Genomic DNA, 112,803 nt, shown 5'->3' with positions numbered 1-112,803 from the left:
TGGAGCCATGGCCGTTGGACAGCACGAAACGGTCGCGGTCAGCCCAGTGCGGGTTGGTCGGGTTGTGGTTGAGGTAGTCACGCCACAGGACTTCGGCGATATCCGCCATTCCCATAGGGGCACCCGGATGGCCGGATTTTGCTTTTTGCACGGCGTCCATGCTGAGTGCGCGGATGGCGTTGGCAAGCTCTTTACGAGAGGACATGTTTTACTCCAGGTCGGATTAAAAAAGCAGTCAAGTTTTCTATTTTCTCAGACTCCGTATTAAAACGGCAATCCCTAATGCCAAATGAGAGCGAGTTCACGACTTATTAGCACCAATCGGCTGATTTTCGGAATATCACTATTTCACACCGCGCCAAGCTACACTAGGCTCTTGCAACCCGATTGTTTCAGCTAAAATCACACGCTCCCCTTGTTACTATCACAGGAAGATGGCTTCATGAAAATTCGTACATCTTTGATTGCATTAAGCATTGCCACCTTGGTAAGCGGCTGTCAAAACCTCGATACCAATACCCTGATGCAGTCTGGCGCACAGGCGTTTCAAGCGGCAACGCTAAGCAATGACGACGTAAAAACGTTAAGTGTAAAATCCTGCGCCGAGATGGACAGCAAGGCACAAATCGCGCCGGCCGACAGCTCCTATGCCAAACGTCTGAATAAAATCGCGGCGGCGCTGGGCGACAATATCGACGGCACGCCGGCCAACTATAAGGTTTACCTGACGAAAGACGTCAATGCCTGGGCAATGGCCAACGGCTGTATCCGCGTTTACAGCGGCCTGATGGACATGATGAACGACAACGAAGTGGAAGGCGTACTGGGTCATGAAATGGGCCACGTGGCGCTGGGTCATACCCGCAAGGCGATGCAGGTTGCCTACGGCACCGTTGCTCTGCGCACCGCAGCGGCCTCTACCGGCGGCATTATCGGCTCCCTGTCACAGTCGCAGCTGGCCGATATCGGCGAAAAGCTGGTCAGCGCCCAGTTCTCGCAAAAGCAGGAGAGCGAAGCGGATGACTATTCCTTCGATCTGCTGAAAAAACGCGGCATTGACCCGAACGGCCTGGTGACCAGCTTCGAAAAACTGGCCAAGATGGAAGCCGGCCGTCAAAGCAGCATGTTTGACGACCACCCGTCCTCGGAAGCGCGCGCGCAGCACATCCGCGAGCGCATTGCGGCAGGTAAATAACCCCTGGGGGCGAGGCCTGGCCTCGCCCGGTTTCAATACAGGGTTTTCTGCGGCGGGCCGGCAAAGGTCAGTGGCCCGACGCGTTTCATCTCCACCTCCACCACCGTCGGTCCCGGGTAGTTGATCGCTTCCGCCAGCACGCCGTTGAACTGCGCCGCATCGTCAACCTTCCAGGCCTTGATCCCCATGGCTTGCGCTACCTGCGCGAACGCTGGCGTATGCAGCTCATTGTAATACTGACGGCCAGCAAAGTACTTGTCCTGAATACCGCGCATCACACCATACCCGCCGTCGTTCATGATCAGCAGGGTGATGTTGGCCTGTTCCTGCGCCATGGTGGCCAGTTCTCCCAGTCCCAGAGCCAGACCGCCATCCCCCACCAGGCCGACCACCTTACGCTGCGGGTTGGCGATTGCCGTGCCGATCGCCATCGGCAGCCCCAGACCAATCGCCCCGGCCAGCGAATGGATGTTGCACAGCGGCGCCACGGCGCGGAACAGCCGACTGCCCCACACGCTGCCTGAAACGGTGATATCACGCACCAGCAGACCGTCGTTCGGCAGCGCTGCGGCGATGGCATCGTTCAACTTGACGTATTCGCCGGACTGCTGGCGCAACGCCGTTTCCGCCTGCTGCACCGCTGCGGCGATGTCGGCATCCCATGCGGCATCCACCCGGGCGTGCGGTGCATAACGCGCCGCCAACGCGCTCAGCAAGGCTGCGCAATCGCCGTTGATCTGTTCGTCGGCCAGATAGTTGCGGTTGGCCGCCGCCGGATCGATATCAATCTGCACCAGCGGGCGCGGTAGCGGCAACGTCCAGGTGCGGGTTTCGTTACTGCGCAACCGCGATCCGGCCACCAGTGTCAAATCACAGCGGTTGAGTATTTTTTCTATGCTCGGCGAATTATGGAACGCCCGCAGGCTGCGCGGGTGACTGTCTGGCAGAATGCCGCGCCCGTGGGTACTGGAGATCACCGCAACCCCGGCGTCCGCCAGTTGCTTCACCGCAGGCGCACAGGATAGCGCGCCGCCCCCCAACCACAGCAGCGGACGTTTGGCCGCACGCAGGCGTTGGTAGAGCCGTTCTACCGCGGCGTCGTCCGCTGCTGGCAGCGCGGGCGGCAAACGTGCCGGCGTCAGCACCGCACTCGACACCAGGCTACTTTGGATATCAATCGGGATTTCTACCGCCACCGGACCGCACGGCACGGTCTGCGCCTGCTGGATTGCACGCTGGATCACCGCCACCGCCTGTTCCGGTGAATTGACGCGATAGGCCGCTTTTGAACAGGCGCGCAGGAAGCCCAACTGGTCTTTGGTTTCGTGGATAAACCCGGCGTCGGCGTCAAGATAGGCTTTTTCCACCTGACCGGTAATATGCAGCAGCGGCGTGTTGGCGTTCAGCGCTTCAATCATTGCCCCGACCGCATTGCCGGCGCCCGCACCGGTGCTGGTCAGCGCCACGCCCAGGCCAGAAAACCGTCCATGCGCGTCTGCCATGGTCACCGCCCCCGCTTCGCCGCGCGCCGGCACAAAGCGGATCGCCCCGCGCTGCCCGACGGCGTCGGCAATCGGCAGATTGTGGATCGAGATGATGCCGTAAATCGCCGACACCGCGTAGTGCTCCAGAGTCCGGGCTATCGCCTCGCCTACCGTTATTTTATCGCTCATCATCTGCCTTCTTTTATGAGGGTATGCAAAAGTAATCATCTGTACCAATTGACGCTTAGTCGCTCCAGCGGTTGATCTGGTGGTTTAATGCCAGATACACGCTCTTTTGCTGCATATACGCCTTGATGCCGTGCAGCCCTTTTTCACGCCCCAGGCCGCTGTGTTTAAAGCCGCCGAACGGCGTCGAGATCGAGAACGTCTTATAGGTGTTGATCCACACGGTGCCGGTTTCCAACTGCGACGCCAGCGCCATCGCCCGCGGAAAATCACGGCTCCAGATGCCCGCCGCCAGCCCGTAAACCGAATCGTTGGCCATTTCAATCAGCTGTGCTTCATCGTCGAACGGCATCGCCACCAGCACCGGACCAAAAATTTCTTCCTGACACACCCGGGCCTCGTTATTCAGCCCCTCAATAATTGTTGGCAGGTAGTAGCTGCCGTTCGCCAGTTGCGGATCCGCCGGTATCTCGCCGCCGATCAGCACTCGCCCGCCTTCCTGCTGCGCCAGCGCGACGTAATCGGCCACGCTTTGCCGATGGCGGGCATTGATCAGCGGGCCAAGGTGTACCCCCGGTTGTAACGGGTTGCCGACGCGCAGCCCACTCGCCAGTTCGCACAGCCGCGCCAGCAACGGCTGGTACAGCGAACGGTGCACGAACAGCCGCGAACCGGCGATGCACGCCTGCCCGGCGGAACTGAAAATGCCGTAGCAGATGCCACGCGCCGCCTGCTCCAGATCCGCGTCTGCCAATACCATGGTCGGCGACTTGCCCCCCAGCTCCAGCGAGGTCGGGATCAGCTTTTCTGCCGCTACGTGCGCCAAATGGCGGCCGGTGCTGGTACCGCCGGTAAACGAAATTTTTTTCACCAAAGGGTGACGCGCCAGCGCTTCGCCAATCACCGAGCCCTTGCCCGGCAACACGCTGAGTAAACCGGCCGGCAATCCGGCCTGTTCAAACAGTTCCGCCAGTTTGAGCGCCATCAGCGGCGTCGCTTCAGCGGGTTTGAGGATCACCGCATTGCCCGCCGCCAGTGCCGGAGCCACTTTCTGCATTTCGCTGGCAATCGGTGAATTCCACGGCGTAATGGCGGCGATCACCCCCAGCGGCTGGTACTGGCTGAGCGTCATCGCATCGTGGCTGCGCTGGGTGGGCAGTTCACCCTCCAGCACTTCGCAGGCGGCGGCAAAATAACGCGCGGTGGCGGCCGCGCTGGCCACCAGTCCACGGGTTTCTGCCAGCGGTTTGCCGTTGTCGCGGGTTTGCAACTGCGCCAACGGCTCCAACTGCTCGACGATCAGCTCGCTGACGCGCTGCAGGATCGCCGCCCGCTGGTGCGGTAGCTGCTGCCGCCATTCAGGCGCACGCCAGGCGCGTTCCGCTGCCGCAACCGCATCGTTGACGTCGTCGAGGTTGGCCGCATGCAGTTCGGCATTCAGCGAGCCGTCGGCCGGGAATCGCGATTGCATCAGTTCGCCGCGCCCTTCACGCCAGCGCCCGGCCAGGAAGATCTTTAACGTTTCCATGCTATGACTCCTACAGTTCGGCAGCTAGCAGCCGCCGTCGACCAAACGGCGGCAGGCTTGCACCGCGCTTAACGCCGCCAGCGTCGAGGTTTTCGGGTTGCCGGCCAACGGATTGCCGCTCAGCTGCATCTGGAATTCGCCAAAGCGGCCGCTGACCCGTAATTGATGACTGTTGTGGCGGGTATGCGGATCCACTTGCAAACGAACCCGGGTAGCATCCATCCCCACGCCATGCAGGGCGATGGTGGCGGCAACGTTGGCATTGGCCGGGAACAGCCGTGCCGCCTCGCGCGCCGTGCCGTCAAAGAACACCCGCGTTTCGCTGACCGCATCCAGATCAATGAGTTTTTCCGCCAGGCTGCCGCGCCAGCTGGCCGGGCTTTTGCTGGCCTGATAGGTCACGCTCTCCAACCCGCCCTCGCGCGCAGACGCCAGCCCGTCCATACCGGCAATGGCACCAGACAGCACCCACAACCGCCCGTGGTGGCGTTGGCAGGCCTGCTGAATGCGTAATTGCAGCGCCGCGTCCGCCAGCGCGCCGGTTGAAATCACCGCCAGCGTCCAGCCGCGCTGCACCACCGCTTCGCCAAATTCCGCCACCGCCTGCTGGCTGGCGCACTCCAGCACCAGATCCGGCCGGCCGTCACATTGCGCCGGATCGGTCAACGCCGGCACCCGATCGCCATAGGCTTCGGCAATCGCTGCATGATGTGCGTCACGCGCCACGATCCACCCTGGCACGACCCCCTGCGGCAAACGCGCCAGCACTTCTTTTGCCATCGCACCGTAGCCGATCATCATGATCTTTTTCATTGTCGCTCCTGCTTACAGATGTCGGTTGAAGCCGCCGGACACGTCCAGCGCCGCTCCGGTGGTAAAGGAGGCCATCGGCGACGCCAGGAACAGCAACGCCCGCGCCGGCTCTTGCGGTTTACCCAATCGCTTCATCGGGATGCCTCGCCGCTCGGCGATCGCCGCCGTCCACGTCTCCCAGCTCTGCTGCTGGTCGCTACGCTCGGCAAAGCGGCGACGCCATTGGCCAGACTCCACCATGCCCAGCAGAATCGAATTAACCCGAATACCTTTGTCGACCAGCTGTTTTGACAACGTCAGCGTCATGTTCAGCAAGGCCGCACGCGCCGCCGAGGTGGCGATCATGTGCTCTTCCGGCTGTAACGCCAGCAGAGAGTTGACGCAGGTGATCGAGGCGATGTCCGAGCGCTCCAGCGCCGGCAGGAACGCCTGCAGCGGATTGATAACGCCGAACAGTTTCAGTTCGGCTTCATGCAGCCATGCCTCGCGCGGCGTTTGCTCAAAATCGGCAACAAAGCCCTGCCCGGCGTTGTTGATCAGCATGTCCACGCCGCCGAAGCGCTGCGTGACCTCGGCGGCAAATTGCGCCACCTGCGCGGCGTCCAGCACATCGCAACGTGCGGCGACGATCTCCGCCTGCGGAAACGCCTCGCGCAGCTGCGCCAGCGCGGCGTCAAGCTTGTCCTGGTTGCGGCCGCAGAACGCCACCCGCGCGCCTTCCGCCAGCAACAGCCGCAGGGTTTCGAAACCGATGCCCGAGGAGCCGCCGGTCACGACCGCTACCCGTCCCTCTATCTGGAAATTCATGCTTGGATTGCCCTCGTAAATTCCTGCATATAACGGTTAAACACCGACGGCGCGTCAAGGTAGCTGGCGTGTCCGGCATCGGTTATCAACCGCAGTTCGGCATCCTGCCGTTGTGCCAGTTCGCCTGCCGCTGCCGGTGGTGTAATCTGGTCAACGTCGCCGCACCACACCTGCAACGGGCCGCGATAACGCATCAAATAAGCGCCGATATCGTCATTGGCCAACATCCAGGCGGCGCTGAGAAAACCGGGTGGATTGAGCTGCCGCATAGCGCTCTGCACCCAGGCAAGATCCTGCGGGTCGGCGCCTTCACGTAACAACGCCGCCGCCCGTTGTTCGCCGTAACCCTGCGGCCCCAGCGTTGCCATCATCTGCTGGCGCTGCTGATAAACCTGCCGGCGTTTTTCTGCCGTTGCGCTGCCATAACCCTGCGCCGGATCCGCCAGCACCAAGCCGTTCAGGCCATACGGATACTCCGCCGCATAGGCGCTGCCAATCAGCGCGCCCAGCGAATGGCCGATCACCAGGGGCTGCGCCAGTTGCAAATGGTCGATCAGCGCCGCCAACGCGCGGGCGTAAGCGGCGGCATCCGGCTGAGCGTCGGCCAGCGGCGCGCTGCCGCCATAACCCGGCGCATCCCAGGCGATCAACCGATGCCCGGCAGCCAGGCGCGCGTCGGTCAACTGCTTCACCCATGACGCCGAGCCGGAACTGATACCATGCAGCAACACTACCGGTCGGCCCTGCCCGGCTTCGCGCCAGCTCAACAGATGGCCGTTACAGTTCGCCTGTCGGCGTTCCGGCAATGCGTTCATCCGTTGCGCTTCACTTTCGACAAAGGATGGTCCGCCGGATAGGTCGGGATTTCCGGCTTGGCGGTGCCGAGCATCACGCACATCAGCGCCTCTTCTTCGCCATGGTTAAACAGGCCGCGATAAATGCCTGCCGGTACCGAAATCAGATCGCGCTCTTTCAGCACCGTTTCGTAATACGCCTCGCCGTCCTGAATCATCAGCGTGATGCTGCCTTTCAGCATGAAGAACACTTCTTCAACGTCGTCATGCAAATGCAGCGGCCCTTCGCATTTCGACGGCAGCACCATGGTCGAGAAGGTGAAGTTGCCGGCGGGCACGGTGTTAACGTCGCTGGCGACGCCGGTAGCGCCGGTGCCGATGTAGCGCATCTGCGCACGGCGGTATTTGGCATCGAAATCCGCCTGGAACTTCAGCGCGTTCCAGTCATATTTACGACCTTCAAAACGGGCGATGCGTGATTCCACCCAGTTCGCCATGGTCATATCCTGCGGCTTGATCGCGGTTTTTTGCTCAATCTGTGACATGGTTTCACTCCTTAATTACGTGGCTCACTCAGTATTTCTTCAGTAACGGCAGCAGAATGATGCAGCCGACAAAGGCCATCACCACCAGGAACAACAGGCCGTTATCCATGTTGCTGGTAGCGGCGATCAACGCCCCCATCAGCACCGGCGCCAACGCGCCGGCAAAATTGCCCAATCCATTGAAAATGCCGCCGGCGGTGGCGCTCACCTTACTGCTGGTCGCCTTCGCCAGCAGGGCGAAAATGTTCGGCGCGCCGGCGCCCCACATGAAGGTGCTGAACGCCATGGCGGCAATCACGCTGTAGGTACCATGCAAATGCAGCACCGCCGCCAGCCCCAGCCCTGCGCCACCCAGCGAGAAAAAGCAGGCCAGCGCGCGACGATCCAGCTTGTCCGACAGCCACGCCCCCAGCACTTCCCCCAGCAGCATGGCGATAAACGGCAGCGAAGACAGATAGCCGGCGTGTTCCAGATGGATGCCTTTACCCTTGATCAGATAACTCGGCAGCCAGCCGTTCATCCCCCACAGGTAGGTGAGGAAGGCGATATTGAACAGGCAGATCATCCAGAAGTGCGGATTACGCAGCAGTGCGCGACGATGCTGTCGGCGTTCTGCCGGCAGGGTTTGCTGCGTTTTTTCCGCCCGTTGTACCTGCAGATGACGCAGACCGAACAGCACCAGCAGCATCACCGGCAGCGTCAGAAACGCCATAAAGAAGAAGGTGGCCTGCCAGTTGAAGGTGTTGAGAATAAACAACGTGACCGGGAAGCCGAGCGCCGCACCGAGCGGCGTCCCCAGCAGCCACAGCATGGTGGCACGCGCCTGCAAACGCTGGGGAAAAGCCTGGCGAATGATGGCGTAGGCCATCGGCAGCAACGGCCCTTCGGCAATGCCAAGCAGGATGCGCAGCGTCATCATGGTGTGGTAAGAGCGCGTCAGCCCCATCAGCACCATCAGCACGCCCCAGACGATCATCATGCCGACCAGCACCTTGGTCGGGTTCAGCCGATCGCCGATGCCGCTTAACAGCATCGACGAAAATCCGTAGGAAAACAGGAAGGCGCTCATCAGCAAGCCAAGCCGCGTCGGATCAAAACTGATGCCCAACGCCTGCTGGAATGCGCTGTCGGAAAACAGCGCCGCAATGCTGATCTTGTCAAAAAACGCCAGCAATACGCAGGCAAACAGCGCCATCGGCACCGACCAGCGCACCCGCTGCGGCTGATTTTCGACAACGGTTTCCCCCACCCGACCAGCGCGGGTGTCAATATGTTGCGTAGTCATGAAACGCTCCCGGTTTTCCCAGGCCTGCCCGCGGCGCCTTCCTCGTGGCTTAACCGAGGAGGCGCGTTGCCGTCTGGCCGTTACGCGGCAGGCAGCGGGGAATTATTTCAACGCCATCAGAGAAAATTCCGCATCCGCCAATTGCTGCGGATCCAATACCCGACCGCTGGCTAACCAGCGTTTGCCGAGCTTGATGGCGCGCGCGTCGTTGAATGCCACCATTTGCACCAGTTGCCGATCGGCATTCAGGGTAAAAAACAGCTGCGACTGCGGCGTGCGGCGCACCACCTGATGCACCCCGCCGGTTGGCACGCCAAGGATCTGAATATTGGCGTCGTATTGATCCGACCACAGCCAGGCCACGTCGTCGTAAGGCGCGGCGGCGGCATCCAGCATGGCGCAGGCAGTGCTGATCGCCTGGTTTTGTGCATAGGCCCACGACTGCAGACACAGGCCAAGCGTCGGATGGCGCGCCACGTCGCCGGCGGCGAAAATCGCCGGGTGGCTGGTACGCCCCTGCCCGTCCACTACAATGCCGCCCTCAATCTGCAATCCGGCGCTGCGTGCCAGTTCCAGGTTCAGTTCCACACCGATGCCGACCACCACCAAATCAAATGGCTGCTGCGCACTGACCGCGCTACCCAGCCACGCCGCGCCGTCGCGCTGTGCCAGCGTTATCTCGCCGCAGTCGCAGTGCAGGGTAACGCCCTGCTGCTGATGCAGTTCCAACAGCGCCTGCGAGACCTCGGCACCGACGCTGCGCATGCACAGGGCCGGCTGGCGCTCGAACACCGTCACTTCCACACCGAGCTTGCGCGCCGAAGCGGCAATCTCCAGCCCGATCCAGCCACCGCCGACAATCGCCAACCGGCGGCTCTGTTGCAGCGCCTGGCGCAGCCGCGCGGCGTCATCCCACGAGCGCAGCGTCATGACCTGTGGCTGTGCGGCCCAGCGGGCATCCGGCAGGCGCGGTCGACCACCGGTGGCGATCAACAGCTGGGTAAAACGCAACCGTCGGCCGTCACTGAGCGTTACCGTCTGTGCCTGCGCATCAATCTGTTCGGCGCGTAGCGGGCGATACCAGTCAATGTTCAGCGCTGCCACCGCCGACTCACTGAACAAACGGCTCAGCGGTGCGTTAGCATCGAGCAGCGCCGCCTTGGACAGCGGCGGACGTTCATAAAAGTCATAGGGTTCGTCACTCACCACCGACAGCCGGCCGGTGTAACCGCGATCGCGCAGCGTTTTCGCCGCCCAGCCGCCGGCCTGACCGCCGCCGACGATCACCATGCCCGCATCAGGTATCGGGCTCATAACGCATTCACCGGTTTGTGCTGGCGGCGGGTATCATGATCGATCCCCCCTTCTACCGCCCATTCGGTAAACGACACCAGCGAATGCTCCAGTTCGCGCGGCTGCCAGTTTTCCGTCAGAAAATCGTCGTTGGTGTAATACTCGAACGCGCCGCCGGTCGGGCTATTGACATACCAGAAATAGGCAGAAGAAATCGGGTGACGACCGGGGCCGATAAAAGTGCTCCACTGCTGTTTATTCATCGCCAGCCCGCCGCCAATCACTTCGTGAATGTCACGCACGGTGAATGCCACATGGTTGAGGCCACGCGGCCGGTTCGGCAATTTCAGCAGGAACAGGTTATGGTGGCCACCACGCGGTTGTGTGCGCAGAAAGACCGCGCGATCGATGTAGCGGTCAGACACCTGGAAGCCCAGCAAATCGCAGTAGAAACGCTCGGTGGCCGCCAGATCTTCGACAAAGAACACCACGTGGCCGATGTTGATCGGCTGCGCCTGCGCATAGACCGGGCTGGGCTCATCAATGCGCCGCACGTCGCCCCACTGGTTGATCGGCGACACCGGCAGCGACACGTCGCGCTGTTGGCTGACGATAATGCGCAGCGTCATGCCATTGGGATCGCGGCACTCCAGCGCGTCATCCCGTTGGCGAAAGCCCGGCTGCTGCGCCAATCTTGACGCCAGCGCCGCCAGCTGTGCCGAGTCGGCCACGCCCCAGGTCATGCGGCGCAGCGTGGAGCCGGCCTCGAACGCCGGCGGCAGTTCGCTGCTTGCCAGCGGATGTAACGCCACGCGGGCACCGCTCAGCGTGGTGAACTCTGCGCCATTGCCGGCGCTGGCCTGCAGGCCGAAGTCTTGCATGAATTTTGCGCACGCTGACAGATCTTCAACGCCAAATTCCAGTTTTTCGATACCGATTACGCTCATCTTTTCTGCCTCACGTTCTCGCTGAATGCTGTTTTCAGGCACGATCGCCCCCCGGCCCCTGTGCATCAGGAACCTCATCCCTGCCTGAGTAAATAGGTGTTATCCGACGTTGGCCTGTGGTGCGGCGCCGAGGAAACCGGAGATCTTTTCCGCCGCATCGCGAACTTCCATCCGCAACCGTTCGCGATCCGCCGTCGGGATCTGATCGAACGGCACCATGATGCTCACTACCGCTTCCACCCGCTGTTCACGGTTGAAGATCGGATAGACGATCGACGAAATGCCGTGACGGAAAAACGATTCGCCGATCACGTAGCCGCGCGCTTTATCCTGCTGCACCATCTGCCACAGCGCTTCGCGGCTGGTCGGTGCCCCCGGCGCGTTGTCCGGCAAGCTTTCATCCGGGTACAGCAGGTCAAATTCGGCGCGCGAGGTGCTGGTCAGCAACATGCGGCCCAGCGAGGTCTGATGCACCGGCAGGCGAGTACCGACGCTGACCTGGTTGATCTGCGAGCCGGCGGCGCTAACGCGAGCAATGTAGATCACGTCGCGCTCATCGCGGATCGCCAGATGGCTGCTGCACTGGCTGCGATCGCGCAGCTGTTCGATCACCGGCTGTCCGGCCTGCGCCACGTCCAGCGACGCGATATACTCGAAACCGAGCCGCAATACCTTGATGCCCAACGCGAAGGTGTTGGTGCGCGGATTACGCTCGAGGAAGCCCAAATGCTCCAGCGTTTGCACCACGCGGTAGGCGGTAGCCTTGGGCATGTCGACCAGGCGATGTAATTCTGCAAAGGTCATTTCCTTGTGCTGCTCGCCAAATGCCAGCAACAGTTGCAAACCGCGATCCAATCCCGGGATCAGATATTTACACGCTTGTTCGTCTGCCATGCTCGGATCCTTATCTCTCGCTTGACGCGATTAGTTGAATACAAAGCCGCCGTTGACCGGCAACAGTTGTCCAGTGACAAAGTTCGCCAGCGGTGACAGCAGGTACAGCACACTGCCGGTGACATCATCGGGATGCTGCGCGCCGGGCAGTGCACGGCCCTGCTCGTACAGCTGGTGACGCTCGGCCGGCACATATTCGGTGGCTTCGACCCGCGTCAACCCCGGCGCAATGGCGTTGACGCAGATCCCCAGCTCACCCAGCTCGCGCGCCATCGAACGGGTCATCGACACGATAGCCCCCTTGCTGGCAACGTAGGCCATCAGGCGCGGCGCCCCCCACAGGGCGGTGTCTGATGCCACGTTGACGATTTTGGCGTGCGGCCGTTGCGCCAACAGCGGCACCGCTGCCTGACTGACCAGCCAGGTACCGCGCACGTTGACTTGCATTACCCGATCCCACAGATCGATATCATATTCCATCATGGTTTTGCCGCCGACTCCGGTCGCCAGCGCGCCGTTGTTCACCAGCCCATCCAGCGCGCCGCCCTTGGCAATGGCGTCGAATGCGTTGCCAATCGATGCCGGATCGGCCAGATCGAACGCCAGCGCTTCTACCTGCGCACCTTGTTCTCGCAGCGTCGCTGCGCCGGCGTGCAGTTCATCTGCCAGGATGTCGCACATCACCACGCTGGCACCGGCCCTGGCAATGGCCCCGGCAAAACTGCGCCCCAGCCCGCGCGCGGCGCCGGTCACCACAATGCGTTTGCCGCTCAGCAGGCCATTCACTGCGCGGCCTCCAGCTCATGGAGCTGCGCCAGCTGCCTTTGCGCTTCTTTTTGCATCATGCGGCGCAGGCGAGAAAGCCCGACGTCGTGCTGATACAGATACTCGCGGCCGCGCGCGTTCGGCGCCATGTTTTCCAGCACGATGCGATCCTGCTCCAACACGTCCCAATGCAGCTGCTCCAGGCGATTGCGGTACATGAAACGCCACAACGAACGCTGCCAGTCCTGCACCTTGCGAATGCGCCAGAAGAACACTCGGCAATGATCCTTGTCTTCCGGCACCACCATGCCGATGATCCAGAAATGCCCACCCGGCCCAAAGCGCTTTTTGTAGGGGATCGACAGACGCATCCAGTACGCGCCACTGTTGCCAAATTCCACCCAGTCAAAATTGACGCCAATCTGGCCGTTTTTCTTGAAAATAAAGCCACTGTCGGTAGGTTCCAACGCCATATCGGCCTTGCGATCGCCGTCCGCCATCGAGTGTGAGGACGAATGCAGGTAAGTGCCGTGCATCGGATCCATGACGTTTTCCAGCGCATATTGATAATTGCAGTCCCAGCTGGCAGTACACAGAAAGTTGCTGTACGACTCGTCATCGGCCAGTTCCTGCGGGAATGCCAGTTCGCTGGGCGGTTGGTCGGCGGTGACGCCGAAAAAGAGGAATATCGCACCGTAGGCCTCTTTGGCCGGATAGGAACGCAGGCATTTTTGCCCGACCAGCGGACAGCGATCCACCGCCGGGACATCCTTTACCGTACCGTCGCCGCCAACTTCCACGCCGTGATACCAGCAGGCGATACGATCGCCAAGATTCCACCCCATCGAAAGCCGTGCGCCACGGTGCGGGCAGCGATCTTCCAGGGCATGGATCGCACCTTCGCCGTCGCGCCACAGCACGATTTGCTGCTCCAGACGGGTGATGCCCAGCGGATTATTGCCCACTTCCCAACTCGCCAGCACCGGATACCACATGCCGCGTAACCCCTGGTCAAGATAGCCTTGCACGGTCTGCGCGCAGGATGTTGTGTTTGCTGTCATTGTCTTCTCCCTGTGCTGCTCAGAAACCATTAACCTGAAGGAACTCACGGAACCCCGCTTCACTCCAGGGCTGACCGTTACGATCGAACAACCGACGCTGGTTGAGCGCGCTGACAATCTGATCCAGCTGTTCCGCACCCGCATCGAAGATCTGCTCCAGCGCCGCGACCAGAGCGGTTTCAAAACCGTCCGGTACCCGGGCGCGGGTTTGCCAGATAACGTTCTGATACTGGCCTGGCTGATGGATCTGGCCGTTGCCGCCCTCCCGCGCCGGGATCACCTGTTGGGTGTCCGGCAGCCAGGGATTGAAATCGGTGATGTGCTGCATGGGTTACTCCTCCTCGATAAGGGTGATCTGGATACGATCGTCGATCACCCGGGTGGGAAAGGTGTGCAGATCGCGGCCGCCGGGTTCGCGCAGGCACTTGCCGGTGCGCACATCGAATAACGCCTCGTGCAGCGGACATTCGACCTTGCCGTCATCAACAAACCCCTGACTGAGCAAGGCATAGGCGTGTGGGCAGACGTCTTCCAGCGCGTAAAATTGGCCATCGATCAGATAAACGCCGATCTCTTTGCCGTCTACCGTCGCCGAGTAAGGGAAATCTTCTTTCACCTGTGATACTTCGCACACGTTCTTCCAGCTCATTGCTTCGTTCCTCTATCTGATTGTTTCATATATGAAACTCAGTTTATTATTTAATACAGCCACTATAGGTCTGGCGAAACTTTCGTCAAGCGAGCAACGCGGCAAAAGTTAATGGTTGGTTATTTAAAAGTTGCAAATGCGGTGGGGATCACGAAAAAATGCACCGATATGAAAAAGCTATCAATAACCTGTGTTTCATCGCAAAAAAAGGGTTAAAAAAGCGTTGATTTGCGTCGTAACCTGCGAGTAAAACAGCTCTGGCAAGGGTTAACCCACCATCGCAATTAACAATAAACTTACACTTCAAGGCTAAATCCCCTGTTTCGCCCTGCGGCGGCGACAGGCGGGTTTTCTGCTGTCTGAAGTCGCGATCTTTTTGCTACAGGAGCGTGTATGGAACGCAGGGTGCAACAACGTCAACGCTGGTTCGGGGTGCTCGCGCTGCTGTTTTTGATCGTTATCGCCTACGCCGATCGGGTAAATATCGCCGTGATGCTGGTCAATCCCGACTTCCTGCATCACTTTCAGCTCGACGGCAGCCGCGCGCATCAGGGAATGTTGATGACGGCGTTTCTGCTCGGCTACGGGGCTTCCGCCATGTTGTTGACGCCGTTCCTGGAAACCTTGATGGGCTATCGCCGTGCATTGACGTGGAGCATTGTGCTGTGGGCATTGCTCACCGCCGCCTCGCCGCTGGCCGGTTCACTGCTGCTGCTGTTGGCGGTACGCGCGCTGCTTGGCGCCAGCGAAGGACCGCTGTTTTCGCTGAAAACCATGTACGTCGGCGATCGCTTCGCCGCCGACGAACGCGGCAAGCCCAACGCGGTCAGTGCGCTGGGGGTATCACTGGGGTTGGTGATCGGCTTTCCACTGGTGAGTTTCCTGATGGCGCACTTCGGCTGGGCAATGTCGTTCTATCTGCTGGCGGCGATCAATCTGCTATTGGGACTGACGCTGGTACGGCTGTTTATCCGCCCGCCCCTGCGACCGCAGCCTGCCGTCGCAAGGCCAGCGGCGTTGGCGCGCGTCTGGCAGACCTTCGTGCTGGCCTGGCGCACGCCGATGCTCGGTTGGATCATGCTGATCGAGATCGCCACTCTCAGCTATCTGTGGGGCTCCAGCGCCTGGCTGCCGGCCTATCTGACCGATGAGAAAGGGTTTTCCATCAGACAAATGGGATGGTTGGCATCGCTGCCGTTTGTCGTCAGCATCGCCTCAAAATATCTCGGGGGCGTGCTGCTCGATGCTATCCGCCCCTATCAGGCGCCGTTGATTTTCGCCTTTGGCGGCGCGGCAACCGCGCTGTGCATCTATGGCGTCATGCACAGCCACCAGCTCGGCTGGATGGCGTTTTTCCTGTTGATGGCCAATGCCTGCTGGGGGGCGCAGGGCGCGGCAATCCCCACTCTGCTGCAATACTATGCCCAACCGCAGGCGGTGGGCAGCGCCTATGGTCTGATCAACGGCATCGGCAATCTGTTCTCGGCATTTGTGCCGACGATCATGGGAATGGTGATGGCCAGTCAGGGCAAGGTTTCTTCAGGGTTTACGGTGCTGATCGCGTCGCAATTGCTGACGCTGCTGGCGGGGGGAGTGTTGTTCAGCCGCATGCTGCTGACGCGTGCGACCTCACGGGCCTGATAGCGCGCCCGCCGTGATGGCCGGGCGCCCGTTACCGTCGTCGAGCGGGGCTTAGCGGCCCTTCTTCTTTCGGCCCGGCTGGGTAAAACGCTTGCGCGCAGCCGGATTGCCGCTCGGCTTGTCGACAGTTCTCTGCCCGTTGCCGCTGCTGGCAGGTTTTTTCACCGCCGGTTTGGCTTTTTTGGCCGGTTTGGCTTCCGAGCTGGAATCTTCAATCAGCTTGAACAGCTCAACCAGTTCATCGTCGGTCAGGTCACGCCATTCGCCCAACGGCAGGCCGGCCAGCCCGACGTTCATAATGCGGGTGCGCTCCAGCTTGGTCACTTCATAACCGAAGTGTTCGCACATGCGGCGGATCTGGCGGTTCAGCCCCTGTACCAACACGATGCGGAAGACAAACGGCGCGACCTTCTTCACCTTGCATTTCTTGGTCACCGTACCCAGCATCGGCACGCCGGCACCCAACCCGTGGATGAACTCATCGGTAACCGGCTTGTTGACGGTTACCAGATATTCCTTTTCGTGATCGTTGCCGGCCCGCAGGATCTTGTTCACCAGATCGCCGTGGTTGGTGAGGAAGATAAGCCCCTGGGAGTCTTTATCCAACCGCCCGATCGGGAAGATACGGGTGCTGTGGTTGACGAAATCGACAATGTTGTCTTTCTCGCCGTCTTCCGTGGTGCTGACCACCCCTACCGGTTTGTTCAGCGCGATAAAGATCAGGTTGTCTTCATTGCGCGGTTCGATCAGTTGGCCGTTAACCTTGACCACGTCGCCCGGGAAGACGCGATCGCCAAGCGCCACGCGCTTGCCGTTGATAAATACGTTGCCTTGCTCGATATAACGATCGGCATCGCGACGCGAGCAGATACCGCTTTCGCTGATATATTTGTTAAGACGTATAGATGGTTTGCCCAGCATGCTTTCTCCATACGGCCCTGACCTGACGGCTCAGGGCCTTGAGCTGATACTGTTTTGGTCGCTTACGGCTGCTTTTTGGCCGCCTGCAGGTACAGCATCTCCAGCCCCAGCGTCGCCGCCGCCAGCGCAGTGATTTCAGACTGATCGTAAGCCGGCGCCACTTCTACCACGTCCATGCCGACAATGTTCAGCGACTGCATGCCACGCACCAGCTTCAGCGCGCGATCGGAGGTCAGGCCGCCGATAACCGGCGTACCGGTGCCCGGAGCAAATGCCGGATCCAGACAGTCGATGTCAAAGGTCAGATATACCGGCATGTCGCCGACGATCTGTTTGATCTGGGTCAGCAGATCGTCCACGCCGCGATCGTTCACCTGCGCCGCATCCAGCACGGTAAAACCGTTGTCGTGATCGAACTCGGTACGAATACCGATCTGCACCGAATGGTGCGGGTCGATCAGACCTTCGTTTGGCGCATGGAAGAACATGGTGCCGTGGTCATATTGGCTGCCGTTGGCGTAAGTGTCAGTGTGCGCATCGAAATGCACCAGCGCCATTTTGCCGAAATGCTTGGCGTGCGCGCGCAGCAGCGGCAGCGTCACGAAGTGGTCACCGCCGAAGGACAGCATGCGTTTGCCGGCCTTCAGCAGTTTTTCTGCGTGCGCCTGCAATTTGTCGCTCATGTCCTGCGCATCGCCAAAATTGAACACGATGTCACCACAATCGACAACGTTCAGCCGATCGCGCAGGTCAAAACTCCACGGCCAGCGGTGACCTTCCCAGGCCAGATTGGTCGATACCTGACGAATCGCCGCCGGGCCATGACGGCCGCCGGCACGGCCGGAGGTTGCCATATCGAAAGGAATGCCGGTGATTACCCACTCTGCATCGCTGTCGTAAGGCATGAAATTCAGCGGAAAGCGCAGGAAACCAAAGGCGTTGGACACTAAAGAATTATCGGGCTGATGGCCTAGAGTACTCATATTAAACCCTCATAGTTCAACGATTTGCCTGTTGTGAAAGCGCACAGGCCGGAGCAAAAAAAAATCCCTCCCGCGTCGTTAGCCCGACGAGAAAGGGATCTATTCAAAAATCTTTTGGCACTGCTGATGGCGCAGATTATCGCCGTATTTGGTTCGCGCTTCAAGAGCGCGCATCATCATCCCGACTGCTCGTCGTCATCCAGTATAGACCCTGCATCCTTCAGGCATGTGAACGTGGCCGCCTTCACGAGCTTTGGAGCTGACATCCATTAAGCTCCCGATGATTAGTTTTGTGATTTCAATCCCTTTATCTGAAGGTGAAAATATATAAGTTAATTTCCGTCATACTATTAATGAAACAAACTCACAGTGCGAAGACATTAAGCACGGAAAGAAAATCACATTTAAAATTTAGTTAAATAACACAAGTTAACAGCACGCATAACAGCTAGATCTAACATATAAAGATAAAATAGAGAAAAATAAACCAGATGTTTAATATCATGCCAACACGTCACAAACAGACAATTAAAAATAAAAAACTTTATATAGCACTAGAGGTTATGACGTTCCTATTAAGTATTCCTCTAGGCTATCTTTGTTCTCAAATTGACTCACTGAATGATATTACCTTAGGAATCATTCTCATCTATATCCCTGTATCTATGATCACAGTGGATTATCTTTATCAACGCTTTGAAAGAAAATAAGCGTTATGAGAGAACTAACAACAAAGGAAATACTCACTATTTCTGCTGGAAACGCATATTCTGGCTATGAGGGCCAAGGATGTGCTTCACAGGTTGCCAGCGATGCCAAAAGAGGAGCTTTGGCAGGGGGATATGCAGGTGCAATAGTAGGAGGACCAAGAGGATTGCCTGGTGGGCCAGCAGGGATTGCAGCGGGTGCTATTTCAGGTTTCGCATATGGCTCTATTCGTGGTGCTGCTATCGAAGGTATTCGCTCATACTCTCGTAACTGTGGAGATAATAACAATAGCAATGACCCATTAGGTGGAAATTCTAGTCGCAACAGTGTTAATGGTCAGTGTCATTGGTAATGTCGATATGGCCGGGCACTTCCCGGCCTTGATCGGGATATGTGCATGAAAAAAACTCTCAAAATTTTTGCACTATTTTTATCTGCTATTTGATTGCTTACCTCTTCCAAGGAATAACCATTACCGGCCCTATCGTTCTCAAAGCAATAAGCTACGCTCTGCTGATTGCTTTAGCGTACTTATTTCTCACCAGCACATGGTGGAAACAGCATGTGTTAAAATTAAAAAGTGACGACTAGGTTATAGAATAAACCGCCGTCTGTTGAACATCATTCCCCCCAAAACCGATCAAACCAATAGTGACAACCTACAGAGAAAACCCTGTCCGAATCCTCACGGAGAGTTAACAAATTTGTGATAACTGATATGGGGCAAAGAAATATCGAAGGGGATTGCGGGGGGGAAACCATTAAAAAGGCCGGACATCAGGGAGATGCCCGGCCTTTCAGTTCGGCTCTACTTATTCGTCTTCAAGATAGGTATAACCGTACAGCCCGGCCTCGAACTCTTCCAGGAACTGCGCTTGCAGCCCGTCGTCCAGGTCGGTTTCCTTGACCTGATCGCGGAACTTGGCCAGCAGCGCGATGGGATCCAGCTGTACATATTCCAGCATATCCGCCACCGTATCGCCTTCGTCAGACAACTCGGTTTCAATGGTGCCGTCCGGGAAGACATATACGTCAACCGATGCGGTATCACCAAACAGGTTATGCATATTACCCAGGATTTCCTGATAGGCGCCAACCATAAAGAAGCCCAGCACCGGCGGGTTTTCCGGATCGTACGGCGGCATCGGCATGGTGGTCGCTACGCCATCACCGTCGACGTAATGATCGATGGTGCCGTCGGAATCGCAGGTAATATCCAGCAGCACTGCACGGCCTTCCGGCGGCTTGTCCAGCCCTTCCAGCGGCAATACCGGGAACAGCTGATCGATCCCCCAGGCGTCGGGCATCGACTGGAACAGCGAAAAGTTGACGTAAAACTTGTCCGCCATGCGTTCTTGCAGTTCGTCGATGATCGGACGGTGCGCACGGTTGCTCGGATCGAGCTGCTGCTGGATCTTGTTGCAGATGTTCAGGTACAGCTGTTCCGCCCAGGCACGCTTGGTCAGGTCCAGCATGCCATGCGCGTACTGGGTATGCACATCGTGCAGATCCATCTGGCTGTCGTGCAGCCATTCACGCAACGAACGGCGGTTTTCCGGCTCGTTCATTTCCAGCCAGGTTTCCCACATGCTTTCCAGCGCACGCGGCGCGTCTTCTGCCGGCGGATGAGGTTCGCCGAATTCGTTACGTTCCACGCCGATCACGTTGGACACCAGCACCGTATGGTGGGCGGTGACCGCACGGCCGGATTCGGTGATCACTGTCGGGTGTGGCAAGCCGTGCTCGTTACAGGCGTCGCCGATGCCCCAGATGACGTTGTTGGCGTATTCGTTCAGACCGTAGTTCACCGAACAGTCAGACTGGGAGCGCGTGCCTTCATAGTCGACCCCCAGACCGCCGCCCACGTCGAAGCACTGGATGTTGACGCCCAGTTTGTGCAGTTCAACGTAGAAACGCGCTGATTCACGCACGCCGGTAGCGATATCGCGAATGTTGGCCAATTGCGACCCCAGGTGGAAGTGCAGCAATTGCAGGCTGTCGAGGCGACCCGCTTCACGCAGCGTTTCTACCAGTTTCAATACCTGCACCGCCGCCAAACCGAATTTGGACTTTTCGCCACCGCTGGACTGCCATTTACCTGAGCCCTGCGACGCCAGACGCGCACGCACGCCCAGGCGCGGTACTACGTTCAGCCGCTCGGCCTCTTCCAGCACCAGGTTGATTTCCGACATCTTCTCAATCACCAGGTACACTTTGTGCCCCAGCTTTTCACCGATCAGCGCCAGACGAATATATTCACGGTCTTTATAACCGTTACAGACAATCACCGAGCGAGTCATGCCCGCGTGCGCCAGAACCGCCATCAGCTCGGCTTTGGAACCGGCCTCCAGCCCCAGCGGCTCGCCGGAGTTGACCAGCGATTCAATCACCCGGCGGTGTTGGTTAACCTTGATCGGATAAACCAGGAAGTAGCCACCTTCGTAGCCGAACGATTCACGCGCGCGCTTGAACGCCGCGTTAATCGAACGCAGACGGTGCTGCAAAATCTGTGGGAAGCAGAACAGTGCCGGCAGGCGCTGTCCCTCTTTCTGCCGCTCCTTCACCAGTTCGGCAAGATCGACGCGCGCCTGCGGGACGTCCGGATCGGGGCACACGCTGATGTGGCCAAGCTCGTTGACGTCATAATAGTTGTTGCCCCAGTAGGCGACATTATAAGTACGCAGCATCTTGCTGGCATTACGATCATTCATGGCAACCTCCTGCATGGAGCGCAAAGAAATAGATTCGTCCGCAACCGGCGGACGGTGTTTCAACTGATCATCAGACATTACTCGCCTCACTTCCCGTACTGACGATATAGTCAGCCACTATCGCAGCTACATCCCGCGAGAACAACCCGACAAACCGCCTTTGCGGCAGTGAATTACCCTGCCGTTCGCCGGTAGCGATCGGTTTATTACTCATATAATTGTAAGACACCCTGTTCAAACCTCGTGAATCGGGTCAAGAAACATCCCACAGGAAGGCTGTAGGCTACCCTTGTTCAGTTCGTCAGACGACCGTTAGCCGGCCCGAGAATCCTGAGTAGCGCCCAGATGCGTGTAACATCGGGTTGATGGTGTAGAGACAAAACGGAAGATAGCAGAAGAATTGGCGCCAGAACGGCACTGCTGTTGAGAACCAACAACCGGTAGACAACGGATCATTAATCCAACCACCTCCACGCGCGTCGTTCATGATGAACGACCCAGCCTCTATATATAGTGAACGAACGTGACCGTTCGATGAAGCGGCGGCGTCGCAGCGACGCCTACGGTTGGTCAGGCTGTCACCGTCGGCAGACACGGGAACTGACCCTCTGTCCCGCCGCGTACTGTGCACCAAATGAACCGCGCGCGCAGTTTATACCGGTAACCGGGGCAAAATGCAAAATGAAAATTGGCTGACAACTGTTTCAAGCGATGAAAATGGCGTCACCTGGCTTGCGTAAAAGAGCGATGCGGCAAAAAAATACTGGCAATCCGGCTAAAGCATAACCTAAAATAGACGTCCAGATGTTAATCCATCTATACTGGTTAACCGACAAGCTGCTTAACGGCTTTGCCAGAGGGGCGTTGCAGGATGCATCTCGCGCCATCCGCGGAGACCCTTCGCCTTGGTGCCCGGATCTCCAGCGCTGTGCAGTAATTTCCAACCCGTCTTATGCAAGGTAAAGAATACAATGGCTAAACACCTTTTCACGTCAGAATCCGTTTCTGAAGGTCATCCTGATAAAATCGCCGACCAGATCTCTGATGCGGTTCTTGACGCCATCCTGGAACAGGATCCAAAAGCTCGCGTAGCCTGCGAAACATACGTAAAAACCGGCATGGTACTGGTCGGTGGCGAAATTACCACCAGCGCTTGGGTCGATATCGAAGAGATCACCCGCAAGACCGTACGTGAGATCGGCTATGTTCATTCAGACATGGGTTTTGACGCCAACTCCTGCGCCGTACTGAGCGCTATCGGCAAGCAGTCGCCAGACATCAACCAGGGCGTTGACCGTACCGATCCGCTGGAACAGGGTGCCGGCGATCAGGGCCTGATGTTTGGTTACGCCACCAACGAAACCGACGTGTTGATGCCAGCTCCCGTGACTTACGCGCACCGTTTGGTACAGCGTCAGTCCGAAGTGCGTAAAAACGGCACTCTGCCGTGGCTGCGCCCGGATGCCAAAAGCCAGGTCACCTTCCAGTATGATGATGGCAAGATCGTCGGCATCGATGCGGTAGTGCTGTCTACCCAGCACGCCGAAGACATCGCGCTGAAAGACCTGCAAGAAGCGGTGATGGAAGAGATCATCAAGCCGGTACTGCCGGCAGAGTGGCTGAGCGCCGCCACCAAATTCCACATCAACCCAACCGGCCGTTTCGTCATCGGTGGTCCAATGGGCGACTGCGGCCTGACCGGGCGTAAAATCATCGTTGATACCTACGGCGGCATGGCACGCCACGGCGGCGGTGCGTTCTCCGGTAAGGATCCGTCCAAGGTTGACCGTTCAGCCGCCTATGCGGCGCGTTACGTTGCCAAAAACATCGTGGCCGCCGGCCTGGCCGACCGCTGTGAGATCCAGGTTTCCTACGCGATTGGCGTGGCGGAACCGACCTCCATCATGGTGGAAACCTTCGGTACCGAGAAAGTGCCAACCGAGCAGTTGACGCTGCTGGTACGCGAATTCTTCGACCTGCGCCCATACGGCCTGATTCAGATGATGGATCTGTTGCAGCCGATCTATCGCGAAACCGCCGCCTACGGCCACTTTGGTCGTGAACACTTCCCATGGGAAGCGACCGACAAAGCCGCACTGCTGCGCGACGCTGCCGGCCTGAAATAAGTCCCGGCATCAACATAAAAACGGCAAGCCTTGGCTTGCCGTTTTTTTTGAACGGATGGGTGCTCATGGATCAACGCATCGACTGCCGGCCAGCGGAGGCAATCCCCCCGCCACCGGGTTGCCTTACCGCCCGGATTCGTAAGCCCAAATGGCCGCAACCTCCGTATTGCCCGATCGGATCCGCAGCTCGCAAAGCATGCTGCGGGTTATCCATGCCGGTGATATTGCCGTGGCACAAATAACCACCAGTTTTAACAGGCTTCGTTTGTTCGGCATCATGCCTTCTTCTCCTTGCCTGGCAGCGGGTAAGAGGCGAGTTTGACGTTGTCGTGCGTTAAAGTAGGCCTCGGGTTGATGAACATCGACTCGGGGCTTATCTCTTTGTCCCCTTCACGCTGGCTCCAGATACACAGATCCAGAGCACCCGCGCGCACTATATTCACCCTATCCTCCCTTCCCTCGTTCCTCTTCACGCTAAATGTCGTTTTTGCGCAACGGCACGCAACGTATTGCAGAGCGTTGAAAATATAAAAAAAGGCCCAGCAACGCCGGGCCCCTGATGGCAGAGAGTACCGTGGAGACGCGGCTTACGACGTCTGCTTGCGCAGCAGGTACACGAAGTACGGCGCGCCAATAAACGTCGCCAGCAACCCGGCCGGGATCTGATTCGGGAACATCACCATGCGGCCGCACCAATCGGCAAACATCATCAGCAGGCCGCCCAGCATTGCTGCGATCAACATCTGCGGCAATGCACGGCGGAATCCCAGCATGCGCGCCATATGTGGCGCCATCAGGCCGACAAAGCTCAGCGGCCCCACGGTCAGCGTCGCCATGGCGGTTAGCGTCGCCGCCAGCAGCAGAATGCTCAGCCGCACCGGCGTCAGCGCAATGCCGACCGAACGCGCGGTGGCGCTTCCCAGCGGCAGAATGGTCAACCAACGGCGGCACAGCGGCGCCAACAGCACCAGCAGCGCCGCAATCACCGCCGTACGCACCGCCTGCGGCGCCGTCACCGAATAGGTCGAACCGGAAATCCAGGTCAACAGGCCGCCCATGCGCGGATCGCCACTGGCAAGCAGCAGGTAGATGGTGGTGGTGAACGCGGTGCTGAGCGCGATCCCCGCCAGCAGCATGCGCTCGGTAGAGAAACCACCACGCCCGGCGGCAATCATGATGATCAGCAGCGTGACCGCCGCGCCGAGGCTGCCCGCCGGTAACAGCCAGACAAAGGCATCGCCCGGCACCAGGAACAGCATCATCACCACGCCAAATGCCGCACCGGAACTGATCCCCAGCACTTCCGGGCTGGCCATCGGGTTACCGGTCAGTTTCTGGATCAGCGTGCCCGCCACCGCCAGCATCATGCCGGCCGCCAGCGCCGACAGTACCCGTGGCCAGCGCCAGGGCAGTAAAGCCTCAAACTCCGCGCCGTGGCTCCAGTGCCAGCCAGCGGCATTCTGGCCAAACATCAACGCCACCGCCAACCCGGCCAGCAACAGTACGCTGCCCAGCAGCAACCACAGCAGCAGATGGCGACGCTCGGCCGGAACACGATCGCCGAGATTCATCGGCGGCGGCGTTGCAGCGCTGCGCAGACGTGGCAACAGCCACAGCAGCAACGGCGCACCGATCAGTGCCGTAGCGGCACCGGTAGGAATTTCACGCCACACCTGAGTCAACCATATCATCGCCTGATCGGTCAGCCACAGCAGCAGAGCCCCCAGCAGCGGAGCCAGTAACATACGGTGTGCCAAACGCCGCGCGCCGAGCATCTTCGCCATCAGCGGCGCAAACAGACCGATAAAGCCAATCACCCCCACCGCATTGACCAGCATAGCGCTGAAGATAATCGCCAACGCCAACGCGCAGAAACGCGACAGCGCCAGCCCCAGTCCCAGATTGCGCGCCACGCCGTCATCCAGCCCCAGCAGCGTCAGCGGCCGGATCAGCAACGCCGCCAGCACGGCAACCACCAGCAGCCGCGGCCAAATGAACTGCACCGCACTCCAATCCTGTTGATTGAGCGAACCGGTACTCCACATAAACAGCCCTTGCAGCTGTTCATAATTGAACAGTGCCAGCAGGCTGCTGACCGCGCCACAATACAGCCCCAGCACCAGACCGGCCAGAATCAGCGTCACCGGCGACATGCGCTTGCCCCAGGCCACGCCGAACACCAATCCACCGACCACGATGGCACCCGCCATCGCCGCCAGTTGCCGGGTCAGTTCGCCGCCCGGCAGCATCCACAGCGTCGCGATGGTCAAGCCCAGCTGAGCGCCCGCAGACACCCCGAGCGTTGCCGGTTCAGCCAGCGGGTTGCGCAGTACCTGTTGGAACAGTACCCCCACCAGCCCCAACCCGGCGCCTGCCAGCAGCGAAACGGCAAAACGTGGTAACAGGCTGTAATGGAACACCATTTGCCGTACATCGTCGATATCCGGTGCGCTCAGCGCCTGTGGCCACAGCGCCGCCGGCAACTGCTGCATCAGGTTGTAGAGGGTCAGGCCGCCTGCCGCTGCCAACAGCAGCAATATCAACGCCACCGGCATCAGACGGAGTCGAGCGCTCATCGCTTGCCCTCCTGCGCCTGTTCCAGCAGACGACAAAAGCGCATCGCCGACAGCGTCGCGCCATAAAACCACACCGCCGGCACCTTGCGCAGTTGCCGCTGGCGAACAAACGGCAACGCCTGCCATAGCGGCGTCGCACTCACCTGCTCCAACATCGCCTGATTTCCATGATCGAGATAAATCGCCCGCGCGTTTTTCACCGCGGCCAGCCGTTCAATCCCCACCACCGCCGATCCCCAGAAATTGGTTTCGCCCTGCCAGGCGTTGGCGATGCCGAGTTGGTCCATGACCTCCTGGAACAGGCTCTGCTGGCCGATGATCAACGCATGACGGGTATCTACCAGCGAAAACAGCAGCAGCGGCTGCGTGGTATATCCCTGCAACCGCCGGCGCGCATCGCCGATAAAGGCATCGAACTGCATCAGGTGCCGTTGCGCACGCGCCTCCAACCCCAGACGCTGTGCCAACTGCCGCAACGATTGCCGGGCCACCGTCAGCGGTTTGCCACTGCCGTCGTTGAAGTTGAACGCCATGCCTGGCGCGATCGGCGCCAATTGCTGTGGCGAGGGGCCATAACCTTGTGACAGCAGCAGCAGCGACGGTTGCAGCTGTTGCAGCAGCTCCAGATTCGGTTCGGTGCGCTGACCGACGTCAATCACCGACGCCGGTAACGCCGGCTCATTGACCCACAGGTTGTAATTGTAAATATCGGCCACCGCCATCGGCGTAACGCCCAGTGCCATCAGCAATTCGGTGGGCAGCCACTCCAGCGCGACAATGCGCGACAGGTCCGGCAACGCGGCAGCGCGGCCCGGCAGGCCATACAGCAACGGTGCCGCCGCCATTGCCGCCAGCAGGCGGCGTCGGACAGGATCATGAGGAAAATGACGCATCAGTAGACAAAGCTCACCGGCGCGCCGCCGCTTGGGTGCGGCAGCGTGCCCATTGGAATACCGTAGATTTGTTCCAGCACCGGCCCCTGCATCAGCTCCAGCGGCGCGCCCTGTGCAATGACCTCGCCGCTACGCAACGCCACCAGGCTATCGCAATAACGTGCGGCCATATTGATGTCATGCAATACCGCAATCACCGTCAGGCCACGCTGCCGGCTCAGGCGCTGGATCAACGCCAACACCTCGACCTGATGCGCGATATCCAGCGCGGAGGTCGGCTCATCCAGCAGCAGGCAGCGGCTATCCTGCGCCACCATCATCGCCAGCCAGGCACGTTGCCGCTCGCCGCCGGACAAACTGTCCACCAGCCGCGCAGCAAAGGGCTTTAGCCCCACCAACGCGATGGCGTCTTCGACATGCTGACGATCGGCGGCAGAAAAACGCCCCAGCGCGCCATGCCACGGATAGCGGCCAACCGCTACCAGCTCGCGCACCGTCATCCCTTCCGCGGCCGGCAACTGCTGCGGCAGATAGGCTACCTGACGTGCAAATGCCTTGCTGTCCCACTGCGGCAGCGGCTTTTGGTTAAGCAACGCCTGGCCGCCGGTTGGCTGATGATGACGACCAAGGATTTTCAGCAAGGTGGATTTACCGGAGCCATTGTGACCGATCAGTCCGCAGACCTTCCCCTGGGGGAAGGACAGCGACAGCGGTTGCAGCAGTATGCGCCCGGGAACGGCAAAGCTCGCGTTGTCCAACGTGAAGGTTGCGTCTTGAAGATGTTGTGTATCCTGCATAGGCCCTGTTTTCACCGCAGGGCAACCTAGGCCCCCCTGCGGTTGTCCGGTTAGAAGCGGAAGGTTGCGGTAGCGACCACCTGACGTTCTGCGCCCCAGTAGCAGCCATAGGTGGCAAAGCAGCTGGAGACGTATTCCTTGTCAAACACATTGTTGACGTTGATGGCGATGGAAGAGCCTGGCAGATTGAAGCGCGCCAGATCGTACTTCACCGCCGCGTCAAACACCGTGTAGTCTTTCACTTTAAAGCTGTTGGCTTCATCGCCGTAGCTGGAACCGACGTAGCGCACCCCGGAACCCAGGGTCAGGCCGCTGAGCGCCGTTTCGTAGAAGGTGTAATCCGCCCACAGCGATGCCATGTGCTTGGGAATGGCTGCCGGGGCATTGCCCTGCAGGGTGGTGTCTTTGGTGTATTCGGCATCGGTATAGGTATACGACCCCAGCAGGTTGACATTGGCGGTCAGCGCCGCCTTGGCCTCCAGCTCTACGCCACGCGAACGGATTTCGCCGCCCTGCTTGGTAAAGCCGGGATGGTCGGTATCTGCTACCTTGTTGTTGGTTTTGGTCAACTGATAAATTGCCATGCTGGCGGTGATCGGACGATCCGTCGGTGCATACTTCACGCCGGCTTCATACTGCCGACCTTTGGATGCCGAGAACACGTTACCATCAATATCGGCACCGGAGGTCGGCTCGAAGGATTCGCTGTAGCTGATATAAGGCGCAACGCCGTTATCAAATACATAGTTCAGACCGGCACGCCCGGTGAACTGATTGTCCTTTTGTCGGGATACCGAATCGCCGTCCAAACGGTTGGTGCTGTTGGTGTCGCTCCAGTCATACCGGCCGCCCATGGTCAGCACCCAGTTATGCCACTCGGCCTGATCCTGAACATACAGGCCGGTCTGCTCCTGCCGATTGACCTGGCTGGCGCCGCCGTTAATCGTGTAACTCTGGTTACCGTATTGCGGAGCAATGACGTTCAGACTGGACGCGCTGCCATACTGGTAAACCACGTCGTTACGCATGCGCATATAATCTACCCCCAGCAACAGGGTGTGATCGACGGCGCCGGTAGCGAACCTGGCCTGGGCCTGCGTATCCACCGCGAAGCTGGACAGGTGCTCCTTCGAGTTCATCACCCCGCGCGTCAGCTCGGCAGGGTTACTGGCGCTGATACCCGATCCATAGATAGAACGGTAATCGACGTCCATTTTGGAGTAACGCAGGTTTTGCCGCACGGTCCACACGTCGTTAAAGCCGTGTTCAAAGGCATAGCCGAGCATCTGCTGCTTGCGCGAGATGTTGTTGTAACCGGGCTCGCCGTCGTTGAAACTGGTTGGCAGCTTACCGTTGATGCCGTTTTCAACCGTGCCTTCTTTCGGCAGCCAGCCGTAATAACCCACGCTCGGATCGTCCTGGAAGCTGCTGAGCAGCGTCAGCGAGGTGCGATCGTCCGGTCGCCAGGTAAAGGAAGGCGCGATGGCGTAGCGTTTGCTCTTCTCTCCCACCTGCTGCTGATCTTCGTCACGCGCCAGGCCGGTCAGACGATACGAGTAAACGCCGGCGTCATCCAGCGCGCCGCCAAAGTCAAACCCGGTCTGGAACAGATTGTCGGTGCCCATCTTGAACTGGACTTCGCGCAGTTGCTCGGTGGTCGGGCGTTTGCTGACCAACGCCACCACCCCGCCCGGATTGCTTTTGCCGTACAGCACCGAAGACGGCCCGCGCAGCACTTCGGCACGCTCCAGGAAGTAGGGGTCGATCTGAAAAATCGAATAGTTGTCATCCTGCAGCTTCAAACCGTCCAGATACATATTGGTGCCGACCGAACTGAAGCCGCGAATGTTCACCGAATCATAGGCGGTGGAAGCGCCACGGTTACCGACCATCACGCCTGGCGTATAGGCCAGTGCGCTTTTCACCGTGTCCGGCTGGCGCATGTCCATCTCTTCACGCGTCACCACCGATACCGACTGTGGCGTTTTCACCAGCGGCGTATCGGTTTTGGTGCCGGTGGCGCTGTGCTTGGCGGCGTAGGTGCCTACCGGCCCCCAGGCGCTCTCCTGCGGCGCACTGCTGCTGCCCACCACGGTGAGCGTGTCTTCCTTGCCGTTGCTGGTCGCGCTGTCGGCGGCCAAAGACGGCAGGCTGAAGGAGCCTAACGCGGCGGCGATGGCAATTGCCGCACCGCGCACGGGAAATCGGCTGAACACAGCCGGAGATGAAGAAGGACGCTTGGTCGGCATGGTTTTTTCTCTGATGTCGGTGATAACGAATGTAAACGATAATAATTATTATAAGCGTCGCATTTTATGCAGAAGCGTAATTGAACTGCAAGCTGATTTCCGTTAAGGGAAACCAGTAACGATGCGCATTCAGCCCGTTTAACCCGCGCTAAATATCCTGATGCCAAAAACAAAAAAGCCCGCAACTGAACGTTGCGGGCCGAGTAACAAAACAAGCGGATTCTTGTAGGCGATTTTACATTTCTGCGCCTGAATTATTGGCCGAACATATCCTTAATCCAGCCGGCAACGCCGTCAGCACCCTTCTGCTCGTTTTGCGGCTGCTGCTGTTCCTGCTGTTGCTGGATCGCCGCCTGACTGGCCTGACACAACCCGTCCGGGTTATCGGTCCATACCGGCAGAGTGCGACCGCCGCCGCCGCAGATAAAGTTACCGTCGCCGTCAATGTTCATCTGGCTAATGCCCTCCGGCGGTTGCAGCATCAATGGCAACGGCGTCTGGTTCTCCAGATAACGACGATACAGCGTCAGCGCGCCGTTGGCGCCGGTCAGCTTGGCCGGGCCATTGTTGTCGCGCCCCACCCAGGCAATCGCCACCTCTTTGCCGTCCACGCCGGCAAACCAGCTGTCACGCAGGTCGTTGGTGGTACCGGTTTTGGCCGCCAGATGGTAATTCGGGAACTTCACCGACAGCGAGCGCGACGTACCGCGCGCTACGCCCTGCTGCATCGCATACAGCGTCAGATAGGCCGCCTGTGCCGGCACCACGCGTTCCGCCTGCGGGAAGCTCTGGTACAGCACGCTGCCATCTTCGGCGATCACCGAACGCAGAGCCGACAACGGCGCACGGTTACCACCGCTGGCGATGGTCTGGTATTCCTGTGCCACTTCCATCGGCGTCAGGCCAATCGCCCCCAACAGCATCGACGGCACCGGGTTGATTTCCGCCTTCGGAATACCCAGACGTTGCAGCGTGGCGCTGATTTGATCCAGCCCGACCGCCATCCCCAGATTTACCGTCGGTACGTTCAGCGAGTTGGCCAGCGCATCCACCAGCATCACCTTGCCACGGAATCGGCGATCGTAGTTGTTTGGCTGCCATACGCTGCCATTCGGCTGCTTCAACGACAGTGGCGCATCCGCCAGCCAGGTGTTCAAACGGTACTTGTCCGGTTCAGACAACGCGGTCAGATAGGTTGGCGGCTTGGCCAGAGAGCCCACCAGACGGCGCGCCTGGATCGCACGGTTGAAGCCGGCATATTGCGGATCGGAGCCGCCGACCATGGCACGCACTTCGCCGCTGAAGCGATCGACGATCACCATCGCCGCTTCCAGATCCTTGACGTTACGCGCGGCGCGCAGTGCTGGCACGCCGGTTTCCACCGCTTTTTCCGCCGCATCCTGCGATACCGGATCGAGGGTGGTGAAGATCTTCACCCCCGACAGGTCGTTGACCTTGTCACCCAGTTTGGCCTGCAATTCTTGACGCACCAATTGCATAAAGGCCGGTTGCGGGGTAATCACGCCGCCTTTCGGCTGCACGCCCAATGGACGCGCGCTGAGCATATTGTACAGCTCGGCATCGATAACCCCCTGGTTCTGCAACAGTTTCAACACCAGATTACGGCGTTCAAGCGCCAGTTTCGGGTTACGCCACGGGTTATACAGCGACGCGCCCTTTACCATGCCGACCAGCAACGCCTGCTGATCGAGGCTCAGCTCATCGACCGGGCGACCGAAGTAATACAGGCTGGCCAGTGGGAAACCACGAATCTGATCGCTGCCGCTCTGGCCGAGATACACCTCGTTGAGGTACAGCTCCAGAATGCGATCCTTGCTGTAACGGTAATCGACCAGCAACGCCATGTAGGCTTCGTTGAGCTTACGCCACAGCGAGCGTTCATTGGTCAGGAACAGGTTCTTCACCAACTGTTGTGTCAGGGTACTGCCACCCTGCACCGCACGACCGGCGGTCAGGTTGGCCACCAGCGCACGGCCGATGGAGTACGGGCTGACGCCGCCATGCTCATAGAAGTGGCGGTCTTCGGTAGCGATCAGCGTATCCACCAGCAGATCGGGGAAACCGCTACGCGGTACAAACAGTCGCTGCTCACCGTTAGGCGATTGCAACATGGTGATCAGTCGCGGATCCAGGCGGAAGAAACCGAAGCTGCGCCGGTTTTCCATGTTTTCGATTTTGGCGAGCCGATTGTTTTGGAAATCGAGACGCGCATGGATCTGGCCTTCCTTGCCATCCGGGAAGTCAAACGGACGACGCAGCATTTCGATGCTGTTGGCCTGTACGGTAAATTCTCCCGGACGCGTCATGCGACTCACCTGGCGGTACTGCATCCCTTCCAGCAGATCGACCATTTCCTTTTTGCTGTACGGCATGCCCGGTTCAAGGTTGACCATGCGGCCATAGACCGCCGCCGGCAACTGCCAGACCTTGCCGTCAATGCGGCTGCGGATCTGGGAATCAAGGTAGACGCCGTACACCGCCAGCAGCACGGCAATCACCAGAATGATTTTAACAATCAGGCCAAGCCAGCGGCGTTTTTTACGCGGTGGGGCAGCTTTTACCTTACGCGGCATGCGTTGCTCCTGGTCATCATAGTCTTCATCCTCATACTCATCCTGATAGTCATCTGCTTCAAAATCATCATAGTCGTCGTCTCTGCGACGGCGCAGCGGTTTGCGCGATGCGCTGCGTTTCGGTTGCTTGCCTTTGCGCCCAATGGGTTCGCGGTCATCCCCAGCCATTGCCGTTGTTCTCCACGCTGAACGGCCCGTGGCCGTAAATGAATCGCTTAATCTGTTCCTGCACCGGACGCGTGAACAGAAGAAACATCTGAATTCTATACCCTAAACCAGCACCACTGCATCACGGCACGTCGCCAGGCTCAGCCCGGGTCGCCGTCGCGACCAGCACATCCGCCTATTGGTATTTCTTGGTACGCCGCGTCGGAGCGGCGTTGGCCGGGTCGTCAGGCCATAAGTGCTTCGGGTAGCGCCCTTTCATCTCTTTTTGCACTTCGCGGTAGGCCCCTTGCCAAAACGCCGCCAGATCGCCGGTAATTTGCAGCGGTCGGTGCGCCGGAGAGAGTAACTCAAGCACCACCGCGATGCGACCCTCGGCCAGCATCGGACTGCGCTGTTCACCAAACATTTCCTGCAAACGCACCGGCAACAGCGGCGGCTTGTCCGCATCGTAACGGATCGGCAGGCGACTGCCGGTCGGCACAGTGTAATGAGTGGGCAACGCATTATCCAGCCGCTGCTTTTGTTGCCAGTCGAGCAGCCGACCAAGGGCCTCGGCAAGGTTGACCTGCTTGAGCCCGCGTAAATCCCGCACGCCGCCGAGAGATGGCAGCAGCCAGCGCTCCAGCGAGTCCAACAGGGTCTCATCATCCACCGCTGGCCAGTCGGCCTCCGGCAGCCAGCGCTGTGCGCATTGTAAACGAATACGCAGTTGCTCGGCTGCGCTATCCCAACCCAGCACCGCCAGCCCCTGCGTGCGTACCCACTCGATCAGCGCCTGTTGCAGCGCGTCGTCCGCCGGTTTTGCCAACGGTCGGGCTTTCAGCGTCAGGCGGCCAATCTGCTGGCGCTGCCAGGCGCGCAGCGTGCCCTTCTCCTCATCCCACTCGACGGCGGTCTGCTGCCGTATCAGGTGCGGCAACTGTGCGGCCAATGCCTCGATATCTACCGGCAACGCCAACAGGATGCGTGCATCGGGACTGTTGGCTCCCTGTAACAACGCGGGTGCAATCAGCCACGGCGTGCGCGACAGAGCCTCATCCTGATCCATTGCGGCACCCATGCCGTTTGCCAACAGGTAACGGCCATCCTGGCCACGCCGTTGGGCAATGCGGTCGGCGAAGGCCTGCGCCAGCAAACGCGGCGCCAGCGTGACATCCACCTGACCGGCACGCCCCGGCAGCCGTTGGGCAAGCTGGCGCGCGCGCCGTTGCCAATGCGGCTGCGGGCGACTCAGCCAGTAATCGATATCCATGGCTCCCCCGCGCGGCGGCTCCTCCAACAGTGCCGCCAGCAGCGCCGCGGTCGCCAGCCCATCGGCGCCTGATTGCGCGCCGGCATGCAGCATCGCCGCCAGTCGGGGTTCACAGCCCATCATCGCCATTTGCCGCCCGGCGACGGTCAGCTTGCCGCCGTCGTCGGTGGCGCCAAGGGAATGCAGCAGGCGTTGCGCCGCCGCCAGTGCGCTTGCGGGGGGCGCATCGAGCCAGGTCAGTTGCCCGGGATCCACACAGCCCCATTGCAGCAGCTCCAGCCAAAAACCGCACAAATCGCTTTGTCCTATTTCCGCCTCGGCATGCTCGGCGGCGCGCTCGCCCTGCTCCCTGGCAAACAGATGCCAGCAGATGCCCGGCTCCAGGCGTCCGGCGCGGCCGGCTCGCTGGATCATCGACGCCTGGCTGATACGCTGTGTCAGCAACCGTGTCAGACCGCTGCGCGGGTCGTAACGCGCGACGCGCTCCAACCCGCTGTCGACCACCAGCCGTATGCCTTCGATGGTCAGGCTGGTTTCGGCAATATTGGTCGCCAGCACCACCTTGCGTCGCCCGGCAGCCGCCGGCTGGATCGCCCGCTGTTGCTGTGCGAGCGGCAGCGCGCCGTACAGCGGGCAAAGATCGACATCGCTGGCGACGGCACCATTAAGGCGTTCCTGTACCCGGTTGATCTCCGCCACCCCCGGCAGGAACAGCAGCAGCGAGCCGTGCTGCTCAGCCAGCAGGCGCTTGACCGCCGCCGCCACGCCATCTTCCAGCCGCGGGTAGCTGGCCAGAGAATGATAGTGACGCTCTACCGGGAAGCTGCGCCCTGCCGACACCACCACCGGCGCGTCCGGCAACAGCGGTGACAGGCGCGCATTGTCCAGCGTCGCCGACATCACCAGCAGCTTCAGATCGTCGCGTAGCCCCTGTTGCACGTCGAGCAGCAGCGCCAGCGCCAAATCCGCCTGCAGGCTGCGCTCATGAAATTCATCGAGGATCACCAGCGAGACGCCCTGCAATTCGGCATCCTGCTGCAACATGCGGGTCAGCACCCCTTCAGTCACCACCATCAGGCGGGTATCAGGCCCGCTGCGCGTTTCGGCCCGCATGCTGTAGCCCACCGTTGCGCCCGGCTCTTCCCCCAGTTGCTGCGCCAGGCGGTAAGCGACGTTTTTTGCCGCCAGCCGGCGGGGCTCGAGCATGATAATGCGCCCCGGCAATCCCGCTCGCGCCAGGATCTGCAACGGCAGCCAGGTCGATTTGCCGGCACCGGTAGGGGCGTGCAGCAGCACCTGCGGTGCGCTGTGCAATGCAGTGAGCAGTTCATCGAGTATCGCGCTGACGGGCAATGAAGACACAGTCTCTCCGTGGTGGTTAACATTCAAAACCGGGCATTGTACAGTATGTTGCCTTCAATCAATGAGATCGTTATGTCCAGTAGCCGCCGCCTGTTCTTTGCCCTCAGCCTGCCCGACGCCTTGCAGCAACCGGTAATTCGCTGGCGCGCCGAGGCGTTTCAGCCTGAACACGGCCGCCCGGTGGCCGCAGCCAATCTGCATCTGACGCTGGCGTTTCTCGGTGACGTCAGCGCGCAGAAAGAAGCGGCGTTGACGCAACTGGCCGGACGCATCCGTCAGCCGGGGTTCAGCATTACCCTGGACGATCTCGGCCATTGGCCGCGACCCGGCGTAGTATGGCTCGGCTGCAAGCGCGCGCCGCGCGGACTGCTGCAACTGGCCGATATGCTGCGCTCGCAGGCGGCACGCAGCGGCTGCTTCCAAAGCCCGCTGCCATTCCATCCACATATTACGCTACTGCGCGCCGCCACCCGACCGATAGCGCTGCCGCCGTCGACTCCGGGCTGGGTGATGCCAGCCACACAATTTTCCCTGTATCAATCGGTATTCGAACATGGCCGCACGCGCTATCAGCCGCTGGCGCACTGGCCGCTAAAATAAGCAGGAACATCCATGGAATTTACCCCGCCGCTGCAATCCGCCACGCTGATTAAACGTTACAAGCGCTTTCTGGCCGATGTAGTGACGCCGCAAGGCGATACCTTTACCCTGCACTGCGCCAACACCGGCGCCATGACCGGCTGCGCCACGCCCGGCGACACCGTGTGGTACTCCACGTCGACCAATGGCAAACGCAAATATGCCCATAGCTGGGAGCTGACGCACACCCAACAGGGCGACTGGATCTGCGTCAATACTCTGCGTGCCAACGCTCTGGTACGCGAAGCCATTGAACGTAATTTAATCAGTGAATTATCCGGTTACAGTAAAATGACCGGCGAAGTAAAATATGGCGGTGAAAACAGTCGTATCGATTTGTTATTACAGGCAGAAAACCGCGTTAACTGCTATATTGAAGTCAAGTCGGTCACATTATTGCAACAGAAACGTGGTTACTTCCCTGATGCCGTCACGCTCAGAGGGCAGAAGCATTTACGCGAGTTGCAGAGCGTGGCTGCAAGCGGGCAGCGGGCGGTATTGTTTTTTGCCGTGTTACACAGTGGCATCGACCATGTCGCCCCCGCTCATCATATAGATGCGCATTATGCGTCACTGTTGGCTCAGGTTCGGCTGCAGGGTGTAGAAGTGGTTTGTTATGGGGCTAAATTATCACCTGACGGTATATATCTTGAAGATAAGTTACCGTTTTTTATCGATTAGCGATTCCGGGAACAAATATTTCGACAACCGGATATTGCGTCGCCAAATACGCCTTCCTTCACACGATTGTCAAGCAGGCGACAGGAATAATTGCCAACCTACTTCCCATCTGTTATTTATAGCGGCCTGTTTTTCCCCCGCATTGGGGATTCGATAGTGCGTGTGTATGTAGGAGAAGCAACATGCAAGAAGGGCAAAACCGTAAAACCTCGTCCTTGAGCATTCTCGCCATCGCTGGGGTGGAGCCGTACCAAGAGAAGCCGGGCGAAGAGTATATGAACGACGCCCAGCTGTCGCATTTTAAGCGCATTCTTGAAGCGTGGCGCAACCAGCTCAGGGACGAAGTAGACCGTACTGTATCGCATATGCAAGACGAAGCTGCCAACTTCCCGGATCCGGTCGACCGTGCCGCGCAGGAAGAAGAGTTCAGCCTTGAACTGCGTAACCGTGACCGTGAACGCAAACTGATCAAAAAGATCGAAAAAACGCTGAAGAAAGTAGAAGACGAAGATTTTGGCTTCTGCGAATCATGCGGCGTGGAGATCGGCATTCGACGCCTGGAAGCGCGCCCGACCGCCGATTTGTGCATCGACTGTAAGACACTGGCTGAAATCCGCGAAAAGCAGATGGCCGGTTAATACCGTTGTCAACGCTGGCGGCGCGTTTCACCACGCGCCGTTTTAAGCAACAGGGAACCCAACTTCCCAGGCTATGCAAGAACGTCATTATGTGGGGCGCTTCGCCCCCTCACCTTCCGGAGATTTGCATTTCGGTTCGCTGATTGCCGCTCTGGGAAGTTTTCTTCAGGCTCGCGCCCAACGCGGGCAGTGGCTGGTACGCATCGAAGATATCGATCCGCCGCGCGAAGTCGCCGGTGCCGCCGATCGTATCCTGGCCACGCTGGAACACTATGGTCTCCACTGGGACGGCCAGGTCGTCTATCAATCCCAACGTCACGACGCTTACCGCGCTACTCTGGACTGGCTACAACAGCAGGGGCTCAGCTATTACTGCACCTGTACCCGCAGCCGCATCCAGCAGATTGGCGGGCTGTATGACGGCCATTGCCGCGACCTGCAGCTCGGCGCACACGCTGCCGCCATTCGCCTGCGGCAAAGCGCTCCGGTTTACGCGTTTGACGATCGCCTGCAGGGCCGCCTGCAGGCCGACCCGGCGCTGGCGCAGGAGGATTTTATCATCCGTCGGCGCGACGGCCTGTTCGCCTATAATCTGGCGGTGGTGGTCGACGATCACTTCCAGGGCGTCAACGAAATCGTGCGCGGCGCGGATCTGATCGAACCTACCGTGCGGCAGATTGCGCTGTATCATCAGTTGCAGGCGCCGGTACCGCGCTATGTACACCTGCCGTTGGCGCTCGGTGAACACGGCCTGAAACTGTCCAAACAGAATCATGCACCGCCGTTGCCTACCGGCGATCCGCGCCCGCTGCTGGTCGCCGCACTGAAATTTTTGCACCAGCCGCTGCCGGAAAACTGGCAAGATCTTGATCTGCCATTATTATTACGCTTTGCAATCGCCCATTGGCGGTTGGAAAACGTACCGCGTCGACAGGCAATTACCCTGGACGAAAACACAACGGCATTCTCAAAAGAGCCATGGTGAGCTATGATTAGCCGCTATTTTTTATATGCCCAATAGATTTCAAGGTGCAGCCAGGCAGCGATCGGCTGGCAAATCTGCCGCGAACAGAAGCCGCCGTGGCATGCCGCGCCTCTCGCAGGGGGAAAGCCCCGCCGAGACAGGCCAGCGCGTAGTCGATGGCGTTGCAGCTTGAAATATGCAGGGCAGCTCCATTTTTATCAGTCACTATCGAGGTGTACCATTTTTACCCGAGTAGCCAATTTCTGCCGTAAGGTACTAATCCGCGATGACAAGGTGGCCCGCGAAACAACGCCGGCCAACGATAAAAACGTAGTTCGCGAAGAAAGCGTTGTGGCAACCCCATCCCCAGCGCCACAGGCCGACGGCGGCAGAGATCAGCCAGCCCGTCGCCCGGCGCGCAAACGTCCACCCGTGCCCGCCAGCGAGGGAACGCGCCCAATGACCGTGATCCCACGCGAACAGCATTCCATTTCGCGCAAGGACATCAGCGAAAACGCGCTGAAGGTGCTCTACCGCCTGAACAAATCCGGCTATGAAGCCTATCTGGTCGGCGGCGGCGTGCGTGATTTGCTGCTCGGCAAAAAGCCGAAGGATTTTGACATCACCACCAGCGCCACGCCGGAACAGGTACGCAAGCTGTTCCGCAACTGTCGCTTGGTAGGGCGCCGTTTCCGTCTGGCGCACGTGATGTTCGGGCCGGAAATCATCGAAGTCGCCACCTTCCGCGGCCATCATGAGCCCAACCCGGAGCACGACAAGAACTCCTCCCAGCAGGCACAAAACGGCATGCTGCTGCGCGACAACATTTTCGGTTCGATCGAAGAAGATGCCCAACGTCGTGACTTTACCATCAACAGCCTGTATTACGGCGTGGCGGACTTCACCCTGCGTGATTACGTTGGCGGCATGCGCGATCTGCAACAAGGCGTGATTCGCCTGATTGGCGATCCGGAAACCCGCTACCGCGAAGATCCGGTGCGCATGCTACGCGCGGTGCGTTTCGCCGCCAAACTGGATATGACCATCAGCAACGAAACGGCCGAGCCGATTCCGCGCCTGGCATCGCTGCTGCATGAAATCCCACCGGCCCGGCTGTTTGAGGAATCCCTCAAGCTGCTGCAATCCGGCTACGGTTTCCCGACCTATCTGAAGCTGTGCGAATACCAGCTGTTCCAGCCGCTGTTCCCGCTGATCGCCCGCAACTTTACGCCAAACCATGACACGCCAATGGAGCGCATGCTGGTACAGGTGCTGAAAAACACCGATCACCGTTTGCAGAATGATATGCGCGTCAACCCGGCGTTCCTGTTTGCTGCTATGCTTTGGTATCCGTTGCTGGAACATGCGCAAAAGCTGGCACAGGAAAGCGGTCTGGCGTATTACGATGCCTTTGCGCTGGCGATGAATGACGTGCTGGACGAACAGTGTCGTTCACTGGCGATCCCAAAACGGATCACCACGCTGGTACGTGATATCTGGCAGCTGCAGCTGCGCCTATCGCGCCGTCAGGGCAAACGGGCACACAAGCTGATGGAGCATCCCAAGTTCCGTGCCGCCTACGATCTGCTGGCGTTGCGCGCCCAGGTGGAAAACAATCCGGAAATGCTGCGCCTGGCCGAATGGTGGGACGAATTCCAGGATGCCACTCCGGCACGCCAGAAAACCATGTTGAGCACGCTGGGCGAAGATCCGGCACCGCGACGCTCGCGTCAGCGCCGACCGCGCCGCAGAGCGCCACGCAAAGAAGGAGCATAATGATCTGCGTTGTTACTCGTCATACTTCACGCTGCGTCGACATTGGCGCTTCCCGGGCACCTGGTAAACCAGGCGGCCGGGGTTTTGCCTGGTAACGCTGATGACGCAGCCTGAATTCTTCAGAGTTTACATCGCGCTGGGTAGCAACCTGGCGCAGCCGCTGCAACAGGTGAACACGGCCCTGGAGGCGTTGGCGCATATACCTCGCACCCAGTTGATCGCCTGCTCCTCGTTTTACCGTACCAAACCGCTGGGGCCGCAGAACCAGCCGGACTTCCTCAATGCGGTGGTGGCGGTTGACACCCGACTGCCCGCCGAACAGTTGCTCGATCACACTCAGGCGATTGAACGCAATCAGGGACGCGTCCGCAAGGACGAACGCTGGGGGCCGCGCACGCTCGATCTCGACATGCTGCTGTATGGCGATCGGGTCATCAACACCGACCGCCTGACGGTGCCGCATTACGGCCTGAAAGAGCGTGAGTTCATGTTGTATCCGCTGGCGGAAATCGCCCCGGATCTGATTCTGCCCGACGGCGAAGCGCTGGCCGACTGCCTGAAGCGCGTGCCGATGAACGGTATGAGGCTGTGGCATTCCGCCTGACGCCGCAGACACGATGCGTCCAGGCAGCTCACGCTAGAACAGCACCCTGGCGACAAATCCCCCTTCGCGCCGATTGGCGAAACTGACCCGCAAACCATGCAGATCGGCGATGCGCTGCACGATGGAAACCCCCAATCCGCTGCCGGTCTGTTCCTGCCCTGGCGGTCGGTAAAAGCGCTCACCCAGCCGAGCCAGGTGCTGCGTCGTAACGCCAGGCCCCTCGTCCTCAACCCGCAGTTCAGCGGCGTTCAATGTCACCGTAACGGCGCTCCCCGTCGGCGTGTAGCGCACCGCATTGTCCAGCAAGTTTCTCACCAGCAGCGACAGCAGCAGCCCATCGCCTGAACGTGGCGACGGCGCGCCCTGTGGCTGATAGCGCAGCGTTACGCCCGCCTGGTGGGCATGATGTTCCTGCTCTGCCAGCGTCGCCGGCACCAGTTGCCCCCAGTCCACCGGCGCTTGCCCGTCCAGGTTGGGCAGCGCGTCCAACCGCGAGAGGGTCAGCAACTGATCCACCAGCCGCGTAGCGCGATCGATACTGACGGACAGGTTTTCCACCGCCCGTTCACGCATCGCGACATCGTCGCCGGCCAACTGCACCACCTCGGTTTGCACCCGCAGTGCCGCCAGCGGGCTGCGCAGCTCGTGCGCCGCGTCGGAGGTAAAACGCCGTTCGCGCAGCAGCATGGTATTGATCCGTGCAAACAACGCGTTCAGCGCATCCACCAACGGACGCACTTCGGTCGGCACCCGCTGCGCTGCGATCGGCGTGGCATCGTCCGGCGCGCGCTGGCGTAAACCGGCGGCGACCGTGCGCAACGGCCGCAGTTCGCGGCCGACCATCAGCGCCATCAGCAGCATCAAAAGCGGCAGCGTTACCAGCCACGGCGTCAGTTGCCCGGTCACCAGCGACAGCGCCATATCCTGCCGGTAATCCAGTTCCTGCCCGACCACAATGCGATGCTGGCTATCGGGGCTGGTCAGCCATACCAGTCGCCACAGGTCGTCATCGTCCTTCAGCCGACCATTGACAAACCCCTGGCGTTTGCCGTCAAACGTCATATCGGCGCCGTTTTCGCCATCGTTGAGCAGCATCTGGCCGTCACTGTTGAAAATGGCAAATGCCAGCGCATCGTCCTCCTGCTCACCGCGTTTGCCGTGGTTGACCAGTTTTTTGGTCGCCGGCAGGCTGCGCGCCGCCTGCTGCGTTGACAGATCGCCCAGATTGGCCGTCGCCAGCCGCTTGGCGAACAGCATTTGCTGGGTGTCGAACAGTTGGTCGATGTTATGGCGCGTGATATTCCACGCCACCGCGCTGGCGATGCACCAGGTCAGTAACGCCAGCAGGCTGAAGATGATTATCAGGCGTAACCGCAGGCTCAGACGCTTCACTCGGCGTCTCCCAGCGTATATCCCACGCCATGCACGGTGCGGATCACGCCATTGCCCAACTTGCGGCGCAGATGATGGATATGCACTTCGACCGCGTTGCTGCTGACTTCGTCATCCCAGTTGTACAATTTTTCCTGAATCAATGGCCGTGCCAGCACCCGCCCCTTGTTGTTAAGCAGCAGTTCGAGCACCGCCAGTTCGCGCGGCGTGAGGATCACCGGCTCACCGTTCAGGCAGACGCTACGTGCGGCGGTATCAAACACCAGTTTGCCGTGCACCAGTTGTGGCGTCAGCTGGCCGTGACGGCGCCGGATCAGCGCCTGCAGCCGCGCGGCCACTTCCGCCAGCGCAAACGGCTTGCACAGATAATCGTCGGCGCCGTTCTGCAAGCCGCTGACCCGCTGTTCCAGCGCATCGCGCGCGGTCAGGATCAGCACCGGCACGTCGTGCCCGGCCTCGCGCCACTCACGCAGCAGATCGAGCCCATCGATGCCCGGCAGACTGAGGTCAAGGATCACCGCGTCGTAGGGGGCGCTGGTCAACGCCTGCCGACCGATAACGCCGTCGGTGAACCAATCCAGATTGAAGCCCAGTTTGGTCAACCCAACGTTGATGCCGTCGCCAATAATCTTATCGTCTTCAATCAACAGAATTCTCATGTGCGTCCTTTTCTGGTTTTGGTCGATTACATCACAAGGTTCTTAAGAACATCTTAACCACCGCTATCGTCGCTACCCACCCCCGTTGGGTTACAGTAGAATGACTGCACTTTTTTGCAGCCAGCGCCGACACAGAACGCCCGGCGCTATTCAGGAGACCCGTGATGAAACCCACCACCGTGACCCATTTGCGCCAATGGAAACAGGAACAGCGCAAATTTGCGACGCTGACCGCCTACGATGCCAGTTTTGCCAAGCTGTTTGAAGAGCAAGGCATCAAACTGATGCTGGTCGGCGACTCGTTGGGTATGACGCTGCAAGGACATGATTCTACACTGCCGGTTACCGTGGCCGACATCGCCTATCACACCCGCGCGGTGCGCCGCGGCGCGCCGGCATGTCTGCTGTTGGCCGATCTGCCGTTCATGGCTTACGCCACACCAGAGCAAACCTTTGCCAACGCCGCTGAAGTGATGCGCGCCGGCGCCAATATGGTGAAAATCGAAGGCGGCAGCTGGCTGTGCGAGACGGTGAAAATGCTGACGGAGCGCGCGGTGCCGGTGTGCGGCCACCTGGGACTGACGCCGCAGTCGGTTAATCTGTTCGGCGGCTACAAGGTGCAGGGGCGTGACGAACTGGCCGCCAAACAGTTGATGGAAGACGCGAAAAACCTTGAGTTTGCCGGCATTCAGCTGCTGGTGCTGGAATGCGTGCCAACCGAACTGGCGCGCAACATCACTGAAGCGCTGAGCATTCCGGTGATCGGCATCGGCGCGGGCAACGGTACCGACGGCCAGATTCTGGTGATGCACGACGCCTTTGGCATTACCGGCGGGCATACGCCGAAATTTGCCAAGAATTTCCTGGCGCAAAGCGGCGACTTACGCAGCGCGGTGCAACACTATATTCAGGAAGTCGAACAGGGTATCTACCCTGCGGCAGAGCACTCTTTCAACTAACACAGCGCCTCGGGAGCCATTATGCTGATTATTCAAACCCTGCCAGTGTTGCGCCAGCACATTCGCCGCTGGCGCCAGGAAGGCAAACGCATCGCGCTGGTGCCAACCATGGGCAACCTGCACGAAGGTCACATGACGCTGGTCGACGAAGCGCGCGCCCGCGGTGACGTGGTGGTGGTTAGCATCTTCGTCAACCCCATGCAGTTCGATCGCCCTGAAGATCTGACGCGTTACCCGCGCACCCTGCAAGAGGACTGCGAAAAGCTCAACCGCCGCAATGTCGATCTGGTGTTCTCTCCGGCACCGGTCGAAGTGTATCCGCAAGGGCTGGAGCAACAGACCTACGTTGACGTGCCGGGCATCTCCACCATGCTGGAGGGCGCCAGCCGTCCGGGTCATTTTCGTGGCGTGTCGACCATCGTCAGCAAACTGTTCAATCTGGTGCAGCCGGATTTGGCCTGCTTCGGCGAAAAGGACTATCAGCAGTTGGCGCTGATCCGCAAGATGGTCGCCGATATGGGCTACGACATCGATATCATCGGCGTGCCAACCGTGCGCGCCAAGGACGGGCTGGCACTCAGTTCGCGTAACGGCTACCTGAGCGCGGAACAGCGCAAGCTGGCGCCACAGCTCAGCAAGATCATGAACGCGCTGGCCGAGCGACTGGGCAATGGTGAACGTCAGGTCGACGATCTGCTGGCGCAGGCCGCCGACCAGCTACGCGCCGCCGGCTTTACGCCGGACGAACTGTTCATTCGCGACGCCGACAGCCTGCAACCGCTGAGCGTCGACAGCCGGCGCGCGGTAGTGCTGATGGCCGCCTGGCTGGGCAAGGCGCGGCTGATTGACAACCAGCAGGTGGATCTGACGCAGTAGTTGTTTTTTGTACAGTCGTCATCGATTCCCGTGCTGGAAAGTAGACAACCTGCGGGATATCGGTGACGATACCGGTGATCAATATTCAACCCAGCGCCTGCAAAGGCCGATATTCAGTTAGGTAAAGCTATGATACGTACTATGCTGCAAGGCAAGCTGCATCGGGTGAAAGTGACTCAGGCCGACTTGCACTACGAAGGCTCCTGCGCCATCGACCAGGATTTCCTGGAGGCGGCCGGCATTCTGGAATACGAAGCGATCGATATCTACAACGTTGATAACGGACAACGTTTTTCCACCTATGCGATTGCCGCCGAGCGCGGATCGCGCATTATTTCGGTCAACGGCGCGGCAGCGCGTTGCGCCTGCGTTGGCGATAAGCTGATCATTTGTTCTTACGTTCAGATGAGCGACGCCGACGCACGCCAGCACCATCCGAAGGTCGCCTACTTCGAAGGTGATAACCAGCTGCAGCGCAAAGCGAAAGCGGTGCCGGTTCAGGTCGCCTGATGCTCCAACGGGCGCCCGTCGGCGCCCGCTATCCCCTTACTGCACCACCACCGTTCCCGGCTTGTTGGCAATGCGGTCCGCCATGGTCTGGATCGAATCGGTACGTAGAATATACAGCCGCTTCAAGGTATACGGATTGTCACCGGGTTTGACCTTGCCCTGCACGGTGGTCACCGCCATACGAAAACCGGCGTCCTGCGCCGCCTGAATGGCTCGCTGGTTATAGCCGCCAAACGGGTAGGACAGATACAGCACGTGCGGATTAAACTGCGACAGCGCGCGGCGTGAGCGTTCAAAATCGAACTCGATATTGTGCAGCGAGCGACTGAGCAATATCGGTTTACGATAGCCGTCGACGCGGTGCAGGAAGTGGGTGTGCGATTGAATGTCGAACACGTCCTGTATTTCCTTCAGTTCGGAAACGCTCATAAACTGCAGCGAGTCCGGATTCCACTTCTGCGGTTGGCGCTTGATGCGTGACGAGATAATAAACGCCGTCGCGCGGAAACCATACTGTTTAAGCACCGGATAGGCATAGCGATAAACCGACTTCAGCCCGTCGTCAAACGTCAGCACCACCGCCTTGCCCGGCAGATTGATGCGATTCTTCAGATAGGCTTCCAACTGGTAGAGCGAAAGGGTGTCATAACCCGCCTGCTTCAGATAGGTCATCTGGTTGCTGAACGCCACGTCCGAAGTGGTGGTCGAGGTATGGCGGAAGCGTTTGTTCTCGTCGTTTTTCAGCAAATGATGGTAGGTCAGCACCGGGATACCGTTATCGATCTCGCAGTCCAGCTCGCTGACAAATCCCAGGCGTTCGCCGACATTAATCTCATACCAGGTATTGTTCAGCCGGTCTTTCAGCTTGCCGATGATCGGATAGCGCAGGTTCTCTTCCAGAATGCCGAAAATCTCGCTCTTGTTGTCGGCATCGGTATAAATATTGATGGCTTTTTGGGTAATCAGGTTTTGATTGCTCAGCGGCTTGTTCAGCTCGCCCAAATCGTCTTTTACCTTACGCGCCTTGCCAAGACTCGCCACGTCGTCCTTATCGATAAAGCCAATGCCGTGACCAAATTTCAGTTCATAGTATTCCGCGTCGGCCGGAAATACCTGGATCAGTTGCCCTTCCTTCACTTCCCCTGCCGGAATAACCTGTTCGCCTATCAGTGAATAGACTTCGCTGTCACGTTTGACTTCCATATAGGCCGGTTTGACCACGCCGTCTTGCGACAACAGGTTGGCAACTGCCGCCGGTGCCAGCATCGACATGAAAATGCCGGCCAGACCCGCCGCTATCTTGATTTGAAGGCGCATGAGTGTGTTCTGCTTACGAGTGCGTAATAACAAAATGGAGGAAAAATGGAGCCTAAGCTTAGCACGATTCGATCAAGGGGAAGCAAGCAGTTAACGTCGAATCATTGGGGTACATCAATAATGTACCCCGCGCCGGATCGACGCGGGGAAACGGTTATCAGCTACGCAGACCGCGGCCGCGTTCAATCAGATACCACGCCAGCAGGTAGAACACCACGATAAATGCCACCAGCACCGCCATGGTAAACGCCAGCGGCACATCGCTGATGCCAAGGAAACCGTAGCGGAAGCCGCTGATCATGTAGACGATCGGGTTCAGCTTCGACACCGCCTGCCAGAACGGCGGCAATAGCGACAGCGAATAAAACACCCCGCCCAGGTAGGTCAGCGGCGTCAGGACAAACGTCGGGATCAGGCTGATATCGTCAAAGGTATTGGCGAACACCGCATTGAGCAAACCGCCCAGCGAGAACAGGATCGCGGTCAGCAACAGCGTGACGGCAATCGCCCACCAGGCATGGATCTGCAGCGGTACAAAGAACAGCGAAATCGCCGTTACCAGTATGCCGACGCAAATCCCGCGCGCCACGCCGCCGCCGACATAGCCGGCGATCACTACGTGGGTCGGCACCGGCGCTACCAGCAACTCCTCGATATTACGCTGGAACTTGGCGCTGAAGAACGAAGCGGCCACATTGGCGTAGGAGTTGGTGATAACCGCCATCATGATCAGGCCGGGAACGATAAACTGCATGTAGGTGAAACCATGCATATTGCCGATTTGCGAACCAATCAGATTACCGAAGATAATAAAATACAGCGTCATGGTGATCACCGGTGGTACCAGCGTCTGGATCCAGATACGCGCAAACCGGTTGATTTCTTTGGCCCAAATGCTTTGCAATGCCACCCAATACAAACGTGTCATGCTTTTTCTCCATTACCGTTAACCAGGGTGACAAACAGCTCTTCCAGGCGATTGGCCTTGTTACGCATGCTCAGCACCTGCACGCCCTGCGCGCTCAGCTGGGTAAACAGGCCGTTCAGGCCCTGTTCGCGCATCACCTCCACCTCCAGCGTCGAGGTGTCCACCAGTCGGCTGATATAACCATCCAGCGTTGGCAGCGGGCTTTTCGCCGCCAGATCGAGGATGAAGGTTTCAGATTTCAGCTTCGCCAGCAGGCCTTTCATCGAGGTGTTTTCCACCAGCTCGCCGTTTTGAATGATGCCGATGTTGCGGCACAGCATTTCGGCTTCTTCCAGGTAGTGCGTGGTCAGGATAATGGTGGTGCCCTGCGCGTTGAGTTCTTTTAGAAAACCCCACATCGAACGGCGCAGTTCAATATCCACCCCGGCGGTCGGTTCATCGAGGATCAGCAATTTCGGCTGATGCATCAGCGCACGGGCAATCATCAAACGGCGTTTCATGCCGCCGGACAGCATGCGCGCCCGCTCATTGCGCTTGCCCCACAGATCGAGCTGCGACAGGTATTTTTCCGCCCGCTCCAGCGCTTCACGGCGCGTAACGCCATAGTAGCCGGCCTGATTGACCACAATCTGCATCACGGTTTCAAACGGGTTGAAGTTGAACTCCTGCGGCACCAGCCCCAGTTGGCGCTTCGCGTTGACGATATCCTTGTCGATGTCGTAACCGAACACCCGCACCGTGCCGGTAGACTTGTTCACCAGCGAACTGATAATGCCGATAGTGGTGGATTTACCTGCGCCGTTAGGCCCCAGCAAGGCATAAAAGTCCCCTGCCTCGACGTTGAGATCGATACCGCGCAATGCCTTGACGCCACCGGCGTAAGTCTTGGTCAACTGCGCTAATTCCAGTGCATAATTCATAAATTAGAGAGTACCTTATGACGATGAGTATGCTGCTGTCTTTTGTAATGATTGGCTATATCTTATCATTGGCAGCGCTTTCACTGAGTCGAATCCGTGCGGTTAACATCACTGTTCCGATTTCAAAATTGTGATGCTTGCCCTATATTACCCCAACGCAAACTGTTCATTACAGGTCAATAACCTCCATGAAAGAAATCGAAAGACTCATCGCCAACAATCAGGCTTGGTCCGCCAATATCAACCAGGAAGACCCCGGTTTTTTTGAACGTTTGGCTCAGGCGCAAAAACCGCGCTTTTTATGGATTGGTTGCTCGGACAGCCGAGTCCCCGCCGAACGTCTGACCGGACTGGAGCCGGGTGAACTGTTCGTGCACCGTAACGTAGCCAACCTGGTGATTCACACCGATTTGAACTGCCTGTCGGTAGTGCAGTACGCCGTTGACGTGCTGGAAGTTGAACACATCATCATCTGCGGCCATCTGGGTTGCGGCGGCGTGCAGGCGGCGGTAGAAAACCCGGAACTGGGATTGATTAACAACTGGCTGCTGCATATCCGCGACCTGTGGTACAAGCATAGCTCGCTGCTGGGAGAACTCGAACCGGAAGAGCGTCTGGATGTGCTGTGCGAGATCAACGTGATCGAGCAGGTCTACAACCTCGGCCATTCCACCATCATGCAGTCCGCCTGGAAACGCGGGCAAAAAGTGATGATTCACGGTTGGGTATACGGTATTCAAGATGGTCGACTGCGCGATCTGGAAGTGGTGGCCACCAGCCGCGAAAGCCTGGAAATGGGCTATCGCAAGGCGATCTCAACGCTGCTGCAAGAGAAAGGCCTGAAGGACATTTAAACCCTCAGGGCGCGGTAACACGCGCCCTGAAACGTGGCGATTATTCGTCGAGCAATACCACTTTGCCGACGTACGGCAGATGGCGATAGCGTTGAGCATAATCGATGCCGTAGCCGACCACGAACTCATCGGGAATGGTGAAACCGACGTATTCGACCGGCACGTCCACTTCGCGGCGTTCCGGTTTGTCCAACAGCGTACAGATAGCCAGCGATTTCGGCCCACGCAGCGCCAGAATTTCACGCACCTTGTTCAGCGTGTTGCCGGAATCGATAATATCTTCCACGATCAGCACGTCTTTGCCGCGAATGTCTTCGTCCAGATCCTTGAGGATTTTCACGTCCCGGGTGGTGGACATGCCGCTGCCGTAGCTGGAAGCCGTCATGAAATCGACTTCATGGGAGACTTCGATGGTACGGCACAGATCGGCCATGAACATGAATGAACCACGCAGCAAACCGACCAGCACCATTTCACTGCCGCTGTCGCGGTAATGTTCGGTGATCTGACGGCCAAGTTCGGCGATACGGGTCTTAACTTCCTGCTCGGAAATCATTACTTCTACAGTGTGTTTCATAGTTTTCAGGTCAGTTGCCGGAAGAAAGGCGCAGAGTTTAGCATAGCCTGCCGACGCTGGCGACGCGAGTCCACCGCTACTGCCGGTTGACGAGCCGTGGAAATCGCTCGGCCGTTGTCACGCTGGCGCCGATGGTGGCCACAGCGTGACAGACGGTAGCCCGCTTAATCCGCGACGGTAAAGCCCAGCATCATGCCGGTATCTTCATGCTCCAGCAGATGGCAGTGCGCCATATAGGCCTGCTCGGCGCTGGCGGTATGGTTGAACTGCACCAGCACTTCACTGCGCCCACCTTCGACCCGCACGGTGTCTTTCCAGCCGCAACGGTGCGCCGCTGGCGGTTTGCCATTTTCGCTCAAAATACGAAATTGCGTGCCATGAATATGGAACGGGTGCAGCATCATGTCGCCTTCGCCGGAAATGGTCCACTTTTCGTACTGACCCCGTTTGGCGGCAAACATCGGCTGGTTCATATCAAAGGCTTTACCATTGATCTTGTTGCCCTGGCTGAAATCGAACGCTTTCTCGCCATGATCCATGCCTTTCATTGCACCGTGATCCATGCCCTTCATCGTGCCGTGATCCATGCCCTTCATCGCACCATGATCCATGCCCGGCATCGCACCATGATCCATGCCCGGCATCGCGCCGTGATCCATGCTCATACCGGCCATCGCCTGGTGGCCGTAACGGTCCATCAGCGCCTGCATGCCCAGCATGTCCAGTTTCGGATCCATCATCAATTGCAACCAGCGCTCTTGAATACCGCTTACCGCCGGCAGCGCCGGTAACTTGACCAGGCTGTCCGGCATGCTCTTCACTCCCTGTCCCAGTGACGGCTGAATGCGCAGCACTGGCAATGGCTGGTCGAACGGCGCCAACGTCATGCCCATCTGCTTCACCGGCAGGGTGACGATATCAAAAGGCTTGCCGTCGCTGGCATCGACCAGGACTTCAAAGCGCTCCCCCATCAGCATGGGCAATTCGCTCAGTTTTACCGGCTCGGCCAGAAAACCCCCGTCGCTGGCAATCACGTATAAAGGACGGTTGTCACTGGTTGCCACGTTGAGCGAGCGCGCGTTGCAACCGTTAAGCAAACGCAAGCGCAGCCAGCCGCGTGGGGCGATATGTTGTGGATACTGCGCGCCATTGGTAAACATGCGATCGCCAAACCAGCCAACCGCCGCACTCATCACGTCCAGTTGATAGTCAATCTGCGCATCTTTACCCAGCCGTTTGTCTTGCAGAATCACCGGCACGTCGTCTTTACCCCAGGTTTTCGGCAACGGCAATTTGCTGCTTTCATCATCTTCCAACAGCACCAGCCCAGCCAATCCCATCATCACCTGATGACCGGTCTTGCCATGGGTATGCGGGTGGAACCAGCAGGTAGCGGCAGGTTGATCGACGGTGAAATTCACCGTGCGGGTGCTGCCCGGTTGGATCAGCGCCTGCGGGCCGCCGTCGACGTTGCCTGGAATTTCCAGACCGTGCCAATGGATGGTGCTGGCGTCCGGCAGACGATTGGTCATGTCTACCGTCACCGATTTACCGCGCTGCAAACGCACCGCCGGCCCCAGCAAAGCACCATTGATGCCCCAGGTTTTGGTGGCGGCGTTCGGTAACCATTTCACTTCGCCGGTTTGCAGTGCCAGCGTCAGCTTTCCCTGTTCGTTTGGCTCCAGCAGCGGCGGTATCGGCAGCGCCGGCAAATCGGCGGCCCAGACGCTTCGACTCCATAGCGGCAGCGCGCTTGCCGCGCCCAGCGCGGCGGTCAATCGGATAAAATCACGGCGTAACATCGGTATGCTCCCTTTCCTTAGTGACACGACTCTACGATGACAGCCTAAACCCTCCCCTTGGAGGAAGGTCAAGCATTAACTGCCACTAATAATATTTGGTGCCCGCGCGGCCAAGTGTGATAACGTCTGTGGACAACAAACAGGTCTACTTTCATGATTAAAAAAACCAGGTTATTGCTGCTGTTGCTGACCATGCTGGGCTTTTCCAACGCCAGCCTGGCGCTGAACGAATCAGAAGCGGAAGATTTGGCCGATCTGACCGCGGTGTTCGTTTTCCTGAAAAACGATTGCGGTTACGGTGATTTACCCAACGCCCAGATCAAACGCGCCATCGTGTACTTTGCCCAGCAAAATCGCTGGGATCTCAGCAACTATAATAGTTTCAATATGAAGGCGCTGGGGGAAGAGAGCTACCGCGATCTTAGCGGCATTGCCATTCCAACCCCGAAAAAATGCAAGTCACTGGCACGCGACTCGCTCAGCCTTCTGGCTTACGCCAACTAACTGCGGTCGGCTACTGGCCGCCGCCCTCCTGCCCGTCATCCCGATTGATTGAAATTCAGCCGTGCAACCTCAGGCAGAGTTAGCTATGATGTTGCGCCAATTTTTCATGGCTGTTATTACGGAGTTTCCCGACATGACCCAGAAAGATATTTGGCATGAAACGTTACATGCCAGCTTCGGCCAGTACTTCTCGGTAGAGAAGGTGCTGTACCGTGAGAAAACCGATCATCAGGACCTGGTTATCTTCGAAAACCCGGTGCTGGGCCGCGTCATGGCGCTCGACGGTGTGGTTCAGACCACCGAACGCGATGAGTTCATCTATCATGAAATGATGACCCACGTGCCGTTGCTGGCGCATGGACAAGCCAAAAGCGTGCTGATCATCGGTGGCGGTGACGGCGGTATGCTGCGCGAAGTCAGCCGACATCAAGGCGTTGAGCGCATCACCATGGTAGAAATCGATGCCGGAGTGGTGGAGTTCTGCCGCCAGTACCTGCCCAACCACAATGCCGGTTCATATGACGACCCGCGCTTCAAGCTGGTGATTGACGACGGCGTTAACTTTGTTAATCAGACCGATGAAAAGTTCGATGTGATCATCTCTGACTGCACCGATCCGATCGGTCCTGGCGAAAGCCTGTTTACGTCGGCGTTTTACCAGGGTTGCGCACGTTGTCTGAACGACGGCGGCGTCTTTGTGGCACAGAACGGCGTGTGTTTCCTGCAACAGGATGAGGCCGTCAACAGTCACACCCGCCTGAGTGCATATTTCCAGGACGTCAGCTTCTATCAGGCAGCGATCCCGACCTATTACGGCGGTATCATGACCTTTGCCTGGGCGAGCCAGGATCCGGCGCTGCGTCAACACGATCTGGCCACGCTGCAACAGCGCTTTAACCAAAGCGGTTTACACTGCCGTTATTACAACCCGGCTATCCACACCGGCAGCTTTGCCCTGCCGCAATATTTACTCAATGCCCTATCTCCAGAATGACTGGGGTCGCAGGAGGTGAACCAAATTGCACAAGCTAAAACTGCACGGCTTCAATAACCTGACCAAAAGCCTGAGTTTTTGTATTTACGATATCTGTTACGCCAAAACCGCAGACGATCGCGACGGCTATATCGCCTACATTGACGAACAGTACAACGCCAATCGCCTGACCGAGATCCTCAGCGAGACCTGCTCAATCATTGGCGCCAACATTCTGAACATTGCACGTCAGGACTACGAGCCACAAGGCGCCAGCGTCACCATCCTGGTCAGCGAAGAGCCGGTCGATCCGAAAGACGTTGATACCTCGGAACATCCCGGCCCGTTGCCCAATACGGTGGTTGCGCACCTGGACAAGAGCCATATCTGCGTGCACACCTACCCGGAAAGCCATCCGGAAGGCGGACTGTGTACCTTCCGCGCCGACATCGAAGTGTCGACCTGCGGCGTCATTTCACCACTTAAAGCGCTCAACTATCTGATTCACCAACTGGAATCGGATATCGTCACCATGGATTACCGCGTGCGCGGTTTTACCCGTGATGTCAACGGCGTGAAGCATTACATCGATCATGAGATCAATTCGATCCAGAACTTTATGTCTGAAGATATGAAGTCGCTTTATCACATGATGGATGTGAACGTTTATCAGGAAAATATCTTCCATACCAAGATGCTGCTGAAGGATTTCGATCTGAAGCACTATCTGTTTAACGCCAAGCCGGAAGCGTTGAGCGAGGAAGAACGGCAACGGATTACCGATCTGCTGTGGAAAGAGATGCAGGAGATCTATTACGGGCGGAACATTCCGCATCTGTAACAAAACGGGGCGGCCTTGGCTGCCCCGTTGTTTTGATGTTCGGCGCGGGTCGCCCCGCCGTCGGTCACTCGTTGGCAGCGTGCTAAACCAGGCATAATTGACCAGGTAGCTGGTCAAGCTGGCGTTGTGTCTCCTGCGGCAGAGCGCGGTCGGTGACGATATCGGTCAGGCTGCTGAGCGGCGCAACGCAAAACAGGGAATAGGCGCCATATTTGCTGCTGTCGGCCAACAGCACTCGACGGCGCGCATTGGCCGCCAGATCCTGCTTCAGGCCGGACTTCTCTTCGGTCGGCGTGGTAATTCCCTTTTCCAGACTCCACGAGTTACAGCTGATAAAGGCAATATCCGGATAAATCCCGCGCAACAGCTTACGCCCGTGATCACCAATACAGGATTGACTGCTGTCATCGATACGCCCACCGATAATCGTGACTTCGATTTGCTTGAACTCCGACAGGAACAGGGCAATGCGCAGATCGGCGGTGATCACCCTCAACGGCAAATGTGTCAAATTACGCGCCAGTTCGAGCATGGTGGTGCCGGCATCCAGCACCACCGCATCACCGGGATTGATCATCGACAAGGCATATTTGGCGATCGCCTGTTTTTCCTGCTGGTGGCGCAGCTGCTTCTCGTTGGTGGTTGGCTGTGCGGGAATAAAACGGTTGAGCGCCACGCCACCGTGACTACGGTTGATAATGCCCTGCTCATCCAGTTTGATCAGATCGCGCCGGATGGTGGCCGGCGACGCATCGATTGCATGCACTAATTGTTCAACCGTGACCAGATTATGGCCCTTTAAATAGTCCAGGATCTGGTCCAGACGATGTTGTGACTTCATAGGCTCTTGATTAAGCAAGCTGACTGGCTAATTGGATCGAGATCGCCATGCTCTCAGACTTGGCTTTTCCTGTCCAGGCAATATCAAACGCCGTGCCATGGTCGGCAGAAGTGCGAATAAACGGCAGCCCGGCGGTAATATTTACGCCATCATAGAAGCCCAGCAGCTTGAGGGGAATGTGCCCCTGATCGTGATACATCGCCACCACCATATCGTACTGCCCTTCATACGCCTGCAGGAAGACGGTATCCGGCGGGCACGGGCCGTATACCTCAATGCCGCGCCGTTTGGCCGCGGCAATCACCGGGCTGACCAGGGTGATTTCCTCATCACCAAACAGGCCATTTTCGCCGGCGTGCGGGTTAACGCCGGCGACGGCAATGCGCGGCTGCCTGAAGCCGACGCGCTTTAGGAAAGTGTCTGCCATGCCGATCACCGTCTCAATGCGTTGGCTACTGAGAGTATCGAGGAACCTGCGCAGCGCGATATGGGTGGTTACGTGGATCACTTTCAGCTTATCGGTATACAGCACCATCGCGTAGTCGCGGCTGTCGGTCAGTTTGGCCAGCAGTTCCGTATGCCCCGGATACATATGGCCGGCCAGGTGCAGCGCTTCCTTGTTCAACGGCGCGGTAGCGATAGCCTGTACCTCGCCGGCCATGGCCATTTCGGCGGCACGTTTCACGCAGCGGTAGGCCAGATCTCCTGCCTGTGCCTGCACTTTCCCCGGCATCAGCGCGGCAGGGTCGGCCAGCGGCTGGTCGATAACGTTAACGATCCCCGGCACAAAGCGGGCCTGTGCAACCTGCTGTATCGGCCGCAGCTCTACCGGTGGGGTAATCCCCAACGCCTGAATGCGCTGTAGCGTCTGCAAACAGCCGACCACCACCGCGTTGGCGCCGGACAGCTCGCCAGAGGCCAATGCCTTGATGATGATTTCCGGGCCAATGCCCGCCGGATCGCCCATGGTGACTGCAATTGTGTTATTCGCCACTGTACATCTCCTCGATAAAATAAAGCGCATCGCGCAAGGTGGATGGGCCACCAAACCCGCCAGCCTTGGTGATCACTGGCAAATCGTCGATTTCACTATTGATAAAGGTGCCGCAAGGTACGCAGGGAGCCACTTCTCCATCGATCCGGTAGCCTTCGGCGCCCAGGGCGCGCGCGACGGCAATCGCAATATCGCCACCGGTCAGGAACAGCCCGCCAATCTGCGTATGGTTGATTATCGCCAGCGCGATCTCCCCCAGCGTCTGACTGATGCGATCGCCCAGCTGCTGCCGGGACAGCTGCGTGCGTTCGCACAAACGATCGATCAGTTGCCGTGCATCGGCGTCACGGCAGGTGCGCAACACGCAATGCTGGCGATCCTGCAACAACGCCACCGCCCGCCTGACCGTCTGCTGCACGACCCGCGCGCCGTCCGCCGCCACTAACGCTTCCACGTCGATATCGACAATGCCCAGCGCCAGCTCCCGTTCGGCAAAAACAATCTGTTGCCGGGTGGCGTCGCTCATCGAACCGGCCACCACCAGCACCGGCAAGCGTTGCCGGGCCGTCAGATAACACGCCGATGGCAGCGCATTGGCCAAACCGGCGGCGCCAACCAGCAGCAGCGGCACCTCGAGCCGGCCGATACTTTGCGCCAATAGGGCCAGATCGCCATCCTGCTCGGCATCCACCACCACGATGCACCGCTGCTGCCGTCCCAGCCGCTGCAACGCATCGCTCAGCCCAGCGCTGCGCACCACCGCCAGATCCACTTCGTGCACCGGTATCTCGGTCTGCAAGCCGATCAGGGTTTTGATATGGGATGAGACGATCGGGGTTTTCGGATCGCTGGCAAACTCGGTTTGCGCCAGCGGTACGTTATGCACCCGACATTCACCGTGTAGCGTGGTTCGCCCGGCGGCCGGGATCGCCGCCGCCACGATCGCCAGCCGGGCGCCGCTGGCCTGCATCGCCGCGTCAATTTCGGCCCCTACGTTGCCACGAAAGGTCGAATCAATCTTTTTGTAGATCAACGGCTGCTTGCCACCGGAGCAGTAGGGCCGCAATGCAGCACTTACCCGCTGGTGCGCGTCGGCAGCCGGCAGCGCACGGCTTTCGGTGTTGATCACCAGGACGTCGCCGCCACGCGGCGGTTTTTGCTGCGGGCTCAGCAAAACATCGGTGCGCGCGCCTTTTTTCGCCAACTGTACGCCGGTGTCGTTGGCGCCGGTGAAATCATCAGCAATGACGATCATCTTCATGCGGCATTCTCCTCTACCGCCGTTTTGGCAGCGTTGCGCTTCGCCACCCAGGAACTGAGTATCGGCGTCAGGATCGCGGAGGTAATCACCGAAGCGGCTATCAGCGGCGCCGCGGCCGCGGCAACCTCGGCCAGTGATGGATCGGCCTGCGCGATGGCCAGCGGCGTTGCTACCGCATTGCCGGCAGTGCTTGATGCCGCCGCACCGGCAATGCCCGAGCCTCCGACCAGACGATCGGCACGGATATTGAAGAAGCCACCAACAAAGGTGGTCAATATGCCTAACAGAATGCCGGCCAGGCCCCCCTGCAGCAGCATTTCCAGATTGATACCGGCGCCGAGTGCAAAGGCGAAGAACGGAATCAGAATCGGCCCGCCCCTGGTGAGAAACTCGCGCATGTTGCGATCGAGATTGCCAAGCACCATGCCCACCAGCAGCGGCACCAGCACCGCGACCAGCGCCATCAGCGGAATATTGGCCATACCGGCGGCGCCGAGCGCAATCATGGTAAAGAACGGCCCATCGTTGAGAGAAAGAATGGAAATGGCACCGACATCGCGTTCATTACCAAATTCGCCCACCAGCGCCGCATACAGACCGCCGTTGGAGTTGCTCATTGCCGCGATGATCGCCACGCCGGTCAGGCCAAAGATGCCTTCCGCACCAAACAGCCGCTCGACGCCCAGCCCCAGTGCCATGGCAACCAGCAGCTTGGTCAGGGTGATGGTGCCGCCTTGCAGCAACGCCTGCGGCGCGGCTTTAAAGCTTATCCCCGCCCCCATGCACAGCAAGAACGCACCGATCAACGGCGCCGCACCGTTTTTAAACAATGCGGTGGTAAAACCGCCGATATCCAGTGCGGCCGGGGCGAAGGTATTTAACAGCGCACCGAGCACCAGAGGGATGACCATCATCCCGCCAGGGACTTTTTCTATTGACGCTTTTAGTTTCATCTCACCCTCGCTATGATTTATTTTAATCACAATGATTATATTGAATCAAATTTAACAAATTAGAGAGCTTGATCGCAGTTATAAGAGATTAAATGATTATTTTTCGTCATCTGCCACGCATGACGTAACGGATATCGGGTGTGGATGGCAGGTTAGCGTGAACACCTGCCGGAGACCGCGCCGGCATCAGCCGGACAAGGGGGGCGCCAGCCCTGATCGGCTGGGCTGGCGATCGGGACCGGTGTGGTTAATAGTTCAGCATAAAGTGTCGATAGGCCTTCAACACCTTCAGGAAATCCTCAACGCCGCAGAAAGACAGGCTCTCCTCGTCATAATAATTCATGCCTTCTTCCATTTCGTCACCTTCAAACGACAGTTGATTGGCCCGGATCATTACTTCTTCGCCATCCATTAACAGCGTATATTCGTGACCGTCGAGCTGCCATTGGCGCTCGCTGCCTTTCACCTCTGCCGCCCCGGCTTCGATACGGTCCAGCAGATTCAGGTCGCCCTTGATCTCTTCATTGATCCAATGGCCGATGGCTTCATGCCCCATCGAAAATCTGACCACGACCTGGCCGGTCACATCCCGCAGAAATTCGTAATCCATAGCGCGCCCTCCCAAGGCCTTTTTATCAGTGTAATCATTAATTCGGCCCTTATTAGTGAGCGCGCGCAATATAACGACTTAGCGCTGGAAAGTGAAGCCAGCGTGGCGCGTCAACCGAGGCGTATCGGGCCGTTGGCGGCCATGTGCCGGGCAAAAAAAATGCCAGTCAGCGTAGCTGACTGGCATCATGGCTAACCCAGTACCCTGGCGGTAATTACACCGCCGTTTGGAAAATCACGCCGTCGGCTTTTTCCGTATACTGGCTCAGTTGGTCAAAGTTGAGATAGCGATAGGTATCGGTCGCCGTCTTGTCCACCTGCGCCATATAGGTCTGGTATTCATCCGGCGTCGGCAGTCGGCCCAGTAAGGAAGCCACCGCTGCCAGCTCCGCCGAAGCCAGATAGACATTGGCGCCGGTACCCAGACGGTTCGGGAAGTTACGGGTCGAGGTGGAGACCACCGTCGAGCCGTCGGCTACCCGTGCCTGGTTGCCCATGCACAGTGAACAGCCCGGGATCTCGATACGCGCCCCGCTCTTGCCGAACACGCTGTAATAGCCCTCTTCGGTCAGTTGAGCGGCATCCATCTTGGTTGGCGGCGCCACCCACAGACGGGTCGGCAACTGGCCCTTGTGCTGGTCCAGCAATTTACCCGCCGCGCGGAAGTGACCGATGTTAGTCATGCAAGAACCGATGAACACTTCATCGATTTTGCTGTTAGCCACGTCGGACAGCAGGCGCGCGTCATCCGGATCGTTCGGCGCACACAGGATAGGCTGGGTGATTTCGGCCAGATCGATGTCGATCACCGCCGCGTATTCCGCGTCCGCGTCGCCTTCCAGCAGTTGCGGATCCGCCAGCCACTTTTCCATACCCTGGATGCGTCGCTCCAGCGTACGGCGATCGCCGTAACCCTCGGAGATCATCCACTTCAACAGTACGATGTTGGAGTTCAGGTACTCTTTGATCGGCGCCTGATCCAGCTTGATGGTGCAGCCGGCCGCCGAACGTTCGGCCGAGGCGTCGGCCAGTTCGAATGCCTGTTCTACCTTCAGTTCCGGCAGGCCTTCGATTTCCAGAATGCGGCCGGAGAAGATGTTCTTTTTACCTTTCTTCTCAACGGTCAGCAGACCCTGTTGAATCGCGTAGTAAGGGATGGCATGCACCAGATCGCGCAGGGTGATGCCAGGCTGCATTTTGCCCTTGAAACGCACCAGCACCGATTCAGGCATGTCCAGCGGCATCACGCCGGTGGCGGCGGCAAACGCCACCAGACCGGAACCGGCCGGGAACGAAATGCCAATAGGGAAACGGGTATGCGAATCGCCGCCGGTACCCACGGTGTCCGGTAACAGCATGCGGTTCAGCCATGAGTGGATGATGCCGTCGCCCGGACGCAGCGAAACGCCGCCACGGTTCATGATAAAGTCAGGCAGCGTGTGGTGGGTGGTTACGTCCACCGGCTTCGGATAGGCCGCGGTGTGGCAGAATGACTGCATCACCAGATCGGCCGAGAAGCCCAGACAGGCCAGGTCTTTCAGCTCATCACGGGTCATTGGCCCGGTGGTATCCTGCGAGCCTACCGAGGTCATCTTCGGTTCACAGTATTCGCCCGGACGCACGCCGGCTACGCCGCAGGCGCGGCCCACCATTTTCTGCGCCAGTGAAAAGCCCTTGTTGCTGGCTGCAACCGGCTTGGCAATGCGGAACACTTCGCTGTGCGGCAGACCCAGCGCTTCACGCGCCTTGGTGGTCAGGCCACGGCCGATGATCAACGGGATACGGCCACCGGCGCGGACTTCGTCCAGCAGTACGTCGGTTTTCAATGCGAATTCGGCAATCAGCTCGCCGGTTTCGTGGTTACGCACTTCGCCTTTGTACGGGAAGATGTCGATAACATCGCCCATGTTCAGGTCGGATACCTCGACTTCGATCGGCAGCGCGCCGGCATCTTCCATGGTATTGAAGAAGATCGGTGCAATCTTGCCGCCCAGAACCACCCCGCCGCCGCGCTTGTTCGGCACGTACGGAATGTCGTCGCCCATAAACCACAGCACCGAGTTGGTGGCGGATTTGCGCGAGGAGCCGGTACCGACCACGTCGCCGACGTAAGCCAGCGGGAAGCCTTTCTTGTTCAGTTCTTCGATCTGCTTGATCGGGCCAACGCTGCCCGGCTGATCGGGCACGATGCCGTCACGTTCGTTTTTCAGCATCGCCAGTGCGTGCAGCGGGATATCCGGGCGCGACCAGGCATCCGGTGCCGGCGACAGATCGTCGGTGTTGGTTTCGCCGGTGACCTTGAACACGGTGACGGTGATTTTTTCTGCCAGCTGCGGGCGGGACAGGTACCATTCGGCATCGGCCCATGACTGCATGATCTGCTTGGCGTGCGGGTTGCCTGCTTTGGCTTTTTCTTCCACGTCGTAGAAATTGTCGAACATCAGCAAGGTATGCGACAGCGCTTTGGCTGCGATCGGTGCCAGGCTTTCGTTGTCCAGCGCTTCAATCAGCGGATGAATGTTATAACCGCCCTGCATGGTGCCTAACAGTTCAACGGCTTTTTCTGGGGTAATCAGGGGGGAGGTAGCTTCGCCTTTGGCGACCGCAGCCAAGAAACCTGCTTTGACGTAGGCGGCTTCATCGACGCCCGGTGGTACTCGGTTAATCAGCAGGTCTAACAGGAATTCTTCTTCGCCTTTTGGCGGATTTTTTAATGATTCAACCAGCGCTGCCATTTGTGTTGCATCTAATGGCTTAGGGACGATGCCCTCTGCAGCACGCTCGGCCACGTGCTTACGGTATTCTTCTAGCACGACTTTCTCCTCGCTCTCATTGTCATTTATGGTGCCTGGCGCTCAATATTCAAACCGGGTTTTTAGCGCACGGTGATATTACGAGGCACTGCTGTCGATGTCCTGGACTGTAAGGTACAGTGCCCGGTTCCGCCCAGCCAGCATATCAGGATTTGAATCGGTTGTTAATTCGTTCACATAAAAGCAACATTAAATCTTTGCTGAATCGTTGAGCACAGTGTAATCGGCTGCAAGCCGGCATTGGCGGCGTTGCCAGCACGGCGGTTTAGCCTGCTGAGCACACCACGATAACCATAATATTGCAATGGTTAATCGTCTGGCAGGCGAGGAAAAGCACAGCCGCAGGCATAAAAAAACCGCCGTCAAGGCGGTTCTCCCGTTCCGTTCGCTGTCAGCACAGGAAGCGGATCGATGAATGGCAATAGCCTGACAGCCAAGCAGCCGTCCGTTCGCGGAGCGGCCTTTCACCCTGCCCTGTAAAAAAAAACGGCCCCTGCAAAGGAGCCGTCTATCAACCGTTCAACGCGGAAAAATTACTTTTTCTTGGCTTTCGGGTTTGGCAGGTCAGTGATGCTGCCTTCGAAAATCTCCGCCGCCAGGCCTACAGACTCGTGCAGCGTCGGGTGGGCGTGGATGGTCAGCGCGATGTCTTCCGCGTCACAGCCCATTTCGATGGCCAGACCGATTTCACCCAGCAGCTCGCCGCCGTTGGTGCCGACAATCGCGCCGCCGATGATACGGTGGGTTTCTTTGTCGAAGATCAGTTTGGTCATGCCGTCGGCACAGTCGGATGCGATAGCACGGCCAGACGCAGCCCACGGGAAGGTGGACGTTTCGTAGCTGATGCCCTGCTCTTTCGCTTCTTTCTCGGTCAGACCAACCCAGGCAACTTCCGGCTCGGTGTAAGCAATGGAAGGGATCACTTTCGGATCGAAGTAGTGTTTCTTGCCGGAGATGACTTCCGCGGCAACGTGACCTTCATGCACGCCTTTGTGCGCCAGCATCGGCTGACCGACGATGTCGCCGATAGCGAAGATGTGCGGCACATTGGTGCGCAGCTGCTTGTCAACGCGGATGAACCCACGGTCGTCGACTTCCACACCGGCTTTGCCGGCATCCAGCAGTTTGCCATTCGGCACACGGCCGATAGCCACCAGCACCGCGTCGTAACGCTGTGGTTCCGCCGGCGCTTTCTTGCCTTCCATCGTCACGTAGATGCCGTCTTCTTTGGCTTCTACCGCAGTGACTTTGGTTTCCAGCATCAGGTTGAACTGCTTGCTGATGCGTTTGGTGAACACTTTCACCACGTCTTTATCGGCCGCCGGGATAACCTGATCGAACATTTCAACCACGTCGATCTGCGAACCCAGCGCGTGATATACGGTGCCCATTTCCAGACCGATGATGCCGCCGCCCATAACCAGCAGACGCTCAGGCACGTTTTTCAGCTCCAGCGCATCGGTGGAATCCCACACGCGCGGATCGTCATGAGGAATGAATGGCAGTTGGATCGGACGAGAACCTGCAGCGATGATGGCGTTATCGAAGTTGATGGTGGTAGCACCGTTTTCGCCTTCAACAACCAGGGTGTTAGCGCCGGTGAATTTACCCAGGCCGTTAACCACTTTGACTTTACGACCTTTAGCCATGCCAGCCAGACCGCCGGTCAACTGATTGATGACTTTTTCTTTCCAGGTGCGGATCTTGTCGATATCGGTTTTCGGCTCACCGAAAACGATGCCGTGTTCAGCCAGCGCTTTGGCTTCTTCGATCACTTTGGCTACGTGCAGCAGCGCTTTGGAAGGGATACACCCCACGTTCAGGCAAACCCCGCCCAGCGTGGAATAACGTTCAACCAGAACGGTTTCAAGACCTAAGTCAGCGCAACGAAAGGCAGCAGAGTATCCTGCCGGGCCCGCCCCAAGTACCACGACCTGAGTTTTAATTTCAGTACTCATCATGACCTCTTAATTTATTGTCCGGCGGGTCAGACGTCATTTATACCCGTCATAGTTGAAGCGGCATCGGTGTTGGCTGCGTTCGCTCGCCGCCTTGATGTCACGCCAATTATTTGGGGCATATTATTAATCGAATTCATAACGCCCTTCATCCACCGGGACGCTTACACCGCGAGCAGTTTACAGAATTGTTAATAAACTGCAAAGCACGTTCGAGTGACCCGTGTCTCAACAATCTTGTCGAGTCATGCAAAAACCGACAAAACTGCTACTGAATCGATAAGGGCGCAGCATGCTGCGCCCCTTTTTCATTACATCACCAGACGGCGAATATCAGCCAGCATATTGTTGATAATGGTGATGAAGCGCGCACCATCTGCACCGTCAATAACACGGTGGTCGAAGGAGAGCGACATCGGCATCATCAGACGCGGCATGAACTCTTTACCGTTCCAAACCGGCTCCATGGCCGATTTGGATACGCCCAGGATAGCCACTTCAGGCGCATTGACGATTGGCGCAAAGTGGGTAGTCCCGATCCCGCCCAGGCTGGAAATGGTGAAGCAACCGCCCTGCATTTCGCCCGCGGTCAACTTGCCATCGCGCGCTTTTTTGGAGATCGCCATCAGTTCGCGGGACAGTTCGGTGATGCTCTTCTTGTTCACATCCTTGAACACCGGAACCACCAGACCGTTCGGCGTATCAACCGCCACGCCAATGTTGATGTATTTCTTCAGCGTCAGCTTCTGGCCATCTTCCGACAGCGAGCTGTTGAAACGCGGCATCTGCTCCAGAGCGGCAGCAACGGCCTTCATGATGAACACCACCGGGGTGAACTTAACGTCCAGTTTGCGCTTGGCAGCTTCTTCGTTCTGCTGCTTGCGGAACGCTTCCAGATCGGTGATATCGGTCTTGTCGAAGTGGGTCACGTGCGGGATCATCACCCAGTTACGGCTCAGGTTGGCACCAGAAATTTTCTGAATGCGACCCAGTTCCACTTCTTCGATTTCGCCGAACTTGCTGAAGTCCACTTTCGGCCATGGCAGCATGCCTGGCAGACCGCCGCCGGCCGCCGCCGCTGGAGCGGATTCAGCGCGTTTCACCGCGTCTTTCACGTAGCTCTGTACGTCTTCGCGCAGGATACGGCCCTTACGACCGGTTCCTTTGACCTTCGCCAGGTTAACGCCGAACTCGCGCGCCAGACGACGGATAACCGGGGTCGCATGCACGTAAGCGTCGTTCTCGGCAAATTCGCCTTTGCCTTCGGCCTTGGCAGCCGGTGCCGGCGCCTGGCTTTGCTGCTTGGCCGCAGCCGGTGCCGCTTCGGCTTTCTGAGCCGGTGCCGCCGCAGGCGCTGCGCCTTCCACTTCGAATACCATGATCAGCGAGCCGGTTTTCACTTTATCACCGGTACCGATCTTGATCTCTTTGACCGTGCCGGCGAACGGCGCAGGCACTTCCATTGAAGCCTTGTCGCCTTCAACGGTGATCAGCGACTGCTCTGCGGCCACTTTATCGCCCACTTTGACCATCACTTCGGTGACTTCAACTTCGTCGCCGCCGATGTCAGGCACTTCAACGTTTTTCGCCGCGCTGGCCGCTGGCGCTGCCGCCGGAGCCGATGGCGCTTCAGCCGCTGCCGGTGCGGCAGCTTCGCCGCCCGCCACGTCAAACACCATGATCAGCGAGCCGGTTTTCACTTTATCGCCGGTGCCGATCTTGATTTCCTTGACCGTGCCGGCGAATGGCGCAGGGACTTCCATCGAGGCCTTATCGCCTTCAACGGTGATCAGCGATTGTTCCGCTTCAACCTTGTCGCCCACTTTCACCAGAATTTCAGTCACTTCGACTTCGTCCGCACCGATATCCGGTACTTCGACGTCTTTGGCCGCCGCAGCCGCCGGCGCAGATGCCGCCGCCGGTTTTTCTTCTGCCTTGGCCGCCGGTGCAGCTTGCGCTGCCCCTTCTGCGTCAAAGATCATGATCAGTTTGCCGGTTTCGGTCTTGTCGCCGACCGCAACCTTGATCTCTTTCACCACGCCGGCCTGCGGCGAGGGAACTTCCATCGAAGCCTTGTCGCCTTCAACGGTGATCAGCGATTGCTCCGCTTCAACCTTGTCGCCGACATTCACCAGAATCTCGGTGATTTCAACTTCGTCTGCACCGATGTCCGGCACGTTAATTTCAATAGACATTGTTCTTTACCTCTTATGCCAGACGCGGGTTGACTTTATCTGCATCGATATTGAATTTGGTGATCGCATCAGCCACCACTTTCTTATCGATTTCACCGCGTTTGGCCAGTTCACCCAGAGCGGCAACCACCACGTAAGACGCGTCCACTTCGAAGTGGTGACGCAGGTTCTCGCGGCTGTCGGAACGGCCGAAACCGTCGGTGCCCAGAACGCGATAATCGCTGGCCGGGATGAAGTTGCGGATCTGCTCGGCAAACAGCTTCATGTAGTCGGTAGAGGCTACCGCTGGCGCATCGCTCAGCACCTGAGCAACGTAAGGAACACGCGGCTCTTCGGTTGGGTGCAGCATGTTCCAGCGTTCGCAGTCCTGACCATCGCGCGCCAGTTCGGTGAACGAGGTCACGCTGAACACGTCGGAACCAACGCCGTAATCTTTTGCCAGGATCTGCGCGGCTTCACGTACGTGACGCAGGATCGAGCCGGAGCCCATCAGCTGTACCTTGCCTTTGCTGCCTTCCAGGGTTTCCAGCTTGTAGATACCCTTGCGGATACCCTCTTCTGCGCCCTGCGGCATGGCCGGCATGTGGTAGTTTTCGTTCAGCGTAGTGATGTAGTAGTACACGTTCTCTTGCGCTTCACCGTACATACGCACCAGACCGTCATGCATGATGACCGCCACTTCGTAGGCATAAGCCGGATCGTAAGAGATACAGTTAGGGATGGTCAGCGACTGAATGTGGCTGTGGCCATCTTCGTGCTGCAGACCTTCGCCGTTCAGCGTGGTACGGCCAGAGGTGCCGCCGATCAGGAAGCCACGCGCCTGTTGGTCGCCCGCCGCCCAGCACAGGTCGCCGATACGTTGGAAACCGAACATCGAATAGTAGATGTAGAACGGAATCATCGGCAGATCGTTGGTGCTGTAAGAGGTCGCCGCTGCCAGCCAGGAAGATGCCGCACCCAGTTCGTTGATGCCTTCCTGCAGGATCTGGCCTTTCTCGTCTTCTTTGTAGTAAGCAACCTGCTCACGGTCCTGCGGGGTGTACTGCTGGCCGTTCGGGCTGTAAATACCGATCTGACGGAACAGGCCTTCCATACCGAAGGTACGCGCTTCATCGGCGATGATTGGCACCAGGCGATCCTTGATCGACTTGTTCTTCAGCATCACGTTCAGCGCACGCACGAAGGCGATGGTGGTAGAGATTTCCTTGTTCTGCTCTTCCAGCAGTGAACTGAAATCTTCCAGCGTCGGCAGCTCCAGCTTCTGCGTGAAGTTCGGCAGACGGCTTGGCAGGTAACCGGCCAGTGCCTGACGGCGTTCGTGCAGATACTTGTACTCTTCGGAATCTTTCTCGAAGGTCAGGTACGGCAGTTTTTCGATATCGGCATCGGCAACCGGCACGTTGAAACGATCGCGGAAGTGGTGAACCCCTTCCATGTTCATTTTCTTGACCTGGTGAGCGATGTTTTTGCCTTCCGCGGTATCACCCATGCCGTAACCTTTGATGGTATGGGCCAGGATAACGGTCGGTTTACCTTTGGTGTCCTGTGCTTTCTTCAGGGCAGCAAAGACTTTCTTCGGATCGTGACCACCACGGTTCAGCGCCCAGATCTCATCGTCGGTCATGTCTTTGACCAACGCCGCGGTTTCTGGATAACGGCCGAAGAAGTGCTCGCGAACGTAAGCGCCATCGCGGGATTTGAAGGTCTGGTAATCGCCGTCCAGGGTTTCGTTCATCAGTTGAATCAGCTTGCCGCTGGTATCTTTACGCAGCAGTTCGTCCCAACGCCCGCCCCAGATCACTTTGATCACCTGCCAGCCGGCGCCGCTGAAGATGCCGTCCAGTTCGTTGATGATCTTGCCGTTACCGGTGACCGGGCCGTCCAGACGCTGCAGGTTGCAGTTGATGACGAAGACCAGGTTGTCCAGTTTTTCACGGGTCGCGATGGTGATGGCGCCCTTGGATTCCGGCTCATCCATCTCGCCGTCACCCAGGAAAGCGTAAACGGTTTGTTCTGCAGTATTTTTCAGGCCGCGGTGTTCCAGATATTTCAGGAACTTCGCCTGGTAAATGGCGCTGATTGGCCCCAGGCCCATGGAAACGGTCGGGAACTGCCAGAATTCAGGCATCAACTTAGGATGCGGATAAGATGACAGACCATTGCCGTGTACTTCCTGACGGAAGTTGTTCATTTGTTCTTCGGTCAGGCGGCCTTCAAGGAAGGCACGTGCATAAATGCCTGGAGAGATGTGGCCCTGGAAATACACCAGATCGCCGCCATCTTTCTCGTTACGTGCACGGAAGAAGTGGTTAAAGCAGACTTCATAGAAGGTCGCGGAAGACTGGAAGGAAGCCATGTGGCCGCCCAGATCCAGGTCTTTCTTGGAAGCACGCAGAACGGTCATAATGGCGTTCCAGCGGATGGCGCTGCGAATGCGGCGTTCCAGATCCAGGTTACCCGGATATTCAGGCTCCTCTTCCACCGCGATGGTGTTGACGTAGTTGTTCGCTGCGGCACCTGCCGCTACGCTCACGCCGCCTTTGCGGGCCTGACCCAATACCTGATCAATCAGAAACTGAGCTCGCTCAACACCCTCTTCACGGATGACCGATTCGATCGCCTGCAGCCAGTCGCGGGTTTCGATCGGATCCACGTCATTGTTTAAACGTTCTGACATGGTGGTATTCCTTATCTGTCTAATGGTTTGTTTGGAGCCTGTCTTCCTGCACTCTGTACCAAAGCGCACGAAGACAGGCTCATCAGTTTGTTGCCGCTTAAGTACTTAACTAAGCACTTCGAGCTTTATGCCCACAGGCTGGTGTTTCCCCTGTAGATAACCGCTCTTAATCCTTGCGTTGCTGGAGTCGCCGTAACGATCTCTCACGCCGGGTATGTTCCCGACTGAGATCCAGCAAAATTTCCTCGATAAACGCCAAGTGGCGGTGCGAGGCTTCGCGGGCCTTTTCCGGCTCACGTGCCACTATCGCCTCAAAAATCCCGGCGCGGTGGCTGCTCACTTTTGCCAACATCTCACGGCGCGAGTAGAGCAATTCAAAGTTCTGTCGGACGTTCTGTTCCAGCATTGGCCCCATGCAGCGTAGCAAATGCAGCAACACCACGTTGTGGGCAGCTTCGGTAACGGCGATCTGATACTGCATCACCGCGTCTGCTTCGGCGTCGAGATCGCCGCTGTCCTGGGCCTGTTGAATCACGATATGGCAATCGCGGATGCGCGCCAGATCTTCTTCCGTGCCGCGCAGCGCCGCATAGTACGCAGCGATGCCCTCAAGAGCATGACGGGTTTCGAGCAGGTCGAATTGTGATTCAGGGTGATCGGCCAACAGTTCAGCCAACGGATCGCTGAAGCTCTGCCAGAGATTTGTTTGTACGAAGGTACCGCCGCCCTGACGACGCAGCAGCAGCCCTTTCGCTTCCAGGCGCTGGATCGCCTCTCTCAGAGAAGGACGGGAAACATCAAACTGTTTCGCCAGTTCACGCTCCGGAGGCAGTTTTTCGCCTGGGCGCAGCGTACCCTCGAGAATCAGGTATTCGAGCTGTTGCTCGATAACGTCTGACAGCTTGGGCTGGCGGATTTTGCTGTAGGCCATGAGTGATTTCTTCTCTGCGAATGGCGCGGAGTCAATTGGTAATACCAATTTCAAAAACGTGACGGTAAAGTAACAAAGTATTCACCTCCTGTCCATATGGGCTCGGGCCGAATTGCCGATACCCGCACATTTTAACACCCCAGCCGATACCCTGCTGCAATCCGCTAACCCCGTGCTGGTAATACCATTTACGGCCTAAGCGTGTGATTTAACTTTTGCGAAACGTTTGGTTAGGCAGACTGCACCGTTAATATCGGGCTTTTATGGCAGGTCGATGAAACTTTGGTGATCGCCTGCCAATGTTCGGTTCTGTGATCCAGATCACGAGCGTGATGGAGAGAGCAATTGGTCAAACCTGAGCTATTTTTGCGAGTAATGTGACTTGATGCTTATTTCATGCACATAACCCCCCTTACGGTCACACAATCCGCATTTTGTTTCCTAAACTGCTGAAATCTTGGTCACTCACAACACAAAGCAGGTGCAAACTTCCGCGCATATCATTATTCTTTTGCAAACGGTAGCGGTGCCGTCGAATTAATAGATCAAATGCCGTAAAGAAAATAATACACACATCGTAATCACTGCCTTACAGCATGTGAGCATTCTGCAACAACAGAGGGTAAATGGATGGATGGTCAACAACAGGGTGACCAGCTGAAACGCGGCCTGAAAAACCGCCATATTCAGCTTATTGCCTTAGGTGGCGCTATCGGTACCGGGTTGTTTCTCGGTATCGCGCAAACAATAAAAATGGCTGGCCCGTCGGTGATTTTGGGCTACGCCATCGGCGGATTCATCGCTTTCCTGATTATGCGCCAACTGGGTGAAATGGTGGTGGAAGAGCCGGTTGCCGGCTCATTCAGCCATTTTGCCTATAAATACTGGGGTAACTTCGCCGGTTTCGCCTCCGGCTGGAACTATTGGGTGCTGTATGTGCTGGTAGCGATGGCGGAACTGACCGCGGTCGGGATCTACGTACAGTATTGGTGGCCGGAAATTCCGACCTGGGTCTCGGCGGCGGTGTTCTTCCTGGCGATTAACGCCATTAACCTGGCCAACGTCAAAGTGTATGGCGAAATGGAATTCTGGTTCGCCATTATCAAGGTGGTGGCGATTATCGGCATGATCGTATTCGGTGCCTACCTGCTGTTCAGCGGCATGGGCGGCCCGGAAGCCACGGTGACCAACCTGTGGGCACAGGGCGGCTTCTTCCCGAACGGCGTGATGGGACTGGTAATGGCCATGGCGGTTATCATGTTTTCCTTCGGCGGTCTGGAGCTGGTGGGCATCACCGCGGCGGAGGCCGACAACCCGCAGGCCAGCATTCCAAAAGCCACCAATCAGGTCATCTACCGTATCCTGATCTTTTATATCGGCTCGTTGACCATTCTGCTTTCTCTCTACCCGTGGGGCAAAGTGGTCGAAGGCGGCAGCCCGTTCGTGCTGATCTTCCACGCGCTGAACAGCAATCTGGTCGCCACCGTGTTGAATATCGTGGTGCTGACCGCCGCGCTGTCGGTCTACAACAGCTGCGTATACTGCAATAGCCGCATGCTGTACGGCCTGGCGAAACAGGGCAACGGACCGAAAAGCCTGCTGAAGGTCGACGGCCGCGGCGTACCGGTGATCGCCATCGGCGTATCTGCGTTGGCCACGGCGTTCTGCGTATTGATCAACTACCTGATCCCGGGGCGCGCCTTCGAACTGCTGATGGCGCTGGTGGTCTCCGCTCTGGTGATCAACTGGGCGATGATCAGCCTGGCGCACCTGAAATTCCGCGCTGCCAAAAATCGCGACGGCGTAGAGCCTAAGTTCAAGGCCTTCTGGTATCCGTTCAGCAACTATCTGTGCCTGCTGTTTATGGCTGGTATCCTGGTGATTATGTACCTGACACCGGGCATTCGCATTTCGGTGCTGCTGATCCCGGTCTGGGTGGCGGTGCTGGCGATTGGCTACGCCATCAAGCAGCGCAGCCAGCGGGCGCTCGGCAGCGCCACGCGCTGATTTCATCTCTGCCGCAGGCCCGCCACGGCGGGCCTGTTTCATATCACGCCTTTTCCCGCCCGCTACGCCTGCTTACGCAGCGCGTCCCAGACTTTCATCACTTCGGCAATCGCGCCCTGGAAGGTCGCTACGTCAACACCATCCCGAGCTGACGTTGAGATGCCCAGCAAAAAGCTGTTGAATACGGTCGCCAGCGCCCGGGCGTCGGTGCTCGCCGTCAGCTCGCCTGCGGCAATGGCACGTTCGACGCAGCGGATAAATCCGCCATACGTTCGCGCACGCGATTCCGCCAGCGGTTTGGCCACGTCGGCATGCGCGGGCGTCGGCGCACTCATGACGCCGAAAGCGACCATACACCCCTTCGGATGCCCCGGCTCGCACTGCATGGTCGTCGACTGACGCAGCGCCAGTTCAACGGCCTCCCGCGGCGCCAGCGCGTCGTCCCAAAGGCACGCCGTGACGCGCGCATAACTCGCCAGATAACACTGCACCGCCTCGTTGAACAGCGCCTCTTTCGACCCGAAAGCCGCATAGAAACTCGGGGCGGAAATACCACCTCCAATGCTCGCCTTTAGCTGGCTGAGCGAGGTTGATTCATAGCCCTGCTCCCAGAACAGGTGCATCGCTTGTTCGATGGCCTGCTGGCGGTCAAAGCTGCGGGGACGTCCCATTTGCGCCATCGCTGACTCCTTATCTTTTACGACATATATACTAATCGATATATAATTTATTGACAACGTAGCGACGATGATGATTACATTTATACCGATCGGTATATATATCGATATGCTTCGGACGCCGGCTCACCAAGCGACGCCGGAACCTTCTCATCGTCGAAAGGATCTTTTGCGTGAATCACTCATCCACTCAGGCGACATCGGCCACCGCCGCCCGCCTGCCCGTCGCCGCCCTGCTGGCTTTGGCCATGACAGGATTTATCTGTATCGTGACCGAAACGCTGCCTGCAGGCCTGCTACCGCAAATCAGTCAGGGACTCGGCGTCAATCCGGCGCTGACCGGGCAAATGGTGACGGCATATGCGCTGGGCTCGCTGCTGGCCGCCATCCCGCTGACGATTGCAACACGCAGATGGCGGCGGCGTAACGTCCTGCTGCTGACTATCATCGGCTTCCTTCTCTTCAACTCAGCCACCGCGCTATCTACCCACTATGCCGTCACGCTGGTCGCCCGCTTCTTTGCCGGCGTCGCCGCAGGGCTGGCCTGGAGCCTGCTGGCCGGCTACGCCCGGCGGATGGTCGCGCCTTATCAGCAAGGACGCGCCCTGGCCATCGCCATGGTGGGAACCCCAATTGCTCTCTCTCTGGGGGTGCCTCTGGGGACCTTCATGGGATCGACTATCGGCTGGCGCAGCGCATTCTGGATCATGTCGGCCCTGACGCTGCTGCTGATCGTCTGGGTATACGCCAAAGTCCCCGATTACCCCGGCCAGTCCGCCCATCAACACATGCCGCTGCGCCGGGTCTTCACCACGCCCGGCGTACGCCCGGTATTGGTGGTGGTAATCACCTGGATGCTTGCTCACAACATTCTCTATACCTATATCGCTCCGTTTATCGCGCCGGCGGGAATGGCTGACCGAACCGATCTGGTGCTGTTCGCCTTCGGCGCAGCGGCGCTCGCCGGCATCTGGATCACCGGCCGGCTGGTGGAGCGCCACCTGCGCACCACGGTACTGGCCAGTCTCGCCGCCTTCGCGCTCACCGCGTTCGCCTTCGGCGTCGGTGCGCAAGATCCCGCCGTGATTTATCTGGGGGTGATCGTCTGGGGCATCACGTTCGGCGGTGCGGCAACCCTGTTGCAAACCGCGCTGGCCGATGCGGCGGGAGACGGCGCTGACGTAGCGCTCTCCATGAATGTGGTGGCCTGGAACTCGGCGATCGCCGGCGGCGGCGTGATCGGCGGCATGCTGCTTGATACCTGGGAGGCCAGCGTTTTCCCCTGGGCATTGCTGATCCTGCTGGCCGTTGCGTTCGCCATCGCCTGGTCGTCCCGTGAATACGCTTTCAAACCGGGACACCGTCTCGGCAGTTCCCATATCGTGAGCCACTGAATGCCCACGCCATCCTGAAAAAACACGGCTCACGCCGTGTTCTCGTCTAGGGAACACCGACTTCTGCCGTCCCTTCTCCGGGTCAAGTTTGCTAACAAGCTCACACTTCTTCCGCCATGGCAGGTTTGTCCATCTCAATAACCATGATTTCCTGATGACTCGCCGCCGAGCAAGGCAATAATCGTTGCCATTCAGTCAGATCCTGCCAGCGCGGAGAGAATGTCCATGAACAGCACTGCCCTTTCGGTAAGAGAAAAGATCGGCTATGGCATGGGAGATGCCGGTTGTAACATGATTGGCGGTGCAATCATGTTATTCCTCAATTACTTCTACACTGACATTTTTGGCCTGACGCCGGCCCTGGTCGGCATATTGCTGCTGTCGGTGCGAGTGCTCGACGCGGTCACCGACCCGATCATGGGAGCTATTGCCGACCGTACCCAGAGCCGTTGGGGGCGTTTTCGCCCGTGGCTACTGTGGGTTTCGCTGCCCTATGTGCTGTTCAGCGTGCTGATGTTCACCACGCCGGAATGGAGCTATGACAGTAAAGTGGTATACGCCTTTGCCACCTATTTTCTGATGTCGTTGACCTACACCGCCATCAATATTCCCTACTGTTCGCTGGGCGGCGTAATTACCGCCGATCCGCACGAGCGCGTCTCCTGCCAGTCGTATCGCTTTATCATGGTCGGCATCGCTACGCTGATCCTGTCCATGACGCTACTGCCAATGGCCGAATGGTTCGGCGGCGACAACAAGGCGCGCGGCTATCAAATGGCGATGGGCGTGCTGGCGCTGATAGCGCTGTTCATGTTCCTGTTCTGCTTTGCCACGGTGAAAGAACGCATTCGCCCGGCGGTGCCCACCCATGACGCATTGAAAGCCGATCTGAAAGACGTGTGGAAAAACGATCAATGGGTGCGCATCCTGCTGCTGACCTTCTGTAACGTCTGCCCCGGCTTTATTCGCATGGCGGCCACCATGTATTACGTCACCTACGTCATGCAACAGTCGGCCTCGTTCGCCAGCCTGTTCATCAGCCTGGGGGTGGTCGGTATGATGCTCGGCAGCGCGCTGGCCAAGCCGCTTACCGACCGATTCTGCAAGCTGAAGGTGTTCTTCTGGACCAATATCGCACTGGCGCTGTTTTCATGCGGGTTCTATTTCTTTAATCCACAGCTGACGTGGTTTATCGTCGCGGCTTACTTCCTGCTGAACATCCTGCATCAGATCCCGTCGCCGCTGCACTGGTCGCTGATGGCGGACGTCGACGACTACGGTGAATGGAAGACCGGCAAACGCATTACCGGCATCAGCTTCTCTGGCAACCTGTTCTTCCTGAAGGTGGGTCTGGCGGTAGCCGGCGCCATGGTCGGTTTCCTGATGTCGTTTTCCGGCTACCAGGCCGATGCGGCCAGCCAAAGCGCCAGTGCGCTCAACAGCATCGTATTGCTGTTCACCGTGATCCCCGGCATCGGCTATCTGATCACCGCCGGCGTCGTGCGACTGCTGAAGGTGGACCGTGAACTGATGAAGCAAATCCAGATCGATCTGGAAAAGCGCCGCACCAACTACCAGGAGCTGGCCGACTACCGCGAGCAACAGCTTGAAGCCAAACATCCGTAAGGAACCAGAGATGAAACAGTATCCCAACCCCCTGATTGAACAGCGTGCCGACCCGTATATTGTTCGCCATAGCGACGGCTACTATTACTTTATCGCCTCGGTACCGGAATACGATCGGTTGGAACTGCGCCGCGCCGCCAGCCTGAGCGAACTGGCGCAGGCAACGCCAACGGTGGTGTGGCGCAAACCTGCCAGTGGGCCAATGAGCGCGCTGATCTGGGCGCCCGAACTGCATGTTATCGACGGCAAGTGGTACATCTACTTTGCCGCTGCGCACAGTCCGGAGATTGCCGACGGCCTGTTCCAGCATCGCATGTTCGCGCTGGAGTGCCGTGACGCGGATCCACTGAGCGGGGAATGGCAGGAAAAAGGCCGCATTTACAGTCATATCGACAGTTTCTCGCTGGATGCCACCCACTTTACCCATCGCGGCAAACACTACTATTTATGGGCACAGAAAGATCCGGCCATACGTGGCAATTCCAACCTCTACCTGGCCGAAATGGCCAACCCATGGACGTTGCAAGGCGAACCGGTGATGCTCAGCAAGCCCGAGCTGCCGTGGGAAACCGTCGGCTTTTGGGTTAACGAAGGCCCGGCGGCGATAGTGCACGGCCAGCGGCTGTTTATCAGCTATTCCGCCAGCGCCACCGACGAAAACTACTGCATCGGTCTGTTATGGGCCGATATCGACAGCGACATCACCGATCCGGCGCAGTGGCATAAATCACCGCAACCGGTGTTTCGCACCAGCTATGAGCACCGTCAGTTCGGCCCAGGCCACAACAGCTTTACCGTTGATGAGGACGGCAACGACGTGCTGGTATACCACGCGCGCAATTACACGGAAATCGATGGCGATCCGCTGTATGACCCGAACCGGCATACGCGGATCAAACCGTTGACATGGGATCGGCAAGGCATGCCGGTGTTTGGCGTACCACCGGCAGATAATCACTAACAGACTGCGGGGCGCCGTTGCGGCGCCCCGCCACTTAATGCGCGTTACGCAATGCCTTCACCTGTTCGGCGGTGATATCCGCCGGCAGCCCGCCCCAGGTCACACGCAGATAATTCACCAGCTCCGCCACTTGCGCATCGTCCAGTCGCTGGCCAAAACCCGGCATGCTCTGCATGCTTTCGCCATTGGGGAACTGCTGTGCCGGCAAGCCATCCAGTACCGAGACGATCAGGTTTTTGCCATCCGCCTGGCGCAGCGTGGCATTACCACGCATTGCCACCGCTACGTGCGGCTTACCCTGTCCGTCGCGGGCGTGGCAGCCAGCGCATTGATCCAGATAGGTGCGCCGACCGGCATCATCACCCTGACCAATTTTGGCTACCACCGCCGGCGGCGGCCGATCACCCATCAGGTAGGTCGCCAGCGCCCGCTGATCCTCCGCCGTCAAATGCTGCGTGCTGAGATCCACCACCATATGCATTTCGCTGAAGGCAGATCCCTGCGGCGCCAAACCGCTGGCAAGGAAGCGGCTGAGATCCGCCGGCGTCCAGCCACGTTGCGCCAGCCCGTTCGGCGTGATGTCCGGCGCGATGAAACGCCCCAGGTCGCCGCCCTGCATGGCGTGGTCCAGCGTCATCTGGCCCAGAGCGCCGCGCGGCGTATGGCACTCGCCGCAGTGGCCGAGCACGTCGGCCAGATAGCGGCCGCGCTGCCAGTCTGCCGATTGCCCCTGCGAGCTGGCCGGCAACGGATCGCTATTGCGGAACAGCAGATTCCAGCCAATCAGCGCCATGCGTTGATTGAGCGGGAACGGCAGGTCGTTGTTCGGCGTAGCCACATCCACCGCCGGACGTGTCATCAGATAGGCGTAGATATCATCCGAATCCTGGCGCGTCATGCCCTTATACGAGGTGTACGGCATCGCTGGATACAGATGTCGGCCGCCCGGCGCAACGCCCTGGGTCAATGCCAGGAAGAAGTCGTCTTTGGTCCAGCGGCCGATACCGTGCTCGACCGACGGCGTCAGGTTGCTACCATAGAGGGTGCCGAACGGCGTTGCCAGCGGATAGCCTCCGGCCAGCGGCGCGCCGCCGTCGGCGGTATGGCATGCCGCACAGTCTGCCGCCCGCGTCAGATAGCGCCCGCGTTCAAGCTGTTGCGCATTGGCCGTTACGTTTTGTGCGGCCCCGTCGTAGCTGCGGTTTTCCCGCCACCACAGCACCGCTACCACGATAATCACCAGCAACACCACCGACAAAGCGAGACGTTTTTTCATTTTGCCGTCTCCTTCAGCAGTCCTGGCGTGTTCAATACCACCTCGCGTACCGCCTGGTAATAGCGAACATAACCGGTACAGCGACAGATGTGGCTATCCAGCGCCTGTTCAATCGCCGCTTCCAGCGCCTCGCGAGCTATCGGCTCTCGCTGCAGTTTTTCCACAAAAAGGGTCGCAGCGTTAACAAAGCCCGGCGTGCAGTAACCGCACTGGAAACTGTAATGGTCAAGAAACGCCTGTTGAATCGGCGAGAGCGTCACTGCGCCCTGTTCGTCCACTTTCGCATGGCCTTCAACGGTGCGGACTTTTTTACCGTTGAAGAAATGCGCGCCGGTAATGCAGGTACGCACTTCTTCACTGCTACCGCTCGGGTGGTCGACGATCGCCACGCAGGCATGGCAGATGCCCTGACCGCAGCCAAGGCGTGAACCGGTCAGATCGAGATATTCGTGCAGAAAATCGATCATCATCAGCCCTTCCGGCACTTCCAGCGGGCCGTACTGTTTGTCATTGATGGTCAGGGTGATTGGCTGGGTTTTGATGCTCATGGTAATACCTCACGAATATTCTCGGCACGGACAGGTAAATCACGGAAACGATGGCCGGTGGCGTCGGCAATGGCGTTGACCAACGCGGCCACCACCGGGATCATCACCACTTCCGCCATGCCCTTCGGCGGATCGGTTTCCGACAGCGCAGGCAGGATATGGTCGGTCTGTTGCCAAACCGCCACATCGCTGGCGCGCGGCAGGTGATAACGGTTGAAGTTCCAGGTTCCGTTACCCGGCCCGTCTTCGTACAACGGTAAATATTCGTGCAGCGCATGGCCGATACCCATCGCGACACCGCCCTGTAGCTGGCCGGACACCAGTTCCGGCACAATCAGGTTGCCGCACTCCATGATCGAATGATGATTCAGCAATTCTACCCGGCCAGTGGCGATATCTATCGCTACCTCCACCAGCGTGCCGACCGCGCTGTAGTAAGTCACGGCGGCGTTATTGCGCTGGGTCGGCGGGTAATAAACCTGCTCGCGCGCCAGCGTACGGTAGTCGCCGCCGGCCTGACGCAAGGCCAGGCCGTCAATCGGCAGCCGTTGGCGCTGATTACCCAGGTTGAACTCGGCTTCGGCCCACTGCCAGCGGTTGAACACATGTACCACCGCACCGGTGACGCCGCCCAGTTGAAAAGCCTTTTTCGCCAACATCTCCAGCGGCAGTACCTGCATACCGGCGGCGGTCAAACCGCCTTCCACCCAGCGGGCGTCTTCTTTGCGCACCACCAGCGGCGCAGCCTGGCCGCCACCGATGCCGGACTGCCAAATGGCCAGCGCCGCCGGCCACAGGCCATGTTCAAACACCAGCCGCGCCGCTTCGCGCGTACTGTGAGAGAAATAAAACGCCGAGTTACTGGCGCTGGAGGGCGAGCAATAACTTGGCGTCCACTGCGGATTGGCCTGCATCGCGTCCTGTTGCTGCTGCGACATCAGATAGGGATCGCCACTGGTCACCATCGGCAACAGTGACCAGTCGGTCACCGAAAAATGCGCTTCATCGGCCGGTTTTCCCAGCCATTGAGCGCAGAGCACCGACTGGGAGGTAGACATGCCGGTGCCCATTTCAGCGCCGCTATGGTGCAACGTAATGCGACCGTCTTCGCTCAGTTCAACCCGGGCGAAAGAGGTTTCCGCGCCGGTGCCGAAATCCTTCTGCACGCAGCCAAAGCCAACGCCGTAGCGCTTGCCGGGATGCTGCGCGTTAAATTCGAGTTTGCGTTCGCGACGCTTGAGCCAGATCGGGTGCTGCGCGGCCTTTTCCAGCACTTCATCCGCGCGGATCGCCCCGGCCGGGATCGCCCCCTGGGTATTCTTCATGCCGGACTTCAACACGTTGCGCAAACGGAACTCGATCGGATCGATCTGCAGTTCGGCAGCCAGTTCGTCCACCATCATTTCGGTTGCCGCCATGCTTTGCAGCGTGCCGTAACCGCGCGCCGAACCGGCATCAATGGCGCGTGACGCCAGGCCAACCGACGACAGATCGCTTTTCGGGAAGTAATAGATCGACTGCGCAGCGGTCGCCCCCACCATCACCACCGACGGCGTGAAGTTGCTGCGGCCTCCGCCGTCAGCGGTCATTTCGCCGTGGAAGGATTGCAGCACGCCGGTTTGCCGGTTCACCGCAATGGTGTAGTGCATATCAAACGCGTGGCGCTTCAATGAGGTCTGGAACTGTTCAAAACGGTCATTGGCCAACCGCACCGGATGACCGTCGCCGTACATCGCCGCCACCGCGCCGTAATACGGGAAGTTACAGTGATCTTTTGAACCATAACCCACGGTGTAGCACGGGTGCAGAATCAACTGCTTCAGCGGCGGATTGTGCTGCGCCAACATGCGCGGCATTTCCGCGGCCACTTCCTGTGGTGACTGGGTCGGTACCACCAGATGCAGCGTTTGCGTCGCGCTGTCGTACCAGCCGTTGGCGTTGTCCGGTTCCAGCGCAGCGGTATCAATCGACTGCGTAGTGTAACGACGCGACATCACCAGCCAATCCGCTGGCGGCGAGCGCAACTCATCGGCGATCAGCCCGGCGTAATGCATGCCCTCCTGATCCAGCTTGCCGCCGTCGCGCCCTTCCGGCCAGACCGGCAGGTGTTTGCGCATCCCGATCGGGAAGATCGGGCTATCCTTGAGGCTGGAGAAGCGGTCGTCGTCGAACGGCTGCGCACCGCCGATGCGCACGTAACGGAACGAGCCCCACGGATCGCGCGCCAACGGGCCGGTTTGCGCACCGTATCGGATAACCTCATCGCGGAACTTCAGCGCGTCTTTGGCGAAACGGAAGCGGGCAAAGTCGTGATAGATCAGAATAGCCACCGCCTGGCCGAGATAGGCCGGCGTTTTACCACGCGGCAACAACATGTCGTCGCCGTAAAATGCCGGCAACGCCAGTCCGTCGCGCGCCAGATCGTCTGCGGTAACCAGCCGATCCGGCTGCAACTCCTCCCCCAGCAGCGACAGGTCGACGCCGTCGAACAATCGGTCGGCCTTGGTGACGCGCAGGACAAAGGCATGCGCCTGCCGTTGTGGCCAGTGCGGCATATCCACTGCGCGAATGTCGCGCGCGAACACCTTGTGGCCCATCACCTTTGCGCGGCCGTCAATACGGAAACGGATACGTTTTTGCTGGGCATCCCATGCGGGCGACTGAAGGATTTTTTGTTCGAACAGCGCGGCATAAGCGCGGCTGTAAAGTGGCGCGAGGTAAACGGCTACCCCCGCTATCACTGCGCTTTTAATAAAGCGACGCCGTGACGGGTTAAAATTGCTCATAAATATCCCTTGGTTCTTTATAGTATTTTTAGTGGTGTTGTTGCGCAAACGTGAATACCGTTGCCTTAGACGACATAAGCATATGCTTATCGCTAGAATCATGTGATGATTAACATCTTGTTTTCAACAAAAATACATATACAAAACACATACGGTTTGTGTGGTAAATATAACTTGCGCAAATGAGAGCGGGCGAAAATGACAATAGGCATTGTGATCGCCGCCGCCGGGCGCGGCACGCGGTTTACTCGCGCTGGTGGCAGCGGTAATAAGCTGAACGCATTACTTGGCAACGTAACGGTATTTGAACAAACGCTGAGCCAGGCGCTGGCTTCCGGTATGCCGGTTCAGGTGGTTACCCGGCCGGACAATCTGCCGGTGCAACGGGTTTGCGCCGCGCATCAGATCGCCGTCACGCTGCTGGCCAGCCCCGGTCTGGGCGATTCGATCGCTGCCGGCGTGGCCGCCACGCCACGCTGGGACGGTTGGCTGATCCATCTGGCGGACATGCCGTTTGTCACACCGCAGATTTTCATCCAGACCGCGGCCGCGCTGCGACAATACGCCATCGCACGCCCCTGTTTCGCTCAACGTCCGGGACATCCGGTGGGTTTTTCTGCCGCGTTGCGCGCGCCGTTGTGTGCGTTGCATGGCGACGACGGCGGGCGTAGCCTGCTGCATGGCCAGCAAGTCCATCTGTTTTCTGTTGATTCGGCGGACATCATGCAGGATATTGATTTTCCATCTCAGCTCTCCGCCAGCGAGTGAATAGCCGATGCAACACCTCGATATTACCGTCGTCAGCCAGGCGATAAGCTGGCTTAAACAGCAACCTGTGTGGCTGTGTACCGTGTTGAACACCTATGGTTCATCGCCTCGCTCTCCCGGCGCACTGATGGCTGCGACGCGCGACGGCCATTATTGCGGTTCGTTATCCGGCGGCTGCGTGGAGGAGGATTTTCTACGCCGCATCGGCGAGGGTGACTATCAGGCTGCCAGCCAGGTGATCCGTTACGGTGAGGGGGGGTTGACGCCCAACGTCGCGCTCCCCTGTGGCGGCGTGTTGGATGTGTTGATCGAATACCTGCCGGCCGGCGATGCCAGCATGCGCTATCTGGCGCAAATTGCCGCGGCACTGGATGGGCATCATGCACTGGTGAAACGACTGCGCTTGCCCAACGCCTGCAGCACGCTGGAGGTCACCGAGTTCACCAGCGCGACGCAGGTGGTGCGACAGGATCGGGAGATTATCTTGCATATCGCCGCCGCGCCACGCTTGCTGATCGCCGGTCTGTCCAGCGTGGCGCTGTTTTGCGCCGAATTTGCCCGCGCGTTAGGCTTTGAAGTTCTGGTATGCGAAAACCGCCCTGATGCATTGGACAACTTCGCCAACCAGTTACCGGCCGACGTTACGCTGCTACAGCAGTTTCCAGCGCGGTTTATTGAACAAGGCGGCTGCCATGCCAATACTGCCGTGGTCGCACTGACCCACGATCCGCGCATCGACGACCTGACGTTGATGGAAGCCATTCATACCCCGGCGTTTTACATCGGCGCCATGGGATCGCAGCACAACAGCGCCCGTCGCCGACAACGGCTGCAACAGATCGCCGAATTTACGCCACAGGATCTCGAGCGTATCCATGCGCCCATCGGCCTGCCGCTAGGCAGTAAAACCCCGGCGGAAATCGCCCTGGCGGTGATGGCCGACATCGTGCAGCAAAAAAACCGCACCCACGTCTGAGCCCGCTGACAGCGGGCGATTCCCGCGGCCACTTGGTTACCTTCCTCAATTGAAAACGTTTACATGGCTTTCTGCGCTTTTTTATATCTTCCAATCCGCATGGCATACCGATTAACAATTAATCACCTATTGGAATCATCTCAAAATACGCCATTAATGTAAGCGATTACATTAATGTGATCAGGCGCACTTTTAACCAGCCGCAGGATCAATAACATAGCGGCCAAAGCAGTTTCACCAAGTTTCATTCGGAGGCGTTATGAGTAAAACTTCCGCAGGCAAGGGCCGCACCAATGCCCAATTGACCTTTTTTGTCTGTTTTCTGGCAGCATTGGCCGGCTTGCTGTTTGGGCTGGACATCGGCGTGATCGCTGGCGCTCTGCCGTTTATTACCCATGAATTCCAGATCACCTCTCAGCAGCAAGAGTGGGTGGTTAGCTCGATGATGTTCGGCGCGGCGGTCGGTGCCGTGGGCAGCGGCTGGCTGTCCTTCCGTCTGGGTCGTAAATACAGCCTGATGATTGGCGCGGTGCTGTTTGTCGCCGGCTCTCTGTGTTCCGCCTTCGCGCCAAACGTCGACGTGCTGCTGGTTTCGCGCGTGCTGCTCGGTCTGGCGGTAGGCATCGCGTCATTCACCGCGCCATTGTACCTGTCGGAAATTGCCCCGGAGCGCATTCGCGGCAGCATGATTTCAATGTATCAATTGATGATCACCATCGGCATTCTGGCAGCCTACCTGTCGGATACCGCCTTCAGCTACAGCGGTTCATGGCGCTGGATGCTCGGCATCATCACTATCCCCGCCCTGCTGTTGCTGGTGGGCGTGTTCTTTCTGCCACGCAGCCCACGCTGGCTGGCGTCGCGCGGCCGCGATGCCGAAGCGCACCAGGTACTGGAAATGCTGCGTGATACCAGCGCGCAAGCCAAAGCCGAGCTGGATGAGATCCGCGAAAGTCTGAAGATCAAGCAAAGTGGCTGGGCGTTGTTCAAAGATAACAAAAACTTCCGCCGCGCGGTCTACCTCGGCATTCTGCTACAGGTGATGCAACAGTTCACCGGCATGAACGTGATCATGTACTACGCGCCGAAGATTTTCGACCTGGCCGGCTTTGCCAGCACCGCACAGCAGATGTGGGGAACGGTGATCGTTGGGCTGGTCAATGTGCTGGCCACCTTTATCGCCATCGGGCTGGTTGACCGCTGGGGGCGCAAACCGACGTTGAAGCTGGGCTTCCTGGTGATGGCTATCGGCATGGGCGTGCTCGGCACCATGATGAGCATCGGTATGGCAACGCCGGTGGCACAGTATTTCGCCGTCCTGATGTTGCTGATGTTTATCGTCGGCTTCGCCATGAGCGCCGGCCCGCTGATCTGGGTGCTGTGCTCGGAAATACAGCCGCTGAAAGGTCGTGACTTCGGTATTACCTGTTCGACCGCCGTCAACTGGATTGCCAATATGATCGTCGGCGCAACCTTCCTGACCATGCTAAACAGCCTGGGCAGCGCGCATACCTTCTGGGTCTACGCTGCGCTTAATCTGATCTTTATCGTCCTGACCATCGTGCTGATCCCGGAAACCAAGAGCATTTCGCTGGAACACATCGAACGCAATCTGATGGCGGGCAAACCGCTGCGCGAGATTGGCTCTCGCTAATCCACGTCAACCGCCGATGCTGTGCCTCTGCCGCCCGTTGCCGGGCGGCTTTTTTATGCGTCTTATTTCACACAGCGCGCGCACTGCGCGCTTTGGATCTTCTGGAAGAAGTCATTGCCCTTGTCATCCACCAGGATGAACGCCGGGAAATCCTCTACTTCAATTTTCCAGATCGCTTCCATCCCCAGTTCAGGGTATTCCACGCATTCCAGACTCTTGATGCTCTGCTGCGCCAGTACCGCCGCCGGACCGCCGATGCTACCGAGATAGAAACCGCCGTGCTTGTGACAGGCGTCGGTCACCTGCTGACTACGATTGCCCTTCGCCAGCATGATCATGCTGCCGCCGTGCGATTGCAGCAGATCGACATAGGAGTCCATCCGCCCGGCGGTGGTTGGCCCCAGAGAACCGGAGGCGTAGCCATCCGGCGTTTTGGCCGGGCCGGCGTAGTAAATCGGGTGATCCTTGACGTACTGCGGCAAACCTTCGCCGCGATCCAGGCGCTCTTTCAGCTTGGCGTGAGCAATATCACGGCCAACAATAATGGTGCCGCTCAACGACAGGCGAGTCGACACCGGATATTGCGACAGCTGCTTGAGGATTTCGCCCATCGGTCGGTTCAGATCCACTTTAATGGCTTCGCCTTCGCCGGCCTGCCGCAGTTCCTGCGGGATGTATTTGCCTGGGTTATGCTCCAGTTTTTCCAGCCAGATGCCGTCGCGGTTGATTTTGCCCTTGATGTTACGGTCAGCGGAACAGGAAACGCCCATACCGACCGGACATGAGGCGCCGTGGCGCGGCAGTCGCACTACGCGGATGTCGTGTGCAAAGTATTTACCGCCGAACTGCGCCCCCAGACCGAGGTTTTGCGCTTCCTTCAGCAACTCGGCCTCTAGCGCAACGTCGCGGAACGCCTGGCCGTGTTCGTTCCCTTCGGTCGGCAGCCCATCGTAATATTTGGTAGATGCCAGCTTCACCGTTTTCAGCGTGGCTTCCGCCGAGGTGCCGCCGATGACAAACGCCACGTGGTAGGGTGGGCACGCCGCGGTCCCCAGCGTACGCATCTTGTCGACCAGGTAATCCTTCAGTTTGCCCGGCGACAGCAGCGCCTTGGTTTCCTGATACAGGTAGGTTTTATTGGCCGAACCGCCGCCTTTGGCAATGCAGAGGAATTTGTATTCATCGCCGTCCACGCTGTACAGATCGATCTGCGCAGGCAGGTTGCTGCCGGTGTTGACCTCCTGGTACATGTCGAGCGCCGCGTTTTGCGAATAACGCAGGTTGTCCTCGATATAGGTGTTGTACACCCCGCGCGACAGCGCCTCTTCATCACCGCCGCCGGTCCACACCCGCTGGCCTTTTTTGCCGACGATAATCGCCGTGCCGGTATCCTGGCAGGTTGGCAAAATGCCCTTGGCGGCGATTTCCGAGTTACGCAGGAATTGCAACGCAACGTAGCGATCGTTTTCGCTGGCGTCCGGATCGGCGAGAATGTCGGCCACCTGTTGCTGGTGCGCCGGGCGTAACATGAACGACGCGTCGTGGAAGGCATGCTGGGCGAGGAGGGTCAGGGCTTGCGGGGCGACTTTGAGGATTTCCTGCCCTTCGAATTCGGCAACGGTAACGTGGTCGCGGCTCAGCAGATAGTATTCGGTATCGTCTTTCTTCAGCGGGAACGGATCTTGATAATGGAACGGTTTATTCGACATTTATCTCTCACTTGCAACATCAGCTGCGTTAAATTCACACTTTCAGCGCGTAATTCGGGTTCGCTGCGTCAAAAAAACTCACCTTACCTTACGTATTTTCAGCGAGTCGGTTATTGCGCAAAATCGCAAAATAACCCCTTTAACGGTAAGGAATTACTACTGGCCAAGTTTTTTCAACCTCATCCATTGAGAACTGCGGGTACAGACTCATCAAGCACGAATTATTATCCCGCAGTTAACACCTTGATTACAATCTGTGGTTATCGATCGGGTTATCATTATTGATGGGATATTGTCTGGAACGCTCGCCTGGCCTATGCTAGCGGCAATGAACAAAGTAAGAATCCCCATAGCGCTGCAACAGGCGGTAATGCGCTGTCTGCGAGAAAAACTGCAGCTGGCGGCAGAGCATTTTGCCGAAGAATTTGCCGAACCCAAGATCGTTTACCAGCAACGCGGCACCAGCGCGGGCACCGCCTGGCTGCAAGCCTGGGAAATCCGCCTCAACCCGGTGCTACTGCTGGAAAATCAGCACGCCTTTATCGATGAGGTGGTGCCGCATGAACTGGCGCACCTGCTGGTATTCCGGCGTTTTGGCCGCGTGGCACCGCACGGCAGTGAATGGCGCTGGATGATGGAAAGCGTGTTGCGCGTCCCCGCCAGCCGCACCCATGGTTTTGAAACCGCATCGGTACAGAGCAAAACCTTTCCTTATCAATGCGCTTGCCAACGGCATCAGTTGACGGTGCGCCGCCATAACCGGGTGTTGCGCGGTGAAAGCGAATACCGCTGCCGCCGCTGCGGCGATAAACTAAGATTTATCGCTGGCGAAACGCATGAGTTAAACGATTTATAAGTTAAAACAAGCATATTGCGAGATTTGCTCCTGTCGATAACTTCCGTTACCCTGCCTGCTTTGCCAAATTTGAGCTGTTTTGGAATATGCTTCGCAAAATTTTGTTCGCAGTCATTTTTATCTCCGGCGCGGTACAGGCGCACGGTATCAACAACTTTTCACAAGCCAAAGCCGCGGCAGCCAAAATCAATCAGGACGCCCCCGGCAGCTTTTACTGCGGATGTAAAATCAATTGGCACGGCAAAAAAGGCCTCCCCGATCTCAACGCTTGTGGTTACCAGCCGCGTAAAAACGCCCAGCGTGCCGGGCGCATTGAATGGGAGCACGTGGTGCCTGCCTGGCAGTTCGGCCACCAGCTGCAATGCTGGCAGGATGGCGGGCGCAAAAACTGCAATCGCGATCCGGTCTACCGTCAGATAGAAACCGATCTGCATAACCTGCAACCGGCGATTGGCGAGGTCAACGGCGATCGCAACAACTTCATGTACAGCCAATGGCGCGGCGGCGAAGGCCAGTATGGCCAGTGCCCAATGAAGGTCGACTTCAAGCACAAGCAGGCCGAACCGCCGGCGCGTGCACGCGGCGCCATTGCCCGCACCTACTTCTACATGCGCGATCGTTATCATCTGCGCCTGTCACGCCAGCAGACCCAGCTGTTTGAGGTCTGGAACCGTCAATATCCGGTGAGCCAGTGGGAATGTCAGCGCGAGGCACGCATCGCTAAGGTACAGGGCAACCGCAACCCGTATATTCAACAGGCTTGTCAGCGACAAAAGGGCTGACCTACTATACCCTGCATATTTGAAGCTGCATCGGTGCTGGCACTATTGCTGCCCGCCGAATCTTTTATCTATGGGTCAGAAAAATCTATGCGCATACCTCGCATTCATCACCCGGAGCCGCTGCGTTCCGATACGGAAATCGTCCTGAGCGAAGACGCGGCCAACCACGTTGGTCGCGTACTGCGCATGAGTCCAGGCCAATTGCTGCAACTGTTTGACGGCAGCAACCAGGTGTTCGATGCTGAAATCACGCGGGTGGATAAAAAAAGCGTTCAGGTGCAGATCGGTGCCGGACGGCAGGAAGATCGCGAGTCGCCGCTCAATCTGCATTTGGGGCAGGTGATTTCGCGCGGCGAAAAGATGGAATTCACCATTCAGAAATCCATCGAGCTGGGCGTCAATACCATCACCCCGCTGTTCTCGGAACGTTGCGGGGTAAAGCTGGATGGCGAGCGCCTGGCCAAGAAACTGCAACAGTGGCAAAAAATCGCCATTGCCGCCTGCGAACAGTGCGGCCGCAACCGCATTGCGGATATTCGCCCGGCGATGCCGCTGGAGGCCTGGTGCGCCGAGCAGGACGACAGCCTGAAGCTGAATCTGCACCCGCGCGCCAGCCACAGCATCAATACGCTGGCGTTGCCGGTGAATCACGTTCGCCTGTTGATTGGACCGGAAGGCGGCCTATCCGCCGACGAAATTGCGATGACCTCAGCGCATGGATTTACTGATATCCTGCTGGGGCCACGCGTTCTGCGTACAGAAACCACCGCGCTCACCGCGATCACCGCATTGCAGGTGCGTTTTGGCGATCTGGGTTAAGGAGAAGAGAAAGAATGATTAAGCTCGGCATCGTGATGGACCCTATCGCATCCATCAATATCAAGAAAGACACCAGTTTCGCCATGCTGCTGGAAGCCCAGCGCCGCGGTTGGGAACTGCACTACATGGAGATGAACGATCTCTATCTGCACGCCGGCGACGGCCGTGCCCGCACGCGACAGCTGGCGGTCAAGGAAGACAAGGAAAGCTGGTACAGCTTTGGCAGCGAACAGGATCTGGCGTTGCAGGATCTGGACGTGATCCTGATGCGCAAGGATCCGCCGTTTGATACCGAATATATTTATGCCACCTATATTCTTGAGCGCGCGGAAGTCAAAGGCACGCTGGTGGTCAACAAGCCGCAAAGCCTGCGCGACTGCAATGAAAAACTGTTCACCGCCTGGTTCCCGGAACTGACGCCGGATACGCTGGTCAGCCGCAGCGCGGCACATATCCGCAAGTTTCATCAGCAGCATGGCGACATCATTCTCAAGCCGCTGGACGGCATGGGCGGCGTCTCGATTTTCCGCGTCAAGCAGGACGATCCCAACCTGTCGGTGATCATCGAAACGCTGACCGAACACGGCAGCCGCTTCTGCATGGCGCAGAACTTCCTGCCGGCCATCAAGGAAGGGGATAAGCGCATTCTGGTGGTGGACGGCGAACCGGTGCCCTACTGCCTGGCGCGCATCCCGGCGCAAGGGGAAACCCGTGGCAACCTGGCGGCCGGCGGCCGTGGCGAAGCGCGCCCGCTGAGCGAAAGCGACTGGAAAATCGCCCGCGCGGTAGCACCGACGCTGAAAGAAAAGGGGCTGATTTTCGTTGGTCTGGATATCATTGGCGACCGTCTGACGGAAATCAACGTTACCAGCCCGACCTGCGCGCGCGAGATCGAAGCCGCCTTCCCGGTTTCGATTACCGGGATGCTGATGGACGCCATCGAAAAGCGCCTTGCCGCACGTTAATGTGACCATGATACGGGCGATGGATGTCGCCCGCTGTCGTGACTTCACCGCCTTTTAGCCGCATACTGACGGCTGTTCAACTGCCAATGGATCGAATCCTTTTATCGCCATGAATTTACAGCACCACTTTCTTATTGCCATGCCAACCATGCAGGATCCCCGCTTCAAGCGTTCGGTGATTTATATCTGCGAGCACAACGAAGAAGGCGCCATGGGTTTGGTGATCAATAAACCCGTGGAACAGTTCACGGTAGAAAGCGTGCTGAGCAAACTGCAGATTCTGCCTATCGAACGCGATCCGGCCGTCAACCTCGACAAACCGGTGTTTGCCGGCGGCCCGCTGGCGGACGATCGCGGGTTTATCCTGCACACCCCCTGTTCCGGTTTTGGCTCAAGCATTCAGATTTCGCCGGAAACCATGATAACCACCTCCAAAGACGTGCTGGAAACCCTCGGTACGCCGGAGCAGCCGCAAGACGTGCTGGTCGCTCTCGGTTATGCCGGCTGGGAAAAGGGCCAGCTCGAGCAGGAAGTGCTGGAAAACGTCTGGCTGACCATCGAGGCCGACAGCGATATCCTGTTCCACACGCCGATAGCCAGCCGCTGGCGCGAGGCGGCCAACCGCCTGGGCATCGACATCCGCAGCATCGCCAATCACGCAGGACACGCCTGATGAGTAACCGCACCATCATCGCCTTTGATTTCGGCACCAAAAGCATCGGCGCGGCCATCGGCCAGGAAATTACCGGTACCGCGCGCGCGCTGGCAGCTTTCAAGGCGCAGGACGGCACGCCGGACTGGCAAAAAATTGAAAAGCTGCTGAAGGAATGGCAGCCGGATCTGGTGGTGGTCGGTCTGCCGCTCAACATGGACGGCAGCGAACAACCGCTGACCGAACGCGCCCGCAAGTTTGCCAACCGCCTGCATGGGCGTTTTGGAGTAAAGATCGACCTGCACGACGAACGCCTGAGCACCGTAGAAGCCCGTTCCCACCTGTTCGATCGCGGCGGCTTTCGCGCGCTGGACAAGGGCAGCGTCGACTCGGCGTCGGCGGTGGTGATACTGGAAAGCTGGTTCGAACAGCATCTGGGATAAGTTGGCGTGGCACGCTCGCGTTAGCGTGGCGTAACGGCAATAGCCGATTCCCCCTGGCCAGCGCCTGTTCAGGATAATATTCCCTGCGCAATACGCTGTCGCAGTCCCTGTTCAAAGGTCTGCATACCGAACTGCGCGCCGGTTTGCAGCACGCTGGCCAACTGATGGATTTTGCCGTCGCGGATCAGGCTGCTGACCGCCGGCGTCGCCGTCAGGATCTCAAAAATCGCCGTGCGCCCTCCGCCCGGTTTGTTCACCAGTTTTTGTGCGATCACCGCCTGCAGGCTGCCGGCCAGCTGTGCGCGCACGTAGGGTTTTTCTTCCGCCGGGAACACGTCCACCAGCCGTTCCACCGCCTGCGGCGCGTTGCGGGTGTGCAGCGTCGCCAGCACCAGATGGCCGGTTTCTGCCGCCGTCAGCGCCTGGCGAATGGTCATCAGGTCACGCAGTTCACCCAGCAGAATCACGTCGGGATCTTCACGCAGCGCGGCGCGCAAGGCCAGCTCGACGCTGTGGGTATCACGCCCCAGTTCACGCTGGTGGATCAGCGAGCGCTGGCTGTGGTGAATAAACTCGATCGGATCCTCCAGCGTCAGAATGTGCCGCCGCTGGTGGCGATTGATCTCGTCGATCATCGCCGCCAGGGTAGTGGATTTGCCGCTGCCGGTGGCACCGGTCACCAGGATCAGACCGTCCTCGCGCCGGGTCAACGCCGGGATAATCGCCGGCACCTGCAAGGCGGCAAGCCGGGGGATATGCTCGGCAATCATGCGCAACGCCAGCGAAATACCGCCGTGATGCACAAAGGCATTGGCACGCAGTCGCCGGCCGTCGCGGCTGGTCAGCGTGCCATCGAGCTGGCCACTGGGTTGCAACGCCTGTTGCCGTTGTGGGCCGAGCAGCTTGGCGCATAGGGTCTGTATCGCTGCCGGCGACAGGATTTCCCCCTGCGGCAACGGTTGCAGTTCGCCATCGATGCGCAACATTGGCAGATGTCCGGTACAAAGGTGCAGATCGGAGGCATTATGCTTTACACTAAGGGCCACTAATTCATCGAAATCCATATCAATCTCCTGGGTCAATCATGAGCACTATCCAACAGAACCTGCAGGATGTCAGGGGGCGTATTGATGCCGCAGCCGTAAACTGCGCGCGTGCTCCAGAAGAGGTGTCGCTGCTTGCAGTCAGTAAAACCAAACCTGTCGCGGCGATCGCAGAAGCCATTGCCGCCGGGCAGCGGGCATTTGGTGAAAATTACGTGCAGGAAGGCGTCGACAAGATCCGTCATTTCGCCGCGCTGCCCGACGGTGCCGGGTTGGAATGGCACTTTATCGGCCCGCTGCAATCCAATAAGAGCCGTTTGGTGGCAGAGCATTTCGACTGGTGCCACACGGTTGACCGGCTGCGTATTGCCCAGCGGCTGAGCGATCAGCGCCCGGCTGAACTGCCGCCGCTGAACGTGCTGATCCAGATTAATATCAGCGATGAACAGAGCAAATCCGGCATTGAACTGGCACAGTTGCCGCTGTTGGCGCAGGCGGTAGCGGCACTGCCACGGCTGACGCTGCGCGGTGTGATGGCAATACCGGCGCCGGAGAGCGACTTTCCGCGCCAGCTGGCGGTATTTCGCCAAATGGCCGCGGCGTTCCAGCAGTTGCAACAGGACTATCCGCAGGTCGACACGCTATCGATGGGCATGACTGACGACATGGTCGCAGCAATCGCCGCCGGTAGCACCCTGGTGCGCATCGGCACCGCGATTTTTGGCGCCCGTGATTATTCGCAGGCCTGACAGAACCAACGAGGGACGCAATGCAACATCGTAAGATTACCTTTATCGGCGCCGGCAACATGGCGCGTGCGATTATCGCCGGGTTGGTGAACGGCGGTTATCCGGCACAATTAATCAGCGTCTGCGCGCCTTCGGCGAAAAACCGCGATGCGCTGGCCGCCGATTACGGCGTGATTAGCAGCGACGACAACCTCTACTGTGCGCAGCAGGCCGAGGTGGTGGTAATGGCGGTAAAGCCGCAGCTGATGGAACAGGTGTGCCAACCGCTGCGCCAGCAGGTCGATTTTAGCGGCAAACTGGTGCTGTCGATTGCCGCCGGCATCCAGGTCAGCCGTTTTTATCAGTTGCTGGGCGACAACCTGAATATGGTGCGCATCATGCCAAATACCCCCTCGCTGGTTGGCAAAGGCATGAGCGGTCTGTACGCCCCCGCGCAGGTTAGCCGGCAAGATTGCGAGTTCACCGGCGAGCTGATGGGTTCGGTCGGCAAGGTGTGCTGGGTGGATGACGAAAACGGCATCAACGGCGTCATCGCCGCCGCCGGTAGCGCGCCGGCCTACTTCTTCCTGTTTATGGAATCGATGCAGCAAGAAGCGGAACGCATGGGCTTTAGCAGCCAGCAGGCGCGCGAGCTGGTACAACAGGCCGCCAGCGGCGCCGCCGCCCTGGTGGAGGCCAATCCACAGCTTGCGCTGTCGACCCTGCGGGAACAGGTCACCTCAAAAGGCGGCACCACCGCCGAAGCGCTGCGCGTTTTGAATGAACAACGGCTGCCCGACACCGTCGCCAAGGCGATGCAGGCTGCCGTTGCCCGTGCACAAGAAATGGAAAAATCATTTTAATAGGAGAAGGGCCACTACATGTTAACGCTGACTTTTCTGGTCAAGACGGTTATTGATCTTTACGTCATGGTGCTGCTGTTGCGCATTTGGATGCAATGGACGCGCACTGACTTCTACAACCCGTTTTCACAGTTTGTCGTGAAAATCACCCAGCCGATTGTCGGCCCGTTGCGCCGCATCATTCCGTCGCTGGGGCCGATCGACAGCGCGTCGTTGCTGCTGGCTTTCCTGCTGATGACCATCAAGTATCCGCTGCTGTTGCTGATCCAGGGCGGCGCCATCTCCCTCAGTCCGTACAACCTGCTGTTTGGCCTGATTTCACTGGTTAAATCCGCCGGTTATCTGATCTTCTGGGTGATGATTATCCGCGCGCTGATGAGTTGGATCAGCCAGGGGCGCAACGCCATCGACTACGTGATGTATCAGTTGACCGAGCCATTGATGGCGCCGATCCGCCGCGTGATCCCGGCGATGGGCGGCATTGATTTTTCGGCCATGGTGGTGATTCTGATTCTGTATCTGATCAATTATCTGGGTATGGATCTGTTCGGTGAGATCTGGTTCTTGTTGTGAGTGCCGTCAGCGTTGAACAAGACGGGCTGGTGGTCAGGCTGTATATTCAGCCGAAAGCCAGCCGAGACCAGATTATTGGCCTGCATGGCGACGAAATCAAAGTCGCCATCACCGCCCCGCCGGTTGATGGCCAGGCCAATGCGCATCTGCTCAAGTTTATTGCCAAGCAGTTTAAAGTAGCAAAAAGCAACGTGACGATCGAAAAGGGTGAACTGGGGCGGCATAAGCAGCTACGCATTATGCATCCGCACCAGATACCGCCGACCATCGCGGCGTTGTACACAGAGTAATTATTCAAGGTTATGACTATGCAAAAAGTGGTTCTTGCCACCGGCAACCCCGGGAAAGTACGCGAACTTGCCGACCTGCTGGCCGACTTCGGCCTCGACGTGGTGGCGCAGACCGAACTGGGGGTGGATTCGGCCGAAGAAACCGGCCTGACGTTCATTGAAAACGCCATCCTGAAGGCCCGCCACGCGGCAAAAATTACCGGCCTGCCGGCGATTGCCGACGACTCCGGTCTCGCGGTCGACGCGCTGGGCGGCGCGCCGGGCATTTACTCCGCACGCTACGCGGGCGAAGACGCCTCGGACCAGCAGAACCTGGATAAACTGCTGGTGGCATTAAAAGACCTACCGCAGGGCCAACGCGGCGCGCAATTCCATTGCGTGCTGGTGTATCTGCGCCATGCGGAAGACCCGACGCCGCTGGTCTGTCACGGCAGTTGGAGCGGGGAAATTACCTTTGCATCCGCCGGTCAGGGCGGCTTTGGCTACGACCCGATCTTTTACGTACCGGCGCTGTCACGCACCGCCGCCGAACTGTCGCGCGATGAGAAAAGCGCGGTATCACACCGTGGCCAGGCATTGACGCTGCTGCTGGAAGCGATGCGCAATGCCCAATAATGCCGTACAACTGCCACCGCTCAGCCTCTACATCCATATTCCATGGTGCGTGCAAAAATGCCCTTACTGCGACTTTAATTCGCATGCGCTGAAGGGCGAGGTGCCGCATCAGGAATATGTCGATCACCTATTGGCGGATCTGGATGCCGATCTGCCGATGACCAGCGGGCGCAGCATCGGCACCATTTTCATCGGCGGCGGTACGCCGAGCCTGTTGAGCGCCGAAGCGATGCAGTCGTTGCTGGATGGCGTGCGCGCGCGCATTCGGGTGAACGATGACGCCGAGATCACCATGGAGGCCAACCCGGGCACCGTCGAAGCCGATCGCTTCAGCGGCTACCAACGGGCCGGTGTCAACCGCATCTCGATCGGCGTACAAAGCTTTAGCGCCGAGAAGTTAACCCGACTGGGGCGCATTCACGGCCCGGATGAAGCCAAGCGAGCGGCACATCTGGCAACCGGACTGGGGCTGCGCAGTTTTAATCTGGATTTGATGCACGGCTTGCCGGATCAGTCGCTGGCGGAAGCGCTGGACGATCTGCGCCAGGCGATCGCCCTCAATCCACCGCACCTGTCGTGGTACCAACTGACCATCGAACCGAATACCCTGTTCAGCTCGCGGCCACCGGTCCTGCCGGATGATGACGCGCTGTGGGATATTTTCCAACAGGGCCACGCGCTGCTGAGCGCCGCCGGGTATCAGCAATATGAAACCTCGGCCTACGCCAAGCCGGGCTATCAGTGCCAACACAATCTCAACTATTGGCGCTTCGGCGACTATCTGGGGATTGGCTGCGGCGCGCACGGCAAACTGACCTTCAGCGACGGGCGCATCGTGCGGACGGCCAAAACCAAGCACCCGCGCGGTTTTATGCAGGGCAAATACCTCGACAAGCAGCATGAAGTGGCAACCGAAGATCGGCCGTTCGAGTTCTTTATGAACCGTTTCCGCCTGTTGGAAGCCGCGCCGCGTGCGGAGTTCAGCGCCTATACCGGGCTGGATGAAAGCACCATCCGCCCGCAGCTGGACGCCGCGTTGGCGAAAGGCTATCTGGTCGAAACGGCGCAACACTGGCAAATCACCGAAACAGGCAAACTGTTCCTCAATTCGCTGCTGGAGCTGTTTTTGGCGGACGAGTAGATAGCAAAAAGCGCTGAGAATTCAGCGCTTTTTTATTGGTAGTATCATCAAGCTGCATGGTGAAGCCGACGAGTCACATCCCCCTACCCTGCAAAAGCCCCTCAATCGAAATCGTATAACCGCGATAACGCAGTATCACTGGCATCAACACAACTGCCTTTGGTTGATTGCAGTTTAACCAGCACGGCAAATTGCCGCCAGGCGACTCGTCTTTGCTGTTACTTCAAGGCATTAAGCAGGTCTTTACGCTGGGTTTCCAACGCGGTGACGCGGTTGCAGACGTCGTGGCCAAAGTTCTGGAAATCCTGTTCCTGATTGTTCCACTCGTTCTGAATCGCCTTTTGCAAACCGCCCAGGTTGCCCATAATCGCCTGCAACGGGTTACCGCCGCTGTTGGCCGCCTGTTTGACGCCCATTTCGTTCAGACTGTCTTGCAGCACGCCGCCCATACTTTGCTGCACGATATTGCGGCCATCCTGCTCGACCTGATCGATGGCTTTATGATGGAAAGCCAAGCCGTCGTTGCGGTGCTCGATAATGCGGTTCATCTGCTGCTTCAGCTGCTGGTTGAGCGTGGTCAGGCGATTGCGTACGTTGCTGTCGCTGCCCAGTTCCTTGACGATCACCTTATCCAGCGCCACACGGGCTTTTTCCAGGTGCTGCTGCGCGCCGTTGTCTATCCACGGCAGTTCCTTGCGCAGAGCGCTCTGGTAGCTGAACGCCTTCTGGCGCTGGCTATCATTGAGGGTCAGCGGCTGCCCGTTACGGGTCACGTCGCCATCCGGTGAGATTTGCAGATTGCCGCTGGTGCCTACCACCTGCACATTCTGTTGGCTGATAATCACGTCATCCTGTGGCCTGACGGCACACTGATAGGCAGCATGCGCCTGTGATGCGGTTAGCAACAGCAAGGCCAACCCGGTTTTCTTCAACATAGTATCTCCTGAGACTCCCTTCCAACCGTAACAGCGGGGGATTAAAAAATCGAACGGCTAATTCGTTGAGACAACAGTTCCAGCGCCGCAGTTCCCGCCAGCGAGTTACCGGACGGATCCAGCTCTGGCGACCAGACCACGATCGCCATTTCGTCCGGAACGATGGCGACAATACCGCCGCCGACGCCCGACTTGCCCGGCATGCCGACCCGATAGGCAAACTCACCGGCGCCGTCGTACATACCGCTGGTCATCATCAGCGCATTGATCTGCCGCGCCTGCAACGGCGTGATCACCTCATTGCCCTGCAGATCGCGGCCGTGGTTCGCCAGATAGACGAAACCGCGCGCCAGTTCCTGACAGCTCATGCGCAGCGCGCAATAGTGGAAATAGGTTTGCAGTACGGTGAGCACGTCGTTTTCAAAATTGCCAAACGATTTCATCAGGTAGGCGATCGCCGCATTGCGATCGGAGTGTTCGAACTCCGATCGCGCCACGCGGGCGTCGTAGGCCAGATCATCCTCACCGGCCAATTGTCGCACCACTTCCAGCATCCGCTGTTTGGGCGCGCTGAGCCGGGTTTGCAGCATGTCGCAGACCACCAGCGCACCGGGATTGATAAATGGATTACGCGGCTTGCCCTGCTCCATCTCCAGCTGTAACAGCGAGTTGAACGGCAAACCGGACGGCTCTTTGCCGACCCGTTGCCAAATTTCGCTTTCCTGATAGCGTGTCAACGCCAGCGTCAGGCTGAGCACTTTGGATATCGACTGAATGGAAAACCGTTCGGCGGCGTCGCCGGCCTGGAACATGTTGCCATCAACGGTGCAAACGGCGATCCCCAGGCGATTGGCCGGCACTTCAGCCAGCGCGGGGATGTAATCGGCGACTTTACCGCTGCCGATCAGCGGGCGAACCTGTTGCAGGATCTCTTCCAGCAACGCGTTATCCAATGTTATTTCCACCAGGCCATGCTCCAGACAAAACAAAGGCGCCATTAAGGCACCTTCAAACAATTCTGCTGTATAACGATAACGGGCCAGTCGCAGCTGGCCCCAACGCTGAATCTCGGGCGATTAATCCCACCAGATATCAAACAGATCGCTGACCTTTACCTCGGACAGCTTGCGCGCTTCCAGCCAGTTTTTGACCAGTTCGCGGTGTTGATCGGTGCACTGACCGATCTTCTGCAGGCAGATAAGCCCTTCCCATTGCAGGTAGCCGCTGCCGTCAAACGCCAGGCCGTTCGGCTCGATCACTTCGTCAATGAACGCGTCCAGCGTGCCGTCGATATCCTCAACCGCGGTGCCTTCGGCGAAACGCCAGGCGACGGAAAAGCCCAGTTCCTGAAACTCATCAATGTGCAACTTCTTACGTAAACGACGACTGCGGTTGTTAGCCATTATGCCTTCCTCTCAAACATCAAATCCCAAACGCCGTGTCCCAGACGCTGGCCGCGTAATTCAAATTTAGTCAGTGGACGTGTGTCCGGGCGCGGCACGTAATCGTGACTTTCCGACAGATTACGGTAATTCGCCACGCCGTTCATCACTTCCAACATATGTTCCGCATAGGGTTGCCAATCGGTGGCCATGTGGAATACACCGCCGACCTTCAGTTTGCGCAGCACCAGTTCAACAAACGGCGTCTGTACGATGCGGCGTTTGTTGTGGCGCGCCTTGTGCCACGGATCCGGGAAGAACAGCTGCACCATATCCAGCGAGCCGTCCGGGATCATGTTTTCCAGCACTTCGACCGCGTCGTGGCACATCACCCGCAGGTTGCTCAATTGCGCCTCGTGGGCATCGGCCAGGCAGGCACCGACGCCTGGCGAATGCACTTCAATCCCTAAAAAGTTCTGCTGCGGGTTGTTGCCCGCCATGGTCACCAGCGAAGCGCCCATACCAAAGCCGATTTCCAGCACCACCGGCGCATCGCGGCCAAACAGCGCGGTCAGATCGACAGGCTGCGCCTGATACTCCACGCCCATCACCGGCCAATAGTTTTCCAGCGCGTGCTGCTGGCCTTTGGTCAACCGCCCCTGGCGGCGCACAAAGCTGCGGATACGGCGCATCGCGCGGCCGTTCTCATCAAATTCCGGAGAGATGACGTCATTAATCATAGTGCTTTCTGTCTGTTTGGCTGCCAATTAGGGAAACGCGCATTATGCAAAGATAGACTGGTTTAGCAAGTGTTCATATTTTAACGTCGGAAAGTTCCGGTTTACACCACCCGGACTCTATGCTGCAATCGCGCATCAAATATCAGCCTGATACGATACCCGATGATGATGCAAGCACAGCAGTTCTCGCACGTGGTGCTTGACTGGTACCAGCGCTACGGCCGTAAAACCCTGCCGTGGCAGCTCGACAAGACGCCTTATCAAGTTTGGCTTTCTGAGGTCATGTTGCAACAGACCCAGGTTGCCACCGTCATTCCTTATTTTCAGCGATTTATGGCACGTTTTCCGAACGTGCGCCAACTGGCCGAAGCACCGCTGGACGAAGTGCTGCATCTGTGGACCGGGCTCGGCTATTACGCCCGCGCCAGGAACCTGCACAAGGCGGCGCAAACCATTGTCGCACAGCACGGCGGCGAGTTCCCGACAACCTTTGAACAAATCGCCGCGCTGCCGGGCATTGGCCGCTCCACCGCCGGCGCCATCCTGTCGCTGTCGCTCGGCCAGCACTATCCGATCCTCGACGGCAACGTCAAGCGGGTGCTGGCACGCTGCTATGCGGTCGAAGGCTGGCCGGGTAAAAAAGAGGTTGAAAATCGTCTGTGGCAAATCAGCAGCGACGTAACGCCGGCTAACGGCGTCGGCCAGTTCAATCAGGCGATGATGGATCTGGGTGCCATGGTGTGCACCCGCTCCAAACCCAAATGTGAACTGTGCCCACTCAACGCCGGCTGTATCGCCTATGCCAATCACAGCTGGGCGAAATACCCTGGCAAAAAACCCAAGCAGACGCTGCCGGAAAAATCGGCCCACTTTTTATTGTTGCAACGTGACCAGAGCGTATGGCTGGAACAGCGACCGGCCGTCGGGCTGTGGGGCGGCCTGTTTTGCTTCCCGCAGTTCAGTGAGCGGCAGGCGTTGGAACTCTGGCTGCAACAACGCGGTCTGAAAGACGATCGGTTGCAGCAGTTAACCGCATTTCGCCATACATTCAGTCACTTCCATTTGGACATCGTGCCAATGTGGCTGCCGGTGCAGCAGGTCGGCGGCGCCATGGATGAAGGCAGCGGTCTCTGGTATAACTTAGCGCAGCCGCCGTCGGTCGGGCTGGCCGCACCGGTCGAACGCCTGCTGCTGCAACTGGCCAAGCAGCCCCCGGCTCAGCCATCTTTATACCCGGATGATTTTTAAAGAAAACTATCAACGGGTTAGCGTTATCAACGAGGAATTAGCATGAGCAGAACCATTTTTTGTACCTACCTGCAACGCGAAGCCGAAGGCCAGGATTTCCAACTGTATCCGGGCGAGATCGGTAAACGCATCTACAACGAAATCTCGAAAGAAGCCTGGGCAGAATGGATGAAGAAGCAAACCATGCTGATCAACGAGAAAAAGCTCAATATGATGAACCCGGACGATCGCAAGCTGCTGGAAGCGGAAATGGTGCGTTTTCTGTTTGAAGGACACGACGTCCACATTGAAGGCTATACACCGCCGAGCGAATAATCTGTTTTGGGGCCGGGCGCTGGCCCCTGCATCACCCAAAAATATTACGGCTTAAGATGAAGAAAATTTTAGCTTTGCTAGTGATAGCACCCTTGCTGATTTCCTGTTCCGGTAAAAAAAGCGACGAGTTCAACGAAGCCTGGGTTAAAGACACCAACGGCTTCGACATTCTGATGGGCCAGTTCGCCCATAACATCGAAAACATCTGGGGTCTGAACGAAGTTCTGATCGCCGGGCCGAAAGATTACGTCAAATATACCGATCAATATCTGACGCGCAGCCACATCAACTTTGATGCGGGCACCATCACCTTTGAAACCATTTCTCCGACCGATCCGGCCGACAGCCTGCGTAAGGCGATCGTTACCACCCTGCTGATGGGTGACGATCCGAGCTCGGTGGATCTGTATTCCGACGCCAATGACATTCAGATCAGCAAAGAGCCGTTCCTGTACGGCCAGGTACTGGACAACAATGGCGAAGCGATCCGCTGGGAATGGCGCGCCTCGCACTTTGCCGATTATCTGGTACAGAACAAGCTGCAAAAACGCACCTCCGGCCTGCATGTGATCTACTCGGTCACCGTGCAACTGGTGCCCAACCACCTGGACAAGCGCGCGCACAAATACCTGCCGATGGTGCGTAAAGCGGCCGAAAAATACGGTGTGGAAGAGTCGTTGATTCTGGCTATCATGCAGACCGAATCGAGCTTTAACCCGTATGCGGTCAGCGGCTCCGATGCGCTGGGTTTGATGCAGGTGATGCAGCACACCGCCGGCAAGGACGTGTTCAAGATGCGCGGCAAGTGGGGCACGCCAAGCCGCAGCTACCTGTTTGATCCGGCGAACAACATCGACACCGGTACCGCTTATCTGGCGATTTTGCAGAATAACTATCTGGGCGGTATTCAGAACCCGACCTCACGGCGTTATGCGGTGATTACGGCCTATAACGGCGGCGCGGGCAGCGTACTGCGGGTATTCTCAAGCGACAGGACCAAAGCGGTCAGCATCATCAACGGCATGCAGCCGGGCGATGTGTACACCACGTTGGCCAGCAAGCACCCGGCCGGCGAGTCTCGCCGCTATCTGGTGAAGGTGAACAACGCGCAGAAGAGTTACCGCCGCCGTTAAGCGCGGCCATCAGCCAGGCCGGGCAGTTGTCCCGGCCTTTTTTATATTAGCCGTCGGCAACCTGATAACTGCTGCGCCCCTGAGATTTGGCCTGATACAGCGCCCGATCGGCACTGGCGATCAACCGCTCCTTATCGACGCCAGGCCGCCACTGGGCAATGCCCTGGCTAACGCTGACCCAGGGCGACACGCCGGATTGCGCATGCGGGATTTGCAACGCCGCCACCTGCGTCTTGATACGTTCGGCCACCGCCATGGCTTCACGCCGGTCGGACTTCGGCAGCAGAATGATAAATTCTTCGCCACCGTAACGCGCAACCAGATCCTGCGAACGGCGCACACAGCGCAGAAAACATTCCGCCAGCCGCACCAGACACTCATCGCCGGCCTGATGCCCATAGTGATCGTTATATTTCTTAAAATAATCAACGTCGATCAGGATCACCGAGAAGTGCTCAACCCCTGAGGATTCACGGGCAAACACCGAATCGAAGTAGGCATTGAAGTATCGGCGATTGGACAGACCGGTCAATGGATCGCGGTGCGCCAGCTTGCTCAGGCGCTCAATCAGACGCTGGTTTTCCCGCTCACGTTCCATCGCCAGCATAAACCACTTTTCCAGCATCCGTTTGGCGGAATAGATCAGTATCAATATCAGCGCGTATGACGCCAGGTTAACCAGCGAGAATGCGCCGCGAATCACAATGTTTTCGCCAATCACCATACTGAGGATCGGCACCGAAAACAGAAACAGCAGCATTGGGGACAGGTAAAACGGGATCAGCGACGAAAACATCAGCGCTACGGTCAGTGGGTAAATCAGGTTGACCGCGTTAAGGTCAATCAGGTGATCGAACACCACGCACCACAATAGCGCCAACAGCGCCACGCAGCCCACCAGCACCCACCAGGCGCCCCGCTTGCTGCGCGGGATGAGCAGCTTCAACATCAGATACGCCAGGGCCGACACCAGCGATACCGCGACGATTGCCGGCGCATTCTGCATGAAATCCGCGCTTGAATCGTAATCGGTTGAACGAAAACGATGAAAAAACAGAAACAGGGATACCAGAAGATTGACCAATAAAAACCAGCCAAAACTGTGAAAGATCGAGTCACGCTTTTCGCTTGCCACCCAGGCAGAATAATTTTTATCTTCCATCACCATGCTCATTGCCAGTACCGCTCCATTCACTGTAGTGGCACCGGCCCTATTTGTCATATCCGCAATTCGGACCGGCATCGCCGGCCCTTGCATCACGCCTGCTTGATCATGTAACCAAATATACGCTTCCAGCCGTGATCTTTCTTTTCAATATAAACCCCTTGCAGCTCCGGCGAGAACCCCGGCAGACGGTTGATGCCCGCTTCCAGCGCCAGGAAGTAGCGCTGAACCGCCCCGCCCCACACTTCGCCCGGCACCACGCACAGCACGCCTGGTGGATAAGGCAGCGCGCCTTCGGCGGCAATGCGCCCCTCGGCCTGGGCGATCGGTACCAGTTCGACATTGTCGCGAATGAATTCCACGTTGGCATCCTGCGGGTTCATCATCACCGGTGGGAAATGATCCTGTCGGAACATCTCTTTTTGCAGTTGCTTAACGTCGTAGCTGACGTAAAGATCGTGCATTTCCTGACACAGCTGGCGCAGGGTATAACCACGATAGCGCTGCTCGTTCTTGCGATATACCGTCGGCAATACCTCGCTCAGCGGCGCATCCTGCTCCACGTAACGTTCGAACTGCACCAGCATATCAACCAGATGTGCCATCTTGGCCGGGTTCTCCGCCGGCGTCAGCAGGAACAGGATCGAGTTCAGATCGCATTTTTCCGGCACGATGCCGTTTTCCCGCAGGAAGTTGGCCAGAATGGTGGCCGGCACGCCGAACGCGCTGTACTGTCCGGTAGCCGCATCAATGCCCGGCGTGGTCAGCAGCAGCTTGCAGGGATCGACCAGATATTGATCCTGCGCATAGCCGGCAAAACCGTGCCACGTCTCACCCGGTACAAAGGTAAAGAAGCGCGCATCGCTGGCAATTTCATCGGTGGCAAACGTCTGCCAGTCCTGTCCGGCAACCTGTAACGGAATAAACGGCTGCAGTTGCGAGCAACGCTGTAACAGTTGCTTGCGCGTTTCAATCCCCAGCTTCACGCAGTCCATCCACATGCGACGCCCCGCCTCGCCGGCGTGCATTTTGGCGTTAACGTCCAGCGCGGCAAACAGCGGATAAAACGGGCTGGTCGAGGCGTGCAACATAAAGGCATTGTTGAGATGCTTATGGTTGCAGTGACGCTTCTGCCCTTTGATATGGTCGTCTTTCTTGTGGATCTGCGAGGTCTGCGAAAAACCGGCCTGCTGCTTGTGCACCGACTGGGTAACAAAAATGCCCGGGTCGAGTTCATCCAGCTCCAGCAGCAGCGGCGAGCACTCCTTCAACATCGGAATAAAGCCTTCATAACCCACCCAGGCGGAATCAAACAGGATGTAGTCGCACAGATGGCCGATGGTGTCGATCACCTGGCGAGCGTTATAAATAGTCCCGTCATAGGTACCAAGCTGGATGATTGCCAAGCGGAATGGCCGCGCCTCGCCGGCCTTGTGCGGCGCGACTTCACGGATCTGCGCGCGCAGGTAATCTTCATCGAAACAGTGGGCATCGATGCCGCCAATAAATCCAAACGGATTACGCGCGGTTTCCAGATATACCGGCGTCGCCCCGGCCTGTAACAATGCGCCATGGTGATTGGATTTATGGTTGTTGCGATCGAACAGCACCAGGTCGCCACGCGTCAGCAAGGCATTGGTCACCACCTTGTTCGCCGCCGAGGTGCCGTTGAGCACAAAATAGGTCTTGTCGGCGTTAAACACCCGCGCCGCATGTTTTTGCGCGTCTTTGGCCGAACCTTCGTGGATCAACAGATCGCCGAGCTTCACGTCGGCATTGCACATATCGGAACGGAACAGGGTTTCGCCGTAAAACTCGAAAAACTTGCGCCCGGCCGGGTGCTTGCGAAAGAACTCGCCGCCCTGATGCCCCGGACAGGCAAAGGTCGAATTTTCCATTTCAACGTAGGTTTTCAGCGTTTTGAAAAACGGCGGCAGCAACGCCTGCTCGTAGGCATCCGCCGCCGCTTCCAGCTGCGCCATGTAAAACGCCTTGGTGGCATGGCTCAGGGCGAATACGCCGGTAATAAACGGCAGATAATCCGGCGAAAGGTGATCTTCTCCCTCAACGGCAACGAAGGTCGGGATAGCAAACCCGGTGGCCTGTAAGTGCGTCAGGATACCGGCGTCAACGTCCTTGACGGACACCACCACCGCCGCCACATCGGTATAATCGGTCTGCTCGATGCGCACCACTTCACGCAGGGTTTCGATACTGGCAACCAGGCCGGCGCTGGTTGCTATTTTCAATTCTTTCATAGAGCTAACTCTCAAACGGTTAAGGATGAGGGTGTGCCACAGGCACGCGATGAGATAACAGCGGTTATCCCGGCAAATGACGCCCGGCAGCGCTTGAGACAGGCGTAACCGGCTGATGAACGGGCATCAGGCAACTATCGGCAACTGGGATCGGCAGCGTCCGATAGGCATCAGTAAAATCAGAGCCTTGGCTCTATTTTTAATAATGCCTAACAGCGAGCATCGGCTGGCCTTACCGCATATAAAGATGGCAAGATCGGGAGAATGGCGTTCGGTAAAGCGCACGGCGGCAGGAAGGCATTTGTAAATGTCTGGTGCGCGATGGCGCTAATGCGACAAAACCAGTCATGCCCGTAATCCTCTGCTTGATTAGCGAGATCGCCGTTATGTGATAGGGGGTGGCAAAATTTGCGCAATGATTGCATGTTTTATTGCGTGGTTCAAGTGACAATTCCTGTGACGATAACGACACATTGTTTGCATAACTTACTGTAATTTATTAACTTAAAATAAAACACAGTAAAATCAAAACGGTATAAAAACACGCAATTACTGCATAATTATCAGGGAACAGCCGCCCTGTTCGGTGGCGCATCATGGCTAACTGACTGAAAATAGAGCAACCGAACGGCTTGATGACAGAAAGCCGTTGACGACGAGCGGCCTTTACGGTTTAATGCGCCCCGTTGCCCGGATAGCTCAGTCGGTAGAGCAGGGGATTGAAAATCCCCGTGTCCTTGGTTCGATTCCGAGTCCGGGCACCACTAATTCTGCATAAGAGCACGCTGGTTAGAGGCAAACCCTTTAACGGGCGAAACAAAGGAACTTAAACCCGGTATCGCAGTGTTTATGAGACATCCGCACACTCGATATTGATAATTAGGTTCCTCTTAAAAAGGATGCCTGTGTGTCAGCACAGGCGTCCTTTTCTCGATCACTGTTGATTTTTACAGCTTGTTAAAGTTATGTCAAGGCAAGCCTAACTTCTTCTTCCCGGACAGGAATCACGTCCATATAGAGAGACAACTCGTCTTCTAATGCCTGCCCAGTTATCTTCAAATCCAACTCTACATATTCCATGGTTGTACTCACGCTGCGGTGCCCCAGCAGACCTTTCACCATAGCCAAGTTGCGATCTGGTGACTTCATCATCTCTGTTGCCAGAGTATGCCTAAATCGATGTGGGCTTACCTTGAAACCGCATTCCTTACTCAGCCGAGTGAAAAAAGATCGTACAGGCTGTATCTCAGGCTCTAGCCCTACTTCCCCCAGAGGATTTTTAAATCGATCCACATCAAACAGATAATCTTCCGGCTCAGCACCTTGGTTTTTAGCTCTTTCTACGAGTATTCGCATGCGTTCGCGAACAAAGCTAACTATGGGTACCAGCCACTCACGATGTGTCTTGCTGCCTTCTTTACAAAGCAACATCGAGTTTGCTTCCAAATCGACATCCATCAGACGGATATGCAACAATTGATTTTGTCGCATGCCAGTAGAACGCAACACATCAATGACCGTGCGCCAATACCAGACAGGATACAGAGCACACGGACGAGGCTTTCCTATTCGTAACTTTTCACGCTCTTCGAACTGCGCCAACACTAAATTGAGCCTAACGATCTGATTGCGATTTAGTATCTTCTTTCGCTTACTACCAGGAGGAACCTGCGTTTCATCAAGCGGGTTATCTGTAATCGTAAGCCAGTTTTTCTTTATTCCCTGGTTATAAAGCGCCCGTAAATGGCGAACCTTATTATTCCACGTACTGGTAGTCAGACCTCGTCCAAGCATGTCCCTTCTCCAGAGAATCAAATCACGATGCGTCACCTCGTCCGGAAACTTATCTTCGCCAATAAATTTTTGGAAAACTGCGACCACTTTTCGGTAGCTGCTTTCAGTTTCTGGTCGGAGTGGTTTTGAGAAGCAATATTCCTCAAGCAATGTTTCCCAGTCCATCATTCCTCGTTTGTTCATGATATATCCCCCCAGTTGAAATTAAGTGCCATATAAAGACACGGACAATCCCTATCAAGGGATGACCAGTACCGGACTGTCGGCTGGCACCGGTGCCCCTCGATAGAGCAAACTCGCTTTAATGAGATACCCCTTGGTACGTTTAAAAGGACCTGTACGCTCAGGGTTTCCGTACAACTCAGCAAAATAAAACCGCTTACCCTTTACTCGTCGGTGCTTATCCAATCGCTCAAAGCTCTCCTGTAATGCCTCGCGTTGATTACCTTCCAGTCCCGATTGCTTAAGGTAGAGGTAGAAGATCCCTGGAACAGTTAAGAAGACAAATCCGGCAACAAGATGAACCCTGGCGCCTGCCGTATTGATAGGAATTTCCCCTGAAGTCAGACCTGTACTCAGCCACTGCAGGAACTGCTCCCCTGAATGCTCCTCAGAGATCGGCACTTCCCCTTTACCAATCTCAGAGGCTCCTTGCCCCATCACCGGTTCAGAATTTTCAGGTTCGTCTTGACGTATGACTGCTTCAGCAACAGCTGGAACTTCATCAGAAGCAGATGCTTCATGTATAAGGGCCGGAGTTTTCTCTGGTAATGTCGTCACCGTATCCACTACATTGAGTAAATCTGCTGCCGGTCGCTCACTTTCTGTAGGCTCCGGAGCCTCCTTCTGGGGCGCGTCCTCCTGAGCCAAAATTTCGGGGGCTTCCGGCGCAGATACACTGACATTCATCAGCGAAAGCAGCGCCTGCACACCCTCCTCAACCTCAACAGCAGGCTCTGGTGCAACAACCATCTCGGCCAGCGGTAAATCATTAACGGGTGTATCTAGCGCGGAGCTCAGCAGTACATCACCGGATGGAGCTGGCATGGCTTCTTCCGAGCTGACTGCAGCGGCAGTGTCAACACTATTGCCCTGGCCCTCAGCGGGAACCGGCTCTCCCGACATAGCACTTTGCACATCGACACCAGGTACACTGCTCTCCAGCGCAACCTGCGCAGCAGATGTGCTAACAGGTACTGGCGATATCTCTGACGGCACGGGCATTGGAGAGGAAGGAATGGCAACGGCCACTGGGTTGACAATGGCATCACCGCGCGCCAGCTTGACGGCCTCCCCGATAATTTTATCAATCACCGGCAGGGAGCTCGGCTGACGTGACGCTATCAGCATGATTGCTTGCGCTGCAGCCGGCAGGGTAGACAGCCAGTTGAACGCTTCCGCCGGCAGCAGACGGCACGCTATTAACGCGCTTTGGCTCATCGTGATACCTGGTTCTGGCGCCGCCGGCTTGAATCGAAAACGGTAAGGTTCGGCGGGAACCGTAACACCAGGTAACCACGCTCGGCCGCTTTGCAGCTCGCCTTCTACCAGGTCTAATTGCGGCAGGTAACGCCAGAGCGCCGCGTAAAACACCACCGCGTTCCACAGAATATTTTGCGCTGACTGATCTTCAGGTGCCGCGCCCGGGGGTAACATATGCCCTTTGGCCAGGCGAACGGCATAGGTCGTCGTCTGCAGCGTGACGTCAACCAGGCCCCCTTCGCTGGCATACTCACCCTGCCGGGTTGCCGGCAGCACTTGCATCAACGTCACCAGGTGATGCAGCGGCTGCAGATAAAACTGCTCGTACAAATCCTTTGGCAGTGAGCTGTTTTCCCACAGCTGCTGCAGGCACTGTTTACGAGCGGGCAAGTCCAGCAGCTGCGTGGCGGACTGCGGCATAAAATACCCCGCCGGCCCAGCAGGCGATGAAGCCACAGAGGATGATTTAGCCCTGGTCGGCGCCGTGCCGACCAGCAGCTCCTTGATCGCCTTCAGCATGCCGCCATGTCCCCTTCCATATCATCACCGGCGTCTTCATCGAGAAGCGCCTGAAGCAAGGCATTGATGACCAGGGTATTCCGCGCGCGAGTAACGGCCACATAGAGCAGATTGGTTTCGTCCGTGCGCTCATCCTCTGGTAACAGCGGGTCAGTGATATCGGCAAAGTCCTCGTTCAGGGCGACCACCGGCCATTCCAATCCCTTACTGCGGTGCGCCGTCGAAACCGTGACCTGAGCCTGAGTTTCGTCCGTGACGGCATGCTCACGCATCACCTGCAGTTTCTGCGGTAACGGGAAATATTGTTCAAGCAGGCGCAGACCCTGGTTCATTTCCGGATCTTTCGTGGCCTTGGCCACCGATTCAAATTCATCAAAATCACGATATTCCCGCGACAACACCGGCGAGCGCATACGCTCCGGCATGTCTGCCGAAAACCAGTAAAGGTCCTCGAGCTCCTCAGTCTTGTAGCCGGCGATACCGCCGACCCAGAACACCTTCTGGCCGGCGAGACTGGCATCGAGCGCTGCGCCAATCACGCCGGCAACGGTTCGGCTTAATACCGTGACGTGCTCTCCCCGGTTTTCTTCTGGCAAACGTGTGACCACTGCGTCTTCACCGCCATCACCCACAACGGGCAGCGTTTCTCCCTGGCGGGCCAGCAGCATGTTGGCCACGCTGGCCACTGCCGGCCCGAATCGAAAACTGTGGGTCAGATTCAACCGTTCAGCGTCAATCAGTGCCGGCGCATCGAGGGCATTCTCGGCACCCCGGAAGCGGTAAATCTGCTGATGACGATCGCCGACCAGCACCACATTACAGTGCTGCGCCAGCACCAGACTTTGTGTCACCGGATTGGCATCCTGCGCTTCATCAAACAGCAATGTTTGCCAGCGCCTGGAGAGATCTGGCTGAGAGAGTTGATACAGCTTGAGATAGACATCGTGCGTAACCGGGAACGTGCCATCCTGGCGCGCAGATTCTCGCCATAGTAATTGTGCGGCAGTCAGGATCCTTTCAGCGGACACCCCGCTGCGGTCATCCTCATCCGGCAGGTGTTGCGGCCCAAATTCGTGGTCACCACTACACAGAAAGGCATTGAAGGTCATGATGGCCGTTCTGGCCAGCGGCCAGTGACGGGTATTAAGCAGGCGGGCAACGTCGGTGATCCGCAGATTCCCCGTTAACCTCTTCTGGTAATGCCGGCCGAAGTTTGGCCAGGCCAACTGATGCGACGTTTTGCACTCAACGTTGAACGGGAATTTCTGTTCGGCTTCATCCCTGACCGCACGGTTATACGCAAGGTAGAGCATCCTGCTGTTCGGGTTCGCCAGGGCATAGCGCACCAGGGTGGACGTTTTGCCCGTGCCGGCAAACGCCCTGACGACCAGGCGGTGACCAGACCAGCCAATAACGGCCGCCTGTTCAGGTGTATCAGAATAAGACATCAGCAGCACTCCATTAAAACGGAACCGGCGCTATGCTGCGCAGGTTAGTTCGATACGCACCACAGGAAACTCTTTTCCCGGAAGAAAAGATTTATCCTGTTCAGGCGTATTCAGGGTGATATACCGTTATCACTCATACTGCTGCAGTTTGGTGAGGCAAAAGCCCGCAAAAAGACCACGTGGATAAATCATCCACGTGGGCGTTTGAGGCGAAATTAAATATTTTTATTATATTCAGGGCGCTACCATCATTATTTAAGCCCTTTTTATTACTCGGGAATTAAATGAATAATTAATTCCGTTTTATTTTTTTAAATACTTCGACGGTATTTTTAATTGCTTTCTCAGTCGGCAGTCGCTCCATGGAGCTGGCGCCATAGAAGCCATGACAATCCGGGCAATGCGCCAGGATATACGCCGCATCTTCCGGCTCCGCGATAGGGCCGCCGTGGCACAGCACAATCACGTCATCCCGCACCGCTTTCGCCGCCCAGGCACAGGCGTTGATAATCGGTATACAGGACTCAAGGTCATGGGCAGTTTCGGCGCCAATATCTCCGCCAGTAGTCAGCCCCATGTGCACGACAATAATGTCCGCGCCAGCCTGGGTCATCGCTACCGCATCATCCGGATTGAAGACATACGGTGTTGTCAGCATCCCCTTCTCATGCGCCAGACGTATCATATCGACTTCCAACTGATAGCCCATGCCGGTCTCTTCCAGGTTCTTGCGGAAGTTACCGTCGATGAGGCCCACGGTCGGGAAGTTCTGCACACCCGCAAATCCCTGACTCTTCAGTTCGTCCAGAAACGGCGAGAGGTTGCAGAACGGATCCGTACCGCAGACACCGGCAAGTACCGGCGTCTTTTTGACAACGGGCAACACTTCATCGCCCATCTCACGCACTATCTGGTTGGCGTTGCCATACGGCATCAAGCCGGACAGAGAACCGCGGCCGGCCATCCGGAAACGCCCCGAGTTGTAGATAACTATCAGGTCAACACCGCCGGCCTCTTCGCTGCGCGCGGAAAGACCGGTGCCGGCGCCGGCACCGATAATGGGTTCATCACGGACGACTTTCTGTTTCAGACTTTCAACAAGTACTTTGTAGTTATTCATTAAAGTTTCCCTGGTGCTGAGTGATGAGAGGTTCCCTGGTGTTGCATGACTGCGTTGAACTCCTCAATCACAAGTGCTGCAAATTCAGGTGCGTTAATATGGTGAGGCGTTTTGATAATCCGGCGCCGGCTCGTCTGTAACACAGTCGACTCCAGCCCTTCGGCAAAGGCTTGCCTTGCCTTCGGATCAAAGAACGGCTGGCCAGGAGCATCAAGCGCGGAAAATCCGCCTTCTGGTAGTAAGAAACGTACCGGCCCATTGCATCGATTGAGCTTTTCGCCAATCCACACGCCGAGCTGGTAGTTTTCCTCTGGTGTTGTGCGCATTAGCGTCACCTGAGCGTTATGCTCGACAAACTTTCTTTGCTGAGCATAACGCTCAGGTATGCTGTCAGGCTCCCCAAAATTGACCATGTCGAGGGCGCCGGCACTGCCAACCCACGGCACTTCAGTCTGGGCGATACTATCGAGCCGCGTCTCCGGGCACGCCAGAACGCCACCAAACAGCAGGTCGGCCACTTCGGTCAACGTGATATCAATAACCCCCACTACCTCACCATTCTCAACGAGGCGTTCCATGGACGTACCACCGTTACCCGTGGCATGGAACACCAACGGGTCATACTGTTCATTCAGAACAGTTATCAGCTGGTTGATACATGGTGTGGTCACGCCAAACATGGTCAATCCAAGTACCGGTTTTTGTGCCCGGTCAGGTACGACAACATGGTTGACCGCGCCGGCTATCATGTTGGCAGCATTGGTCAGAATGGTACGGGACAGGTAGTTGAGGCCACTGAGGTCCGTGACGGTATACAGCATGGCGATATCAACGCCGCCGACATAACCGCCAACGTTACCCGATGCCATGGTTGACACCATCAGTTTGGGTATGCCTATCGGCATTGACTTCATGGCGGATGAAATGAGGGCTGTGCCGCCCGATCCACCAATGCCGATCAGTCCGGAGATATCCTCCGACGTGCTGCGCAGAAAACGTGTCAGCGCTACAGACATCGCCGTTACAGCACGGCCACGCTCATTACAGAACACTGCGCCGGCGCCTTCAGGGTGATATTCAGCAATCTGAGACGACGGAATATCTATCTTGCTGTTTTCGCTTATCTCCGACGGCGTTCCGGTGGACACATCAATGATATGTGAATCCACGCCGGCGGCATGCAAACAGGACTTCAGCCAGACCAACTCATCGAGTTTGGTGTCCGCAGTCCCTATGACATACACAAACTGGGCCATACAACTTACTCCGTGATAAGGGGGTGAAAGATTGATTGATATCGTGCAATATAAAGCTAGGCTAATATTTTATAACCTGCAAGATATTTTTATCATGTGTGATATTTTTTGTTGAGCGAGACAAAAAAATGCAACTTTTTGACGAAAACAACCTGTCACCAGTGCGGCGCCGAACGCTTGAACGTCTTGTTAACGCAGCGCTGAAGCTCTACAAGGAAGACAAATTCCCATCCCCGGAAGAGATCACCCGCGAAGCCGAATATGCGAAGGTCACCCTCCGGAGTTACTTCACGACGCACAGCGAGTTCGTTGAGTATGTCGTCAAACAGGTCATAGGGTCTGTTGAAAGGCCTACCATGGGGGAGGATGCTGAGGAAAATATCAGCCGATTACTGAGCTGGGGATATGGGGAACTGTACTCTCATGAGGGACTAATGCGTGATGCAATGCGCATTTCGCAACATCGCTGGCAGACCCGCCATGAGGAGCAGGAACGTGAAGAAGATACTTTGCTTAAAAAGAGTAACCGCCGTGAAGCGCTCACTGAAGCATTAGCACCGCTGGAGTCTCAACTCCCACAGGACAAAGTTCAAAAGCTGGTCATGTTGATGTCAGTGCTCTATGGCACCGAAGCGATGACCGTACTTAAAGATACCTTTGGCCTGGAGCAGGAAGAGATCGTAGATTTAACAACCTGGGGTGCCAAGCTAATGCTCAAACAGGCAGTGATTGAGGGAGAGCCCAAATGAAAAGGCGAGCTACCAAAGATGATTTGCCATTCATAAGCAAACTCATCTTTGATGCAACTAAAAATAATCACTTTTCACGGGAACTCCGTTCACCTATTAGATGGTTTTTTGATCCTACCCACGTAATGTGGACACGGCCCTAAGCGAGGTTTTGGTTTTCAAACTGTTCCGGGCTAAGACCGCCACAGGCACTGTGACGACGCCAGCGATTGTAATCGCACTCGATATAATTAA

Annotated in this window: 101 protein-coding genes, 1 tRNA gene and 1 pseudogene; 41 read left to right on the top strand and 62 right to left on the bottom strand. The window is 57.8% G+C overall.

Annotation, left to right across the window (positions count from 1 at the left end; translation table 11 throughout):
* Positions 1-205, bottom strand: a pseudogene (locus AC2AXP_RS22010) (transketolase); the annotation flags it as partial.
* A 237-nt stretch (positions 206-442) separates the two neighbouring features.
* Between AC2AXP_RS22010 and loiP the strand changes: the two are divergent.
* Positions 443-1,195 (top strand): metalloprotease LoiP, encoded by a 753-nt coding sequence (gene loiP, locus AC2AXP_RS22005; protein WP_004958957.1) that lies wholly within the window; start codon positions 443-445, stop codon positions 1,193-1,195.
* A 32-nt stretch (positions 1,196-1,227) separates the two neighbouring features.
* Here loiP and AC2AXP_RS22000 read toward each other — a convergent pair whose 3' ends face one another.
* From AC2AXP_RS22000 to AC2AXP_RS21935, 14 genes are all read right to left on the bottom strand, one after another.
* Complete coding sequence (locus tag AC2AXP_RS22000; protein ID WP_039991767.1) at positions 1,228-2,868, bottom strand: thiamine pyrophosphate-binding protein; 1,641 nt, start codon at positions 2,866-2,868, stop codon at positions 1,228-1,230.
* 55 nt (positions 2,869-2,923) lie between these two features.
* Positions 2,924-4,393 (bottom strand): aldehyde dehydrogenase, encoded by a 1,470-nt coding sequence (locus AC2AXP_RS21995; protein WP_004958952.1) that lies wholly within the window; start codon positions 4,391-4,393, stop codon positions 2,924-2,926.
* Between the two features lie 24 nt (positions 4,394-4,417).
* Positions 4,418-5,206: an aspartate dehydrogenase gene (locus tag AC2AXP_RS21990; protein ID WP_004958949.1), complete on the bottom strand. Its 789-nt coding sequence runs from the start codon at positions 5,204-5,206 to the stop codon at positions 4,418-4,420.
* A 12-nt stretch (positions 5,207-5,218) separates the two neighbouring features.
* Positions 5,219-6,013, bottom strand: a complete 795-nt coding sequence (locus AC2AXP_RS21985; protein ID WP_004958948.1) for an SDR family oxidoreductase — start codon at positions 6,011-6,013, stop codon at positions 5,219-5,221.
* On the bottom strand, positions 6,010-6,828 hold the full coding sequence (locus tag AC2AXP_RS21980) for an alpha/beta fold hydrolase (RefSeq protein WP_273871872.1): 819 nt from the start codon (positions 6,826-6,828) through the stop codon (positions 6,010-6,012). The genes AC2AXP_RS21985 and AC2AXP_RS21980 overlap by 4 nt, the downstream gene beginning before the upstream one ends.
* A complete protein-coding gene (locus tag AC2AXP_RS21975; RefSeq protein WP_004958943.1) occupies positions 6,825-7,352 on the bottom strand; it encodes a cupin domain-containing protein in 528 nt (175 codons plus the stop codon). The genes AC2AXP_RS21980 and AC2AXP_RS21975 overlap by 4 nt, the downstream gene beginning before the upstream one ends.
* A 28-nt stretch (positions 7,353-7,380) precedes the next feature.
* The gene (locus AC2AXP_RS21970) at positions 7,381-8,637 is read right to left on the bottom strand and encodes an MFS transporter (RefSeq protein ID WP_198773653.1); all 1,257 of its coding nucleotides are present in this window, start codon (positions 8,635-8,637) and stop codon (positions 7,381-7,383) included.
* 102 nt (positions 8,638-8,739) lie between these two features.
* Positions 8,740-9,951 carry an NAD(P)/FAD-dependent oxidoreductase gene (locus tag AC2AXP_RS21965; RefSeq protein WP_004958938.1) on the bottom strand — a complete coding sequence of 404 codons (1,212 nt, stop codon included), beginning with the start codon at positions 9,949-9,951 and terminating at the stop codon, positions 8,740-8,742.
* Entirely contained in the window at positions 9,948-10,877 is a 930-nt protein-coding gene (locus tag AC2AXP_RS21960) for a VOC family protein (protein WP_039992570.1), read from the bottom strand. The genes AC2AXP_RS21965 and AC2AXP_RS21960 overlap by 4 nt, the downstream gene beginning before the upstream one ends.
* Before the next feature lie 99 nt (positions 10,878-10,976).
* Entirely contained in the window at positions 10,977-11,771 is a 795-nt protein-coding gene (locus AC2AXP_RS21955; RefSeq protein WP_004958935.1) for an IclR family transcriptional regulator, read from the bottom strand.
* A 30-nt stretch (positions 11,772-11,801) separates the two neighbouring features.
* Positions 11,802-12,557: an SDR family oxidoreductase gene (locus AC2AXP_RS21950; RefSeq protein ID WP_484381933.1), complete on the bottom strand. Its 756-nt coding sequence runs from the start codon at positions 12,555-12,557 to the stop codon at positions 11,802-11,804.
* The gene (locus AC2AXP_RS21945; RefSeq protein ID WP_039991765.1) at positions 12,554-13,597 is read right to left on the bottom strand and encodes an aromatic ring-hydroxylating oxygenase subunit alpha; all 1,044 of its coding nucleotides are present in this window, start codon (positions 13,595-13,597) and stop codon (positions 12,554-12,556) included. Before AC2AXP_RS21945 ends, AC2AXP_RS21950 begins: the two co-directional genes overlap by 4 nt.
* 19 nt (positions 13,598-13,616) lie before the next feature.
* Positions 13,617-13,925 (bottom strand): recombinase-like helix-turn-helix domain-containing protein, encoded by a 309-nt coding sequence (locus tag AC2AXP_RS21940; RefSeq protein ID WP_004958929.1) that lies wholly within the window; start codon positions 13,923-13,925, stop codon positions 13,617-13,619.
* 3 nt (positions 13,926-13,928) lie between these two features.
* Positions 13,929-14,246, bottom strand: a complete 318-nt coding sequence (locus AC2AXP_RS21935) for a Rieske (2Fe-2S) protein (RefSeq protein ID WP_004958926.1) — start codon at positions 14,244-14,246, stop codon at positions 13,929-13,931.
* Positions 14,247-14,639: 393 nt separating this feature from the next.
* Between AC2AXP_RS21935 and AC2AXP_RS21930 the strand changes: the two genes are divergently transcribed.
* A complete protein-coding gene (locus AC2AXP_RS21930) occupies positions 14,640-15,887 on the top strand; it encodes an MFS transporter (RefSeq protein ID WP_198773656.1) in 1,248 nt (415 codons plus the stop codon).
* Positions 15,888-15,938: 51 nt separating this feature from the next.
* On the opposite strand, the gene rluF is transcribed toward AC2AXP_RS21930, so the two are convergent.
* Positions 15,939-16,808 carry a 23S rRNA pseudouridine(2604) synthase RluF gene (gene rluF, locus AC2AXP_RS21925; protein WP_430299872.1) on the bottom strand — a complete coding sequence of 290 codons (870 nt, stop codon included), beginning with the start codon at positions 16,806-16,808 and terminating at the stop codon, positions 15,939-15,941.
* A 62-nt stretch (positions 16,809-16,870) separates the two neighbouring features.
* A complete protein-coding gene (gene speB, locus AC2AXP_RS21920) occupies positions 16,871-17,791 on the bottom strand; it encodes an agmatinase (protein WP_004958917.1) in 921 nt (306 codons plus the stop codon).
* 715 nt (positions 17,792-18,506) lie between these two features.
* Between speB and AC2AXP_RS21915 the strand changes: the two genes are divergently transcribed.
* Positions 18,507-18,851, top strand: a complete 345-nt coding sequence (locus tag AC2AXP_RS21915) for a hypothetical protein (protein WP_430299873.1) — start codon at positions 18,507-18,509, stop codon at positions 18,849-18,851.
* Positions 18,852-19,311: 460 nt separating this feature from the next.
* Here AC2AXP_RS21915 and speA read toward each other — a convergent pair whose 3' ends face one another.
* Positions 19,312-21,288, bottom strand: a complete 1,977-nt coding sequence (speA, locus tag AC2AXP_RS21910) for a biosynthetic arginine decarboxylase (RefSeq protein ID WP_004958915.1) — start codon at positions 21,286-21,288, stop codon at positions 19,312-19,314.
* A gap of 234 nt (positions 21,289-21,522) precedes the next feature.
* Positions 21,523-21,666: a hypothetical protein gene (locus AC2AXP_RS21905; protein WP_420542995.1), complete on the bottom strand. Its 144-nt coding sequence runs from the start codon at positions 21,664-21,666 to the stop codon at positions 21,523-21,525.
* A 515-nt stretch (positions 21,667-22,181) separates the two neighbouring features.
* On the opposite strand from AC2AXP_RS21905, the gene metK reads away from it, so the two are divergent.
* Positions 22,182-23,336, top strand: a complete 1,155-nt coding sequence (metK, locus tag AC2AXP_RS21900) for a methionine adenosyltransferase (RefSeq protein WP_198773658.1) — start codon at positions 22,182-22,184, stop codon at positions 23,334-23,336.
* 123 nt (positions 23,337-23,459) lie between these two features.
* Here metK and AC2AXP_RS21895 read toward each other — a convergent pair whose 3' ends face one another.
* From AC2AXP_RS21895 to hrpB, 8 genes are all read right to left on the bottom strand, one after another.
* On the bottom strand, positions 23,460-23,612 hold the full coding sequence (locus AC2AXP_RS21895; RefSeq protein WP_430299942.1) for a Hok/Gef family protein: 153 nt from the start codon (positions 23,610-23,612) through the stop codon (positions 23,460-23,462).
* Positions 23,612-23,779 (bottom strand): hypothetical protein, encoded by a 168-nt coding sequence (locus tag AC2AXP_RS21890; RefSeq protein ID WP_156000353.1) that lies wholly within the window; start codon positions 23,777-23,779, stop codon positions 23,612-23,614. Before AC2AXP_RS21890 ends, AC2AXP_RS21895 begins: the two co-directional genes overlap by 1 nt.
* A gap of 144 nt (positions 23,780-23,923) precedes the next feature.
* Positions 23,924-25,912: a Fe(3+)-hydroxamate ABC transporter permease FhuB gene (gene fhuB, locus AC2AXP_RS21885; RefSeq protein ID WP_004958904.1), complete on the bottom strand. Its 1,989-nt coding sequence runs from the start codon at positions 25,910-25,912 to the stop codon at positions 23,924-23,926.
* The gene (gene fhuD / locus AC2AXP_RS21880) at positions 25,909-26,805 is read right to left on the bottom strand and encodes a Fe(3+)-hydroxamate ABC transporter substrate-binding protein FhuD (RefSeq protein WP_430299874.1); all 897 of its coding nucleotides are present in this window, start codon (positions 26,803-26,805) and stop codon (positions 25,909-25,911) included. The genes fhuB and fhuD overlap by 4 nt, the downstream gene beginning before the upstream one ends.
* Complete coding sequence (fhuC, locus tag AC2AXP_RS21875; protein WP_004958900.1) at positions 26,805-27,602, bottom strand: Fe3+-hydroxamate ABC transporter ATP-binding protein FhuC; 798 nt, start codon at positions 27,600-27,602, stop codon at positions 26,805-26,807. Before fhuC ends, fhuD begins: the two co-directional genes overlap by 1 nt.
* A gap of 50 nt (positions 27,603-27,652) precedes the next feature.
* On the bottom strand, positions 27,653-29,851 hold the full coding sequence (gene fhuA, locus AC2AXP_RS21870) for a ferrichrome porin FhuA (protein WP_039991763.1): 2,199 nt from the start codon (positions 29,849-29,851) through the stop codon (positions 27,653-27,655).
* Between the two features lie 254 nt (positions 29,852-30,105).
* A complete protein-coding gene (gene mrcB, locus AC2AXP_RS21865; protein WP_004958895.1) occupies positions 30,106-32,613 on the bottom strand; it encodes a bifunctional glycosyl transferase/transpeptidase in 2,508 nt (835 codons plus the stop codon).
* A gap of 175 nt (positions 32,614-32,788) precedes the next feature.
* Positions 32,789-35,227 carry an ATP-dependent helicase HrpB gene (hrpB, locus tag AC2AXP_RS21860; protein ID WP_182646434.1) on the bottom strand — a complete coding sequence of 813 codons (2,439 nt, stop codon included), beginning with the start codon at positions 35,225-35,227 and terminating at the stop codon, positions 32,789-32,791.
* 72 nt (positions 35,228-35,299) lie between these two features.
* Between hrpB and thpR the strand changes: the two genes are divergently transcribed.
* From thpR to folK, 6 genes are all read left to right on the top strand, one after another.
* Positions 35,300-35,827 carry an RNA 2',3'-cyclic phosphodiesterase gene (thpR, locus tag AC2AXP_RS21855; RefSeq protein WP_039991761.1) on the top strand — a complete coding sequence of 176 codons (528 nt, stop codon included), beginning with the start codon at positions 35,300-35,302 and terminating at the stop codon, positions 35,825-35,827.
* Positions 35,828-35,839: 12 nt separating this feature from the next.
* Positions 35,840-36,547, top strand: a complete 708-nt coding sequence (gene sfsA / locus AC2AXP_RS21850) for a DNA/RNA nuclease SfsA (RefSeq protein ID WP_004958887.1) — start codon at positions 35,840-35,842, stop codon at positions 36,545-36,547.
* 182 nt (positions 36,548-36,729) lie between these two features.
* A complete protein-coding gene (gene dksA, locus AC2AXP_RS21845; RefSeq protein WP_004958885.1) occupies positions 36,730-37,185 on the top strand; it encodes an RNA polymerase-binding protein DksA in 456 nt (151 codons plus the stop codon).
* Positions 37,186-37,258: 73 nt separating this feature from the next.
* A complete protein-coding gene (gene gluQRS, locus AC2AXP_RS21840; RefSeq protein ID WP_198773663.1) occupies positions 37,259-38,170 on the top strand; it encodes a tRNA glutamyl-Q(34) synthetase GluQRS in 912 nt (303 codons plus the stop codon).
* 219 nt (positions 38,171-38,389) lie between these two features.
* Positions 38,390-39,925: a polynucleotide adenylyltransferase PcnB gene (gene pcnB / locus AC2AXP_RS21835; RefSeq protein ID WP_374956469.1), complete on the top strand. Its 1,536-nt coding sequence runs from the start codon at positions 38,390-38,392 to the stop codon at positions 39,923-39,925.
* Positions 39,926-40,025: 100 nt separating this feature from the next.
* The gene (gene folK / locus AC2AXP_RS21830) at positions 40,026-40,529 is read left to right on the top strand and encodes a 2-amino-4-hydroxy-6-hydroxymethyldihydropteridine diphosphokinase (protein ID WP_004958877.1); all 504 of its coding nucleotides are present in this window, start codon (positions 40,026-40,028) and stop codon (positions 40,527-40,529) included.
* Between the two features lie 33 nt (positions 40,530-40,562).
* Here the strand turns inward: folK and qseC are convergent, their stop codons facing one another.
* Complete coding sequence (gene qseC, locus AC2AXP_RS21825) at positions 40,563-41,921, bottom strand: quorum sensing histidine kinase QseC (protein ID WP_484381932.1); 1,359 nt, start codon at positions 41,919-41,921, stop codon at positions 40,563-40,565.
* Positions 41,918-42,580: a quorum sensing response regulator transcription factor QseB gene (gene qseB / locus AC2AXP_RS21820; RefSeq protein ID WP_004958872.1), complete on the bottom strand. Its 663-nt coding sequence runs from the start codon at positions 42,578-42,580 to the stop codon at positions 41,918-41,920. Before qseB ends, qseC begins: the two co-directional genes overlap by 4 nt.
* 164 nt (positions 42,581-42,744) lie before the next feature.
* Between qseB and panB the strand changes: the two genes are divergently transcribed.
* The 3 genes from panB (at position 42,745) to panD (ending at position 44,925) form a co-directional block, all read left to right on the top strand.
* Positions 42,745-43,539, top strand: a complete 795-nt coding sequence (panB, locus tag AC2AXP_RS21815) for a 3-methyl-2-oxobutanoate hydroxymethyltransferase (protein ID WP_004958869.1) — start codon at positions 42,745-42,747, stop codon at positions 43,537-43,539.
* A 21-nt stretch (positions 43,540-43,560) separates the two neighbouring features.
* On the top strand, positions 43,561-44,415 hold the full coding sequence (gene panC / locus AC2AXP_RS21810) for a pantoate--beta-alanine ligase (protein WP_004958867.1): 855 nt from the start codon (positions 43,561-43,563) through the stop codon (positions 44,413-44,415).
* Between the two features lie 129 nt (positions 44,416-44,544).
* The gene (panD, locus tag AC2AXP_RS21805; protein ID WP_004958864.1) at positions 44,545-44,925 is read left to right on the top strand and encodes an aspartate 1-decarboxylase; all 381 of its coding nucleotides are present in this window, start codon (positions 44,545-44,547) and stop codon (positions 44,923-44,925) included.
* A gap of 36 nt (positions 44,926-44,961) precedes the next feature.
* Here panD and AC2AXP_RS21800 read toward each other — a convergent pair whose 3' ends face one another.
* From AC2AXP_RS21800 to AC2AXP_RS21790, 3 genes are all read right to left on the bottom strand, one after another.
* Positions 44,962-46,242 (bottom strand): polysaccharide deacetylase family protein, encoded by a 1,281-nt coding sequence (locus AC2AXP_RS21800; RefSeq protein WP_004958862.1) that lies wholly within the window; start codon positions 46,240-46,242, stop codon positions 44,962-44,964.
* 157 nt (positions 46,243-46,399) lie between these two features.
* Positions 46,400-47,170, bottom strand: coding sequence for an ABC transporter permease (locus tag AC2AXP_RS21795; protein ID WP_004958857.1), 771 nt, complete (start codon positions 47,168-47,170; stop codon positions 46,400-46,402).
* A complete protein-coding gene (locus tag AC2AXP_RS21790; RefSeq protein WP_004958853.1) occupies positions 47,167-48,090 on the bottom strand; it encodes an ABC transporter ATP-binding protein in 924 nt (307 codons plus the stop codon). The genes AC2AXP_RS21795 and AC2AXP_RS21790 overlap by 4 nt, the downstream gene beginning before the upstream one ends.
* 188 nt (positions 48,091-48,278) lie before the next feature.
* Here AC2AXP_RS21790 and can point away from each other — a divergent pair, with 188 nt between their 5' ends.
* On the top strand, positions 48,279-48,944 hold the full coding sequence (gene can, locus AC2AXP_RS21785) for a carbonate dehydratase (protein WP_004958851.1): 666 nt from the start codon (positions 48,279-48,281) through the stop codon (positions 48,942-48,944).
* A 40-nt stretch (positions 48,945-48,984) separates the two neighbouring features.
* Here the strand turns inward: can and hpt are convergent, their stop codons facing one another.
* Both hpt and cueO read right to left on the bottom strand, forming a co-directional pair.
* Positions 48,985-49,521 (bottom strand): hypoxanthine phosphoribosyltransferase, encoded by a 537-nt coding sequence (hpt, locus tag AC2AXP_RS21780; RefSeq protein ID WP_004958848.1) that lies wholly within the window; start codon positions 49,519-49,521, stop codon positions 48,985-48,987.
* Between the two features lie 164 nt (positions 49,522-49,685).
* Complete coding sequence (cueO, locus tag AC2AXP_RS21775; RefSeq protein WP_004958843.1) at positions 49,686-51,323, bottom strand: multicopper oxidase CueO; 1,638 nt, start codon at positions 51,321-51,323, stop codon at positions 49,686-49,688.
* Between the two features lie 156 nt (positions 51,324-51,479).
* On the opposite strand from cueO, the gene AC2AXP_RS21770 reads away from it, so the two are divergent.
* The 3 genes from AC2AXP_RS21770 to speD all read left to right on the top strand — a co-directional run bounded on the left by AC2AXP_RS21770 (position 51,480) and on the right by speD (position 53,641).
* Positions 51,480-51,827 carry a YacC family pilotin-like protein gene (locus tag AC2AXP_RS21770; protein ID WP_102991096.1) on the top strand — a complete coding sequence of 116 codons (348 nt, stop codon included), beginning with the start codon at positions 51,480-51,482 and terminating at the stop codon, positions 51,825-51,827.
* Positions 51,828-51,960: 133 nt separating this feature from the next.
* Positions 51,961-52,821 carry a polyamine aminopropyltransferase gene (speE, locus tag AC2AXP_RS21765; protein ID WP_039992566.1) on the top strand — a complete coding sequence of 287 codons (861 nt, stop codon included), beginning with the start codon at positions 51,961-51,963 and terminating at the stop codon, positions 52,819-52,821.
* Positions 52,822-52,846: 25 nt separating this feature from the next.
* Complete coding sequence (gene speD, locus AC2AXP_RS21760) at positions 52,847-53,641, top strand: adenosylmethionine decarboxylase (RefSeq protein WP_004958838.1); 795 nt, start codon at positions 52,847-52,849, stop codon at positions 53,639-53,641.
* 82 nt (positions 53,642-53,723) lie between these two features.
* Here speD and AC2AXP_RS21755 read toward each other — a convergent pair whose 3' ends face one another.
* The 10 genes from AC2AXP_RS21755 to pdhR form a co-directional block, all read right to left on the bottom strand.
* The gene (locus AC2AXP_RS21755) at positions 53,724-54,482 is read right to left on the bottom strand and encodes a DeoR/GlpR family DNA-binding transcription regulator (RefSeq protein ID WP_004958834.1); all 759 of its coding nucleotides are present in this window, start codon (positions 54,480-54,482) and stop codon (positions 53,724-53,726) included.
* A 10-nt stretch (positions 54,483-54,492) separates the two neighbouring features.
* Complete coding sequence (locus AC2AXP_RS21750; protein ID WP_484381934.1) at positions 54,493-55,506, bottom strand: D-threonate 4-phosphate dehydrogenase; 1,014 nt, start codon at positions 55,504-55,506, stop codon at positions 54,493-54,495.
* Positions 55,466-56,737 (bottom strand): D-threonate kinase, encoded by a 1,272-nt coding sequence (dtnK, locus tag AC2AXP_RS21745; RefSeq protein ID WP_198773668.1) that lies wholly within the window; start codon positions 56,735-56,737, stop codon positions 55,466-55,468. Before dtnK ends, AC2AXP_RS21750 begins: the two co-directional genes overlap by 41 nt.
* Positions 56,734-57,690, bottom strand: a complete 957-nt coding sequence (locus tag AC2AXP_RS21740) for a 2-keto-3-deoxygluconate permease 1 (RefSeq protein WP_484381931.1) — start codon at positions 57,688-57,690, stop codon at positions 56,734-56,736. The genes dtnK and AC2AXP_RS21740 overlap by 4 nt, the downstream gene beginning before the upstream one ends.
* Before the next feature lie 247 nt (positions 57,691-57,937).
* A complete protein-coding gene (gene yacL / locus AC2AXP_RS21735) occupies positions 57,938-58,300 on the bottom strand; it encodes a protein YacL (protein ID WP_039991754.1) in 363 nt (120 codons plus the stop codon).
* A 214-nt stretch (positions 58,301-58,514) separates the two neighbouring features.
* Positions 58,515-61,112, bottom strand: coding sequence for a bifunctional aconitate hydratase 2/2-methylisocitrate dehydratase (acnB, locus tag AC2AXP_RS21730; protein ID WP_484381930.1), 2,598 nt, complete (start codon positions 61,110-61,112; stop codon positions 58,515-58,517).
* Between the two features lie 533 nt (positions 61,113-61,645).
* A complete protein-coding gene (gene lpdA, locus AC2AXP_RS21725; protein WP_039991753.1) occupies positions 61,646-63,070 on the bottom strand; it encodes a dihydrolipoyl dehydrogenase in 1,425 nt (474 codons plus the stop codon).
* 311 nt (positions 63,071-63,381) lie between these two features.
* Entirely contained in the window at positions 63,382-65,265 is a 1,884-nt protein-coding gene (gene aceF, locus AC2AXP_RS21720; protein WP_484381929.1) for a pyruvate dehydrogenase complex dihydrolipoyllysine-residue acetyltransferase, read from the bottom strand.
* Between the two features lie 13 nt (positions 65,266-65,278).
* Complete coding sequence (gene aceE, locus AC2AXP_RS21715; RefSeq protein ID WP_004958812.1) at positions 65,279-67,942, bottom strand: pyruvate dehydrogenase (acetyl-transferring), homodimeric type; 2,664 nt, start codon at positions 67,940-67,942, stop codon at positions 65,279-65,281.
* 166 nt (positions 67,943-68,108) lie between these two features.
* Positions 68,109-68,873, bottom strand: a complete 765-nt coding sequence (gene pdhR, locus AC2AXP_RS21710) for a pyruvate dehydrogenase complex transcriptional repressor PdhR (RefSeq protein WP_004958808.1) — start codon at positions 68,871-68,873, stop codon at positions 68,109-68,111.
* A 630-nt stretch (positions 68,874-69,503) separates the two neighbouring features.
* Here pdhR and AC2AXP_RS21705 point away from each other — a divergent pair.
* Positions 69,504-70,880: an amino acid permease gene (locus tag AC2AXP_RS21705; RefSeq protein WP_004958807.1), complete on the top strand. Its 1,377-nt coding sequence runs from the start codon at positions 69,504-69,506 to the stop codon at positions 70,878-70,880.
* 62 nt (positions 70,881-70,942) lie between these two features.
* On the opposite strand, the gene AC2AXP_RS21700 is transcribed toward AC2AXP_RS21705, so the two are convergent.
* Positions 70,943-71,560, bottom strand: coding sequence for a TetR/AcrR family transcriptional regulator (locus AC2AXP_RS21700; RefSeq protein ID WP_004958804.1), 618 nt, complete (start codon positions 71,558-71,560; stop codon positions 70,943-70,945).
* Between the two features lie 170 nt (positions 71,561-71,730).
* On the opposite strand from AC2AXP_RS21700, the gene AC2AXP_RS21695 reads away from it, so the two are divergent.
* The 3 genes from AC2AXP_RS21695 (at position 71,731) to AC2AXP_RS21685 (ending at position 75,538) form a co-directional block, all read left to right on the top strand.
* The gene (locus tag AC2AXP_RS21695; RefSeq protein ID WP_484381928.1) at positions 71,731-72,951 is read left to right on the top strand and encodes an MFS transporter; all 1,221 of its coding nucleotides are present in this window, start codon (positions 71,731-71,733) and stop codon (positions 72,949-72,951) included.
* A 225-nt stretch (positions 72,952-73,176) separates the two neighbouring features.
* A complete protein-coding gene (locus AC2AXP_RS21690) occupies positions 73,177-74,577 on the top strand; it encodes a glycoside-pentoside-hexuronide (GPH):cation symporter (RefSeq protein ID WP_198773671.1) in 1,401 nt (466 codons plus the stop codon).
* Positions 74,578-74,587: 10 nt separating this feature from the next.
* Complete coding sequence (locus AC2AXP_RS21685) at positions 74,588-75,538, top strand: glycoside hydrolase family 43 protein (protein WP_004958796.1); 951 nt, start codon at positions 74,588-74,590, stop codon at positions 75,536-75,538.
* A gap of 34 nt (positions 75,539-75,572) precedes the next feature.
* Here AC2AXP_RS21685 and AC2AXP_RS21680 read toward each other — a convergent pair whose 3' ends face one another.
* From AC2AXP_RS21680 to AC2AXP_RS21670, 3 genes are read right to left on the bottom strand one after another with little or no spacing between them, the layout of a single operon-like run.
* Complete coding sequence (locus AC2AXP_RS21680; RefSeq protein ID WP_004958793.1) at positions 75,573-76,814, bottom strand: cytochrome c; 1,242 nt, start codon at positions 76,812-76,814, stop codon at positions 75,573-75,575.
* Entirely contained in the window at positions 76,811-77,362 is a 552-nt protein-coding gene (locus AC2AXP_RS21675; RefSeq protein WP_004958789.1) for a (2Fe-2S)-binding protein, read from the bottom strand. The genes AC2AXP_RS21680 and AC2AXP_RS21675 overlap by 4 nt, the downstream gene beginning before the upstream one ends.
* On the bottom strand, positions 77,359-80,148 hold the full coding sequence (locus AC2AXP_RS21670; protein WP_484381927.1) for a xanthine dehydrogenase family protein molybdopterin-binding subunit: 2,790 nt from the start codon (positions 80,146-80,148) through the stop codon (positions 77,359-77,361). Before AC2AXP_RS21670 ends, AC2AXP_RS21675 begins: the two co-directional genes overlap by 4 nt.
* Positions 80,149-80,346: 198 nt before the next feature.
* Here AC2AXP_RS21670 and AC2AXP_RS21665 point away from each other — a divergent pair, with 198 nt between their 5' ends.
* The 3 genes from AC2AXP_RS21665 (at position 80,347) to AC2AXP_RS21655 (ending at position 83,546) form a co-directional block, all read left to right on the top strand.
* On the top strand, positions 80,347-80,916 hold the full coding sequence (locus AC2AXP_RS21665; protein ID WP_004958785.1) for a nucleotidyltransferase family protein: 570 nt from the start codon (positions 80,347-80,349) through the stop codon (positions 80,914-80,916).
* A gap of 7 nt (positions 80,917-80,923) precedes the next feature.
* A complete protein-coding gene (locus AC2AXP_RS21660) occupies positions 80,924-81,892 on the top strand; it encodes an XdhC family protein (RefSeq protein ID WP_371901946.1) in 969 nt (322 codons plus the stop codon).
* Positions 81,893-82,151: 259 nt separating this feature from the next.
* A complete protein-coding gene (locus AC2AXP_RS21655) occupies positions 82,152-83,546 on the top strand; it encodes a sugar porter family MFS transporter (protein ID WP_484381926.1) in 1,395 nt (464 codons plus the stop codon).
* Positions 83,547-83,608: 62 nt separating this feature from the next.
* Here the strand turns inward: AC2AXP_RS21655 and fumA are convergent, their stop codons facing one another.
* Positions 83,609-85,255 (bottom strand): class I fumarate hydratase FumA, encoded by a 1,647-nt coding sequence (fumA, locus tag AC2AXP_RS21650; protein WP_004958776.1) that lies wholly within the window; start codon positions 85,253-85,255, stop codon positions 83,609-83,611.
* A gap of 328 nt (positions 85,256-85,583) precedes the next feature.
* Between fumA and AC2AXP_RS21645 the strand changes: the two genes are divergently transcribed.
* From AC2AXP_RS21645 to ruvX, 6 genes are all read left to right on the top strand, one after another.
* The gene (locus tag AC2AXP_RS21645) at positions 85,584-86,111 is read left to right on the top strand and encodes a SprT family zinc-dependent metalloprotease (RefSeq protein ID WP_371901944.1); all 528 of its coding nucleotides are present in this window, start codon (positions 85,584-85,586) and stop codon (positions 86,109-86,111) included.
* Positions 86,112-86,197: 86 nt separating this feature from the next.
* On the top strand, positions 86,198-86,893 hold the full coding sequence (gene endA, locus AC2AXP_RS21640; RefSeq protein ID WP_004958770.1) for a deoxyribonuclease I: 696 nt from the start codon (positions 86,198-86,200) through the stop codon (positions 86,891-86,893).
* A gap of 87 nt (positions 86,894-86,980) precedes the next feature.
* On the top strand, positions 86,981-87,712 hold the full coding sequence (gene rsmE, locus AC2AXP_RS21635) for a 16S rRNA (uracil(1498)-N(3))-methyltransferase (protein ID WP_004958767.1): 732 nt from the start codon (positions 86,981-86,983) through the stop codon (positions 87,710-87,712).
* Between the two features lie 14 nt (positions 87,713-87,726).
* On the top strand, positions 87,727-88,677 hold the full coding sequence (gene gshB, locus AC2AXP_RS21630; RefSeq protein ID WP_484381925.1) for a glutathione synthase: 951 nt from the start codon (positions 87,727-87,729) through the stop codon (positions 88,675-88,677).
* A gap of 109 nt (positions 88,678-88,786) precedes the next feature.
* Entirely contained in the window at positions 88,787-89,350 is a 564-nt protein-coding gene (locus AC2AXP_RS21625) for a YqgE/AlgH family protein (protein WP_004958763.1), read from the top strand.
* Complete coding sequence (gene ruvX, locus AC2AXP_RS21620) at positions 89,350-89,772, top strand: Holliday junction resolvase RuvX (protein ID WP_004958759.1); 423 nt, start codon at positions 89,350-89,352, stop codon at positions 89,770-89,772. Before AC2AXP_RS21625 ends, ruvX begins: the two co-directional genes overlap by 1 nt.
* A 68-nt stretch (positions 89,773-89,840) precedes the next feature.
* On the opposite strand, the gene AC2AXP_RS21615 is transcribed toward ruvX, so the two are convergent.
* Positions 89,841-90,836: a type IV pilus twitching motility protein PilT gene (locus AC2AXP_RS21615; RefSeq protein WP_004958757.1), complete on the bottom strand. Its 996-nt coding sequence runs from the start codon at positions 90,834-90,836 to the stop codon at positions 89,841-89,843.
* A gap of 20 nt (positions 90,837-90,856) precedes the next feature.
* Here AC2AXP_RS21615 and AC2AXP_RS21610 point away from each other — a divergent pair, with 20 nt between their 5' ends.
* From AC2AXP_RS21610 to hemW, 6 genes are read left to right on the top strand one after another with little or no spacing between them, the layout of a single operon-like run.
* Positions 90,857-91,564: a YggS family pyridoxal phosphate-dependent enzyme gene (locus tag AC2AXP_RS21610; RefSeq protein WP_004958752.1), complete on the top strand. Its 708-nt coding sequence runs from the start codon at positions 90,857-90,859 to the stop codon at positions 91,562-91,564.
* Between the two features lie 20 nt (positions 91,565-91,584).
* Positions 91,585-92,406, top strand: a complete 822-nt coding sequence (gene proC / locus AC2AXP_RS21605; protein ID WP_198773679.1) for a pyrroline-5-carboxylate reductase — start codon at positions 91,585-91,587, stop codon at positions 92,404-92,406.
* 18 nt (positions 92,407-92,424) lie between these two features.
* Positions 92,425-92,979, top strand: a complete 555-nt coding sequence (locus AC2AXP_RS21600) for a YggT family protein (RefSeq protein WP_004958747.1) — start codon at positions 92,425-92,427, stop codon at positions 92,977-92,979.
* Positions 92,976-93,269, top strand: coding sequence for a DUF167 family protein YggU (gene yggU / locus AC2AXP_RS21595; RefSeq protein WP_004958746.1), 294 nt, complete (start codon positions 92,976-92,978; stop codon positions 93,267-93,269). The genes AC2AXP_RS21600 and yggU overlap by 4 nt, the downstream gene beginning before the upstream one ends.
* Before the next feature lie 18 nt (positions 93,270-93,287).
* Positions 93,288-93,884, top strand: a complete 597-nt coding sequence (locus AC2AXP_RS21590) for an XTP/dITP diphosphatase (protein WP_039991745.1) — start codon at positions 93,288-93,290, stop codon at positions 93,882-93,884.
* Complete coding sequence (hemW, locus tag AC2AXP_RS21585; protein WP_198773680.1) at positions 93,874-95,025, top strand: radical SAM family heme chaperone HemW; 1,152 nt, start codon at positions 93,874-93,876, stop codon at positions 95,023-95,025. The genes AC2AXP_RS21590 and hemW overlap by 11 nt, the downstream gene beginning before the upstream one ends.
* A gap of 218 nt (positions 95,026-95,243) precedes the next feature.
* On the opposite strand, the gene AC2AXP_RS21580 is transcribed toward hemW, so the two are convergent.
* The 4 genes from AC2AXP_RS21580 to trmB all read right to left on the bottom strand — a co-directional run bounded on the left by AC2AXP_RS21580 (position 95,244) and on the right by trmB (position 98,082).
* Complete coding sequence (locus tag AC2AXP_RS21580) at positions 95,244-95,960, bottom strand: YggN family protein (RefSeq protein WP_004958739.1); 717 nt, start codon at positions 95,958-95,960, stop codon at positions 95,244-95,246.
* Positions 95,961-96,001: 41 nt separating this feature from the next.
* Positions 96,002-96,925 carry a glutaminase B gene (gene glsB / locus AC2AXP_RS21575; protein ID WP_039992564.1) on the bottom strand — a complete coding sequence of 308 codons (924 nt, stop codon included), beginning with the start codon at positions 96,923-96,925 and terminating at the stop codon, positions 96,002-96,004.
* A 111-nt stretch (positions 96,926-97,036) separates the two neighbouring features.
* Positions 97,037-97,363 (bottom strand): YggL family protein, encoded by a 327-nt coding sequence (locus AC2AXP_RS21570; RefSeq protein ID WP_004958734.1) that lies wholly within the window; start codon positions 97,361-97,363, stop codon positions 97,037-97,039.
* Positions 97,363-98,082, bottom strand: a complete 720-nt coding sequence (gene trmB / locus AC2AXP_RS21565; RefSeq protein WP_004958730.1) for a tRNA (guanosine(46)-N7)-methyltransferase TrmB — start codon at positions 98,080-98,082, stop codon at positions 97,363-97,365. Before trmB ends, AC2AXP_RS21570 begins: the two co-directional genes overlap by 1 nt.
* Positions 98,083-98,247: 165 nt before the next feature.
* Here trmB and mutY point away from each other — a divergent pair, with 165 nt between their 5' ends.
* From mutY to mltC, 3 genes are read left to right on the top strand one after another with little or no spacing between them, the layout of a single operon-like run.
* The gene (gene mutY / locus AC2AXP_RS21560) at positions 98,248-99,330 is read left to right on the top strand and encodes an A/G-specific adenine glycosylase (protein ID WP_198773684.1); all 1,083 of its coding nucleotides are present in this window, start codon (positions 98,248-98,250) and stop codon (positions 99,328-99,330) included.
* Positions 99,331-99,372: 42 nt separating this feature from the next.
* Positions 99,373-99,645, top strand: coding sequence for an oxidative damage protection protein (locus tag AC2AXP_RS21555; RefSeq protein WP_004958724.1), 273 nt, complete (start codon positions 99,373-99,375; stop codon positions 99,643-99,645).
* Positions 99,646-99,701: 56 nt separating this feature from the next.
* Positions 99,702-100,778: a membrane-bound lytic murein transglycosylase MltC gene (gene mltC, locus AC2AXP_RS21550; protein WP_004958721.1), complete on the top strand. Its 1,077-nt coding sequence runs from the start codon at positions 99,702-99,704 to the stop codon at positions 100,776-100,778.
* A 46-nt stretch (positions 100,779-100,824) separates the two neighbouring features.
* On the opposite strand, the gene AC2AXP_RS21545 is transcribed toward mltC, so the two are convergent.
* Together AC2AXP_RS21545 and speF are read right to left on the bottom strand one after the other, a co-directional pair.
* On the bottom strand, positions 100,825-101,973 hold the full coding sequence (locus AC2AXP_RS21545; protein ID WP_241972093.1) for a GGDEF domain-containing protein: 1,149 nt from the start codon (positions 101,971-101,973) through the stop codon (positions 100,825-100,827).
* 62 nt (positions 101,974-102,035) lie between these two features.
* Entirely contained in the window at positions 102,036-104,201 is a 2,166-nt protein-coding gene (gene speF / locus AC2AXP_RS21540) for an ornithine decarboxylase SpeF (protein ID WP_273871967.1), read from the bottom strand.
* A gap of 688 nt (positions 104,202-104,889) precedes the next feature.
* Between speF and AC2AXP_RS21535 the strand changes: the two genes are divergently transcribed.
* Positions 104,890-104,965 (top strand) — tRNA-Phe (locus AC2AXP_RS21535).
* A gap of 199 nt (positions 104,966-105,164) precedes the next feature.
* Here AC2AXP_RS21535 and AC2AXP_RS21530 read toward each other — a convergent pair.
* The 5 genes from AC2AXP_RS21530 to AC2AXP_RS21510 form a co-directional block, all read right to left on the bottom strand.
* Positions 105,165-106,178, bottom strand: coding sequence for a tyrosine-type recombinase/integrase (locus tag AC2AXP_RS21530; RefSeq protein ID WP_484381924.1), 1,014 nt, complete (start codon positions 106,176-106,178; stop codon positions 105,165-105,167).
* A 54-nt stretch (positions 106,179-106,232) separates the two neighbouring features.
* Complete coding sequence (locus tag AC2AXP_RS21525; RefSeq protein ID WP_484381923.1) at positions 106,233-107,996, bottom strand: TraI domain-containing protein; 1,764 nt, start codon at positions 107,994-107,996, stop codon at positions 106,233-106,235.
* Positions 107,990-109,444 (bottom strand): UvrD-helicase domain-containing protein, encoded by a 1,455-nt coding sequence (locus AC2AXP_RS21520; RefSeq protein WP_484381922.1) that lies wholly within the window; start codon positions 109,442-109,444, stop codon positions 107,990-107,992. The genes AC2AXP_RS21525 and AC2AXP_RS21520 overlap by 7 nt, the downstream gene beginning before the upstream one ends.
* Before the next feature lie 292 nt (positions 109,445-109,736).
* Positions 109,737-110,564 carry a phosphoenolpyruvate hydrolase family protein gene (locus AC2AXP_RS21515; protein ID WP_442524883.1) on the bottom strand — a complete coding sequence of 276 codons (828 nt, stop codon included), beginning with the start codon at positions 110,562-110,564 and terminating at the stop codon, positions 109,737-109,739.
* Entirely contained in the window at positions 110,564-111,820 is a 1,257-nt protein-coding gene (locus tag AC2AXP_RS21510) for a Tm-1-like ATP-binding domain-containing protein (protein WP_484381921.1), read from the bottom strand. The genes AC2AXP_RS21515 and AC2AXP_RS21510 overlap by 1 nt, the downstream gene beginning before the upstream one ends.
* Positions 111,821-111,948: 128 nt before the next feature.
* Between AC2AXP_RS21510 and AC2AXP_RS21505 the strand changes: the two genes are divergently transcribed.
* Positions 111,949-112,569, top strand: a complete 621-nt coding sequence (locus AC2AXP_RS21505) for a TetR/AcrR family transcriptional regulator (protein WP_484381920.1) — start codon at positions 111,949-111,951, stop codon at positions 112,567-112,569.
* A 139-nt stretch (positions 112,570-112,708) separates the two neighbouring features.
* Here the strand turns inward: AC2AXP_RS21505 and AC2AXP_RS21500 are convergent.
* Positions 112,709-112,803, bottom strand: a 95-nt coding sequence (locus tag AC2AXP_RS21500) for an IS3 family transposase (protein ID WP_130960768.1), incomplete at its 5' end; no start/stop codon positions are given.

The organism is Serratia sp. Sp408, from assembly GCF_057180665.1.
The sequence above is the reverse complement of the archived record's forward strand: the minus strand, read 5'-3'. Positions and strand labels throughout refer to the sequence as shown.

Bases quoted from the DNA above. Each gene is read 5' to 3' on its own strand.
- AC2AXP_RS21675 (WP_004958789.1), bottom strand. From the start codon at position 77,362: ATGAGCATCAAAACCCAGCCAATCACCCTGACCATCAATGACAAACAG.
- AC2AXP_RS21530 (WP_484381924.1), bottom strand. From the start codon at position 106,178: ATGAACAAACGAGGAATGATGGACTGGGAAACATTGCTTGAGGAATAT.
- AC2AXP_RS21570 (WP_004958734.1), bottom strand. From the start codon at position 97,363: ATGGCTAACAACCGCAGTCGTCGTTTACGTAAGAAGTTGCACATTGAT.
- sfsA (WP_004958887.1), top strand. From the start codon at position 35,840: ATGGAATTTACCCCGCCGCTGCAATCCGCCACGCTGATTAAACGTTAC.
- AC2AXP_RS21790 (WP_004958853.1), bottom strand. From the start codon at position 48,090: ATGAATTATGCACTGGAATTAGCGCAGTTGACCAAGACTTACGCCGGT.
- dksA (WP_004958885.1), top strand. From the start codon at position 36,730: ATGCAAGAAGGGCAAAACCGTAAAACCTCGTCCTTGAGCATTCTCGCC.
- AC2AXP_RS21965 (WP_004958938.1), bottom strand. From the start codon at position 9,951: ATGAGCCCGATACCTGATGCGGGCATGGTGATCGTCGGCGGCGGTCAG.
- AC2AXP_RS21975 (WP_004958943.1), bottom strand. From the start codon at position 7,352: ATGTCACAGATTGAGCAAAAAACCGCGATCAAGCCGCAGGATATGACC.
- AC2AXP_RS21740 (WP_484381931.1), bottom strand. From the start codon at position 57,690: ATGAAACTAAAAGCGTCAATAGAAAAAGTCCCTGGCGGGATGATGGTC.
- AC2AXP_RS21690 (WP_198773671.1), top strand. From the start codon at position 73,177: ATGAACAGCACTGCCCTTTCGGTAAGAGAAAAGATCGGCTATGGCATG.
- AC2AXP_RS21615 (WP_004958757.1), bottom strand. From the start codon at position 90,836: ATGGATTTCGATGAATTAGTGGCCCTTAGTGTAAAGCATAATGCCTCC.
- AC2AXP_RS21685 (WP_004958796.1), top strand. From the start codon at position 74,588: ATGAAACAGTATCCCAACCCCCTGATTGAACAGCGTGCCGACCCGTAT.
- AC2AXP_RS21665 (WP_004958785.1), top strand. From the start codon at position 80,347: ATGACAATAGGCATTGTGATCGCCGCCGCCGGGCGCGGCACGCGGTTT.
- mltC (WP_004958721.1), top strand. From the start codon at position 99,702: ATGAAGAAAATTTTAGCTTTGCTAGTGATAGCACCCTTGCTGATTTCC.
- AC2AXP_RS21980 (WP_273871872.1), bottom strand. From the start codon at position 6,828: ATGAACGCATTGCCGGAACGCCGACAGGCGAACTGTAACGGCCATCTG.
- AC2AXP_RS21915 (WP_430299873.1), top strand. From the start codon at position 18,507: ATGAGAGAACTAACAACAAAGGAAATACTCACTATTTCTGCTGGAAAC.
- AC2AXP_RS21795 (WP_004958857.1), bottom strand. From the start codon at position 47,170: ATGACACGTTTGTATTGGGTGGCATTGCAAAGCATTTGGGCCAAAGAA.
- speB (WP_004958917.1), bottom strand. From the start codon at position 17,791: ATGAGTACTCTAGGCCATCAGCCCGATAATTCTTTAGTGTCCAACGCC.
- cueO (WP_004958843.1), bottom strand. From the start codon at position 51,323: ATGTTACGCCGTGATTTTATCCGATTGACCGCCGCGCTGGGCGCGGCA.
- AC2AXP_RS21970 (WP_198773653.1), bottom strand. From the start codon at position 8,637: ATGACTACGCAACATATTGACACCCGCGCTGGTCGGGTGGGGGAAACC.
- hpt (WP_004958848.1), bottom strand. From the start codon at position 49,521: ATGAAACACACTGTAGAAGTAATGATTTCCGAGCAGGAAGTTAAGACC.
- fhuD (WP_430299874.1), bottom strand. From the start codon at position 26,805: ATGCGTCATTTTCCTCATGATCCTGTCCGACGCCGCCTGCTGGCGGCA.
- AC2AXP_RS21525 (WP_484381923.1), bottom strand. From the start codon at position 107,996: ATGCTGAAGGCGATCAAGGAGCTGCTGGTCGGCACGGCGCCGACCAGG.
- speA (WP_004958915.1), bottom strand. From the start codon at position 21,288: ATGTCTGATGATCAGTTGAAACACCGTCCGCCGGTTGCGGACGAATCT.
- thpR (WP_039991761.1), top strand. From the start codon at position 35,300: ATGTCCAGTAGCCGCCGCCTGTTCTTTGCCCTCAGCCTGCCCGACGCC.
- AC2AXP_RS21930 (WP_198773656.1), top strand. From the start codon at position 14,640: ATGGAACGCAGGGTGCAACAACGTCAACGCTGGTTCGGGGTGCTCGCG.
- AC2AXP_RS21680 (WP_004958793.1), bottom strand. From the start codon at position 76,814: ATGAAAAAACGTCTCGCTTTGTCGGTGGTGTTGCTGGTGATTATCGTG.
- fhuB (WP_004958904.1), bottom strand. From the start codon at position 25,912: ATGAGCGCTCGACTCCGTCTGATGCCGGTGGCGTTGATATTGCTGCTG.
- AC2AXP_RS21990 (WP_004958949.1), bottom strand. From the start codon at position 5,206: ATGAAAAAGATCATGATGATCGGCTACGGTGCGATGGCAAAAGAAGTG.
- gshB (WP_484381925.1), top strand. From the start codon at position 87,727: ATGATTAAGCTCGGCATCGTGATGGACCCTATCGCATCCATCAATATC.
- gluQRS (WP_198773663.1), top strand. From the start codon at position 37,259: ATGCAAGAACGTCATTATGTGGGGCGCTTCGCCCCCTCACCTTCCGGA.
- AC2AXP_RS21995 (WP_004958952.1), bottom strand. From the start codon at position 4,393: ATGGAAACGTTAAAGATCTTCCTGGCCGGGCGCTGGCGTGAAGGGCGC.
- panB (WP_004958869.1), top strand. From the start codon at position 42,745: ATGAAACCCACCACCGTGACCCATTTGCGCCAATGGAAACAGGAACAG.
- AC2AXP_RS21755 (WP_004958834.1), bottom strand. From the start codon at position 54,482: ATGAAGTCACAACATCGTCTGGACCAGATCCTGGACTATTTAAAGGGC.
- rsmE (WP_004958767.1), top strand. From the start codon at position 86,981: ATGCGCATACCTCGCATTCATCACCCGGAGCCGCTGCGTTCCGATACG.
- AC2AXP_RS21935 (WP_004958926.1), bottom strand. From the start codon at position 14,246: ATGAGCTGGAAGAACGTGTGCGAAGTATCACAGGTGAAAGAAGATTTC.
- mutY (WP_198773684.1), top strand. From the start codon at position 98,248: ATGATGCAAGCACAGCAGTTCTCGCACGTGGTGCTTGACTGGTACCAG.
- rluF (WP_430299872.1), bottom strand. From the start codon at position 16,808: ATGCTGGGCAAACCATCTATACGTCTTAACAAATATATCAGCGAAAGC.
- pdhR (WP_004958808.1), bottom strand. From the start codon at position 68,873: ATGGCCTACAGCAAAATCCGCCAGCCCAAGCTGTCAGACGTTATCGAG.
- endA (WP_004958770.1), top strand. From the start codon at position 86,198: ATGCTTCGCAAAATTTTGTTCGCAGTCATTTTTATCTCCGGCGCGGTA.
- AC2AXP_RS21945 (WP_039991765.1), bottom strand. From the start codon at position 13,597: ATGACAGCAAACACAACATCCTGCGCGCAGACCGTGCAAGGCTATCTT.
- speF (WP_273871967.1), bottom strand. From the start codon at position 104,201: ATGAAAGAATTGAAAATAGCAACCAGCGCCGGCCTGGTTGCCAGTATC.
- aceE (WP_004958812.1), bottom strand. From the start codon at position 67,942: ATGTCAGAACGTTTAAACAATGACGTGGATCCGATCGAAACCCGCGAC.
- AC2AXP_RS21960 (WP_039992570.1), bottom strand. From the start codon at position 10,877: ATGAGCGTAATCGGTATCGAAAAACTGGAATTTGGCGTTGAAGATCTG.
- fhuA (WP_039991763.1), bottom strand. From the start codon at position 29,851: ATGCCGACCAAGCGTCCTTCTTCATCTCCGGCTGTGTTCAGCCGATTT.
- AC2AXP_RS21750 (WP_484381934.1), bottom strand. From the start codon at position 55,506: ATGCGCTTTATTTTATCGAGGAGATGTACAGTGGCGAATAACACAATT.
- AC2AXP_RS21660 (WP_371901946.1), top strand. From the start codon at position 80,924: ATGCAACACCTCGATATTACCGTCGTCAGCCAGGCGATAAGCTGGCTT.
- mrcB (WP_004958895.1), bottom strand. From the start codon at position 32,613: ATGGCTGGGGATGACCGCGAACCCATTGGGCGCAAAGGCAAGCAACCG.
- AC2AXP_RS21705 (WP_004958807.1), top strand. From the start codon at position 69,504: ATGGATGGTCAACAACAGGGTGACCAGCTGAAACGCGGCCTGAAAAAC.
- lpdA (WP_039991753.1), bottom strand. From the start codon at position 63,070: ATGAGTACTGAAATTAAAACTCAGGTCGTGGTACTTGGGGCGGGCCCG.
- AC2AXP_RS21670 (WP_484381927.1), bottom strand. From the start codon at position 80,148: ATGAGCAATTTTAACCCGTCACGGCGTCGCTTTATTAAAAGCGCAGTG.
- AC2AXP_RS21505 (WP_484381920.1), top strand. From the start codon at position 111,949: ATGCAACTTTTTGACGAAAACAACCTGTCACCAGTGCGGCGCCGAACG.
- fhuC (WP_004958900.1), bottom strand. From the start codon at position 27,602: ATGCAGGATACACAACATCTTCAAGACGCAACCTTCACGTTGGACAAC.
- speE (WP_039992566.1), top strand. From the start codon at position 51,961: ATGACCCAGAAAGATATTTGGCATGAAACGTTACATGCCAGCTTCGGC.
- AC2AXP_RS21800 (WP_004958862.1), bottom strand. From the start codon at position 46,242: ATGCGCCTTCAAATCAAGATAGCGGCGGGTCTGGCCGGCATTTTCATG.
- AC2AXP_RS21555 (WP_004958724.1), top strand. From the start codon at position 99,373: ATGAGCAGAACCATTTTTTGTACCTACCTGCAACGCGAAGCCGAAGGC.
- AC2AXP_RS22000 (WP_039991767.1), bottom strand. From the start codon at position 2,868: ATGAGCGATAAAATAACGGTAGGCGAGGCGATAGCCCGGACTCTGGAG.
- AC2AXP_RS21655 (WP_484381926.1), top strand. From the start codon at position 82,152: ATGAGTAAAACTTCCGCAGGCAAGGGCCGCACCAATGCCCAATTGACC.
- AC2AXP_RS21905 (WP_420542995.1), bottom strand. From the start codon at position 21,666: ATGATCCGTTGTCTACCGGTTGTTGGTTCTCAACAGCAGTGCCGTTCT.
- AC2AXP_RS21610 (WP_004958752.1), top strand. From the start codon at position 90,857: ATGAGCACTATCCAACAGAACCTGCAGGATGTCAGGGGGCGTATTGAT.
- aceF (WP_484381929.1), bottom strand. From the start codon at position 65,265: ATGTCTATTGAAATTAACGTGCCGGACATCGGTGCAGACGAAGTTGAA.
- loiP (WP_004958957.1), top strand. From the start codon at position 443: ATGAAAATTCGTACATCTTTGATTGCATTAAGCATTGCCACCTTGGTA.
- AC2AXP_RS21955 (WP_004958935.1), bottom strand. From the start codon at position 11,771: ATGGCAGACGAACAAGCGTGTAAATATCTGATCCCGGGATTGGATCGC.
- proC (WP_198773679.1), top strand. From the start codon at position 91,585: ATGCAACATCGTAAGATTACCTTTATCGGCGCCGGCAACATGGCGCGT.
- dtnK (WP_198773668.1), bottom strand. From the start codon at position 56,737: ATGAAGATGATCGTCATTGCTGATGATTTCACCGGCGCCAACGACACC.
- can (WP_004958851.1), top strand. From the start codon at position 48,279: ATGAAAGAAATCGAAAGACTCATCGCCAACAATCAGGCTTGGTCCGCC.
- AC2AXP_RS21645 (WP_371901944.1), top strand. From the start codon at position 85,584: ATGAACAAAGTAAGAATCCCCATAGCGCTGCAACAGGCGGTAATGCGC.
- hemW (WP_198773680.1), top strand. From the start codon at position 93,874: ATGCCCAATAATGCCGTACAACTGCCACCGCTCAGCCTCTACATCCAT.
- trmB (WP_004958730.1), bottom strand. From the start codon at position 98,082: ATGATTAATGACGTCATCTCTCCGGAATTTGATGAGAACGGCCGCGCG.
- AC2AXP_RS21515 (WP_442524883.1), bottom strand. From the start codon at position 110,564: ATGAATAACTACAAAGTACTTGTTGAAAGTCTGAAACAGAAAGTCGTC.
- AC2AXP_RS21625 (WP_004958763.1), top strand. From the start codon at position 88,787: ATGAATTTACAGCACCACTTTCTTATTGCCATGCCAACCATGCAGGAT.
- AC2AXP_RS21600 (WP_004958747.1), top strand. From the start codon at position 92,425: ATGTTAACGCTGACTTTTCTGGTCAAGACGGTTATTGATCTTTACGTC.
- AC2AXP_RS21520 (WP_484381922.1), bottom strand. From the start codon at position 109,444: ATGTCTTATTCTGATACACCTGAACAGGCGGCCGTTATTGGCTGGTCT.
- AC2AXP_RS21510 (WP_484381921.1), bottom strand. From the start codon at position 111,820: ATGGCCCAGTTTGTGTATGTCATAGGGACTGCGGACACCAAACTCGAT.
- folK (WP_004958877.1), top strand. From the start codon at position 40,026: ATGACGCAGCCTGAATTCTTCAGAGTTTACATCGCGCTGGGTAGCAAC.
- AC2AXP_RS21985 (WP_004958948.1), bottom strand. From the start codon at position 6,013: ATGAATTTCCAGATAGAGGGACGGGTAGCGGTCGTGACCGGCGGCTCC.
- panC (WP_004958867.1), top strand. From the start codon at position 43,561: ATGCTGATTATTCAAACCCTGCCAGTGTTGCGCCAGCACATTCGCCGC.
- AC2AXP_RS21940 (WP_004958929.1), bottom strand. From the start codon at position 13,925: ATGCAGCACATCACCGATTTCAATCCCTGGCTGCCGGACACCCAACAG.
- AC2AXP_RS21700 (WP_004958804.1), bottom strand. From the start codon at position 71,560: ATGGCGCAAATGGGACGTCCCCGCAGCTTTGACCGCCAGCAGGCCATC.
- AC2AXP_RS21895 (WP_430299942.1), bottom strand. From the start codon at position 23,612: ATGCCGAACAAACGAAGCCTGTTAAAACTGGTGGTTATTTGTGCCACG.
- metK (WP_198773658.1), top strand. From the start codon at position 22,182: ATGGCTAAACACCTTTTCACGTCAGAATCCGTTTCTGAAGGTCATCCT.
- fumA (WP_004958776.1), bottom strand. From the start codon at position 85,255: ATGTCGAATAAACCGTTCCATTATCAAGATCCGTTCCCGCTGAAGAAA.
- qseB (WP_004958872.1), bottom strand. From the start codon at position 42,580: ATGAGAATTCTGTTGATTGAAGACGATAAGATTATTGGCGACGGCATC.
- ruvX (WP_004958759.1), top strand. From the start codon at position 89,350: ATGAGTAACCGCACCATCATCGCCTTTGATTTCGGCACCAAAAGCATC.
- panD (WP_004958864.1), top strand. From the start codon at position 44,545: ATGATACGTACTATGCTGCAAGGCAAGCTGCATCGGGTGAAAGTGACT.
- AC2AXP_RS21590 (WP_039991745.1), top strand. From the start codon at position 93,288: ATGCAAAAAGTGGTTCTTGCCACCGGCAACCCCGGGAAAGTACGCGAA.
- yacL (WP_039991754.1), bottom strand. From the start codon at position 58,300: ATGGATTACGAATTTCTGCGGGATGTGACCGGCCAGGTCGTGGTCAGA.
- AC2AXP_RS21580 (WP_004958739.1), bottom strand. From the start codon at position 95,960: ATGTTGAAGAAAACCGGGTTGGCCTTGCTGTTGCTAACCGCATCACAG.